91 protein-coding genes and 2 pseudogenes (1 of these 93 only partly in view) are annotated in these 115,343 nt (G+C 68.6%); 50 read left to right on the top strand and 43 right to left on the bottom strand.

Translation table 11 applies throughout. The annotated features are described in order from the left end of the window. Positions 1 to 236: the final stretch of an erythromycin esterase family protein gene (locus ON34_RS18645; protein WP_040780918.1), read on the top strand. Its footprint begins 991 nt before the window's first position; 236 of the gene's 1,227 nt are visible here — the last part of the coding sequence; the start codon falls outside the window, past its left edge; its stop codon occupies positions 234 to 236. Between the two features lie 354 nt (positions 237 to 590). Then, positions 591 to 929 (top strand): hypothetical protein, encoded by a 339-nt coding sequence (locus ON34_RS18650; protein ID WP_040780920.1) that lies wholly within the window; start codon positions 591 to 593, stop codon positions 927 to 929. A gap of 62 nt (positions 930 to 991) precedes the next feature. Here ON34_RS18650 and ON34_RS18655 read toward each other — a convergent pair whose 3' ends face one another. The 3 genes from ON34_RS18655 to ON34_RS18665 form a co-directional block, all read right to left on the bottom strand. After that, a complete protein-coding gene (locus tag ON34_RS18655; protein WP_040780922.1) occupies positions 992 to 2,026 on the bottom strand; it encodes a lysophospholipid acyltransferase family protein in 1,035 nt (344 codons plus the stop codon). Next, entirely contained in the window at positions 2,023 to 2,850 is an 828-nt protein-coding gene (locus tag ON34_RS18660) for a GNAT family N-acetyltransferase (protein ID WP_040781178.1), read from the bottom strand. The genes ON34_RS18655 and ON34_RS18660 overlap by 4 nt, the downstream gene beginning before the upstream one ends. 385 nt (positions 2,851 to 3,235) lie before the next feature. Next, entirely contained in the window at positions 3,236 to 4,531 is a 1,296-nt protein-coding gene (locus ON34_RS18665) for an NAD(P)/FAD-dependent oxidoreductase (protein ID WP_040780924.1), read from the bottom strand. Positions 4,532 to 4,642: 111 nt separating this feature from the next. On the opposite strand from ON34_RS18665, the gene ON34_RS18670 reads away from it, so the two are divergent. Then, the gene (locus tag ON34_RS18670; RefSeq protein WP_040780925.1) at positions 4,643 to 5,500 is read left to right on the top strand and encodes a LysR family transcriptional regulator; all 858 of its coding nucleotides are present in this window, start codon (positions 4,643 to 4,645) and stop codon (positions 5,498 to 5,500) included. A gap of 177 nt (positions 5,501 to 5,677) precedes the next feature. Here the strand turns inward: ON34_RS18670 and ON34_RS18675 are convergent, their stop codons facing one another. After that, on the bottom strand, positions 5,678 to 6,052 hold the full coding sequence (locus ON34_RS18675; RefSeq protein ID WP_040781179.1) for a cupin domain-containing protein: 375 nt from the start codon (positions 6,050 to 6,052) through the stop codon (positions 5,678 to 5,680). An 81-nt stretch (positions 6,053 to 6,133) separates the two neighbouring features. Here ON34_RS18675 and ON34_RS18680 point away from each other — a divergent pair, with 81 nt between their 5' ends. Further along, complete coding sequence (locus tag ON34_RS18680; protein WP_051022826.1) at positions 6,134 to 6,592, top strand: MarR family winged helix-turn-helix transcriptional regulator; 459 nt, start codon at positions 6,134 to 6,136, stop codon at positions 6,590 to 6,592. 22 nt (positions 6,593 to 6,614) lie between these two features. On the opposite strand, the gene ON34_RS18685 is transcribed toward ON34_RS18680, so the two are convergent. The 4 genes from ON34_RS18685 to ON34_RS18700 form a co-directional block, all read right to left on the bottom strand. Then, positions 6,615 to 7,544: an IPT/TIG domain-containing protein gene (locus ON34_RS18685; RefSeq protein WP_083889537.1), complete on the bottom strand. Its 930-nt coding sequence runs from the start codon at positions 7,542 to 7,544 to the stop codon at positions 6,615 to 6,617. A 354-nt stretch (positions 7,545 to 7,898) separates the two neighbouring features. Continuing rightward, a complete protein-coding gene (locus ON34_RS18690; protein ID WP_040780928.1) occupies positions 7,899 to 8,954 on the bottom strand; it encodes a cobalamin-independent methionine synthase II family protein in 1,056 nt (351 codons plus the stop codon). A 245-nt stretch (positions 8,955 to 9,199) separates the two neighbouring features. Next, positions 9,200 to 10,156 carry an electron transfer flavoprotein subunit alpha/FixB family protein gene (locus tag ON34_RS18695; protein WP_040780930.1) on the bottom strand — a complete coding sequence of 319 codons (957 nt, stop codon included), beginning with the start codon at positions 10,154 to 10,156 and terminating at the stop codon, positions 9,200 to 9,202. A gap of 111 nt (positions 10,157 to 10,267) precedes the next feature. Continuing rightward, positions 10,268 to 11,053, bottom strand: coding sequence for an electron transfer flavoprotein subunit beta/FixA family protein (locus ON34_RS18700; RefSeq protein WP_040780932.1), 786 nt, complete (start codon positions 11,051 to 11,053; stop codon positions 10,268 to 10,270). A gap of 260 nt (positions 11,054 to 11,313) precedes the next feature. On the opposite strand from ON34_RS18700, the gene ON34_RS18705 reads away from it, so the two are divergent. The 3 genes from ON34_RS18705 to ON34_RS18715 are packed head-to-tail and all read left to right on the top strand — an operon-like array spanning position 11,314 to position 15,046. Then, positions 11,314 to 12,132, top strand: a complete 819-nt coding sequence (locus ON34_RS18705; RefSeq protein ID WP_040780934.1) for a class I SAM-dependent methyltransferase — start codon at positions 11,314 to 11,316, stop codon at positions 12,130 to 12,132. Then, positions 12,129 to 13,796 (top strand): 1,4-alpha-glucan branching protein domain-containing protein, encoded by a 1,668-nt coding sequence (locus ON34_RS18710; RefSeq protein WP_083889538.1) that lies wholly within the window; start codon positions 12,129 to 12,131, stop codon positions 13,794 to 13,796. The genes ON34_RS18705 and ON34_RS18710 overlap by 4 nt, the downstream gene beginning before the upstream one ends. Further along, positions 13,793 to 15,046, top strand: coding sequence for a glycosyltransferase family 4 protein (locus ON34_RS18715; protein ID WP_040780937.1), 1,254 nt, complete (start codon positions 13,793 to 13,795; stop codon positions 15,044 to 15,046). The genes ON34_RS18710 and ON34_RS18715 overlap by 4 nt, the downstream gene beginning before the upstream one ends. 6 nt (positions 15,047 to 15,052) lie before the next feature. On the opposite strand, the gene ON34_RS18720 is transcribed toward ON34_RS18715, so the two are convergent. Together ON34_RS18720 and ON34_RS18725 are read right to left on the bottom strand one after the other, a co-directional pair. Beyond that, on the bottom strand, positions 15,053 to 15,598 hold the full coding sequence (locus ON34_RS18720) for a DUF1697 domain-containing protein (RefSeq protein WP_040780939.1): 546 nt from the start codon (positions 15,596 to 15,598) through the stop codon (positions 15,053 to 15,055). A gap of 134 nt (positions 15,599 to 15,732) precedes the next feature. Continuing rightward, complete coding sequence (locus tag ON34_RS18725) at positions 15,733 to 16,482, bottom strand: acyltransferase (RefSeq protein ID WP_040780941.1); 750 nt, start codon at positions 16,480 to 16,482, stop codon at positions 15,733 to 15,735. Positions 16,483 to 16,787: 305 nt separating this feature from the next. On the opposite strand from ON34_RS18725, the gene ON34_RS18730 reads away from it, so the two are divergent. Beyond that, positions 16,788 to 18,086 carry an outer membrane protein assembly factor BamB family protein gene (locus ON34_RS18730; protein ID WP_051022827.1) on the top strand — a complete coding sequence of 433 codons (1,299 nt, stop codon included), beginning with the start codon at positions 16,788 to 16,790 and terminating at the stop codon, positions 18,084 to 18,086. 108 nt (positions 18,087 to 18,194) lie between these two features. On the opposite strand, the gene ON34_RS18735 is transcribed toward ON34_RS18730, so the two are convergent. From ON34_RS18735 to ctaD, 8 genes are all read right to left on the bottom strand, one after another. Next, entirely contained in the window at positions 18,195 to 19,394 is a 1,200-nt protein-coding gene (locus ON34_RS18735) for a class I SAM-dependent methyltransferase (RefSeq protein WP_040780943.1), read from the bottom strand. Between the two features lie 196 nt (positions 19,395 to 19,590). After that, complete coding sequence (locus tag ON34_RS18745) at positions 19,591 to 20,568, bottom strand: class I SAM-dependent methyltransferase (protein ID WP_040780947.1); 978 nt, start codon at positions 20,566 to 20,568, stop codon at positions 19,591 to 19,593. A gap of 37 nt (positions 20,569 to 20,605) precedes the next feature. Then, on the bottom strand, positions 20,606 to 21,382 hold the full coding sequence (locus ON34_RS18750) for an enoyl-CoA hydratase-related protein (protein ID WP_040780950.1): 777 nt from the start codon (positions 21,380 to 21,382) through the stop codon (positions 20,606 to 20,608). Positions 21,383 to 21,521: 139 nt separating this feature from the next. Then, positions 21,522 to 22,292 carry an NUDIX hydrolase gene (locus ON34_RS18755; protein ID WP_245548100.1) on the bottom strand — a complete coding sequence of 257 codons (771 nt, stop codon included), beginning with the start codon at positions 22,290 to 22,292 and terminating at the stop codon, positions 21,522 to 21,524. Between the two features lie 164 nt (positions 22,293 to 22,456). Continuing rightward, a complete protein-coding gene (locus ON34_RS18760; RefSeq protein ID WP_040780952.1) occupies positions 22,457 to 23,290 on the bottom strand; it encodes an ABC transporter ATP-binding protein in 834 nt (277 codons plus the stop codon). A 164-nt stretch (positions 23,291 to 23,454) separates the two neighbouring features. Further along, the gene (locus ON34_RS18765) at positions 23,455 to 24,258 is read right to left on the bottom strand and encodes an aminoacyl-tRNA hydrolase (protein WP_040780953.1); all 804 of its coding nucleotides are present in this window, start codon (positions 24,256 to 24,258) and stop codon (positions 23,455 to 23,457) included. 234 nt (positions 24,259 to 24,492) lie between these two features. Beyond that, positions 24,493 to 25,710: a phosphoserine phosphatase SerB gene (gene serB / locus ON34_RS18770; RefSeq protein WP_373291944.1), complete on the bottom strand. Its 1,218-nt coding sequence runs from the start codon at positions 25,708 to 25,710 to the stop codon at positions 24,493 to 24,495. Positions 25,711 to 25,895: 185 nt separating this feature from the next. Beyond that, complete coding sequence (gene ctaD, locus ON34_RS18775; protein WP_083889539.1) at positions 25,896 to 27,635, bottom strand: aa3-type cytochrome oxidase subunit I; 1,740 nt, start codon at positions 27,633 to 27,635, stop codon at positions 25,896 to 25,898. Between the two features lie 239 nt (positions 27,636 to 27,874). Between ctaD and ON34_RS18780 the strand changes: the two genes are divergently transcribed. The 7 genes from ON34_RS18780 to ON34_RS18810 all read left to right on the top strand — a co-directional run bounded on the left by ON34_RS18780 (position 27,875) and on the right by ON34_RS18810 (position 46,929). Next, positions 27,875 to 28,681: a VOC family protein gene (locus ON34_RS18780; protein ID WP_040780957.1), complete on the top strand. Its 807-nt coding sequence runs from the start codon at positions 27,875 to 27,877 to the stop codon at positions 28,679 to 28,681. A 436-nt stretch (positions 28,682 to 29,117) separates the two neighbouring features. Then, entirely contained in the window at positions 29,118 to 30,209 is a 1,092-nt protein-coding gene (locus ON34_RS18785; RefSeq protein WP_083889540.1) for an ABC transporter substrate-binding protein, read from the top strand. A gap of 139 nt (positions 30,210 to 30,348) precedes the next feature. Beyond that, positions 30,349 to 30,810, top strand: a complete 462-nt coding sequence (locus tag ON34_RS18790; protein ID WP_040780959.1) for an AMP-binding protein — start codon at positions 30,349 to 30,351, stop codon at positions 30,808 to 30,810. A gap of 198 nt (positions 30,811 to 31,008) precedes the next feature. After that, positions 31,009 to 44,304: a non-ribosomal peptide synthetase gene (locus ON34_RS18795; protein WP_040780961.1), complete on the top strand. Its 13,296-nt coding sequence runs from the start codon at positions 31,009 to 31,011 to the stop codon at positions 44,302 to 44,304. Continuing rightward, complete coding sequence (locus ON34_RS18800) at positions 44,301 to 45,296, top strand: ATP-binding cassette domain-containing protein (protein ID WP_040780963.1); 996 nt, start codon at positions 44,301 to 44,303, stop codon at positions 45,294 to 45,296. The genes ON34_RS18795 and ON34_RS18800 overlap by 4 nt, the downstream gene beginning before the upstream one ends. Then, complete coding sequence (locus ON34_RS18805; RefSeq protein WP_040780966.1) at positions 45,293 to 46,111, top strand: ABC-2 transporter permease; 819 nt, start codon at positions 45,293 to 45,295, stop codon at positions 46,109 to 46,111. The genes ON34_RS18800 and ON34_RS18805 overlap by 4 nt, the downstream gene beginning before the upstream one ends. Further along, positions 46,111 to 46,929 carry an ABC transporter permease gene (locus ON34_RS18810; RefSeq protein WP_040780967.1) on the top strand — a complete coding sequence of 273 codons (819 nt, stop codon included), beginning with the start codon at positions 46,111 to 46,113 and terminating at the stop codon, positions 46,927 to 46,929. Before ON34_RS18805 ends, ON34_RS18810 begins: the two co-directional genes overlap by 1 nt. Before the next feature lie 193 nt (positions 46,930 to 47,122). Here the strand turns inward: ON34_RS18810 and ON34_RS18815 are convergent, their stop codons facing one another. Continuing rightward, positions 47,123 to 47,515, bottom strand: coding sequence for a DUF7144 family membrane protein (locus ON34_RS18815; protein ID WP_063821706.1), 393 nt, complete (start codon positions 47,513 to 47,515; stop codon positions 47,123 to 47,125). 504 nt (positions 47,516 to 48,019) lie between these two features. Here ON34_RS18815 and nrdF point away from each other — a divergent pair. From nrdF to cutA, 3 genes are all read left to right on the top strand, one after another. Beyond that, positions 48,020 to 48,982, top strand: coding sequence for a class 1b ribonucleoside-diphosphate reductase subunit beta (gene nrdF / locus ON34_RS18820; RefSeq protein ID WP_040780969.1), 963 nt, complete (start codon positions 48,020 to 48,022; stop codon positions 48,980 to 48,982). A gap of 632 nt (positions 48,983 to 49,614) precedes the next feature. Then, positions 49,615 to 50,247 carry a helix-turn-helix domain-containing protein gene (locus ON34_RS18830; protein ID WP_083889541.1) on the top strand — a complete coding sequence of 211 codons (633 nt, stop codon included), beginning with the start codon at positions 49,615 to 49,617 and terminating at the stop codon, positions 50,245 to 50,247. Continuing rightward, positions 50,226 to 50,552: a divalent-cation tolerance protein CutA gene (cutA, locus tag ON34_RS18835; protein ID WP_040780972.1), complete on the top strand. Its 327-nt coding sequence runs from the start codon at positions 50,226 to 50,228 to the stop codon at positions 50,550 to 50,552. Before ON34_RS18830 ends, cutA begins: the two co-directional genes overlap by 22 nt. 259 nt (positions 50,553 to 50,811) lie before the next feature. Here cutA and mgtE read toward each other — a convergent pair whose 3' ends face one another. Then, complete coding sequence (gene mgtE, locus ON34_RS18840) at positions 50,812 to 52,176, bottom strand: magnesium transporter (protein WP_040780975.1); 1,365 nt, start codon at positions 52,174 to 52,176, stop codon at positions 50,812 to 50,814. A gap of 685 nt (positions 52,177 to 52,861) precedes the next feature. Here mgtE and ON34_RS18845 point away from each other — a divergent pair. From ON34_RS18845 to ON34_RS18870, 6 genes are all read left to right on the top strand, one after another. After that, entirely contained in the window at positions 52,862 to 53,944 is a 1,083-nt protein-coding gene (locus tag ON34_RS18845; RefSeq protein ID WP_040780976.1) for an ABC transporter substrate-binding protein, read from the top strand. After that, positions 53,941 to 54,801, top strand: a complete 861-nt coding sequence (locus ON34_RS18850; RefSeq protein ID WP_040780977.1) for an ABC transporter ATP-binding protein — start codon at positions 53,941 to 53,943, stop codon at positions 54,799 to 54,801. The genes ON34_RS18845 and ON34_RS18850 overlap by 4 nt, the downstream gene beginning before the upstream one ends. After that, on the top strand, positions 54,794 to 55,684 hold the full coding sequence (locus ON34_RS18855; protein ID WP_040780978.1) for an ABC transporter permease: 891 nt from the start codon (positions 54,794 to 54,796) through the stop codon (positions 55,682 to 55,684). The genes ON34_RS18850 and ON34_RS18855 overlap by 8 nt, the downstream gene beginning before the upstream one ends. A gap of 148 nt (positions 55,685 to 55,832) precedes the next feature. Next, positions 55,833 to 56,777 carry a TauD/TfdA dioxygenase family protein gene (locus ON34_RS18860; RefSeq protein ID WP_040780979.1) on the top strand — a complete coding sequence of 315 codons (945 nt, stop codon included), beginning with the start codon at positions 55,833 to 55,835 and terminating at the stop codon, positions 56,775 to 56,777. A gap of 434 nt (positions 56,778 to 57,211) precedes the next feature. Then, positions 57,212 to 58,570 (top strand): cytochrome P450, encoded by a 1,359-nt coding sequence (locus ON34_RS18865; RefSeq protein ID WP_083889542.1) that lies wholly within the window; start codon positions 57,212 to 57,214, stop codon positions 58,568 to 58,570. A 267-nt stretch (positions 58,571 to 58,837) separates the two neighbouring features. Continuing rightward, entirely contained in the window at positions 58,838 to 59,830 is a 993-nt protein-coding gene (locus tag ON34_RS18870; protein WP_040780980.1) for an LLM class F420-dependent oxidoreductase, read from the top strand. Positions 59,831 to 59,919: 89 nt separating this feature from the next. Here ON34_RS18870 and ON34_RS18875 read toward each other — a convergent pair whose 3' ends face one another. After that, positions 59,920 to 60,552: a DUF1579 family protein gene (locus tag ON34_RS18875; protein ID WP_051022830.1), complete on the bottom strand. Its 633-nt coding sequence runs from the start codon at positions 60,550 to 60,552 to the stop codon at positions 59,920 to 59,922. Positions 60,553 to 60,594: 42 nt separating this feature from the next. Continuing rightward, positions 60,595 to 61,497 carry an alpha/beta hydrolase gene (locus ON34_RS18880; RefSeq protein ID WP_040780981.1) on the bottom strand — a complete coding sequence of 301 codons (903 nt, stop codon included), beginning with the start codon at positions 61,495 to 61,497 and terminating at the stop codon, positions 60,595 to 60,597. A 60-nt stretch (positions 61,498 to 61,557) separates the two neighbouring features. Here ON34_RS18880 and ON34_RS18885 point away from each other — a divergent pair, with 60 nt between their 5' ends. Then, positions 61,558 to 62,448, top strand: coding sequence for a LysR family transcriptional regulator (locus ON34_RS18885; protein WP_040780982.1), 891 nt, complete (start codon positions 61,558 to 61,560; stop codon positions 62,446 to 62,448). A 51-nt stretch (positions 62,449 to 62,499) separates the two neighbouring features. Here ON34_RS18885 and nrdE read toward each other — a convergent pair whose 3' ends face one another. From nrdE to ON34_RS18905, 4 genes are all read right to left on the bottom strand, one after another. Further along, positions 62,500 to 64,581: a class 1b ribonucleoside-diphosphate reductase subunit alpha gene (gene nrdE, locus ON34_RS18890; protein WP_245548101.1), complete on the bottom strand. Its 2,082-nt coding sequence runs from the start codon at positions 64,579 to 64,581 to the stop codon at positions 62,500 to 62,502. Between the two features lie 62 nt (positions 64,582 to 64,643). Further along, on the bottom strand, positions 64,644 to 65,105 hold the full coding sequence (gene nrdI / locus ON34_RS18895) for a class Ib ribonucleoside-diphosphate reductase assembly flavoprotein NrdI (RefSeq protein ID WP_040780983.1): 462 nt from the start codon (positions 65,103 to 65,105) through the stop codon (positions 64,644 to 64,646). A 69-nt stretch (positions 65,106 to 65,174) separates the two neighbouring features. Continuing rightward, complete coding sequence (gene nrdH, locus ON34_RS18900) at positions 65,175 to 65,408, bottom strand: glutaredoxin-like protein NrdH (RefSeq protein WP_040781190.1); 234 nt, start codon at positions 65,406 to 65,408, stop codon at positions 65,175 to 65,177. 380 nt (positions 65,409 to 65,788) lie between these two features. Continuing rightward, the gene (locus tag ON34_RS18905; RefSeq protein WP_040780985.1) at positions 65,789 to 66,358 is read right to left on the bottom strand and encodes an NAD(P)H-dependent oxidoreductase; all 570 of its coding nucleotides are present in this window, start codon (positions 66,356 to 66,358) and stop codon (positions 65,789 to 65,791) included. A gap of 141 nt (positions 66,359 to 66,499) precedes the next feature. On the opposite strand from ON34_RS18905, the gene ON34_RS18910 reads away from it, so the two are divergent. Further along, positions 66,500 to 67,105 carry a TetR/AcrR family transcriptional regulator gene (locus ON34_RS18910; RefSeq protein WP_051022865.1) on the top strand — a complete coding sequence of 202 codons (606 nt, stop codon included), beginning with the start codon at positions 66,500 to 66,502 and terminating at the stop codon, positions 67,103 to 67,105. Positions 67,106 to 67,127: 22 nt separating this feature from the next. After that, a complete protein-coding gene (nadE, locus tag ON34_RS18915) occupies positions 67,128 to 67,955 on the top strand; it encodes an NAD(+) synthase (protein WP_040780987.1) in 828 nt (275 codons plus the stop codon). Positions 67,956 to 67,979: 24 nt separating this feature from the next. On the opposite strand, the gene ON34_RS18920 is transcribed toward nadE, so the two are convergent. Next, positions 67,980 to 68,222 (bottom strand): MoaD/ThiS family protein, encoded by a 243-nt coding sequence (locus ON34_RS18920; RefSeq protein ID WP_040780988.1) that lies wholly within the window; start codon positions 68,220 to 68,222, stop codon positions 67,980 to 67,982. Further along, the gene (moaA, locus tag ON34_RS18925) at positions 68,215 to 69,273 is read right to left on the bottom strand and encodes a GTP 3',8-cyclase MoaA (protein ID WP_040780990.1); all 1,059 of its coding nucleotides are present in this window, start codon (positions 69,271 to 69,273) and stop codon (positions 68,215 to 68,217) included. Before moaA ends, ON34_RS18920 begins: the two co-directional genes overlap by 8 nt. Positions 69,274 to 69,458: 185 nt before the next feature. On the opposite strand from moaA, the gene ON34_RS18930 reads away from it, so the two are divergent. The 3 genes from ON34_RS18930 to ON34_RS18940 are packed head-to-tail and all read left to right on the top strand — an operon-like array spanning position 69,459 to position 72,179. Further along, positions 69,459 to 70,706: a molybdopterin molybdotransferase MoeA gene (locus ON34_RS18930; RefSeq protein WP_040780992.1), complete on the top strand. Its 1,248-nt coding sequence runs from the start codon at positions 69,459 to 69,461 to the stop codon at positions 70,704 to 70,706. Further along, positions 70,703 to 71,758, top strand: a complete 1,056-nt coding sequence (gene moaCB / locus ON34_RS18935) for a bifunctional molybdenum cofactor biosynthesis protein MoaC/MoaB (protein WP_040780993.1) — start codon at positions 70,703 to 70,705, stop codon at positions 71,756 to 71,758. The genes ON34_RS18930 and moaCB overlap by 4 nt, the downstream gene beginning before the upstream one ends. Beyond that, the gene (locus tag ON34_RS18940; protein ID WP_040780995.1) at positions 71,745 to 72,179 is read left to right on the top strand and encodes a molybdenum cofactor biosynthesis protein MoaE; all 435 of its coding nucleotides are present in this window, start codon (positions 71,745 to 71,747) and stop codon (positions 72,177 to 72,179) included. Before moaCB ends, ON34_RS18940 begins: the two co-directional genes overlap by 14 nt. A gap of 30 nt (positions 72,180 to 72,209) precedes the next feature. On the opposite strand, the gene ON34_RS18945 is transcribed toward ON34_RS18940, so the two are convergent. Further along, positions 72,210 to 73,250 (bottom strand): CobW family GTP-binding protein, encoded by a 1,041-nt coding sequence (locus ON34_RS18945; RefSeq protein WP_040780997.1) that lies wholly within the window; start codon positions 73,248 to 73,250, stop codon positions 72,210 to 72,212. A gap of 95 nt (positions 73,251 to 73,345) precedes the next feature. Next, on the bottom strand, positions 73,346 to 74,707 hold the full coding sequence (locus ON34_RS18950; protein WP_040780998.1) for an N-acetylmuramoyl-L-alanine amidase: 1,362 nt from the start codon (positions 74,705 to 74,707) through the stop codon (positions 73,346 to 73,348). Between the two features lie 452 nt (positions 74,708 to 75,159). On the opposite strand from ON34_RS18950, the gene ON34_RS18955 reads away from it, so the two are divergent. Then, positions 75,160 to 75,531 (top strand): Rv1352/Rv1906c domain-containing protein, encoded by a 372-nt coding sequence (locus ON34_RS18955; protein ID WP_040781000.1) that lies wholly within the window; start codon positions 75,160 to 75,162, stop codon positions 75,529 to 75,531. An 18-nt stretch (positions 75,532 to 75,549) separates the two neighbouring features. On the opposite strand, the gene ON34_RS18960 is transcribed toward ON34_RS18955, so the two are convergent. Then, the gene (locus ON34_RS18960; protein ID WP_085997100.1) at positions 75,550 to 76,422 is read right to left on the bottom strand and encodes a cyclopropane mycolic acid synthase family methyltransferase; all 873 of its coding nucleotides are present in this window, start codon (positions 76,420 to 76,422) and stop codon (positions 75,550 to 75,552) included. 179 nt (positions 76,423 to 76,601) lie between these two features. On the opposite strand from ON34_RS18960, the gene ON34_RS18965 reads away from it, so the two are divergent. Both ON34_RS18965 and ON34_RS18970 read left to right on the top strand, forming a co-directional pair. Further along, complete coding sequence (locus ON34_RS18965; protein ID WP_040781003.1) at positions 76,602 to 77,003, top strand: PaaI family thioesterase; 402 nt, start codon at positions 76,602 to 76,604, stop codon at positions 77,001 to 77,003. Between the two features lie 933 nt (positions 77,004 to 77,936). Further along, the gene (locus tag ON34_RS18970) at positions 77,937 to 78,665 is read left to right on the top strand and encodes a TetR/AcrR family transcriptional regulator (RefSeq protein ID WP_083889544.1); all 729 of its coding nucleotides are present in this window, start codon (positions 77,937 to 77,939) and stop codon (positions 78,663 to 78,665) included. Between the two features lie 7 nt (positions 78,666 to 78,672). Here ON34_RS18970 and ON34_RS33655 read toward each other — a convergent pair whose 3' ends face one another. After that, positions 78,673 to 79,221 carry an ester cyclase gene (locus tag ON34_RS33655; RefSeq protein WP_051022832.1) on the bottom strand — a complete coding sequence of 183 codons (549 nt, stop codon included), beginning with the start codon at positions 79,219 to 79,221 and terminating at the stop codon, positions 78,673 to 78,675. A 452-nt stretch (positions 79,222 to 79,673) separates the two neighbouring features. Between ON34_RS33655 and ON34_RS18980 the strand changes: the two genes are divergently transcribed. From ON34_RS18980 to ON34_RS19010, 7 genes are read left to right on the top strand one after another with little or no spacing between them, the layout of a single operon-like run. Then, positions 79,674 to 85,994: a type I polyketide synthase gene (locus ON34_RS18980; protein WP_040781006.1), complete on the top strand. Its 6,321-nt coding sequence runs from the start codon at positions 79,674 to 79,676 to the stop codon at positions 85,992 to 85,994. Further along, a complete protein-coding gene (locus ON34_RS18985) occupies positions 85,991 to 87,448 on the top strand; it encodes an aminotransferase class I/II-fold pyridoxal phosphate-dependent enzyme (RefSeq protein WP_040781008.1) in 1,458 nt (485 codons plus the stop codon). The genes ON34_RS18980 and ON34_RS18985 overlap by 4 nt, the downstream gene beginning before the upstream one ends. Continuing rightward, positions 87,445 to 89,457 (top strand): CRTAC1 family protein, encoded by a 2,013-nt coding sequence (locus ON34_RS18990; RefSeq protein ID WP_218003907.1) that lies wholly within the window; start codon positions 87,445 to 87,447, stop codon positions 89,455 to 89,457. Before ON34_RS18985 ends, ON34_RS18990 begins: the two co-directional genes overlap by 4 nt. Next, positions 89,454 to 90,629, top strand: a complete 1,176-nt coding sequence (locus ON34_RS18995) for an RnfABCDGE type electron transport complex subunit D (RefSeq protein ID WP_174372051.1) — start codon at positions 89,454 to 89,456, stop codon at positions 90,627 to 90,629. Before ON34_RS18990 ends, ON34_RS18995 begins: the two co-directional genes overlap by 4 nt. Then, complete coding sequence (locus tag ON34_RS19000) at positions 90,626 to 91,129, top strand: flavin reductase family protein (RefSeq protein WP_040781010.1); 504 nt, start codon at positions 90,626 to 90,628, stop codon at positions 91,127 to 91,129. The genes ON34_RS18995 and ON34_RS19000 overlap by 4 nt, the downstream gene beginning before the upstream one ends. Positions 91,130 to 91,143: 14 nt before the next feature. Next, positions 91,144 to 92,106 carry a DUF1702 family protein gene (locus ON34_RS19005; RefSeq protein WP_051022834.1) on the top strand — a complete coding sequence of 321 codons (963 nt, stop codon included), beginning with the start codon at positions 91,144 to 91,146 and terminating at the stop codon, positions 92,104 to 92,106. A gap of 11 nt (positions 92,107 to 92,117) precedes the next feature. Beyond that, the gene (locus ON34_RS19010; RefSeq protein WP_157172333.1) at positions 92,118 to 92,921 is read left to right on the top strand and encodes an SDR family oxidoreductase; all 804 of its coding nucleotides are present in this window, start codon (positions 92,118 to 92,120) and stop codon (positions 92,919 to 92,921) included. 63 nt (positions 92,922 to 92,984) lie between these two features. On the opposite strand, the gene ON34_RS19015 is transcribed toward ON34_RS19010, so the two are convergent. Beyond that, positions 92,985 to 93,422, bottom strand: coding sequence for a DoxX family protein (locus ON34_RS19015; RefSeq protein WP_040781012.1), 438 nt, complete (start codon positions 93,420 to 93,422; stop codon positions 92,985 to 92,987). A 96-nt stretch (positions 93,423 to 93,518) separates the two neighbouring features. Between ON34_RS19015 and ON34_RS19020 the strand changes: the two genes are divergently transcribed. Together ON34_RS19020 and ON34_RS19025 are read left to right on the top strand one after the other, a co-directional pair. Then, positions 93,519 to 94,088: a TetR/AcrR family transcriptional regulator gene (locus tag ON34_RS19020; protein WP_040781013.1), complete on the top strand. Its 570-nt coding sequence runs from the start codon at positions 93,519 to 93,521 to the stop codon at positions 94,086 to 94,088. Positions 94,089 to 94,174: 86 nt separating this feature from the next. After that, entirely contained in the window at positions 94,175 to 94,549 is a 375-nt protein-coding gene (locus ON34_RS19025) for an SUKH-4 family immunity protein (RefSeq protein WP_040781015.1), read from the top strand. 92 nt (positions 94,550 to 94,641) lie between these two features. On the opposite strand, the gene ON34_RS19030 is transcribed toward ON34_RS19025, so the two are convergent. Beyond that, positions 94,642 to 95,976 (bottom strand): AAA family ATPase, encoded by a 1,335-nt coding sequence (locus tag ON34_RS19030; RefSeq protein ID WP_245548093.1) that lies wholly within the window; start codon positions 95,974 to 95,976, stop codon positions 94,642 to 94,644. Between the two features lie 441 nt (positions 95,977 to 96,417). Here ON34_RS19030 and ON34_RS19035 point away from each other — a divergent pair, with 441 nt between their 5' ends. Beyond that, complete coding sequence (locus ON34_RS19035) at positions 96,418 to 98,964, top strand: tetratricopeptide repeat protein (protein ID WP_083889546.1); 2,547 nt, start codon at positions 96,418 to 96,420, stop codon at positions 98,962 to 98,964. 81 nt (positions 98,965 to 99,045) lie between these two features. On the opposite strand, the gene ON34_RS19040 is transcribed toward ON34_RS19035, so the two are convergent. After that, positions 99,046 to 100,338 carry an MFS transporter gene (locus ON34_RS19040; RefSeq protein ID WP_051022866.1) on the bottom strand — a complete coding sequence of 431 codons (1,293 nt, stop codon included), beginning with the start codon at positions 100,336 to 100,338 and terminating at the stop codon, positions 99,046 to 99,048. Positions 100,339 to 100,699: 361 nt separating this feature from the next. Beyond that, positions 100,700 to 101,287, bottom strand: a complete 588-nt coding sequence (locus ON34_RS19045; RefSeq protein ID WP_040781019.1) for a TetR/AcrR family transcriptional regulator — start codon at positions 101,285 to 101,287, stop codon at positions 100,700 to 100,702. A gap of 72 nt (positions 101,288 to 101,359) precedes the next feature. Here ON34_RS19045 and ON34_RS19050 point away from each other — a divergent pair, with 72 nt between their 5' ends. Beyond that, on the top strand, positions 101,360 to 102,079 hold the full coding sequence (locus tag ON34_RS19050; protein WP_040781021.1) for an SDR family oxidoreductase: 720 nt from the start codon (positions 101,360 to 101,362) through the stop codon (positions 102,077 to 102,079). 15 nt (positions 102,080 to 102,094) lie between these two features. Here the strand turns inward: ON34_RS19050 and ON34_RS19055 are convergent, their stop codons facing one another. The 6 genes from ON34_RS19055 to ON34_RS19080 form a co-directional block, all read right to left on the bottom strand. Then, positions 102,095 to 102,889, bottom strand: coding sequence for a 3-oxoacyl-ACP reductase (locus tag ON34_RS19055; protein ID WP_373291945.1), 795 nt, complete (start codon positions 102,887 to 102,889; stop codon positions 102,095 to 102,097). Then, positions 102,886 to 104,247 carry an aldehyde dehydrogenase family protein gene (locus ON34_RS19060; RefSeq protein ID WP_040781024.1) on the bottom strand — a complete coding sequence of 454 codons (1,362 nt, stop codon included), beginning with the start codon at positions 104,245 to 104,247 and terminating at the stop codon, positions 102,886 to 102,888. The genes ON34_RS19055 and ON34_RS19060 overlap by 4 nt, the downstream gene beginning before the upstream one ends. Beyond that, on the bottom strand, positions 104,244 to 104,990 hold the full coding sequence (locus ON34_RS19065; protein ID WP_040781025.1) for a gamma-glutamyl-gamma-aminobutyrate hydrolase family protein: 747 nt from the start codon (positions 104,988 to 104,990) through the stop codon (positions 104,244 to 104,246). Before ON34_RS19065 ends, ON34_RS19060 begins: the two co-directional genes overlap by 4 nt. Beyond that, entirely contained in the window at positions 104,971 to 106,335 is a 1,365-nt protein-coding gene (locus ON34_RS19070) for a glutamine synthetase family protein (protein ID WP_083889547.1), read from the bottom strand. The genes ON34_RS19065 and ON34_RS19070 overlap by 20 nt, the downstream gene beginning before the upstream one ends. A gap of 126 nt (positions 106,336 to 106,461) precedes the next feature. Continuing rightward, on the bottom strand, positions 106,462 to 107,850 hold the full coding sequence (locus ON34_RS19075) for a lipase family protein (protein WP_063821712.1): 1,389 nt from the start codon (positions 107,848 to 107,850) through the stop codon (positions 106,462 to 106,464). A gap of 165 nt (positions 107,851 to 108,015) precedes the next feature. Next, positions 108,016 to 109,155 (bottom strand): esterase/lipase family protein, encoded by a 1,140-nt coding sequence (locus tag ON34_RS19080; protein ID WP_040781030.1) that lies wholly within the window; start codon positions 109,153 to 109,155, stop codon positions 108,016 to 108,018. Between the two features lie 272 nt (positions 109,156 to 109,427). On the opposite strand from ON34_RS19080, the gene ON34_RS19085 reads away from it, so the two are divergent. The 6 genes and pseudogenes from ON34_RS19085 to ON34_RS34755 form a co-directional block, all read left to right on the top strand. Continuing rightward, positions 109,428 to 110,675: a PucR family transcriptional regulator gene (locus ON34_RS19085; RefSeq protein WP_040781206.1), complete on the top strand. Its 1,248-nt coding sequence runs from the start codon at positions 109,428 to 109,430 to the stop codon at positions 110,673 to 110,675. 46 nt (positions 110,676 to 110,721) lie between these two features. Beyond that, positions 110,722 to 111,120: a TOBE domain-containing protein gene (locus ON34_RS19090; RefSeq protein WP_040781032.1), complete on the top strand. Its 399-nt coding sequence runs from the start codon at positions 110,722 to 110,724 to the stop codon at positions 111,118 to 111,120. 5 nt (positions 111,121 to 111,125) lie between these two features. Then, entirely contained in the window at positions 111,126 to 111,902 is a 777-nt protein-coding gene (modA, locus tag ON34_RS19095) for a molybdate ABC transporter substrate-binding protein (protein WP_040781208.1), read from the top strand. Further along, positions 111,899 to 112,711, top strand: a complete 813-nt coding sequence (gene modB, locus ON34_RS19100; protein WP_051022836.1) for a molybdate ABC transporter permease subunit — start codon at positions 111,899 to 111,901, stop codon at positions 112,709 to 112,711. The genes modA and modB overlap by 4 nt, the downstream gene beginning before the upstream one ends. Next, positions 112,708 to 113,757: an ABC transporter ATP-binding protein gene (locus ON34_RS19105; protein WP_040781034.1), complete on the top strand. Its 1,050-nt coding sequence runs from the start codon at positions 112,708 to 112,710 to the stop codon at positions 113,755 to 113,757. The genes modB and ON34_RS19105 overlap by 4 nt, the downstream gene beginning before the upstream one ends. Positions 113,758 to 113,805: 48 nt before the next feature. Then, positions 113,806 to 114,082 (top strand): annotated as a pseudogene (locus tag ON34_RS34755) (steroid 3-ketoacyl-CoA thiolase); the annotation flags it as partial. Positions 114,083 to 114,449: 367 nt separating this feature from the next. On the opposite strand, the pseudogene ON34_RS19110 reads toward ON34_RS34755, so the two are convergent. Continuing rightward, positions 114,450 to 114,782: pseudogene (locus ON34_RS19110) on the bottom strand (transglycosylase family protein); the annotation flags it as partial. Between the last annotated feature and the right edge of the window lie 561 nt (positions 114,783 to 115,343).

Consider the following 115,343-nt stretch of genomic DNA (forward strand, 5'->3'; position numbering starts at 1 on the left):
CCGTGCTCGACCTCCCCGAACACACCGGTTACCTACTGGACCTGCGCACGCCACTCGCAGGCGCGGTACACCGCTGGCTGCACCGGCCGAGCCGCCTGCGGCTCATCATCGGCACCTACGATCCGGATCACGACACCGACCACTACATCGGCGGCGCCGGACTCGGCGATTGGTTCGACATCCTGCTGCGAATCCGCACCATCACCCCGACACACCCGCTCCATCCCCCACACTGACCGGCAGCCCGACAACGAGCCGCGATGCGCGCCATCGCCCCTCGAGCCAGGCGTCCAACCTCCTCGTGGTCGCCACGCCATCCCGGCGCTCCGGCACAGCCGCTGGGCGCATTCGCAACGTCCCACCCGGGCCACGGCCAGGGTCCTCGACCACAACCTTGTCAACGGCCCTCGCATAGGGCTCGACCTGCAAGCGCCTGTGTCGCAGGACAAATGGTCCATCCACACCTATTGAATGAACCGTTATATAGCGGTACGTTGGGTGGCGTATTGATCGCTGCCCGGTAGATGCGAAAACGGCTATCGAGCTGGGAGAAGCAAGCGGTCATCCGTCGAACGACAGAGGAAGTTCCGATGTACCCAAGCACCCGCCATCCCGGACGGACGCGACGCGTGCTGGCGCGCGGCGCCGCGGCGTCGATGCTGGCCCTGATGCCGATCACCGCCGTCGCCGTGCCCGCACTGGCCGACCCGATCGTGCTCGAGCCCGCCGACGAGCTCGACGCGACGCACGGCCGCCCCGGCCACGGCCACGGTCGGCACGGTCACGACAGCTGGAACCGGGGTCGCCACGACGACTGGTTCCACGGCAGGCACGACGACTGGAACCGCGGACGCCACCGCCACGACGACTGGCACCACGGCAGGCCGGGATGGAACGACTTCCGGCCGCCCAGCGGAAGCGGATTCTGACGCCCGTCCCACCGTTGACGGAGCGGGCCGACCGTTTCGGCTCGCTCCGGTCTCCGGGCCGCCTACCGCGCCGTAACGGCGCCGCGGCGACCGCGCAGCGACGGGAGGCGTCGCGGCCTGCGTACCTCCGGCCCGTCCGCCGTGACGGATGGGTCCTGGACCCGGGTGTGTCCCGCCTCGATCCACATTGTGTCGTCCACCGCCCCGTGGCGTGATCGATCCGCGCCGCGCACGGCCGCTTCGCAGCGCCGGGCCAGCTCACGCCGGTCCGAGCCGGGCTGTTGCACCGGTTCGAGCACCACCTCGGCGATCATCCCGCGCGACCGCAGGACCCGTCGCGCGGACGAGGCGACGGTGTCCACGCCGACGAACCCGGGCACCGTGCACGGCACGCCGTGCCGATCCAGATACCGCAAACGCACCGGCTGCACCGGGACGCCCCCGTCCACCGCCGCTTGGAACAGCGCGGGCCGCATCGTGCCGTAGGCGCGGCCACACCACGTGGTGCCCTCCGGGAAGACGCCGATCCGCTCGCCCGCGGCCAGCCGCGCGCCGACCGCGGCCACCACGCCGGGCAACTCCCGCAGGCGTTCCCGCTCGATCGGGATGACCCGCATCAGCTTCGCCAGCTTGCCGATCATCGGCCAGTCCAGCATGTCCGCGCGGGCGACGAAACCGAGCGGCTGCACCGAGGCCAGTGCGACGATGTCGGTCCAGCCGATGTGCCCGGTGACGATCAGCACACCGCGGCCGGGCACGCCGTAACGAACCGGCGCGAGCGCGGCGCCGCCCTCATCGGCGACGCCGTGCTCGTCCGCGGCCGCCCGGTTGTCGACGACGCGCAATCGCATGCCGAGACAGCCGAGCAGCAGCCGCGCGTACCCCCGCTGCATCGATTCACGTTTGCCACGCGGCGTCATCACGTGCGCGACCGGGTAGCTGAGCAGTAGTCCGGCGACCCCGGCCAGCCGGGCGGCCACCCGTCCCGCGCCGACCTTGTCGATCGAGTCGAGGCAGCCGGGACCGCATGGGCTCGAAGGCATCCACGCGTGCGCGGTGGAGACGGCGGGCGGCGCGTCGAAGACCACGGTCCTCACCGTCCTCCGTCGAAGGTGGCCGCGGCATCCCGTAATCGGTTGAGGTAGCGGGTGTTGATGGTCTCCAAGCCGAGCAGCACGACGAAATCGGCGACCGCGAAATCGGGGTCGTGCGCGGGCTCGCCGCAGATCTCCGCGCCCAGCCGGAGGTAACCGCGCACCAGCGGCGGAAGCTTCGGGCGTGACGGCGGGGTGAGGTCGTCGAGAGTCTTGCCGTCGACGACCACCGGGTTGTACGGATGCACCCGGCGCTCCGGGTCGGAGGCGTGGCGGCCGAGCAACATGTCGCGCACGCCGCGCACGTTCACGCCGGGCGGGTCGGCCGGGGTTCCCTGCATCGGCACCGACACGCAGCCCATCACCCAGTCGTAGCCGGTGAGCTGGATGTAGTGCAGGATGCCCGCCCACATGAGGGTGAGCACCGATCCGTTGCGGTGCTCGGGCACCACGCAGGCGCGGCCCATCTCCACGATCCGCATGCCCTCCGGATCCAGTTGGGCCAGGTCGAATTCCGTCGCCGTGTAGTACCCGCCCGCGGCGGCGACCCTGTCCGGCGGCAGCATTCGGTAGCAGCCGACGAACTCACCGCTCGCGTCGTCCCGCACCAGCATGTGGTCGCAGTGCTCGTCGAAACGGTCGGCGTCGAGTCCGGTTCCGTCATCCGGGATCTGGAAGCCCGGCTCGCCTGCGAACACGCCGTAGCGCAGCCGCTGCGCGGCCACCCGGTGCTCGAGGTCGGAGGAGACCACCAGCGAGTAGCGCGACCGTTCCTCCCCGGAGCCCGACGGTCCAGCCGGGGCTGTCAACACGGACGAAATAGTCATATCCATGATGAAGCCAGTCCGACAATGCGACCCAGCAACCTCGAAGTGTCGCGTCGATGCCGGTTCGGTGAACGAGACGGCAGTCACACCAACCGTTCACCGAACGGTTCCATCGCGTTCGTCCATCCGCATCGCAACCGCATCCGACATGCGGCTCATCGCGCGATTCGCCGTTTTCGGCCAGCGGGGCGAATCGCGCGTGTTCCGAACCGGAAAACGATCACATCGGCCCAACCCCGTTTTTCGAGCGAAGCGAGACCGAGCATTCCCCGTTCGCGGCCCGGCTCGCGCCTGAGTGGCCGACGCGCAAGCGGCGGTCGCTCAGGCGCGAGCCATGAGGGGGCCGCGAACACGCAGCGCCGCAGGCGCTGCAAATCAACGCAGCTCAGGCCACGTAACGTTCTGGAGCGCCTACCGTCGTCAACGGCGCCTCCTCCTCGGCGAAGCCGGGGCGTCCGGTGCCGACGAACGCGACCAACCACGAGGCGACCGCGGCGAAGCGGTTGCGGAAGCCGACCAGGTACAGCAGGTGCACCGCGAGCCACATGACCCAGGCGATCACGCCGCGGAAGGTGATGTGCTCGTTGAGTTTCACCACCGCGCTGAACCGGCTGATCACCGCCATGCTGCCCTTGTCCCAGTACTTGAACGGGGTGCCGGGCTGCTTCTTGCGGCGGATGATGTCGGCCGCGTGCCTGCCCTCCTGCATGGCCACCGGCGACTGCCCGGGGTAGCCGTTGAGCGAGGTCATGTCGCCGATGGCGTAGATGTCCGCGTACCCGCCGACGGTGAGATCCGGATTGATCAGCAGGCGGCCCGCCCGGTCGGTCTCGACGCCGGTGGCCTCGGCCAGGATCTTCGCGAATCCGCCCGCCTGCACACCCGCCGACCAGACCACGGTCTCGGCCGCGATGCTGTGCTCCACCCCGTCCTTGCCTTTGACGGTGACCTTGCCGCGCTCGATATCGGTGACGAACGTGCCGAGCAGCACGTCGACGCCGCTGCGGGTCAACGACTTCTTCGCGTATTCCGACAGCCCGCCGCCGAACGGGGGAAGCACCTCGCCCGCGCCCTCGACGAGTGTGACCGAAATCTCCTGATGGTAGTGCCGTTTGGCCAGCTCCTTCAGCTGACCGGCCACTTCGACACCGGTGGCGCCCGCGCCGACCACGACGAAGCTCAGCAGCCTGCGCCTGGTCTGCTCGTCGGCTTTCGCGGCTTCGGCGAAGACGCGTTCGATCTGCGCACGCAACCGGCGCGCGTCGTCGATGGTCTTGAGCGAGAAGGTCTTCTCGGCGAAATCGTCCCGGCCGAAGTAGGACTGGCTCGCGCCGGTGGCGGCGATCAGCGAGCCGTAGCGGATCCGGTGCCGCATGCCCTCTTTGGTCTCGTAGGTGACGATGGCCTGGTCGGGGTCGATGGCGACCACTGTGCCGAGGCGCACATCGGCCTCGCGGTGGCGGCGCAGGACGCCAGCGATCGGCGGCGCGATCTCGCCCGATGTGAGCACACCGGTCGCTACCTGGTACAACAGCGGCTGGAACAAGTGCTCGGGCGTGCTGGAGATCAGCACGAAGTCCACCCTCGACTTGGCCAGCTGCTTGGCGGCGGCGAGCCCGCCGAACCCCGATCCGACAATGACGACACCCGCGGTTTCGATTCCCGCATCCACGTACTGCATGACAGCCTCCTTCTCTCATTACGAACCGTGATCCGGAGGGCGGATATTTCAGGTGTCAGGGCGCATAATTTAGATGACTCTTATCTTGATCCGTAATTAATTGGAGGCGCTGTGGAACTTCGGCAGCTCACCTACTTCGTCGCGGTGTGCGAGGAGCTGAGCTTCAGCGGCGCCGCCGCGCGCTGCTTCATCTCACAGTCGGCGATCAGTCATCAGATCTCCCGGCTCGAGCGCGATCTCGGCGTACAACTGTTCGAACGCTCGACCCGCTCGGTCGTGCCCACCGACGCGACCGCTCGGCTACTTCCGCTGGCGAAGCAAATGCTGAGCTTGGAGTCGGCGATTCGCGCCGCGGTGCGCACGGTGGGGCCGCGAATCCGGTTGGCCGCGAACATGTCCTTCGCCACCCGCTCGCTGTCGGCCATCGCGGGCGCGCGCGCCGCGCACCCGGAAGCCGAAATCGAGTTCGTGATCAAGCCGTTCCGCCAGCGCATCGCAGCCGTCACGGACGGGGACTGCGATCTCGCGCTGATTCGCGGCAGCGTCGACCAGCCGGGGCTCGTGGTGGAACAGCTGTGGGTCGAGGATCTGGTGATCGCCACCTCCAGCGCGCATCCACTGGCGACCAGGGACGTGGTGACCCTGTCCGATCTGAGTTCGTATCCGCTGCTGCTGCCGCCGGAACAGGAACAGGTCCTGCTGCACACCGTGATTCGCAACGCGTTCGCCGAGCTGCCCACGGGTCCGACCTTCGGGCCGCCCATCCCGCCCGACCACACCGCGACGATGGAGCTGATCAACCGGCCGGAGGCGTGGACGGTGCTCTACGCGGAGAGCACCACCGAGGGACTGGTGGTGCTGTCGCTCACCGAGCACAAGCTGCGCGTCCCGGTTTCGGCGGTGCTGCGTTCCGACGCCAAGCGTTCACCGATCCTGACCACCCTGCTGTCCGCGCTGCACCGCTGCTGAGGTGGTCTTTTGGGGCGGCGGTTCGTCGCGGGGCCATGCCGCCCTACCTGCGCCGGTGACTCTCGAGACCGAACAATCACCCGGTCAGCAGAACGAGCTGGCCCTGACCGCTCCAGTCAGGGCCACACGCAGCTCGGGATGAGGGGTAGACGAGGCGTTCCCGCGGAGAAGCCCGGTTCAGCTCACCCACGGCGGGGTGATGCGCGTTCCGTCCGCGAGTTCGCCCGCGAAGCCGACCGGTGCGATCACCATCAGTGTGGCGGGATCCTCCCCCGGATTGTCCAGGCGGATGGCGGATTCGGCGGGGGCGACGGCAGCATCCCCCGGTTCCAGGGCCGATGATTCACCGTCGACCGTTAATGTCACTGCGCCACCGAGGAGTACGAATGCCTCCTCGCGAAGGATGCGGTGTTCGACACCGATGGTTCCGGCGGCGATCTCCAGCCGCCACACACATAGCTCCTTGCTGCCGATGGCGGGACGGATGAGCGGGGTGAAGCGGGCGTCGTGCATCTCGTGGACGGTGGTCTCCGCGGCGCGGACTACCGGCATTTCCATCTCCTCATGTAGTCAACCTTCTTGACTAATATAGTCAAGCACATTGACCACTTTGTCAAGTGTCAGGATGCATCCATGCCCGCTTCCGTCCCGCCGCCCGCCCAGGACCTGCCACTGCTGTTGCTCGCGGCGGCCGCGCAAGTCACCGACGCCATCCACACCGGCGTGGTGACGGCGGGATTCACCGATGTCCGTCCATCGCACGGATTCGCCTTCGCGCGGATGGCGCCCGACGGCGCGACGGTGGTCGAGATCGCCGAGCATCTCAGCGTCAGCAAGCAGGCCGCGAGTCAGCTCGTGGACGAGTTGGTGCGCAAAGGGTATGCGCGGCGCAACCCGCATCCGCACGACGCACGAGCCAAGCTCATCACGCTGACCGAACGCGGCTGGGCCTGCACCCGCGCCGCGGACGCCGCGGCGGCGGAATTCACGCAACGCTGGGCCGCGGCATTGAGCCGTGCCGACATCGTCGATCTGCGAAACATGTTGGCCCGCGTGGTCACCCCGGGCCGCGTGCGGCCCTCGGCGTGGTAGCTTGCGGCGTCGTCCGGGGCGGTCACGGGAGCGGAGTGAATCCGATTCCGATCGTGCTCGGTCCTTGCGCTGCGATGTCGTCGAGAATTCCATGAATACCGGAGAACTGGAACGGTGCCCACGGATTGAGCGGATTGATCGCGGAGGTGATTCCCACCAGACCGCTGCGCGTGGTCACCGGGCCGCCGCTATCGCCCGGAATGATCGCGGCCCACGAACTGATGACGTTGTTCTTGTACTCGATCACGAGACCGCATGTCTTTCTGGACACCTGACCGTACTTGCAGATGATGTCCCTGAGCGGGACAGGACGCGCACCGATCTTCCTGATCACGGTTCCGTTCGGTGTCTTGTTGACCGGATTGATCTTCGTTTCGTCCAGCTTGATGACCGCGTAATCCTTGGAGGAATCAACCGGGCAATGCATCGACGGAAACCCGGGCCAATTCGTGGTCCACGTAGCGTAGTAACCGATCGGACCCAGTCCGGGATTGCCCGTCAGGAATACCTCCTGAGTTCCGGTGTCCCGAGTCATCATGTGCCCGGCCGTGAGAGCCACCAGATTGCCGAGTTGGTCATATCCGACCGCCCCGACAGTGCCCCAGCTTCCGCGGGGCAGTCCGCCATCGGACATGATCGACGTTCCCGGACCGAAGTTCACCCCAGATGACGGAGGCGTGCCCACATACGTGAACGAGACTCCGTTACTGACCCCGCTCGGCGTGGTGACCGTGACCAGCACGACTCCCTTTGCGGCAGGAGAGATAGCCGTGATCTGCGTCGCGGAGTCGATCGTGAACGAGGTCGCTGGAGTGGTGCCGAATTCGACCGCCGTAGCTCCGGTCAGATTCGTCCCGGTCAGGGTGACCGTGGTTCCACCGATGATCGGCCCCGAACCCGGGCTCGCCGAGACGAGAGTCGGAGCCGCAGACAGGGAAGTAATGGTAGGCATAGTGCCGCCTCCTTCACCGCGGTGGAAATGGGGTTCCGCTACACCAGGTCGGCCAACTCGTTTGGTCCCGGCTCCATTCAGTAACGCGCCTGTACCGGCACCCGGGCAATGGGTCTTTCGATCCGATTTCGTCTGTTTTCAGATGAACCCGGATCCGAATGCATCCCGCCACGAAGCACCGGACTGATCAGGGAAATTCGAGTCGAGGGACCGCTAACGCAAACGCTCGGCTGGGATACCTCAGCCGAGCGTTTCGCGATGCTCTTGCCCCCCAACGACTATGAGCGCTGTTGTGGCGCCCCCTGGACCCCGAGTATGTCCAGGTGCCGTTCAGGTAGATCGCTTCGAATCGGGTCAGACGCCCAATTCCGTTGCGGCCAGCGCTGTTCCCTCGATGCGCGCCCGTATCTTGGCGAACGCGGTGTCGCGCGAGGTGGAGGTGTCGTCGGCGAACGGCGAGAAGCCGCAGTCGTCACAGGTGCCCAAGCGCTCGACGGGCAGGTAGCGGGCGGCGAGCAGGACCCGGTCGCGCACCTGCTCGGGAGTCTCGACAACCGGGTCGATCGGGTCGGTGACGCCGATGAACGCACGGGCCTGGGCGGGCAAGTGCTCGGCGACCACGGCGAGCACCTTCTCCGGCTCCGGTTCGCTGGCGAACTGGAGGTAGAACGCGCCGACCCGCAACTGCAGCAGCTTGGGCAGCAGCGCGGTGTAGTCCACGTCCAAGCTGTGCGTGGAGTCCTGATCGCCGCCCGGGCAGGTGTGCACACCGATCCTGGCCCGCTCCTGGTCCGAGAAACGGTCCAGGACCAGGTTGTTGAGCTCGATGAACTGGTCGAGCACGCCGCCGCTCGGATCCAGCTTCAAGGAGAGTCGTCCCTCGGTGAAGTCGAGCTGCACCAGGTGCGCGCCCGCGTCCAGGCAGCCGCGTATATCGGCCTCGGCCGCGTCGGCCAGATCGGCGAGGAACCGGTCGCGCGGATAGTCCTCGATGCCGTCGGCCGGGTAGAGCAGGCTCAGCGCCGACGGCGCGATGACCGCCTGCTTCACCGGTACGGTGGCGTGCTGCTGGGCCGCACGCAGGTAGTCCACCGCGTGCGCGGCGTAGCGGAACGGTCCCGACGTCAGCCGGGGCAGCTGGCGCTGATGCCCGTCGGCGAACGGGATGATCGCGCCGTCCGGGGCCAGATCGTCCAGCCCGGCGATCGGATAGGTGGCGAAGCTCGGCTTGGTCTGCTCACCGTCGGTGACGACGGGAGACCCGAGTTCCTCCAGGCGGCGGATGGTCTCGGCGACCGCGTGCCGCTGGAGTTCGGCGAGCGCGGTGGCGTCGCCGGAATCGTCGGCCATGGCGGCCAGGAGGTCGTGAGGACGAGGGATGCTACCGATCGGTTCCGTGGGGAGGCTCACGGGGCGAGTGTACGTCCGGCACTGGTGAGTTCGACGCGGAATCGCCGGTGACAGAACCGCATTCGAATAGCGCATAAGGCCAGCGAGCTTCGGCTCGAGCAGCCCGCACAACGTCCGGACCGATAATTTCCCAACAGTCACAAACCCGGTGCCGGACCGACCGCCGATGCCGTTGACCGGGAGCCCTGTCAGTGCGGACGGCCCCGGACGCGAGCGTCCGGGGCCGTCCGACAGCGCTGAACGGATCAGCCCTTGTGCGCCTTGACCGCTTCGGTCAGCTGCGGCGCGACGTTGAACAGGTCGCCCACGATGCCGTAATCGGCGATCTCGAAGATCGGCGCCTCTTCGTCCTTGTTGACCGCGACGATGGTCTTCGAGGTCTGCATGCCCGCGCGGTGCTGGATCGCGCCGGAGATGCCGAGGGCGATGTACAGCTGCGGGGAGACCGTCTTACCGGTCTGGCCGACCTGGAACTGGCCCGGGTAGTAGCCCGAGTCGACGGCGGCGCGGGACGCGCCGACGGCCGCGCCGAGCGAGTCGGCCAGCGCCTCGACCACCGCGAAGTTGTCGGCGGAACCGACGCCGCGGCCACCGGACACCACGATGCCGGCCTCGGTGAGCTCCGGACGGTCACCGGCCACGACCGGCTCGCGCGAGGTCACCTTGACCACGCCCTCTTCCTGCGCGGGCACCTCGACGGTGACCTTCTCACCCGCACCGGCCTGCGCCGACGCCTCGATGGCGCCCGGGCGGACCGAGATCACCGGCACGTCGCCGGTGGCCTTGGCGTCGACGGTGAACGCGCCACCGAAGATGGAGTGCACCACGCTGCCGTCGGCCTTCACGTCGATGACGTCGACCAGCAGGCCGGAGCCGATGCGGGCGGCCAGGCGACCCGACACCTCCTTGCCCTCGGCGGTGGCGGCGACGATGACCGCGGCCGGGGAGACCGACTCGGTCAGGCCCGCCAGCACGTCCACCTTCGGGGTCACCAGGTAGTTGTCCACATCGTCGGACTCGGCGATGTAGATCTTCTCCGCGCCGGCGGCGGCCAGCGCGTCGGCCAGCTTCTCGCCGGTGCCCGCCGTGCCCAGCACGACGGCGGCGGGCTCGCCGAGGGCGCGCGCGGCGGTGAGCAGTTCGGTGCTGACCTTCTTGATCGCACCGTCGGCGTGCTCGACGAGCACAAGTACTTCTGCCATTTGTGTTCTCTCCTAAGAAGTCTCAGTCCTCGCGGGCGGGACGAGCGGGGATCGCGAAGCGGCTCGTTCCGCCCGGCCGGGTGCGGGTGTCCCGCATGAGCACGGCCGAGATCAGATGATCTTCTGGCCGATCAGGTACTGGGCGATCTTGGTGCCGCCGTCGCCCTCGTCCGCGATCTTCTCGCCCGCGGTGCGCGGAGGCTTCGGGGTGGCCGCGGTGACGGTGGTGCCCGCGTTCGCGACACCGACGGTCGACGGGTCGACGCCGAGATCGGCCAGCGTGAAGGTCTGCACTTCCTTCTTCTTCGCGGCCATGATGCCCTTGAAGGACGGGAAGCGCGGCTCGTTGATCTTCTCGGTGACGCTCACGATGGCCGGAAGCGTCGCCTCCAGCTTGAACACGCCCTCGTCGGTCTCGCGCTCGCCGGTGATCTTGTCACCGTCGACGGTCAGCTTGCGCAGGTGCGTCAGCTGCGGCAGGCCCAGGTACTCGGCGATGATCGCGGGGACGGCGCCGGCGCGGCCGTCGGTCGACTCGTTGCCCGCGATGACCAGCTCGACACCCTCGACCTGACCGAGCGCACTCGCCAGCACCCACGCGGTCTGCACGGCGTCGGAGCCGTGGATGGCCGGGTCGTTGATGTGGATGGCCTTGTCGGCGCCCATGGACAGCGCCTTGCGGATGGCCTCGGTGGCGCGGTCCGGACCGGCGGCCAGCACGGTGACCTCGCCGCCCTGGGCCTCCTTGATCAGCAGCGCCTCTTCGACGGCGCGCTCGTTGATCTCGTCGAGAACGGCGTCGGCGGCCTCGCGGTCGAGGGTGAAGTCACCGTCGGTCAGCTTGCGCTCGGACCAGGTGTCGGGAACCTGCTTGATGAGTACGACGATGTTCGGCATCGGTCTTCGTCGACCTCCTGTTCTGGTTACACGTATGTGGTGGTCGCACGAGCTGGGCCGTACGTCCGTGTGAGTGGCTCAGGCCGTGACATTACCTTACGTTAAGTTACCCGCGGGTAACTTAGTGGCTTCTCTCTCACCACGGCCCATCGCGCGATACAGTGCGCCGGATCAGGCGGCGCCGCAACGGCGCAGCCGCGCGACGAATCCGACCGGGTGCGGATGTCCCGCGCCGGTACCGTGCCAGTAACGTCGGAGTGATGAGCGAGGCTGTGATCCCTGCCGCCGTGGGCGACCCCGCTGTCGTTGCCGCGGGCCCCGAGACGAGCGTCGGCGCCGTCGAACCGCTGCCGCTGACCGGCGAGCGCACCGTTCCCGGCATCGCCGAGGAGAACTACTGGTTCCGCAGGCACGAGATCGCCTACGCCCGCCTGCTGGACCGCTGCGCCGGAAAGACCGTGCTGGAGGCAGGCTCCGGAGAAGGCTACGGCGCCGACATGATCGCCGACGTGGCCACCAAGGTGATCGGAGTGGACTACGACACCACCGCCGTCGAGCACGTGCGCGCGCGTTACCCGCGCGTGGAGATGATCCAGGGCAACCTCGCCGCGCTGCCGCTGGAGGACGCATCGGTCGACGTCGTGGTGAACTTCCAAGTGATCGAACATCTTTGGGACCAGTCCCAGTTCCTGCGGGAGTGCCTGCGCGTGCTGCGCCCCGGCGGCGAGCTGCTGATCAGCACGCCCAACCGGATCACCTTCTCCCCCGGCCGCGACACCCCGCTCAACCCGTTCCACACCAGGGAACTGAACGCCGCCGAGCTGACCGAGCTGCTGGTCGACGCCGGTTTCGACGTGGCACGGATGATCGGCGTGCACCACGGGCCGGGCTTGCGGGCGCTGGACGCCAAGCACGGCGGGTCGTTCATCGACGCGCAGATCGAACGGGCGCTGGCCGGTGAGCCCTGGCCCGCCGAACTGACCGCGGACGTCGCGAGCGTCACGGCCGACGACTTCGTGCTGGTCGCCGAGGACATCGACGCGAGCCTGGATCTGGTCGCCATCGCGGTGAAGCCTTGACCGATCGCAGTGCCGTGCCCGGCGGGCACTCCGCGAGTCCGGTGCCGGGCCAGTTCACCCTGGTCCTGCACTCCCACCTGCCCTGGCTGGCCAACCACGGTCGCTGGCCGGTCGGCGAGGAATGGCTCTACCAGTCCTGGGCCGCGTCCTATCTGCCGGTCGTCGAGGTCCTGAGAACCCTTGCGGCCGAAGGTCGTTCGCATCTGCTGAGCCTGGGCATCACACCGGTGCTCGCGGCCCAGCTGGACGACCCGCACTGCCTGGCGGGCATGCATCACTGGCTGGGCAACTGGCAGCTGCGCGCCGACGAGGCCGCCATGGCGGGCAACGTCGCGCTCGGCAGGCACGAGCACCGCCTGGCCGCCGCGGCGCTGGCCGAATTCGAGCAGCGCTGGCGACACGGCGCCGCGCCGGTCTGGCGGGAACTCGTCGACGCCGAAGCGATCGAGTTGCTCGGCGGGCCGCTGGCGCACCCGTTCCAGCCGCTGCTGGATCCACGCCTGCGGCAGTTCCAACTCACCGAGGGCCTCGCCGACGCGCGGCGACGCTGGGGCCACACGCCCAGCGGCATCTGGGCGCCGGAGTGCGGCTACACACCCGGCATGGAGGTCGGTTACGCCGCCGCGGGTGTGACGCATTTCATGGTCGACGGACCGGCGCTGCGCGGCGACACGACCCTCGGCAGGCCGGTACACGACTCCGACGTGATCGCCTTCGGCCGCGATCTCCACGTCAGTTATCGGGTGTGGTCGCCGAAATCCGGCTATCCGGGCCACGGCGCCTACCGTGACTTTCATCACTATGACCACGCGACGGGTCTCAAACCCGCCCGGGTCACCGGCAAAACCGTCGCCGGGCCGGACAAGGCGCCCTACGACCCGGAGCTGGCCGCCGCGGCGGTGGCACGCGACGTGGACGATTTCGTGCAGACCGTGCGCGAGCGGTTGGTCGCCGAGTCCGCGCGGATCGGGCGGCCCGCGCTGGTCGTCGCCGCGTTCGACACCGAACTGTTCGGCCACTGGTGGCACGAGGGCCCGCAATGGCTGGCCCAGGTGCTGCGCGCGCTGCCCGCGGCGGGCATCACCGTCGGCACGCTCGCCGACGCGCGCGAGCGCGGTTACCTGGGCGAACCGGTTCCGCTGGCCGACTCGTCCTGGGGTTCGGGCAAGGATTGGCGGGTGTGGGCGGGCGAGCAGGTGCGCGACCTGGTCGAGCTCAACGACGACATCGTGCGGCTCACGCTGGACACCGTCGACAAGATGCGCGCGGCCCAGGGCGGCGCGCCCGGCTTGCGCGAGCAGGTCGCCGATCAACTGCTGCGCGAGGCGATCCTGACCGTGTCGAGCGACTGGGCGTTCATGGTCAGCAAGGACTCCGCGGCGGGCTACGCGCGCGACCGCGCGCACCGGCACGCGCACGCGGTGCGGGAGATCGCCGCGGCCGTCGGGGCGGGCCAAGTCGCCAAAGCACGGCAGTTGGCGGCAGGATGGGGGGCGGCTGACGGACTCTTCCCCGCCGTGGACGCGCGACGACTCACCTCCGCGGGGCCCGTACCCGGCACAACCGGGGCAGCATCCGCCACCGCGCCGGGATCGGGCTCCGCCACCGCGAACCAGAGCCACGACCCAGCGGACCAGGGCTTCGCCGCAGAAGGACGTGCATGAAGATCTTGATGGTGTCGTGGGAGTACCCGCCGGTCGTGGTCGGCGGGCTCGGCAGACACGTGCATCACCTCGCTGTCGAACTGGCCCGCGCGGGCCATGAGGTGGTCGTCCTGTCCCGGCGCCCCTCCGGCACCGACTCCTCGACCCATCCCACTCACTCGTTCATCGCCGAAGGGGTGCTGGTGGTCGCCGTCGCCGAAGACCCGCCGGTGTTCGATTTCGGCGAGGACATGCTCGCCTGGACGCTGGCCATGGGCCACGCGATGGTGCGCGCGGGCGTCGCCCTCGGCAAGCCGGGCATCGGCGACGGCTGGACGCCGGACGTGGTGCACGCGCACGACTGGCTGGTCGCCCACCCCGGCATCGCGCTGGCCGAGTACTACGACGTGCCGCTGGTGTCGACCATTCACGCCACCGAGGCCGGACGGCACAGCGGCTGGGTCGCGGGCAAGGTCAACAAGCAGGTGCACTCGGTCGAATGGTGGCTGGCCAACGAATCCGACGCGCTGATCACCTGCTCGGCGTCCATGCAGGACGAGGTCGAGCGGCTCTACGGTCCGGAGCGCATCCCGATGACGGTGATCCGCAATGGAATCGACGTGGGCGCCTGGACCTTCCGTCCGCGCTCGCCGCGCAGCGGTCCGCCGCGGCTGCTGTACGTGGGCAGGCTGGAGTACGAGAAGGGTGTGCAGGACGCGATCGCGGCGCTGCCGCGCATCCGCCGCGCCCACCCCGGCACCACGCTGACCATCGCCGGTGTCGGCACCCAGTTCGAGTGGCTGCGCGAACGCGCCAGGGTGCACCGGGTCGCCCGCGCGGTGAACTTCGCCGGACAACTCGACCACGAGGAACTGCTCGGCTGGCTGCACGGCGCGGACGCGATCGTGCTGCCGAGCCGGTATGAACCCTTCGGCATCGTCGCCTTGGAGGCGGCCGCCGCGGGCACCCCGTTGGTCACGTCGACCGCCGGCGGGCTGGGCGAGGCCGTGATCGACGGCGTCACCGGAGCCTCCTTCGCTCCCGCGGACGTCGACGGCTTGGTCGAGGCGGTCCGCGCCACCCTCGACGACCCGGCCGCCGCCCAGCAGCGGGCCTACGCCGCCCGGGAACGGCTCACCGCCGATTTCGCGTGGGACGTGGTGGCCGCGGAAACCGCCCAGGTGTACCACTCGGCCAAGCGGCGAGTGCGCAATCCGCTGGGCCGCCCGACCATCGTCGAACGCCCGCTCCCGGAACGCGATCCGGCATGACTCCGATCACTTCTCGAGCTTCTTGACGATGCGCTCGACAGTGAGCCAGGTGCGGGTGGTGATGTCCTTGCCGTACGTCTTGTCCAGCCAGGCCATGAAGTTCGGGGTCTTGCCCGGATCGCTGTTGTCGATCACCGCGAGGAAGGCGCGCGCCGCCTTGTCGTAGCCGACGATCCGGGTGAGCGGGTCGGGTTGGTCGGGCAGCGTCTTCGGCGGCTCGGCGGTGTCCTTGAGGAACGTCGCGATCAGATAGGTACCGCGCCCGTGCGTCAGGCCGTGGAACGGGTCGGTGTCCAGCAGCGCGCGCAGTTCCTCGTAGCTGCGGATGATCGTGCCGCCGCCGATCCCCAGTTCCGCACTCAGCGCCCGCTGGATGCGCTCCTCCAGCGCGGGCACGTCGGTCTCCGCGCTGTGGAACACGATATTGCCGCTGGCCAGCACCGAGCCGACGTGATCGAACCCGAGTGATTCGAACACCGCCCGCAATTTCGCGTTGCTCATGTTCGGATTGCTCGGCATGATCCCGCGCAACAGTGCGGCGTAGGCAGTCATACCGCCGAACCTACTCGACCACTCCGACAAGCCCACCGATCTCGCCGGGCGACTGCCTCGGCTTCGCCAGGACGAGGGCGATCCCGCGAACGGGCTCCTCCGGCAGCGCCCGACAAGCGGTCCGGCGCGGCCCGTCAGGCGGTTTGGGTGGCGCCGTTCTTCTTGCGGGCGATGTCTTCCAGCGCCGCAAGGTATTTGGCGCGTTCTTCGGCGCCCGCCTCCCAAGCCGCCTTGCGGTTCTTGACCACCTTGGCCGGTGCGCCGACGGCGATGCTGTAGTCCGGGATGTCGCCCTTGACCACGGCGTGCGCGCCGAGCACGCAACCGCGGCCGACGCGGGTCTCGCGCAGCACGGTCACCTTGGCGGCGATCCAGGTGTCGGGTCCGATGCGGACCGGGCTCTTCACGATGCCCTGGTCCTTGATCGGCACGGTGATGTCGTCCATCTTGTGGTCGAAGTCGCAGATGTAGCACCAGTCGGCGACCAGCGTCGACTCACCGATCTCGATGTCGAGGTAGGTGTTGACGACGTTGTCCTTGCCGAACACCACCTTGTCGCCGATGCGCAGCGAACCCTCGTGGCAGCGGATGGCGTTGCCGTCGCCGATGTGCACCCAGCGCCCGATCTCCATCCGGCCCAGCTCGGGCGTCGCGTGGATCTCCACCCGGCGGCCGAGGAACACCATGCCGCGCAGCACGATGTGCGGGTTGGCCAGACGGAACTTGAGCAGCCGGTAATAGCGCACCAGATACCACGGCGTGTACGCCCGGTTCGCGAGCACCCAGCGCAGCGACGCCAGCGTCAGAAATCGCGCCTGCCCCGGATCCCGGCGGCGCGAACCCCGCCAGCGCGAGCGCAACGGTGCGCCCCACATGCTCGTCACGAACGGTTCTCCTGTCGTGGTCCTACCGGCTGCCGCCCGCCTCGGCGGCGACGGATAGAGCCTATCGCTCGCATTCAGCACCGAGACGAGCACCCGCGACGACAACAGCGGGACTCGTTCACCCCCGCACGGGCCTCCCGTACAGTGACTCGTGCGCCGGCGACGGCGACGGCGAACCCCTCCGGTGTGAAGACCGTTCCGCCGGGCGCGGTTCGAGAATCTCAGCGAGAATCTCCACGGTCTCGTGCGAGCCAACGACGACAGGAGTGCGGCAGGTGCGAAGCGGCGGCGTACTGGCTACTTCCATGTGGCGACCGTCCCGGAAGCGTGCCGCGGCCGTGCTTGCCGCGGTCGCGGCGCTGGCCTTGACCGGCTGCGGCACCGATGTCGACGACATCACCGTCGGTTCGGGCAAAGGATGGACCGCCGCCTACCACGACGGCCGCAACAGCGGCGCCAGTCCGGTCACCGGCTCCCGGAAGCTGGCGCTGAGCTGGTCGCGCCCGGTCGGCGGGCCGATCGCGCAGCCGGTCACGCTGGGCCCCGACGGTCAGATGTTCGTCACCACGCGCCTGCCGAACTGCGCGATCTTCTCCTTCCAGATGGCCACCGGACGCAAACGGTTCTGCAACGCGCTCGGCCCGAGCGCGATCGCCGCGCCCTCGGCCGTCGACGGCATGACCAACGTCTACGTCGGCGACGACAGCAAGGTGAACGCGTTCAACTACCTGGGGCAGCCCCGGTGGAGCACACCGGTCGCCGGGACGCCGGTCTCGGTGCAGTTCACCGGTGACGGCACGCTGCTGACGGTCACCCAGTCCGGCCAGATCGACGTGTTGTCGCGGCAGACCGGCGAGCGCCTCGTGCCGACGGTGCAGCTGCTCGGCGAGCCGGATTTCCTCGCGAACGCCGGTCTCACCTGGCCCGCCGCGGGCCAGGGACTCGACGACTGCGCGACCGGAGGACCGCAGTGCCCGGTCGCGAACATCTCCCCCATCGACGCCTCCAGCGGCCGCTTCTACGTGACGCTGTGGCAGCCGGGCAAGCCCGTCGCTGCGCTGGTCGCGCTTCGCTACGCCGACGGCAAGATCAAGCGGGAATGGAGCGCCGACCTGCTGGAACGCGGTAGCGCGACCAGCCCGGCCCTGTCCGCGGACGGCTCCACCCTCTACGTCGGCGACAACAGCGACCGCCTGATCGCGCTCGACACCGCCGACGGGCGGACCAAGTGGGTCCAGCGGCTGGACTGGACGCCGCGCGGCGGCATCTCGGTCTCCAGCGATGGCTTGATCATCCCGTCCGGCGACGACGGTTACCTGCTCGCGCTGCGCGACAAGGGCGACGCCGTCGAAACGGTCTGGGAGCGCAAGGATCTCGCGTTGCACGGCACCGCGGCGCAGACGGCGGGCGATACCGGCTACGCCATCGCGGCGATCGGCGAGGGCCTGAACCTGGTCACCTTCGACACCCGGACCGGCGCGACGCTCGATTCCGATGTCCTCCCCGGCGCCCAGGGCGCCACCACCGGCACGTCGGTCGGCGCCAAGGGCGAGGTCGTGGTCGCCACCCGCATCGGCGAGATCTTCGCCTTCAAGCCGGAATAGCGACCAGCCAGCGCGGCGGCGATGCTGGTCGCCCAGCCTGGCCGACTCGTTCATCGGCGTCCCCGCGCATGCGCTCATGCTGGGTCACTGCATGGGTATGCCTCCGTGTCAGGGGGTGGCGCAGAGGAAAACAGTGGCGGTACGGCCTATGCGGGTGATGACGAGGGTGTGCGGCCTTGTGCCTCGGAGTTTCATGCGGGCGCGCAGGGCATCGGGGTCGATGTCGACGCCGCGGGTGAGGATTTCCAGGGGGCCGCAGTCGCGGCGATGGAGTTCGGCGCGCAAGGCTTTCTCGCGGAAGTCCATGCGGTCGAGGATGCGGAAGCCGCGCACGCCCTCGGGGACGGTGTCGCCGGTGAGGTAGGCGATGCGGGGATCCAGTTGCCACAGGCCGTGTTTCGCGGCGTAATGACGGACGAGACCGGCGCGCACCACGGCGCCGTCCGGGTCGATGATCCATTCTCCCGGCGCGCGCTCGCCGATGTCGTCGGGTTCGGCGTCGGTGATGGTCCAGGCGGTGCCGGTCGATGAGAGCACCGTGGCACGACGGGTGACCCCCGGTTCGGTGAGTCCTGGGGACCACAGGCAGGCCTCGCGCACCGCGCCGTCCAGGGAGACGACCTCGATCTCACCCGACCAGTCCAGGCGGTCGAAATCCAGTCCAGGAGCGCATTTCACGGCCAGATCGCGGCCCTGGTAGGCCGTGAGCAGGTCCGGCAGCGGCGGCTGCAACTTGGCCGGATCGTGGGTGCGCCGACCGGCGGCACGCCGCGCCGGGTCGGCGACGACCACGGTGTCGCTGCTGCTCGGATGCAGCGCGTCCGCCTTGGCCAGCACCACATTCCGTGCTGGCGACGCACCCGATTCCCCTACCGGAAACCAGCGTTGCCCGAGATTGTGCGCGGCGATGGCGAGCCGCACTTCGTCCAGATCGCTGCCCACCACGGCCGGGCACACCCGCGCCAGCTCGACGAGTTCGGCGCCGATCGAGCAGGTGACGTCGTGCACCGGACGCCCGGCCAGTCGCGCGGCCCGGTGCCGGGCGACGGCGGTCGGGGTCGCCTGTTGCAGGGCGTCGTCGGTGAACAGCCACTCCCCCGCATCGGCGAGTTTGGCCAGGGCGCGGCGGCGCAGCCGGACCGTCTCGACCAGAGCCGCGGCCCGGTCACCGTGCGCGCTGCGCACCTGCTCGAGATCCTTCAGCACAGATGCCGGGGTCAGTGTCAGCCGATCCACCCTGGCCAGCGCGGCCCGACCGGTCGCGCTGGCCAGGTACCCGACGTCATCGCGGGTGAAGCGATAGCCCACTACCGATTCCCCCGCATGATTCCGGCAATCGCGATCGTGCCGGTGGCGATCCTGCCAGCCCTCGCCCGGTGACCGTTTCCGCAGCGTTCCATGTCCGGATTCGGAAACGGCGACACGGGCTCGCACCCACCCGTCTCGGCAGCACCGACCGTGCCGCCGAGGTGGGCGATGCGATCACGATGCGGATCGCGATCCACTACTTCCCGGCGGCGCTTGGCTTCACGCCGGTGATCATGGCGTTGTAGAAGAACTGGCGCGGAACCACGCGACGCATGACGTTCTCGTCCACCCAGCTCAGCCCCAGCCATGCGCGGTACATCGCCATCCGGTAGCGCCAGGTGAGCTTCTCGGCGGGCACGGCCGCCTCGAAGGTGCGCACCGGCCAGCCCCACAGCGCGGCGGCGAATTCCTCGGTCTTGGCGGACACGTCGACGGCGCCCGCCGAGCGCGCCATCGCCTCCAGCGTGCTCGGATCGAAGGTGTGCAGGTCGACGACCGCTTCCAGGGCCGCGGCGCGCGAGGATTCGTCCAGCTCCTCTTGCGGACGCCGCCAGTCGCTGAGCATAGGAAGCTTGGTGACCGTGGTGGTGGCCTTCCAGGTGATCCGGCCCAGCCAGCGCGCGTAGAAGTTGCCGACCGTGGTCGGCTCACCGGCGAACACGAAGCGGCCGCCCGGCTTGAGCACGCGCAGGCACTCCTTCAGCGCCAGCTCGACGTCGGGGATGTGGTGCAGCACCGCGTGGCCCACCACCAGATCGAAGGTGTCATCCTCGTAGGGGATGGTCTCCGCGTCGGCGACCCGGCCGTCCACGTCCAGCCCGAGGTTCTGCGCGTTGCGCAGGGCGACCTTCACCATGCCCGGCGACAGGTCGGTGACCGAACCGGACTTCGCCACCCCCGCCTGCATCAGATTCAGCAGGAAAAAGCCGGTGCCGCAACCCAGTTCGAGCGCCTTGTCGTAGGGCAGTGGGGCGGGACCGACCGCGGCGTCGAAGCGCCCACGGGCGTATTCGATACAGCGCTCGTCATACGAGATGGACCATTTGTCGTCATAGGTCTCGGCTTCCCAGTCGTGGTAGAGCACCTGGGCGAGCTTCGTATCCTTGAGCGCTGCTTCGACCTCCGCCTCGGTGGCGTGCGGGTTCGGCGCGGGGTCGTCGGGACGTACCGTCATGGTCGGCAAGCCTACCCAAATCCCCAGTTGACGCCTGCTATCGGCCTACGAATTCGGCCGACCCTGGACCGTTGGCCAGATAAGAACCTGTTCCGATCAGGCGATCTTCCGTCGTGAACAGCGCGGACCATTCCGTCCGTGCCCGATCGAGGCCGTGCGGACCGGCTTCGAAGACCGCTTTCGCGGCGGCCAGCGCGCGGGCCGGGCCGTCCTCGAACTGCCGCGCCCAGCGCAGCGCGGCGGTGTAGACGTCGTCCGGAGCGACGACCTCGTCGACCAAACCGAGCGCCTTCGCCTCCTCCGGCTCGACGAAACGACCGGTGTAGACCAGGTCCTTGGCCGGACCCGGTCCGATCAGCAGGGAAAGCCGCCGGATACCGGCGAGCGGGATCAAGCCCGCCTTGATCTGCGGCAGACCCAGCTTGACGTTGTCACCGATGACGCGGCGGTCGGCGCCGAGGGCCAGTTCCAGCCCGCCGCCGAGGCAGTAGCCGCTGATCGCCGCCACGGTGGGCTGCGGAATCCTGGCCAGGCAGTTCAGGGCGCGCTGCAGATCGGCCGCCATGGCACCGGCCTGGTCGATCCCGAGCTCGGACAGCTCGGCAACGTCGTCGCCCGCCGAGAACACCCGCTCGTCGCCGTATACGACCACCGCGGCCACGCCCGGATCCGCGGCCACGGCATCCGCCGCCTCGGCCAGCTCCCGCGCCAGCTGCACGTTCACCAGGTTCATCGGCGGGCGGGCGATCCGGAGGACGGCCACGCGCCGCTCGGCAGCGCTCTCGGGCAGGTCCAGGGTGACGAATTCGGCCATGGGAGGCCACGCTACCGGGTACTCGCATGGGCAAGCGCAGCGAGCGAACAAGAGGCACAGCCGAGCACCTGGCTCTGCCGGAGCCGAAGCCCAGCGAGGTGCGAGCCATGGGCACGCGAACCCTCGGGGCACGGTCGCCTCAGGGCCGCACGGAACCCTTGAGCCGTTTCGCGTCCGGGAGATCGGCGAAATAGCGCTGGTTGTCGGGGAAGGACAGCACCTGCTTGCCGTCGACGTCGGCCAGCACCGGCATGATCGGATCGATCGCGCGGCGTGCGGCCAAAATGTCGGCCGTGGAGCCGAATTCGCCCAGGGCGACCAGTTGCGACCAGGTCGGCGGCAGCAGCACGTCGGTGCCCGAGCGCCAACGGGCCAGCGCCTCGGCCGGAGTGCTCCACAGCACCTCCGCCGCCTCGGTCGTTGCGCCGTCGGCCAGCTGTCCTTCCGGCAGCACCGCGACGAAGAACCGGGTGTCGTAGCGGCGCGGCTCGATCACCGGGGTGATCCAATTCGCCCACGGCCGCAGCAGATCCGCGCGCAGCACGAGCTTCTCCTCGGCGAGGAACGTCGCCAGCGACAGCTCTCTGCGCTCCAGCCTGCCGCGGGCGTCGCGGTATCCGGTCGTGTCGGAGACGACGCTGTCGGCCGTGGGACCGGCCAGCAGCACGCCGCATTCCTCGAACGTCTCCCGCACGGCCGCGCAGACCAGCGCCTTCGCCCTGGCTTTCGTGGTCGCGAATTGCTCGGCCCACCAGTCCGGATCGGGTCCGGCCCAGGCGATGTCCGCGGTGCCGTCGGACGGGTCGACACCGCCGCCGGGGAAGACGGTCATGCCCGCGGCGAACGCCATGGCGCCGACCCGGCGCTGGAGGAACACCTCCGGTCCTTCGGCGCCGTCGCGCACCAGCATCACCGTCGACGCGTCCTTGGGTGACGGGGGACCTTGAGAGTCGGCGGGCGTTTCTATCTCACTCACACCCTGCACCTTAACGGGCGCAGTCGGACGCAGTCCGTCCTCGAGCGCAGCGTCGGCGGGAGGTACGCCTGACGCGCGCTCGGTGAGCGGCGTCCGCGTCAGCGGGTGCGGTGCTTGCCCGCGCGGCGTGCGCGTCGTGCGAAGTAGCGGCCGTCCACCCGGTCCAGTGCGATCGATTGCCGGAAGGCGTCGCTGAGGTTCTCCGCGGTGAGCACATCCGACAGCAGCCCCTGCGCGACCACCTCGCCCTCGTTGAGCAGCAGGCCGTGGGTGAATCCGGGCGGGATCTCCTCCACATGGTGGGTGACCAGCACGATCGCGGGCGCGTCCGGGTCGGCGGCGAGATCGCCGAGCCGTTCCACCAGCTCCTCCCGGCCGCCCAGGTCCAGGCCCGCGGCGGGCTCGTCGAGCAGCAGCAGTTCGGGATCGGTCATCAGCGCGCGAGCGATGAGCACTCGCTTGCGCTCGCCCTCCGACAGCGTCCCGTAGGTGCGGTCGGAGAGATGTTCGGCGCCCAGGCTTTCCAGCATGTCGATGGCGCGGTCGGTGTCCAGGTCGTCGTAGCGCTCCCGCCAGCGGCCGAGCACCGCGTATCCGGCGGAGACGACCAGGTCGCTGACCTTCTCGTCGAGCGGGACCCGGCTGGCCACCGCGGCCGACGACAGGCCGATGCGCGGACGCAGCTCGCTGACGTCGACCTTGCCGATCCGTTCCCCGAGTAGATGGGCGACGCCCGCGGTGGGGTGCATCTCGGCGGCGGCCATTCGCAGCAGCGAGGTCTTGCCCGCGCCGTTGGGGCCGAGGACCACCCAGCGTTCGTCGAGCTCGACCTGCCAGGTGACCGGGCCGACGAGGGTATGGCCCGAACGGCGGACGGTCACGTCGGTGAAATCGATGAGCAGATCGGGATCCGGTTGCGGCACGCGCTCCATCTTGGCCCACCGCCGGGGGCACTTGCCAACGCGGGGAGGGAAAACGGTCCAGTTGGTCTGATCGAGGCTCCAGCCGTGGTCACGGAGCCTCTGCCGCGGACCGCCGCGATCGCGACCGTGTCGCTCGGCGGGTCAACAACGGCGACGAGTTCCCCGCAGCCTGTTCACCAGGATTGAGCGGGCACCGCGATCACTGTCATCGAGCCCGGCGCCACCTCGGTGAATCCCGCGTCCCGTACGGCGACCGCGGTGCCCGCGGCCACCTGGGCGGACAGGGCCGCCCAGCGCTGGGGGTCGGCGTCGCGCACCGCGCAGCGGAAGCCGAGTTCCGCCCAGCGCAGCGCGTGCTCGACCGGCAGCGCACCGGCCAGCAGCATGCTCGCGTGCCCCACCTGCGCGGCCGCTTTGCCGAGCGTCATGCCGAGCGCGGCGTTCACCCACAGCACGGGCAGCTCCGGGGCGGGCGGGCCCGGGTCGTCGTGGTCCAGATCGGTTCCGCCGATCTGCAAGCGCTTGATCACCGGGTCGACCTCGCCCACCGGCCCTGGCACCAGTGCGCGCGCCTGCGCACCGTCGATCTCGACGGTGACGCCGTCCACCGCGCAGGTCGCCCGCCACTGGGCGCCGCGGGCGCGCCGCGCCAGCTTGCGGATGCGCGACCGCTTCCACGCCAGATAGCGCGCTTCCCACTCGCCACCCGGACCGACCCGCTCGTCCAGGCACAGTGCCACCGCCGCCGCGGCCGCCGCGGCGAGCAGCGCGCTGCGCGGCGGCGGATCGGTCTTGGGCAGGTGCAGAACCATCTGCATGGCCTGCACCATGGCCGGGTCGTCCGGATCGCCTGTGCCGCCGTACCCGCCCGCCAGCTCGGCATGCCGCGCGCGGAATCCCGCGATGTCCGATGCCGTTGCCGCCGTGCCGGTCCCGTCGCCGCGGACCTCTGCCCCGCATTCCGGAATGCCCGTCATCACTCCACCTTGATCGTCAGCGAAAAGTTTCGGCCGGTACCAAGCCGTGGTCCCACGGCCGCGCGCACTCCATCCTCAGCGACGTCGCGCCCACGAAGCTCCACACCGCAATGGGGGCCGCAAGGGTGCCACGGCCGGATCGGGTTCGAATTCGCCTCGCCGTCCTGTATCGCCACTATGAGCCGAGCGCCATGCTCACCGTCCGGGCTTACCCGCTGGACCAGGACCGACCGCTCAGCCCAGTGGGACTCGGCGCAGCAGGCCGTCCCTGGCATCGGCGGCCTCCACCTCGTGCCGGGTGACCCCGAGGATGAACAGCACCGCGTCCAGGTAGGGATGCGAAAGCGCGGCGTCGGCGACCTCGCGCAGCGCGGGCTTGGCATTGAACGCGATACCGAGCCCGGCGGCGTTGAGCATGTCGATGTCGTTGGCGCCGTCGCCGACCGCGACAGTCTGTTCCATCGGCACCCCGGCCTCGGCCGCGAACTTGCGCAGCGCGGTGGCCTTGGCCGCCCGGTCGACGATCTCGCCGACGACCCGGCCGGTCAGCTTGCCTTCCACGACCTCCAGCGTGTTCGCCTGCACGAAGTCCAACTCCAGTTCGTGCGCCAGCGGTTCGATCACCTGCCGGAAGCCGCCTGAGACCACGCCGCAGCGGAAGCCGATGCGGCGCAGCGTGCGAATGGTGGTGCGAGCGCCGGGGGTCAACTCGATCCTGTCGGCCACCGCCTCGATCACCGACTCGTCGAGACCGGCCAGCGTCGCGACCCGCTGCCGCAGCGATTCGGCGAAGTCGATCTCCCCGCGCATGGCGGCCTCGGTCACCTTGCGGACCTCATCCTCGACCCCCGCGTGCGCGGCGAGCATCTCGATGACCTCACCCTGGATCAGGGTCGAGTCGACGTCGAACACGATCAGGCGCTTGCCGCGGCGCGCCAGCCCCGCGCGCTCCACCGCGACGTCCACCTCTTCGCTGACCGCGACCTCGGCCAGCGCCGTGCGCAGCCGCGAGTCCGTGTCGGGGCCGGAGTCGATCGCGGTGACCATCAGCTCCATACCGGTCACCGGGTAGTCGGCGATGCCGCGGATGGTGTCGATGTTGGCGCCGAGCGCCGCCAGTTGCCGCGAGACCGCGCTGAACGCGCGCGCCGTGACCGGGCTGCCGAGAATCACCACCGCGTGCGTGGACATCGGCTGTCTGCCGATCGCCGCGTCCACCTCCACGTCGACGTGCATGCCGACGGTGTTCATGGCCTCTTCGAGTTCGTCCTGCAACGCCTCGGGGTCGTTCGGACAGGTGACCAGGACGCCCAGGGTCAGCCTGCCCCGGATAACGACCTGCTCCACGTCCAGCAGGCTCACCTGGTGCCGCGACATCGCCGCGAGCAGCACGGACGTCACACCGGGGCGGTCGGGCCCGGTGACGGTGACGAGGACGGTGGTGTCGGCCAACTGATGAGCTCCAAGTTCGGTGTTTGCCGTCGCTGTGCTGGACATCGTTGTCGCAACGCCACGGGGCGTGTCGGTCTGCACAAATGAGTGTGCACCCGCTGGTCCCCAGCAGGTGCACACCCGTCGCAGTGAATCCTACGGCGCGGCCGGAGGAATTCCGGCCGGAGGCCGCACCGGAGGACCGCCTACTTGGCCCCGACCGTTTCGTGGACCTCGACGGCGTGCTTGCCCGAGCCCCAGCCGACGTGGGCTTCGGCGCGCATGCGCTCGACCATGTGCGGGTAGTGCAGTTCGAAGGCGGGCCGCTCGGAGCGGATGCGCGGCAGCTCGTAGAAGTTGTGCCGCGGCGGCGGGCAGGTGGTGGCCCACTCCAGCGAGTTGCCGTAACCCCACGGGTCGTCCACGGTGACCACCTCGCCGTAGCGGTAGCTCTTGAAGACGTTCCACAGGAACGGCAGCATCGAGGCGCCGAGCACGAAAGCGCCGATCGTGGAGATCGTGTTCAGCGTGGTGAAGCCGTCGCTGGGCAGGTAGTCGGCGTAGCGGCGGGGCATGCCCTCCGCGCCCAGCCAGTGCTGCACCAGGAAGGTGGTGTGGAAGCCGATGAAGGTGGTCCAGAAGTGCCACTTGGCCAGGCGCTCGTCGAGCATGCGTCCGGTCATCTTCGGGAACCAGAAGTAGATGCCCGCGTAGGTGGCGAACACGATGGTGCCGAACAGCACGTAGTGGAAGTGGGCGACCACGAAGTAGGAGTCGGTGACGTGGAAGTCCAGCGGCGGGCTGGCCAGGATGACGCCGGACAGACCACCGAAGAGGAAGGTGACGATGAAGCCGATGGAGAACAGCATCGGTGATTCGAAGGTCAGCTGGCCGCGCCACATGGTGCCGATCCAGTTGAAGAACTTCACGCCGGTGGGGACCGCGATGAGGAAGGTCATGAACGAGAAGTACGGCAGCAGCACCGCGCCGGTGGCGTACATGTGGTGCGCCCACACCGCGATGGACAGGGCCGCGATGCCCAGGGTGGCGTAGACCAGCGTGGTGTAACCGAAGATCGGCTTGCGCGAGAAGACCGGGAAGATCTCCGAGACGATGCCGAAGAACGGCAGCGCGATGATGTACACCTCGGGGTGGCCGAAGAACCAGAACAGGTGCTGGTAGAGCAGGATGCCGCCGGTCGCGGGGTCGTAGATGTGGCCGCCGAGGTGGCGGTCGTAGGCCAGGCCGAACAGCGCGGCGGTCAGCAGCGGGAAGGCCAGCAGCACGAGGACGCTGGTGACGGCGATGTTCCAGGTGAAGATCGGCATCCGGAACATGGTCATGCCGGGAGCGCGCAGGCAGACGACGGTGGTCAGCATGTTCACGCCGCCGAGGATGGTGCCGAGACCGGAGACCGCCAGACCCAGGATCCACAGGTCGGTGCCGACGCCGGGCGAGTGCAGGATGTCGGTCAGCGGCACGTACGCCGTCCAGCCGAAGTCCGCGGCGCCGCCCGGGGTGATGAAGCCCGCGGTCGCCATGCTCGCGCCGAACGCGTACAGCCAGTAGCTGAAGGCGTTCAGTCGAGGAAAGGCGACGTCGGGGGCGCCGATCTGCAACGGCAGGATGATGTTGGCGAAGCCGAACACGATCGCGGTTGCGTAGAACAGCAGCATGATCGTGCCGTGCATGGTGAACAGCTGGTTGAACTGCTCGGGCGAGAGGAACTGCAGGCCGGGCCGCGCCAGCTCACCACGCATCAGCAGCGCCATCAGGCCACCGATGAGGAAGAACGCCATCGACGTGGTCAAGTACATGACACCGAGGACCTTGGGGTCCGTGGTGGTGACCATCTTGTAGATGAACGAGCCCTTCGGCCCGGTCCGAGCCGGATAAGGCCGAGTCGCTTCCAACTGAGGGACTGGCTGGGGCTCTACGGCAGTCACTGATCCTCCTGAAAGGTGCCTTTAGGTCGCTCCGCAGGCTCCGCTGATCGCATCGATCCCGATGCGGGACAGACGACAGTTCGCTTGCGCTCATCGAATCGTAAACGGTGCCTGTCGCGCGGGCCGATCGGGTCCTACTCTCTGTCGTATTTCCACGGTGCGCCCGCGCACCGATGAGAACGCCGGGCCGCTGCCGTCTCTATCGGTGACAGACCTCCACCGCAGCCAGGAGACCAGCGATGACCGATCCGAACGACACCAAGCCCGGCGACCCCTGCTGGGTCGATCTCTACACCTCCGATCCCGAGCGGAGTACCGCGTTCTACCGCGACCTGTTCGGCTGGACCGCCGAACAGGCAGGGGCGGAGTTCGGCGGGTACATCACTTTCCGCAAGGACGGCCGTGCGGTAGCGGGCGCGATGGGCAGGATGCCGGGCGACACCGACAGCCCGGAACAGTGGACGGTGTATCTGGCCAGCCCGGACGCGCAAGCGACCGCGGACGCGGCTGTCGCCGCGGGAGCGTCGCTGGTCGTGCCCGTGATGCGGGTCGGCGATCTGGGCACGATGGCCGTGCTCGGCGACGTCGGCGGCGCGGGCGTGGGCATCTGGCAGGCCGGGACGTTCCCCGGGTTCGAGACGATGGGCCTGGTCTCCGGCGGACAGTGGCGCGAACACGCGGGCGCGCCGTCCTGGTTCGAGCTGCACACCCGTGCCTACGACGCCTCGCTGGCGTTCTACCGGGGTGTCTTCGGCTGGTCGGACGTCTTCACCATTTCCGACGTCCCGGAGTTCCGCTACACCACGATCCACGCGCAGAGCCCGATGCTCGGCGGCGTCATGGACGCCTCGACCTACCTGCCCGAAGGCGCACCCGCAGGCTGGACCGTCTACTTCGGCGCCGACAACGTCGACAAGACCGTCGAGCGGGTCGTCGAGCTGGGCGGCTCGGTACTGACACCCGCCGAAGACACCCCATACGGCCGAATGGCATCAGTAACCGACGCCACCGGCGCCCGCTTCAGCATCGGCGGAAACAAGGCCTGAGGAGCATCTGTCCGGTGCGCTGCGTATTCGTCGCTCTGGTCCCCTATGGCGGTCAGCCGCACGCACGCGAGCTGGGTGGTGCTACCGACTCTCGGATTCGTGCCTAACCTGTCGCCCCCGAGCGGGTGGGCGCCCGGCCGCAATCTGTGCAACATGCACGGGACCACCGAGACCACGATCGGCACTGGAGCGTGCGCGGTCGGCTGCGTGAAAGCCGATATCCGCAGTTACAGCGCGACGCAACCACATCGGACCGGCTCCGACTTTCGAGCGCAGCGAGATCGAGCATTGCCCGTTCGCGGCCCGGCTCGCGTCCGAGCGGCCGCCGCGTCCGCGACGAAGTCGCCAGCGGCGGTCGCTCGGACGCGAGCCACAAGGGGGCCGCGAACACGCAGCGCCGCAGGCGCTGCAAATCGAACACGGTACCCTCACCGGCATGCCGCTGAGCGCCGTCGTTCGTCTCCGAAACCGCACAGCCTCTTCCGCACACGCCGCCTGGGCGGGCCGCAGGGTGGTCGCCGTCGCCGCGTTGTGCGCGACCGTTCTCGCGGCGGGGTGTGGCGGGAAGAGCGACGACGACGTCTCCATCGTGCGCACCACCACGAACATCGCGGGCGCGGGGGTGGTCGGGCTGGAGCGCGACACCACCCGGGCGTGCGCGCTGCCGAGTGCGCCGGACCCGGCGAGCGGGGCCACCCGCAGTGTCACGCATGCGTCGGGCGTCTCGGAGGTGCCCGCCGACCCCCAGCGCGTCGTCGTGCTGACCACCTCCGCGTTGGACGCGGTCTGCGCGCTCGGTCTCTGGGAGCGGGTGGTGGGCACGGTGACCATCGAGGGGCCGAGTCCACAGCCCGCCTATCTCGGCACCGGCGTGCTGAAGATTCCCGGTGTCGGTACCGCACAGGCACCGGATCCGGCCCGGATCGCCGATCTGCATCCCGACCTGATCCTCGGCGAGATCCCGACGGGCGCGGCGAGTTTCGCCGCGCTGCAAGCCATCGCTCCCACCGTGCTGGTCGGCGCGAACACCAGCTGGCAGGCCGAATTCGCCGCGTTCGCAGCGGGTTTGGGGCGTCGCGAGGCCGCGGAGGTCGCGCTGCAGAACTATCGCACCGAGGTGAAGGACACCGGCACCGCCTTGGCGGCGGGGCAAACCCAGGCGTCGGTTCTCCGATTCACCGCCGACGCCAACCAGGTGCAGGGCGGCGACAGCTTCGCGGGCCAGGTGCTGGGCGACGTGGGCGTACAGCGTCCCGCCGCCCAGCGGGGCGCCTCGTTCGAGGTGGCGGCGGACGAGTTCGCCACCAAGGTGGAGGGCGACGTCATCTACGTGATCCTGGCGGGTCCCGAGGGGAAGAAGCACGGCGAAGCCGTCATGCGCACCGACGATTGGAAGGAACTCTCCGCCGCCACCGATCGCCGGGTGTTCGCCGTCGAGGACACCGTCTGGCACGGCGACGGCCTCACCGCCGCCCGTGCCATGCTCACCGATCTGCGCGCCACGCTCAACGGCTACGTGAACGACTGAGCTCCACCCCACCCTGGGTGAGGTTTGCCCCACCCTGGGAGTGCGCGGACCACCGCTGGGGTTGCTGTCGGAAGCCCCGCTCGAGGACGAGATTTAGAGGTGCGCGAAACACCTCTCATCCGACACTCGAGGACACGACATGCACACGCTGACCGCTCCGCTCGCCGACAACCTCTACGTCCTGCCGCTGGCCCAGCCCGTCGCCGAGGTCGATCCGGGCGCGGTCGTGGTGTCCACCGCCGATTGCGACCTCACCTACGCCGAACTGGACCGCTGGTCCAACCGGATGGCCCGCCTGCTGCTCGAGCTCGGCGCGGGCCCGGGCGCCCGTGTCGCGGTGGCGATCGACCACCCGATCGAGTCCGTCGTGGCCGAGCGGGCCGCCACCAAGATCGGGGCCGTCACGGTGCCGGTCACCGATGACGGCTCCTTCGTCCTCGGTACCACGGTCGGTATCACCACCAAGGACGAGCGGCCGGAATCGGCCGACGGGATCGCCTGGCTGGTGCTGGACGAGCGCTCCACCCTGCAGCGCTACCTCACCGGTTCCGATGCGCCGCTGCGCGCGGTCGACCTGGATTCTCTCCCGGCATCCGCCTGACCGGGCACACCCCTGCTCGCGCGGCCCGAACAGTGATGTTCGGGTCGCGCAGTGTGTGCAATACCCCCGCAGCGCCGACCGCACCGGTTCAGAATTGAGTTGCCGCGATCTGTGCGGCGGCAGGTACTACCGGTACCGCGGTGGCTACTGGCGGTCATTCCTGGGTAGCCCGACCGCGGTCAGAACGTAGGACACGTCATGCAACAGCCTTCCCTTTCGGCGAAAGAAACGGACACAGTCCTTCCCGAGGGAGCCTTCGCCCTCTCGGCGGCGCAGCGCGGCATCTGGTTCGCCCAGCATGTCGCCGGTGCCACTCCGATATCCATCGCCCAGTACGTCGAACTGAACGGACCGATAGACGTCGACCTGCTCGCGCGTTCGGCGCGTCGGGCCGGGCGGGAGTTCGGCACCGGTTACCTGCGCCTGGTCGAGGTGGAGGGACATCCGTTCCAATTCGTCGACACCACCCTCGACGACAGCCTGGAGATCATCGATTTCCGCGCCGAACCCGACCCGGACGCCGCGGCCCACGCCTGGATGCGGGCCGAGTACGAGACCCCGCTCGAGCTGACCCGCGACCGGCTGGTGCGCATCGCCATGCTGCGCGTCGGAGCCGAGCGCTGGTTCTGGTATTCGCGGATCCACCACATCGTGCTCGACGGCATGGGCGCGTTGACCGTGGTGCAGCGCACGGGCGAGCTCTACAACGCCGCCATCGAAGGTCGCGAACCACCACCCGCGAAAGCGGAGGACCTGCGCAAGATCGTCGAGGCCGATCTGGCCTACCGCAGTTCGGACCGGTTCACCGCCGACCAGGAGTACTGGCTGGACCATCTCGACGGCATGGCCGACCCGGTGAACCTGGCCGGCCGCACCGCGGGCGTGGATGGGCATCCGCGCCGGGTCGAGGGTGACCTGCCCGCCGACACCGCGTGGATGCTGGACGCCGTCGCCGAGCAGGTGTCCTCCGGTGTCGCACCCACCGTGGTGGCGGCCTTCGGCGCGTACCTGTCCGCCATGACCGGCTCGCCGGAGGTCGTGCTGAGTCTTCCGGTGTCGGCCCGCACCACGGCGACGCTGCGGCGTTCGGGCGGCATGATCGCCAACGTCGTCCCGCTGCGGCTGCGCCTGGAGCCCACGACGACCGTCGGCGACGTGATCCGGGCCGCCCAGGGGGAGCTGACCGGAGCGCTGCGCAGGCAGCGCTACCGCCAAGAGGACATCTTCCGCGACCTCGGCTGGCCGATGGACGAGACCGGGTCGTTCGGCCCCTCGGTGAACCTGATGATGGTCGACACCAGGATTCAGCTCGGCCCGGTCACCGGACGGCTGCACGTGCTGACCTCGGGGTTGATCGATGACCTGTTCGTCAACCTGTATCCGGGCGTCGGCGGCGAGAGCACGCATATCGACTTCCAGGCCAACGGCAACCTCTACAGCGACGCCGAACTGGCCGCACAGCACCGCCGGTTCCTGTCGTTCCTGCACCGCTTCCTCGCCGCCGGGCCGGATGCGCCGCTGACGGCCGTCTCGGTGCTGTCGGACGAGGAGCTCGCGCGGTACGCTCCCGCGCGCGGCGCCGCGGGCGTCACACCGCGGACGCTGCCCGCGATCCTCGCCTCGGGCGCTGCCCGCGATCCGCAGGCGACGGCGCTGGTCGAAGGCGGGACCGCGCTGACCTACCGCGAGATCGACGAATACACCAACCGCCTGGCCCGGGTGCTGATCGCCGCGGGCGCCGGGCCAGAGCGCACCGTCGCGATCTCGATCCCGCGTTCGATCCGGTCGGTGCTGGCGACGATCGCGGTGGCCAAGACCGGGGCGGCGTTCGTGCCGATCGACCCGACGTATCCGGCCGACCGGATCGAGCACATGGTCGGCGACAGCGGGGTCGTCGCGGGGATCACGGTCGCGGCGGCGCGAAAGTCGTTGCCGGACCGGGTGTCCTGGCTGATCCTCGACGACGAGAGCGCCGAGCGCACCTTGGCCGGACAGGACGACGCCGCGCTCATCGAGGCCGAGCGAACCGCGGCGACGCACCCGGACCAGGTCGCGTACATCATCTACACCTCCGGCTCCACCGGATTGCCCAAGGGCGTGCTGGTGACGCATCGCGGGTTGGCGAATCTGGTCGCCAGTTCCGGGGCGGGGTTCGGCATCGACGCGGATTCCGTTGTGGCGCATGCCGTCTCGCCCAGCTTCGACATCTCGGTCGAGGAAATCCTGGTCACGCTCGCCGCGGGCGCGACCCTGGCCGTGGTGCCGCCGTCGGCGTACGCGGGTGAGGAGCTCGCACAGGTGCTGCGCGCGCACCGCGTCACCCACCTCAATGTCACCCCGGCCGTCGTGGGATCGCTGGACCCGGCGACGCTGCCCGATCTGCGGACCGTCATCGTCGGCGGAGACGCCTGCCCGCCGGAACTGGTCATGAAGTGGTCCGGCCGCACCCTGTTGAACGGCTACGGTCCCACCGAGACCACGGTGACCGTGACGCTCAGCGCCCCGCTGACGCCCGACGCGCCGGTCACCATCGGCGGTCTGGCCCGCGACGTGTCGGCCGTGGTGCTCGATCCGTGGCTGCGGCCGCTGCCGCCCGGCACCACCGGTGAGCTCTACCTCGCCGGTCCCGGCGTGGCGCGCGGCTACCACCGGCGCAACGGGCTCACCGCCGACCGTTTCGTGGCCAACCCCTACGCGACCGGCGAGCGGATGTACCGCACCGGCGACCTGGTGCGCTGGGTCGAGCAGGACGGCCGGATCGAACTGGAGTACCAGGGCCGCAGCGATTTCCAGGTGAAGGTGCGCGGCTTCCGCGTCGAACTGGGCGAGATCGACGCCGCCCTGCAACGGCATCCCGCCGTCGACTTCGCGCTGACCCTGGGCGTCGAAACCGGGTCGGGCGCGACCGCACTCGTGTCCTACGTGCTGCCGAAGCCGGGCGCAGAAGTGCACCCTGAGGCACTGAAAGCAGCTGCGGGAGAAACGCTTCCGGCGTACATGGTGCCCGCCGTGGTCATGGTGCTCGACAGCCTCCCGCTCACCCCGCTCGGCAAGGTGGACCGCAAAGCGCTGCCCGCGCCGGAGTTCGGCGCGCGCACGGTCACGAGCAGGCCGCCGTCCACGCCGCGCGAGCAGGCGCTCGCCGCGCTGTTCGCGGAGGTGCTCGGCCTGGACGCGGTGGGCGTGGACGAAAGCTTCTTCGCGCTCGGCGGCGACAGCATCGTCTCGATCCAGCTGGTGTCGCGCGCCAAGGCGGCCGGGATCGGATTCAGCGCGCGGGATGTCTTCGAGCGCAAGACCGTCGCCGCGCTGGCCGCGGTCGCCACCGACGTTCCGACCGGGGAGGTGCGCGAACTGCCCGGCGGCGGGGTCGGTCCGGTGGAGCTCACCCCGATCGTGCACGCGATGCTCGACCACGGCGACACCTGGCGGCGGTTCGCCCAAGCCGTACTCATCGAGCTGCCCGCCGGTATCGAACGCGCGCAGCTGGTCGCCGCGGTGCAAGCACTGTTCGACCGGCACGACCTGCTGCGCTCGACGCTGCGCCGCACCGGTGACGGCTGGCGCTGGGTGGTCGCCGAACCCGGCTCGGTCGACGCCGACGGCCTGCTCGAGGTCGTGACCGCCGACGCGGAACTCGAGGCGACCTGCGAACGCGAATTGCAGCGCGCCGCCGACCAACTCGACCCGGAGTCCGGCGTCCTGGCGCGCTTCGTGTGGATCGAGCGCGCGGACGCCGCGCCGCTGCTGTGGCTGGTACTGCACCATCTGGTCACCGACGGCGTCTCCTGGCGCATCCTGCTGCCGGATCTGGCCACCGCCGCACTGGGCGGCGAGCTCGCGCCGGTCGGCACCTCGTTCCGGCGCTGGGCGCACGGCCAGCGCGAGCACGCCGCCACTCGGGTCGCGGAACTGCCGCTGTGGCAAGGCATTCTGGCCACGCCGGATCCGGCGCTCGGCTCCGCGCCGCTGGACCCCGACCTCGACGTGGTCGCCACCATGGCCCATCTGACCACGGTAGTGCCGCAGGAGATCGCGCGGGCCGTGCTCACCATCGCACCCGACCGATTCCACTGCGGCGCCGACGACGTGCTGCTCGCCGCGCTCGCGCTGGCGGTGGCCCGCTGGCGCGGACGCACCTCTGCACTGTTCACCCTGGAAGGCCACGGCCGCGAGGAGTCCATCCTGCCCGGCGCCGACATCGCGCGCACGGTGGGCTGGTTCACCACCGTCTACCCCGTCGCCATCGACCTGACCGGAATCGATCCGGCGGACGCGTTCGCGGGTGGCGCCGCGGCGGGCGCCGCGATCAAGGCGACCAAGGAACAGCTGCGTGCCCTGCCGGACAAGGGCATCGGGTTCGGCATGCTGCGCTACCTGGTCCCCGAGACGGCGGCGGCGCTCGCGGACGCGCCGACCCCGCAGGTCAGCTTCAACTACCTCGGCCGCGCGGCCACCGGCGGCGACGCGGAGCCCTGGCTGCCGCGCCGCTTCGCCGCGACCCAGGACGATCGCGCCCCGCTGGCCGCGGCGGTCGACATCAACGCTGTCCATACCGATTCCGGCCTCGAAGTGACCTGGGCCTACGCCACCCGGCTGTTCGAGGAAGCGGACCTCGCGGAACTCGCCGCGCTGTGGACCCAGGCCCTCGGCGCCCTCGCCGAGCACGCCGAATCCGCCGGGGCGGGCGGACGCACCCCGTCGGACTTCGATCTGGTCGCCGTCACCCAGGCGCAGATCGAGACCTGGGAGCGCGACTACCCGAATCTCGTCGACGTGTGGCCGCTCTCGCCGTTGCAGTACGGCTTGCTCTTCCACGCGCTCTACGACTCCGACACCGCCGACGGCTACACCGTGCAGTCGCTGCTCACCCTGTCCGGCACCGTGGACTCGGCCCGATTGCGCCGCGCCGCACAGGCTTTGGTGACCCGGCACGAGAACCTGCGCGTCGCGTTCGCCGAGACCGAGGACGGTCCGCGCCAGCTGGTCCTGGCCGACGCGGAGGTCGAATGGCACGAGGCCGATCTCACCGGTATCGCCGACGAGGTGGAGCGCGCCCGCGAGATCGATCGCCTGATCGCGATGGACGCGCGCACCCGGTTCGAGCTGACCCGTCCACCGCTGCTGCGCTGCACGCTGCTGCGGATCGCCCCCGACACCTACCGCTTCCTGCTCACCAACCACCACCTGGTGCTGGACGGCTGGTCCACACCACTGCTGGTGCGCGAGCTGCTCACGCTCTACGTCACCGACGGCGACGCCTCCGCGTTGCCGCCCGCGCACTCCTATCGCGAGTTCCTGACCTGGCTGCGGACCAGGGATGACGCGGAATCGCTCGCGGCATGGGCTGATTCGCTGGCGGGCGTGGACACCCCGACGCGCGCGGTGCCGACCCTGGCCGGAATCGAATCGATCGAAACCGGCATGCTGTCGGTCGATCTGTCCCGCGCCACCGTGGCCGGGCTGGAGACCGCGGGCCGGGAAGCGGGCGCCACGGTGAACACCCTGGTGCAGGCCGCGTGGGCGATGCTGCTGGCCATGCTCACCGGCCGCACCGACGTGGTGTTCGGCGGCACCGTCTCGGGCAGGCCGCCGGAACTGGCCGGGGTCGAGGAGATGGTCGGGCTGTTCATCAACACGCTGCCGGTGCGGGTGCGGCTGGACCCGGCGGAGAAGGTGGCCGACCTGCTCGCCCGCGTGCAGTCCGAGCAGGCGCGTCTGCTGGATCATCAGCACATCGGCTTGGCCGCCATCCACCAGGCGGTCGGCCTGCCCGAACTGTTCGACACCCTCACCGTGTTCGAGTCCTACCCGATCGACCGGGAGGCGCTGTCGCAGGCCCTGGACATCGCGGGCATGCGGGTGCTGGACGTGGAAGGCACCGACGCGACGCCGTATCCGTTGAACCTCATGGTGATTCCGTTGCGCGGCGCCGACGGGCAGGACACGCTGCGGATCACCCTGAAATACCTGACCGACCAGCTTCCGCCCGAGGCGGCCCGGCCGCTGCTGGATCGCTTCGTCCGGTTGCTCACCCAGCTCGCCGACAATCCGCGCGCGCTGGTCTCCCAGCTGCAGTACTGCGACGACGCCGAGCGCGCCGCGCTGCTGCCGGTGCGCGGCCCGGAGTCGGCGTGGTCGGCCACATTGCCCGAGCTGTTGACCGCGGGCGCGCGGATCGATCCGGACGCGATCGCGGTCACCGCCGGTGAGCTCACCATGTCCTACGGCGAACTCGACGCCTGGTCCAACCGCTTCGCCCGGGTGCTGCTGCGCCGGGGTGTCGGACGCGAGGTGTTCGTCGTGCTGGCGCTGACCCGGTCGCTGGAATCGGTGGTCGCGGTGTGGGCGCTGGCCAAGACCGGCGCCGCGTTCGCTCCGCTGGACCCGAACTATCCGGTGGAGCGCATCGAGCACATGCTCACCGACTCCAAGGCGCCGATCGGCGTGACGGTCACCGCGACCGGTGAGAACCTGCCCGGCTCGATCGACTGGCTGCTGCTGGACGACCTCAACACCCTGCGCCGGGCGATGACGGTCTCGGACGCGCCGATCACCGACGCCGAGCGCGGCGGGCCCATCGACCTGGACCAGACGGCGTACCTGATCTACACCTCCGGCTCCACCGGGAAGCCGAAAGCCGTGCTGCTCAGCCATCGCGGCATCGCGAATCTGGTTGCCGCGCAACGCGAGACACTCGATCTCGACCACACCGCCAGCGCGCTGCAGGTGGCCTCGCCCAGCTTCGACGCCTCGGTGTTCGAACTGCTCACCGCGCACGGCGCGGGCGGCAGGCTGGTGGTGTCGCCGCCGGACGTCTACGGCGGCGCGGAACTGGAACAGCTGCTGCGCGACCAGCGGGTCACCCACGCGGTGATCACGCCGTCGGCGCTGGCCACCATGGAACCCACCGGCCTGGACCAGCTGCGCGTGCTCGCGGTCGCGGGCGAGGCGGCGACGCCGGAGCTGATCGAGCGCTGGGCGCCCGGCAGGCGCATGGTGAACCTGTACGGCCCCACCGAGTTCAGCATATGGGCGACGGGTCCTGGCGAACTCGTCCCCGGCGAACCCATCACGATCGGCGGACCGATCCGCGGCGCCGCCACCATGGTGCTGGACTCCTGGCTGCGGCCGGTGCCGGTGGGCGTGCCCGGTGAGCTCTATCTGGCGGGTCCCGCGCTCGCGCGCGGCTACTTCAACCGGTTCGAGATGACGGCGAGCCGTTTCGTCGCCGATCCGTTCGGCGAATCCGGCGGCCGCATGTATCGCACCGGCGACATGGTGCGCTGGGTGACCGGGCCCGACGGCGAGTTCGAACTGGAATATCTGGGCCGCAGCGACTTCCAGGTCAAGATCCGCGGCCTGCGGATCGAGCTGGGCGAGATCGACGCGGTGCTGTCCCGGGACGACGAGGTCGAGTACGCGGTCACCATCGGGCGCACCGGCCCGGCCGGGACCACGGTCCTGGTGTCGTACGTCTTGCCCGCCGAGGGCGTGCTGCTGGACGTGGAGCGGCTGCGCGCCCAGGTGGCCGCCGAGCTGCCGGGGTACATGGTGCCCGGGTACCTGGTCGTGCTCGACTCGATTCCGCTCACGCCGGTCGGCAAGCTGGATCGCAAAGCGCTTCCGGTACCGGACTTCTCCCAGACCCACCGCGCCTACCTCGCGCCGCGCACGCCGGTCGAGGAAGCGGTGGCCGCGGTGTTCGGCGAGGTGCTCGACCGCGAGCGGGTCGGCGTCGACCAGTCGTTCTTCGAGCTCGGCGGCAACTCGCTGAGCGCGACCAAGGTGGTGGCGCGGGTGAACGCGGCGCTCGGGTCGCGGATCGCGCTGCGTGATCTGTTCGACGCGCCGACGGTGGCCCAGCTGTCCGCCCGGGTCGTGCCCGCGACCGGGGCGCCGGGCCGGTTCGCCCTCGCGCCGCGGATTCGCCCGGACCGCGTTCCGCTGTCCCCGGCGCAGCAGCGCATGTGGGTGCTCAACCGGATGGATCCGGCGTCGCCCGCCTACAACATCGCGGTGGCGCTGCGGCTCACCGGCGACCTGGATGTCGCGGCCCTGCATGCCGCGCTGGTCGACGTGGTGCAGCGGCACGAGAGCCTGCGCACGCTCTATCCCGCCGACGCGGAGGGACCGCGCCAGGTGGTGGTCGGCGCCGACGTGGCCGTGCCCGCCATGCCGGTGGTCGACACCGAGGACGGCGCGCCGCTGCGCGCGCGCATCTCCGAGCTGGCCGGCACCGGATTCGACCTGGCCACACAGCCGCCGCTGCGGGTCGGCCTGTTCCGGATCCACGGACCGGCGGAACCGTCCGCCAGTGCCGCGCCGGTGTCGTCGGGTCCCTCCACCGGAGAAGCCCCTGTCGCGTCCGCCCCGGCCGGGACCGCCCCGGTCTCGTCGAGTTACGCGGCGGCCGAATCGATGTCGGCGACTCCGCCGGTGCACGTGGTCGTGCTGGTTGTGCACCACATCAGCGCGGACGGCGCGTCCATGGCGCCGCTGGCCGCCGACCTGGCCGCCGCGTACGCGGAGCGGTCCAGCGGCGGGCACGCCACCCGCGTCCCGCTGCCGGTGCAGTACGCCGACTTCGCGCTCTGGCATCGCGAGGTGCTCGGCGACGAGGCGGACCCGGAATCGACCGCGGCACGCCAGATCCGGTTCTGGCGCGAGACCCTGGCGGGCGCGCCCGACGTCCTCGAGCTGCCCTCCGATCGTCCGCGGCCCGCGGTGCAGACCATGCGCAGCGCCGATCTCGATTTCACCGTCGACGCCGAAACCCACAGCGCCCTGGTCGATTTCGCGGCGGCGCAGCACGTCAGCCCGTTCATGGTGGTGCACGCCGCGCTCGCGGTGCTGCTGGCCCGGCTCGGCGGCACCGATGACGTGCTGATCGGCACCCCGGTCGCCGGTCGCGGCGAGGAGGCGCTCGACCAGCTGGTCGGCATGTTCGTCAATACCCTGGCCCTGCGCACGCCGGTCGACCCCGCAGTCGGCTTCGCGGCGTTCCTGGACACGGTCCGGTCCACGGATCTGGACGCCTTCGCCAACGCGGACGTTCCGTTCGAGCGCCTGGTCCAGGTGCTGGACCCGCCACGCTCGACCGCGCACCATCCGCTGTTCCAGGTATCGCTGTCGTTGCAGAACTTCGTCGAACCGGTGCTGGAGCTGCCAGGCTTGCGTTTCGAGGTGGAGGATTTCGACCGCAACGCCTCCCAGTTCGACCTGACCCTGGATCTGCGCGAGCGGTTCAGCGAGAGCGTCCCGGAGGGCATCGACGGCGTGCTGACCTACGCGACGGATCTGTTCGACGAGGCGACGGTGGCCGCGTTCGCCGCCCGGTGGCGTCGCGTGCTGGCGACCGTTCTGGCGCGACCCGACGTGCGCATCGCCGATATCGACATCCTCGATGACATCGAACGCGCCATGCTGGTGCCGGTGCGCGGTCCCGAAACCGCAGGAACCACCACGCTTCCGCGCATGCTGGCCGAGACGGCGCAGCGGTACCCGGAGCGGCCCGCCATCGTGGCGAGCGGATACACCACCACGTATCGGGAGATCGACGCGCACGCCAATCGTCTCGCCCGCATCCTGCTCGAGTCGGGCGCGGGCCCGGAAACCGTGGTGGCGCTGGGACTTCCGCGCTCGGCGGAGCTGCTCACCGGCATGTGGGCCGCCGCGAAGGCCGGTGCGGCGTTCCTGCCGGTCGATCCGAAGCATCCGGTCGAGCGCATCGACCACATGCTCACCGACTCCGGCGCGACGCTCGGCCTCACCCTGGCCGCGTACCGCCCGATGCTGCCCGACAGCACGAATTGGCTGGTGCTCGACGACCTCGCCCTGGTGGAACGCTGGGGCGCCGCGAGCAGCCGCCCACTGGACGAGCGGGAACTGCCCGGCCCCATCCGGCCGGACAACGCGGCGTGGATGATCTATACCTCCGGTTCCACCGGCACACCGAAGGGCGTCTCGGTCTCCCACCGCGGCCTCGCCGATCTCGTCGCGGCGCAACAGACCGCGCTCGGCGTGGACGAGCACTCCCGGGTACTGCACGTGGCGTCGCCGAGCTTCGACGCCTCGGTGTTCGAGGCGATCATGGCGTTCGGTTCCGGTGGCGCGTCGGTGATCGCGCCGCCGGAGGTGTTCGGCGGCGGCGCACTCGCCGAATTGATCGACGCCGAGCGCGTCACGCACATGGTGATCACGCCGTCCGCGCTGGCCACGCTCGATCCCGGCGAGGTGACCAGCGTGCGGGTGCTCGCGGTGGCCGGTGAGGCGGTCGGCGCCGAACTGGTCGAACGCTGGGCCACCGGGCGCACCATGGTCAACCTGTACGGTCCGACCGAATCCACCATCTGGGCAACCGGTTCGGGACCGCTGGAGCTGGGCTCGCCGGTCACCATCGGCACGCCCGTGCACGGAGCCGCCGTGCTGGTCCTCGACGACCGGCTGCGCCCGGTCCCGGTGGGCGTGGCGGGCGAACTCTACCTCGCCGGACCATCGCTGGCCCGCGGCTACCACGCCCGAGCGAGCCTGACCGCCGCGCGTTTCATGGCCGACCCGTTCGGGGCGGCGGGCGAACGGATGTACCGCACCGGCGATCTGGTGCGCTGGATCCGTACCGACGCGGGTCTCGAGCTGGAGTACTTGGGCCGCACCGACTTCCAGGTCAAGGTCCGCGGCCAGCGCATCGAGCTCGGGGAGATCGACGCGGTGCTCGGCCGCGCCGATGGCGTGGATTTCGCGGTGACGCTCGGCGTGCCAGGCCCCACCGGGGCGACCGCATTGGCCGCCTACCTGGTCCGCACGCCCGGGTTCGAGCTCGACGTGGCGAAGGTGCGCGCGTTCGCCGCCGACATCCTGCCCGGCTACATGGTGCCCTCGGCGTTCGTCGTGCTGGACGAGATCCCGCTCAACGCGGTCGGCAAGCTGGACCGCAAGGCGCTGCCCGCTCCGGAGTTCACCGCCGACCGCACCGAGTACCGCGCGCCGTCGACGCCGACCGAGCAACAGCTGGCCGCGATCTTCGGCGAACTGCTCGGCGTGACGCCGGTCGGCGCCGACGACTCGTTCTTCGCGCTCGGCGGCGACAGCATCCTGGCGATCCAGCTGGTGTCGCGGGCCAAGCAGCAGGGCATCACGTGCACTCCGCTGCAGGTGTTCGAGCACCGCACGGTGGCGGCGCTGGCCGCGGCGATCGACGCCGCGGGCGCGGCGGTGACGCTGGAGGAACTGCCCGGCGGCGGCGTCGGCGACCTGCCGCTGCCGCCGATCGCGCACTACATGCTCCAGCGCGGCGGGAACTACGACCGCTTCGCCCAGACCGCCGTGCTGGAGTTGCCGGTGGGCATCGAGCGCTCCCAGATCGTCGCGGTGCTCACCGCCGCGGTGGACCGGCACGACATGCTGCGCGCCCGGCTGGCCGCCGACGGCGAGGACGGTCCGCGCATCGTGGTCGGCCCGCCCGGCTCGGTCGACGTGGACGCGCTCGTGCACCGCATCGAATTCGACGCCGTCGAGCCGATCGAGCTGCACGAATTCGCCATGACCGAACTGGACGCCGTCGCGGACCGGCTCGATCCGGCGAACGGCACGGTGCTGCAATTCGTCTGGCTCGACCCGGTGGGCGCGGCGGGTGCGCGCACCGGCGCTGGTCGGCTGATCGTGCTGGCGCACCACCTCGTCATCGACGGCGTCTCCTGGCGCATCCTGGTGCCGGACCTGGTGGCCGCCTGGGCGCAGGTGTCGGTCGGCAACACCCCGGTGCTCGCGGAGACCGGGACCTCGATGCGACGCTGGGCGCACGCCCTGGTCGAGGAGGCCCACTCCGAACGCCGCCACGCCGAATTGGCCTACTGGCACGACGTTCTCGCCGGACCCGACCCGCTGATCGGCGGCCGGGAACTGGACCCCGCGATCGACAAGACCGGCACGCTCCACATGGTCGAGCGCGAGGTGTCCGCCGAGGTCACCACCGCGCTGCTCACCACCCTGCCCGGCCTGTTCCAGGGCAGCGTCAACGACACGCTGCTGGCCACCCTGGCCCTGGCGCTGATCCGCTGGCGCGACACCGAGCCGACGGCGCTGCTGCGACTGGAAGGCCACGGCCGCCAGGAAGAAGTCGTGCCCGGCGCCGACCTGTCCCGCACCATCGGCTGGTTCACCAGCATCTACCCGGTGCGACTGGACTTGGCGGGAATCGATATCGACGACGCGCTCACCGGAGGACCCGCGCTCGGTGCGGCGATCCGCGCGGTCAAGCACCAGTTGCTCGCGGTGCCGGACAAGGGCATCGGGTTCGGCCTGCTGCGCTACCTCGACCCCGAGGCAGCGCGGCAGCTCCCGGAACGCCTCCCCGGCCGGGTCGGGTTCAACTACCTCGGCCGGTACTCCACCGGCGACATCCCGGCGGGACTGGAGGGCCTGGGCTGGCTGCCGACCGACGACCTGGGTGACGTGCACGTCGCCGAACATCCGGACGTGCCCCTGCAATCGGCGATCGACGTGAACGCCGTCGTCATCGGTGACCGCCTGCGCGCGAGCTTCGGCTTCCCCTCGACCCTGCTCGGCACCGGCGAGGTGGCCGAGCTGGCCGACCTGTGGATCGAAACACTCGGCGCGGCAGCCCGCTTCGCGCAGACCCCGGCCGCGCGGACCGCCGCCGAGGAAGAGGCAGCGGCCACCGCGCCCCCGGCGACTCCTGCGGCGGGCGGTCTCGGACTCGACGTGGTGCTGCCGATCCGACTCGGCGGCGACGACCCCGCACTGTTCTGCATCCACCCCTCGTCCGGAATGGCGTGGACCTACCTGGGATTCGCCGACGCGCTGGCCCCCGGCCGTCCGGTCTACGGCCTGCAGGCCCCGGACCTCAGCGGCAACGAACCGCCCGCGCGCTCGATCGAGGAGTTCGCCGACCGCTATGTGCGCGAGATCCGCCGCTTGCAACCGGAAGGCCCCTACCACGTGCTCGGCTGGTCCTTCGGCGGGCTCATCGCGCACGCGGTGGCGACGAAGCTGAAGGCCGAAGGCGCCGACGTCGGCGTGGTCGGGCTGCTGGACGCCGACACGGCCGACATCGACGGCGACAGCATCGAGCGGCTCACCGCCGGTTCGTTCGTCAGCACGTTCGGCTCGGTGTTCGGCATCCAGGACGTGCCCGAAGAGGCGACCGCGCAGCAGGCCGCGGACCTGATCCGGGAACGGCTCGGCGGGGTCTCCCTGGTCGACGCCGCCACCCTGGAGCGGATGGCCGCGTCGTACAACGCCGCCGCACGGACCAGAACCGGTTATCGCCGCCCGGTGTTCGACGGCGACATCGTGTACTTCAGCGCGACCGTCGACACCTCCGACATCTTCGGTCCGGACGGCTGGCGGCCGTACGTGACCGGCGAGATCATCAACCACGACATCGAGGTCACGCACGACGAGATGACGGCGCCGCAGGTGCTGCCGGTCATCGCGCGTGTGCTCGACGCACATCTTGGAGGCCGAGCATGAACGTCGATCAGGGAGTCGTCGTCGAGGGGATCGAGAAATCGTTCGGCGCGGTCAAGGCATTGCGCGGAGTCGACTTCGCGGCCGAGCCGGGCGAGGTGCTCGGCATCCTCGGACCCAACGGCGCGGGCAAGACCACCACGGTGAACATTCTGTCCACGTTGATCCGCCCGGATCGCGGCCGCGCGGTGGTCGCCGGGCACGACGTGGTCGCCGACCCGGCGGCGGTGCGCCGCAGCATCATGCTGACCGGCCAGTACGCCGCGCTCGACGACATGCTCAGCGGCTACGAGAACCTGGTGATGTTCGGCAGGCTGATGGGCCTGCGCAAGCGGGCCGCCCGCGCCAGGGCCGACGAGCTGCTCGCCGAATTCGATCTCGAGCGCGCCGCGGGCCGCCGGGTCGGCACCTACTCCGGCGGCATGCGCCGACGCATCGACATCGCCTGCGGTCTGGTCGTGCGGCCGGACGTGGTGTTCCTGGACGAACCCACCACCGGGCTGGATCCGCGCAGCAGGCAGGGCGTCTGGGACCTGGTGTCCGGCTTCAAGAAGGCGGGCATCACCACCCTGCTGACCACCCAGTACCTGGAGGAGGCGGACGCGCTCAGCGACCGGATCATCGTCATCGACCACGGCGTGGTGATCGCCCAGGGCACCGCCGACGAGTTGAAGTCGCGGATCGGAGGCAGCTACTGCGAGGTGGTGCCGCTGGATCTGAACGACCTGCCCGCCATCGCCGCGGCGCTGGGTTCGCTGCTGCCGGAGCAGAACCGAGCCGCGCTCGTCGCCGAATCCGACCGGATCGCCATACCGGCGCCGGACGGCGCGAAGACGCTCGCCGAGGCGCTGCGCCGACTGGACGGCTCGGGCGTCGACCTGGTGGACATCGCGCTGCGCCGACCCTCGCTCGACGACGTCTTCCTCGAGCTGACCGGGCATCTGGCGACGGTGCAGGAGACCGAGGAGACCGCTGAGCCGGAGGTCGTGTCGTGACGGCGGCGACCTGGCTCACCGAGACCCGCGCGGCCCCGCTGCGACCACAGCAGTGGTGGGTGCTCACCACCCGGTTGATCGGGCCGTCGGTCCGAAGCGGCGAGGTGCTCACCTCGGTGCTGGCTCCGGCGGCGTTCACCGCCAGCTTCTACATCCCGCTGAAGACCGTGATGACCTTCTCCGGCACGGGGTTCAGCAGCTACGCCCAGTTCATGATGCCGCTGGTGGTGTTGCAGGCGGCCGCGTTCACGGCGGTCTCGGCGGCCTTCCGCGCCGCCACCGATTCGGTCGCCGGACTCAACCGGCGCTTCGGCGCGATGCCGATTCCGCCGCTGGTTCCGGTCGCGGCGCGCATGTCCGGCAATCTCTTCCGCTTCACCATCGGCCTGATCACCGCGTTGATCTGCGGCCACGTCATCGGATTCCGCTTCTATCTCGACACCGCGCACACCACCGGCTTCGTGCTGTTCTCCTTGCTCATCGGGCTCGCGCTGATGCTGGGGGGAGACGTGATCGGGACGGTCTCGCGCAACCCGGAGGCGACCGCGCAGGCGCTGGTGCTGCCGCCGTTGATCTTCGGCATGCTGTCCACGGGCCTGGCTCCGGCGCACCAGTTCCCCGCGTGGGTGCAGCCGTTCGTGCGCAACCAGCCGGTCTCGCAATGGGCCATCGCCTTGCGGGCGTTCGCCGGTGACAAGGGTCCGAACGCCGGGGAGGTGACCTGGTCGCTGCTGGCGCCGCCGCTGGCATGGGCGATCGTCATCCTGATCATCTGCATCCCGCTGTCGGTCCGGTTGAGCTCGAGGAGGGCGTGATGGCGCTGCTGACCGATCGCAGGGAGGACCTGCACACCGGCTCCGAGATGTCGATGTCGGCGCTGGCGCGGCACACGCTGATCCAGACGCAACGCCTGCTGCTGCGCTGGGCGCGCAACCCGGTCACGATGCTGGAGACGCTGATCATCCCGTGCCTGCTGTTGGTCATGCTGAACACCGTGATCGGCGGGCAGATCAAGAAGTTCACCGGCGAGAGCGCGCTGTACGGGTCGGTGCCGATGGTGGCCATGGTCGCCGCCCTGTCCGGCGCGGTGGCCGGTGGCATCCTGCTCGGCCGCGAACGCGACGCGGGCCTGCTCGCCCGCTTCTGGGTGCTGCCGGTGCACCGCGCCTCGGGCCTGGCCTCCCGCGTCCTCGCGGAGGGCTGCCGCATCGTCGTGTGCACCTTCGCCGTCGTCCTGGTCGGCTACCTGCTCGGGTTCCGCTTCCACCAGGGCATCGCGGCGACCCTCGTGTTCCTGCTCATCCCGGTGCTGTTCGGCCTGGCCTTCGCCACCATCGTGACCGCGGTCGCCGTCTTCACGGCGAAAGCGACGCTGGTGGAAGGGATCACGATCCTCACCTCGCTGATGATGTTCTTCAGCACCGGCTTCGTCCCGCTGCAAGCCTTCCCGAAGTGGATCCAGCCCGTGGTCCGCAACCAACCGATGTCGGTGGCCGTCGACTCCATGCGCGCCCTCGCCTACGACGGGCCCCTGGCCCGGCCGCTCACCCTGACGTTCGCCTGGTCACTCGGCGCGATCGTCCTCTTCGCCGTGCCCGCGGCCATCGGTTATCGCAGGGCCAGCAGGCGGTGAACCCGCACACGCACAGCGGACTCCCAGCTCGGTCCCAGCCCGCCAGGAGCGCCCGTTCCTAACGTCATCGAGGACGACGAGCGCCGCCGCCCCGCAGGAAACCGCGGGACCGTATACGACTCGCTCGTCCGACACCGCGGCCCCTGAACCCATCCACGACGAGTTCAGGGGCCGATAACTTTTCGCGGCGCGGTCAGGTGGCCGCGAGCTGTCTGGCCAGCGCCCAGATCACCAGCACGTCGATGGCGATCAGCACCAGCGCCCAGAAGGGATAGATCGAGACGAACAGGAAGTTGTCCAGGATGCTGATCGCGGCCAGCACCATGCCCGCGAGATAACCCCAGGTCCTCCCGGTGACGATGCCGATGCCCGCGATCACCACCAGCACGCCGATCACCAGGTGGATCCATCCCCACGCGGTGACGTCGATGAGGAACACTTGATCCTCGGTCACCACGAAGACGTCGCGCCCCGCGATCGCGGCGATGGCCGTCAACAGGTGCAGGACACCGGCGACGAGGATGAGCACGCCTGCGAAGATCGTCATGTCGCCGAGCACCGGACGGGTGCTGATCGGACTGGTCATAGCACTCACTCCTTCCACACGCGACACCTGTCCGGCCCAACGTAATCGCTGCCTTGATGGAATCGACGCAGGTAGCCGGGGTGCGTCACCCGCTGCGCCCAATGGTGCGCGAACCCGGGCCCTGGTGACTTCCGGCACTGTCGGCGCTGCGAGACCACGGAGATTCGGCGAATCGGCACGCTCGGCAACGGATTCGCGGCTGCGGAGGCCGCGCATCCGTACCTGCGCGCGGCCAGGTCGCGCACCGTGCACGGGCCAGCGATCGAACATCAGCAAATACATAGCGATCTATTGGGCGGACCGGGACCGATGTGGTCGCCGACGAGCGCATGCCGCACAATAGGGAGCCGCGCGCGGCGCGTGCCAGGCGTTCTTCCGCCCCCGGACGCATGCCGTGGCGACACAAGGTGTTGTGCTATGCGGACTTGTCACCCCCAAGGAGTAGTGTTCCACGGGTAGACATTCCGTGACGGCAGCGGGCTGGAGGAAAGGCGTGGAGACAGCATGAAACTGATCGATCGGGTGTCGGCCATCAACTGGAATCGGGTGCCCGACGAAAAGGATGCCGAGGTCTGGGATCGGCTGACCGGCAACTTCTGGCTGCCGGAGAAGGTCCCGGTCTCCAATGACATTCCGTCGTGGAACACCCTGACCGCCGAGGAGAAGCAGCTGACCATGCGGGTCTTCACCGGCCTGACCCTGCTGGACACCATCCAGGGCACGGTCGGCGCGGTGAGCCTGATCCCGGACGCGCTGACCCCGCACGAAGAGGCGGTGCTGACCAACATCGCGTTCATGGAGTCGGTGCACGCCAAGAGCTACAGCTCGATCTTCTCCACGCTGTGCTCCACCCGCGAGATCGATGAGGCGTTCCGCTGGTCGGAGGAGAACCGCAACCTCCAGCGCAAGGCCGAGATCGTGCTGTCGTACTACAACGGCGACGATCCGCTCAAGCGCAAGGTCGCCTCCACGCTGCTGGAGAGCTTCCTGTTCTACTCCGGCTTCTACCTGCCGATGCACTGGTCGTCGCGGGCCAAGCTCACCAACACCGCCGACATGATCCGGCTGATCATCCGGGACGAAGCGGTGCACGGTTACTACATCGGCTACAAGTACCAGAAGGGCCTGGAGCGGGTCACCCAGGCCGAGCGCGACGAGTTGAAGAACTACACCTTCGAGCTGCTGTTCGAGCTCTACGACAACGAGGTCGACTACACCCAGGATCTCTACGACGAGGTCGGCCTCACCGAGGACGTCAAGAAGTTCCTCCGCTACAACGCGAACAAGGCGCTGATGAACCTCGGCTACGAGGGCCTGTTCCCCAAGGACGAAACCGAAGTCAACCCGGCCATCCTCTCGGCCCTGTCCCCCAACGCCGACGAGAACCACGACTTCTTCTCCGGCTCCGGCTCCAGCTACGTCATCGGCAAGGCCGTCAACACCGAAGACGAAGACTGGGAGTTCTGAACGACCGGCGCTCGGCTGGGGTTGTCCCAGCCGAGCGCCCGCGCGTTCAGGGATAGTCCGAGGCTTCCGGCGCAAGCCTCAGAAACTCGTTTCTCGCCACCTGGATCCGGTCGAATTCCGGTCCGCTCGGGGGTTCGCCCACCCGTGCCCATTGGTCGCACGCATGATGGAACGCGGCAACTGCCCGCCTGTATTCGGCGGACCTGCGCAGATTGACGGGTTCACCGATCATCGAGCCCTCCAACTGGAAGGTCGGCCGTGCAGTCGCCGATCCGCTGTCTTCCGGCCGTCCCCGGTCTCGGTGGTCCGGATTCCGGCCTTCCTCATCGGACACCGCCCGCGACTTGGTGTTTCCCGGTGCCGGGGGATGCGACACCTCGGCACCGGGAAGTCTGGAGCTCCCACTCGCCCAGCCCGGCTTGCACTCGCCAGAGCCGGTCCTCGCGGCACGGCGTAGCGGCGCCCGATGGGTACGGGTAGCCGGGAGATACGCACTGGGGCAGTTCTTCACACACGTCGTTGTCCTCCCCTGCGAAACACCGATTAGCCAAAACTGTCTGATCAGACGGACATGTCTAATCATAGGGCCGGTGGGTACTCTTTGTTCAGCAAACGAGGGAAGGAACGCGGCGGTGAGTACTACCGGCGATGTCATCCGAAGGCAACGAGAGCTGCTGCAGCTGTCCCAAGACGGCCTTGGTCGACTGGTCGGTGTGGGGCAGCGCCAGATAGCCAGATTCGAGTCCGGCGCCTCGGAACCATCACTCTCGATCGCGGCGCGACTGGCGAACGCGCTGGACGTGTCGCTGTCGGAGCTGGCCGGAGTCACGCCGCGCGGGCTCGATCTCTCCGGCGACTGGTGGGCAGGCTGGCAGACCTGGAAAGACGATGTGGAGCGGGTGGACGTGCACGAGCTGACCATGCAGCAGAACGGCGCGTTCATCGCCCTGAACGGCGGACGAGCCCGGCCGGTCTCCGAGGGCTCCTACGAGTGGCGCGGGGAGATGAAGCTGTGGGACAACGAAATCTTGATGGGTTGGTACATCGCGACTGATGGCGCCGTCCGGTCGAAGGGCTCGCTGTACGCCGTCCTCCACCCACACGGGCACGCGATGATCGGATCCTGGACCGGCCTCAGCTACGCCGGGTTGATCGTTCGCGGCTGGGGCGCAATCGCCCGCGACCGGGACCAGGTCGAACAATTGATGGCCGAATTGATCCAGACCCAGGGAAACTTGACGACATGGCCGAAGACGAAATCGTAGATGTCTCCATTACCGCGGATGATCCGGCGTGGCTGGCCGAGTTCACGCACAAACTCGTCGAGGACGGGTTGGTAGCGTGCGGCAACGTCATTCCCGGTATCCGTTCGATTTACCGCTGGGAAGGCCGGATTCACGACGACGCGCAAGCACTTGTCGTCCTGCACACACGCGCCAGCCTGGTGTCCGCGATCATCGAGCGGGCCGACGCGGAGCACCCCGACGAAACTCCCCAGGTCCTGGCCGTCCCTGTGGTCGACGCCCATCCCGGCTACCGGCAATGGGTTCTCGACTCCACGCGAGGCTGAATCCGAAAACCCCGCAGCAGTCGCTTTCCCCGACCGCGACGCCGCCTGAGCCGAAATATGCGGAACCCGGCAGGCATTCGGTCCGGTCGAGCGGTGCGGCACCGTGATATTGCTGATCAAATGAGGGGAAATTTATCTCGATATACCGGCGCTCGAACCATGGCCCGTCGCGAAATCGGCGCTCGCGGGACCGGAAACAGCCCTCGGCGTGATCCGCGATCGCCGATCGGACGTCGAATGTGTTCGCATTCCGCGAGTTTCAGATACCGAGAACCAGTTTGGCCGTGGTGAAGTAGATGATCAGGCCGGTGGCGTCGACCAAAGTGGTGACCATCGGGGCCGAGACGACCGCGGGGTCGATGCGCAGCTTCTTCGCCAGCAGTGGCATGGTGCCGCCGATGGTGGCGGCCCAGCCGCAGATCAGCACCAGCGTGATGCCGACGACCACGGCGATGCGGGTGCCGACGAATACCGCGCCGATGCCCAGGCCCACGGAGGCCAGCAGTGATCCCAGCACCAGGCCCACACGGCATTCGCGCCAGATCACCCGGAACAAATCAGACACCCTGACCTCGCCGACCGCGAGCGCGCGCACGCAGGCGGTGGCGGCCTGCGCGCCCGCGTTGCCGCCCGCGCCGATCAGCAGCGGGATGAACAGTGCCAGGTGCGCGGCCTGCTGCAAGGTGCCCTCGAAGAAATCGGTCACGCTCACCGTGAGGGTCGCGGCGAGCAGCAACAGCAGCAGCCACAGCGCGCGATAACGGGCCAGCTGGAACACCCCGGCGGCCATGTAGTGGCCCTCCCACGGCGCGGAACCCGCCTGACGTGCGACGTCCTCGCTGTCGGCGGCCTCGATCACCTCGACCGCGTCGTCGATGGTGAGCAACCCGACCAGCCGGTCCTCGCTGTCGACCACCGGCAGGTTGATGTCGTTGGTCTCGCGCATCAACCGCGCGGCCTTCTCCGCGGAATCGGTCGCGCGCGCGAACGCCGGCTCGGTGACGACCAGCTCCGACACCATCCTGCCCGGCTCGCTGAGCACCAGTTCCCGCAGTTCGACGATGCCGGTCAAGCGCCTGCCCGCGTCGACGACGGGCAGCGTGTACACCGTCTCGGCGTTGCCGCCTTTGGCTCGCACCATGCCCAGCGCCTCGGCGACGGTCAGCTCGCGCGGCAGCGCCACCACCTCGGGCGTCATGAACTGTCCCGCGGAACCCTCCGGGTAGCCGAGCAGGCTGGCGGTCATCCGCCGCTCGCGCGGGCTCAGACCGGCGAGCACCTTCTTGGCGACCTTGGCGGGTGCTTCGCGCAGCATGCGGGCCCGGTCGTCGGGCGCCATGCCCTCGACCAGCTCGCGGAAACTCTGATCGCGCAGCCCCTGCAGGATCTGCTGCTGATCCACCGGTTCGAGCTCCTCGAAGACGGCCAGCGCCAGATCTTTGTCGAGCAGCCGGAACGCCATCCCGGCGCGCACCGCGTCCATGCGGGCGAGCTGGTCGGCGATGACGTGCGGCGGGTGGTTGCCGAGCCAGTCGAGCGCGGCGTCCACGCGGCGGGTTTCGACGATGTCCTGCAGGGACTCGGACAGCGTCGGACGTACTTCGATGATGTCGGTCTGCGACATGGGAGGACCTCAGCACATGCGTGAGTGAACAAGGAGCGCGAAATTCACACCGCGGGCGCCGGCCCCTGCCGTCGCAGATCAATCAGGTATGCGAAGGGGCGGCGCCGCGCGGCCTTCGACTGGGAGGTTCGCTGCGCATCGCAACCCCACCTCCTTCTCGTCGTCGCCGCGGATCCGGACGTCCGCACCATTCCGATCAACATCCCATGGACGTCGAAAACGTCCCCGTGCAGCTTACATCGCTTCGGCGAGAATGATCACCTCATAGTGACCGCTGTAACCGAACCGGTTTTGCGCACCACCGCGACACGGTGACTCACCGATGCCCGGATAGCAAGGTTTGACGCACTCGGCGTCGAACTGTTGCTCCCAGCGTTGAGAACAGCGACAGTGTGTGTGCCGAGCAGGCCCAGAGGTCGCAGACCACGGGCCCTCGCCCACGCCCCAGCACAGCTCACGGAAGTCTCGAAGTGTCGACAGCCACCGCACTGATCCGCCGTCGCGCGATCGACTTCATGCGCATTCCGCACGGAATCTGTTGCCGCTGACGTAGCGCGACCCGGTTCACCCGAATCCCCGCGCGATCCGCCGCCGCCCCTCACACCACCGTCTCCCACGGTGGTGCGCCGCCGCATGCCGAGCACTTCGGCTGCGCGGCGCCTTCTCGTCTTCGAAAGAACCCACCATGGCCCACCCCTCATCCACCCGGCGCGTCGCTCGCGCGCTCTCCGCCGCCGTCGCCCTGCTGACCGGCCTGTCGGTGCTCACCGGGTGCGGCGAATCCGCGCCCGCCAAGACCGCCGACGGCAAATACGTGCTCCGCTATCAAGGCGCCACAGGGCAGGTCGGTCCCTACGAACTGGCTCAAGAACTGGGCTACTTCGAGAAGATCACGCTGCACTGGGAGGGCGACACCACCAGCGGCCCCGCCAATATCCAGGCCGCGGCGACGAATCAGGTCGAATTCGGCAGCGCGTTCAACGGGGCGGTGGTGAAACTGATCGCGGGCGGGGCGAAGGTCACCTCGGTGCTCAGTTCCTATGGCGCGGACGAACAGTCGTTCACCGGCTACTACGTGCGGGAAGACTCCGGCATCACCTCGGCGCGCGATCTCATCGGCAAGAAGGTCGCCGTGAACACCCTTGGCGCGCATCATGAGTTCATCACCAGGGAGTGGCTGCATCAGCGGGGTCTCTCCGACGAGGAGATCAAGCAGGTGCAGCTGACCGTCGTGCCTCCGGCCAACACCGAGGACGCGGTGCGCAAGGGGCAGGTCGACGTCGGCGCCCTCGGCGGCGTCTTCCGCGACACCGCCCTCCGACGCGGCGGTCTTCGCCCGCTGTACACCGACAAGGCCATCTTCGGCACGGCCAGCTACGGCACTTTCGTCTTCCGCGACGACTACATCGCCAAGAACCCCGAGGCCGTGCAGGACTTCGTGCAGGGCACCGCGCGCGCGATCCGCTGGCTCCAGGTGACACCCCGCGACCAGGTGCAGGCGAAATTCACCGAGATCATCGGCAAACGCGGCCGCAACGAGAACGCCAACTTGGTGCCGTACTGGCTGAGTTCCGGCATCCCGGCGCCGGGCGGAGTGGTCGTGGACAAGGAAATCCAGATCTGGATCGACTGGCTGGTGCGCAACGGTGAGCTGCCGAGCGGCAAGCTGAAGGCCACGGATCTGTTCACCAACAAGTACAACCCGTACGCGAACGGCACGTACAAGCCCGAAAGCGGGCCGACCGGCGAGGCGGTGGCGGCGAAATGACCACCACCGCGACGAAACTGGCGCTCACCGGCGTGCACAAGCACTTCGCGGTGCGCGGCTCGCGGGAACAGTTCACCGCCATTCAGGACATCTCGCTCGAGTTGCGCGAAGGCGAGTTCCTGGTCCTGGTCGGGCCGAGCGGATCGGGCAAGTCGACCCTGCTCGACCTGCTCGGCGGGCTGAGCAAGCCGACCTCCGGCGAGATCCTGCTGGACGGCAAGCCGATCACCGGGCCCGGCCTGGACCGCGGCATCGTCTTCCAGCAGTACGCGCTGCTGCCGTGGCGGACGGCGCGTTCCAATATCGAGTTCGGCTTGGAGGCCAAGGGCTTACGCCGCAGGGCGCGCCGGGAGCTCGCCGAGCACTACCTGGAACTCGTCGGGCTCTCCGGTTTCGGCGACCGCTACCCGCACGAACTGTCCGGCGGCATGAAGCAGCGCGTCGCCATCGCGCGCAGCCTCGCGTTCGACCCGGAGGTGCTGCTGATGGACGAGCCGTTCGCCGCGCTCGACGCGCAGACCCGGGAGTCCTTGCAGGACGAGCTGTTACGCATCTGGCGGGCCACCGGCAAGACCGTCCTGTTCATCACCCACGGCATCGACGAGGCGGTCTACCTCGGCCAGCGGGTGGCCGTGCTGACCTCGCGACCCGGCCGGATCAAGGCCATCGTCGACGTCGAGATCGATCGCGACGCGGGCGGTGACATCCGCTCCTCCGAACGCTTCCGGGACTACCGCCACGAGATCTGGACGCTGCTGCACAGCGAGGTCCAGCGGGCGGCGAACCTGGAACGCGAGTCGCTGTCCGAGCACCCGGCCCATGTCGAATCCACCACCGAGAGGGCGGCCCATGTCTAGCGCGATTCAGCTCACCGAGCGCCCGATCCAGCAGAGCACCGCCGCGCCGTCCCGTTCCGTCTCGGTGCGCCCGGCGCGAAGCGTGGCCCCGCGCGTAGCGACGGCGTTCCGCGTAGCGGGCGGGTTCGCCTGGCGGGTGTTCAAACCGACGTTCGTGATCGCGCTGTTCCTGCTGGTCTGGCAGATCGCCCCGACCGTAGGCCTGGTGGACGAGGTGTTCCTGCCGCCCTTCTCGGTGGTCGCCCAGGCATTCGCCGACCTGATCGCGAGCGGGGAGATGTGGACCCACATCTCCGCGAGCCTGAACCGTTCGCTGGCCGGATACTCGATCGCGTTGGCCGCCGGTATTCCGGTGGGCATCGCGATCGCCTGGTACAAGCCGGTGGCGGACTTCCTCAATCCCATCCTGGAGCTGTTCCGCAACACCGCGGCGCTGGCGTTGCTTCCGGTCTTCCTGCTGATTCTCGGCATCGGCGAAACCTCGAAGGTCTCCATCGTCGTGTACGCGAGCTTCTTCCCGATTCTGCTGAACACGATCACCGGCGTGCGCACCGTCGATCCCTTGCTGGTCAAATCCGCCGCGTCCCTGGGCTTCTCGCCACTGCGGTTGTTCCAGAAGGTGATCCTGCCCGCGGCGCTGCCGTCCATTTTCACCGGCTTGCGCATGGCCGCGGCCAGCTCGATCCTCGTGCTGCTCGCCGCCGAGATGTTCGGCGCCAGGGCTGGGCTGGGCTACCTGATCACCGCCGCGCAGCAGAATTTCGCGATTCCGAACATGTACGCCGGAATCCTCGCCATCTCGCTGCTCGGTCTCGGGTTCAACGGTCTGCTGGTCGCCCTCGAACGCCGTCTGTCGCGGTGGCGGGCCCCGGCGAACGGCTGACCATGCCCGCACGCCTGCACTCGATCGGCACGCGATCTCCGCTGACCAAGCGACGCGTCGTCGACTTCATGCGGGTGTGCCGCAGCGCTTGTCGCGCTCGCGGACGCCCCGATACCCCCGGTCCTCTATCTCGAAGTGAGTTCTTCCCATGACCGCCGTACACGAAACCCCCACCACCGCCGCCGCCGCCACGGTGCACGTCGCTCCGGTCGCCGGTTACATCGGCGCCGACATCTCCGGCGTCGATCTGCGCGAGCCGTTGACCGACCAGCAGGTCGAAGCGATTCGCGACGCACTGCACACCTACAAGGTGCTGTTCTTCCGCGATCAGCACATCAATCACGCGCAGCAGATCGCCTTCTCCCGCAGGTTCGGCGCGGTCACCCCATCGCACCCTTACGACGACGACGCGCCGACCGAGTACCCGGAGATCCTCGCGGTCGACAGCCGCCTGTACGAGAAGCGGTTCGGGGTACGGAAGTTCAGCTACAACAACCACTGGCACACCGATGTCTCCGCGCTGATCAACCCGCCAGCGGCCTCGATCCTGCGCGCCGAGATCGCGCCGGAGCGCGGCGGGGACACCGGTTGGACGAACCTCGTGGCCGCCTACGAGAACCTGCCGGAGTCGCTCAAGCGGTTCGCCGAAGGACTGCGCGCCGAGCACCGGTTCGGCGGCAACCGTCCCGCCTGGAACGCCGACAGCGACTACGCGAAGAAGGTCGCGGCCGCGCCGCTGGTCACCGAGCATCCGGTGGTCCGGGTGCACCCGGTGACCGGGGAGCGCGCGCTGTTCGTCAATCCGGGCTTCACCACGCGCATCGTCGGGCTGTCTCCGAGCCAGAGCGACGCGGTGCTGAAGCTGCTGTTCGACGAGGTGACCAACCCGGCCTACACCGTCCGGTTCCGCTGGGAGAAGGGCAGTCTCGCGTTCTGGGACAACCGCGCGACCGCCCACCTCGCACCGAGCGATCTGAACCACCTCGACGTCACCCGGGTGCTGTACCGCACGACACTCGAGGGTGACATCCCCGTGGGCGTCGACGGTACGCCGTCGAAGTCCATCGCCGGGGACAAGTTCACCGGCGCGTAGGCAGCGGACAGGTGGTTCCGGCCGAGTATCTGCGGAACTCGTCCGGAACTGCTCTGCCGCCAATCGGATATCCGCATCCGCGAGCAAACACCGACCGGAACCGTGCCCGCGTGGAATACGTGCCCATTGGCATCAGTGCTCACCCTTACCGTCGCTCTGCGCGGAGTCGATGGTTGCCTCCACCGCGAGTTCGACCTTGCCGCCGGTGGGAACAGTGGTTCAGCCATTGGCGGGTACGCTCCAGGCAGGCGGACACTGATCGCCGCAGTAGGCGCGCTCGGCATCGATGACCTCGGCTCGGTCTGCCGTCGTGGCACGGCCACGTTGTTCGGCGACGGCCACGAAGATGCTCAAAGCTGTTGCGGCAATTCATCTTCGGCCATTTTCACGGAAAGTTTGATGGGTATCAGGGCGGTCGGTTTTACTTGCTACTTATGACCTCCACTTCTACCGCCGTCAGCGGGCTACCCCCGATGGCCGCAGGCCGCCTGCGCAATACCAAGCGCTTTGTCACCGATCCGATCACGTTTTTCTCCGACGCTATGACCCAGCACGGCAACGTCTTTCAGTTCCAGCTGGTCACCGGGAACATGGTCGGGCTCACCCACCCCCACCACATCAAGTACGTCTTGCAGGAACGCATGGCGAACTTCACCCGCGAGACTCAGATGTACGACATCATCGAACCGTTCGTGGGGCGCGGTCTGGCGACCATCGCCGACCACAACCGGTGGCGACGCAACCGACGCCTCGTCCAGCCCGCCTTTCACCACAAGAGGATCAACGCGCTCAGCGAGATCATGGTGGCGGAGATCGACTCCATGTGCGACGAATGGGCCGAACATGCCCGCGCCGGACGAACGATCAACATCGGCGAGCAGATGAGCCACCTCACACTGCGGATCGTGGTGCGGGCGCTGTTCGGATTGGATCCCCACGGCCCGGAGGTCACCGGCTTCTCCCGCGCGACGCAGAAGGTGAATGCCGAATTGGGGAAGTTCGTGCGAATGCCCCTCATACCCTTGAAGTTTCCGACGCCGAGTCACCGGCGCTTCTGGCGGGCTATCGCCGAGATGGACGCCATCGTCTACACGGTGATCGACAAGTTGCGCGACGCTGACAACGGTGGCCTGCTGTCCATGCTCATGAACGCCACAGACGCTGATACCAACGAGAGCCTCACCGACGGGGAGCTGCGCGACGAGGTCGTCACCATGCTCTTCGCCGGCCACGAGACCAGCTCCTCGGCCCTGACGTCAGCCATGCTGCTGCTGCAACTGCATCCGGAGGTGCGTCAGCAGCTGCGTGATGACGTCGACGCCGCGTTGCCCGGCGGGCACGCCACCATGGCCGACCTGCCCGCACTGCCCTACAGCAAGCAGGTGCTGGAGGAGGTATTGCGGCTCAAACCACCGGCATGGATGGGACAACGTCGTGCCGCCGAGGACGACGAGATCGGGGGCTACCACATCCCGGCGGGCACCACGCTGATGTTCAGCTACTACCATGCCCACCGGAACCCCGAGTGTTGGGACCGGCCGGACACCTTCGACCCGAACCGCTTCACCGCCGACGCGGTCGCCGCCCGTGACCGGAACGTGTATCTGCCCTTCGGTGCGGGCGGGCACCTCTGCATCGGCAACGCGTTCGCGATGATGGAGATGCAGCTCGCGCTCTCGACCATCATGCGGCGGTTCGAGTTCACCATCGAGAACCCGGACCTCACCCCGACCTCCGCGCTGACGCTCAACACCAAGTTCCCGGTCATTGCGACGCTGACCGAACGGCGATAACGCCTGCCGGTGCGGTGCCGCCCCTGCACTGGTCACCAGCCCATCAGCGGCGAAAGAGTGCTGCGCCCGTTGCGGTATCGGACACGCCGAGCGCCGGACAGTTGCCCGCGGGCCGCGGACGCCCGAGGCCAGCGAATTCCGCGGCCGTCAGGACGCCGAGTTGGACGCGCCGTGCGCGGAATGGTTGCTCGAAGGGTGCGGACTGGGAACAGTGAGCTCCGCAGCCGTGTTGTGGACTGTGGCTCGATACACGCGAAGGAGATATCTGTGCGCTTCGGCATCTTCATCCCGCAGGGTTGGCGGCTCGATCTGGTGGGCATCGACCCGGCGGACCAGTGGGGGGTGATGCGTGACCTGGCCCAGCGCGCCGACGCGAACGAAGCATGGGAGTCGCTGTGGGTGTACGACCACTTCCACACCGTCCCGATCCCCACCGAGGAGGCAACGCACGAGGCGTGGACGCTGATGTCGGCGTTCGCGGCGGCTACCTCGCGTATCCGGCTCGGCCAGATGTGTACCGCGATCAGCTACCGCAACCCCGCCTACCTGGCGAAAGTCGCGGCCACGGTCGACCTGATCTCGGGCGGCCGGGTCGAGATGGGCATCGGCGGCGGCTGGTACGAACACGAATGGCGTGCCTACGGCTACGGTTTCCCGTCGGCGGGCGAGCGGCTGGGCCGCCTCGACGAGGGCGTGCAGATCTTCCGGCAGGCGTGGACCACCGGATCGGCGACCCTCGACGGCAAGCACTACCAGGTCGATGGCGCTATCATGCGTCCGCTCCCGTTGCAGGAGGGGGGTATTCCGCTGTGGATCGCGGGTGGCGGCGAGAAGAAGACACTGCGCATCGCGGCGAAATACGCCCGCTACACCAACTTCAGCGGCAATCCCGAGGAGTTCACCCGCAAGTCCGAGATCCTCCGCGCGCACTGCGCCGAGGTAGGCTCCGATTTCGACGCCATCGTGCGCTCCTCCAACTTCAACGTCGCGATCGGCGCGACCGAAGCCGAAGTCGAAGAGCGCCTCGCGACCCTCGCCGCCCGCCTGACCCCCATCATCGGCGCCGAGCGAGCGAAGTCCCACATCGACGACCTCTTCCGGGGCACCGCTGCCGTAGGCACACCGGAGCAGGTAATCGACAAGCTCACCCGCCTCAGCGATCTCGGCCTCGGCTATTCCATCCTCTACTTCCCCGAAGCCGCCTACGACACCTCCGGCATCGAACTCTTCGAACGAGAAGTAATTCCCGCCCTCCACTGAACGGCTTGTCAAGATCAACGGCACATGGCTGCGGCATTTCGCGAGACAGGCCCTCCGTCATGTGCCGTTGATCTTGAAGGCGACGGGAGTTAGCCGCGGCGGGTGAGTTCTACGCGGTCGGCGAGCTGTTCTGGAGCTCCGGGGGGTGAGAAGTAGATCTCCATGACCACGCGGTCCTGCGATTCGAGTTTGATCAACGTGCGCATCGGGATCGTCTTGCCGGTGAACTGGGGGCCGAGGATGCCGGGGTCGGTGAACTCGCCCGCCATCGTGATGTCGGCTGCGCTGCCGGAGTTCGGGGCGCCTTTGTAGCTCATCGTCATGGGTGTGACGCTGTCGATCGTGGTCCATTCGTAGCGGTTGTCGGTCGGTGCGTAGCCGAGCAGGCCCAGGCGGTAGTACGGTGCGCCGCCCGGCGTTCCCTCCGCCTCCTCCTGGAGGAAGTTGTTGCCGGTCTTGCCGATCCAGTGCCAGCGGGACACGATCTCGCGGCGGACCGGGTTGTCCGGCGTACCTCCGGCGACGAAAGTCGACTTCGCGCCGGTCCATTCGCCGACGAGAAGATTCAATCGCCGGTGGCCCGCATCCTGCTGCTCGGGCCGCTCGGCGGTCGATTCGGCCGGCGCGGGCGGAGGCTGCGTCTGGTCCGAACAACCGGCGCCGAGGAACGCAACCGCGACCAGGGCAGCAGTGACCAGTATTCGAGACTGCGTGTTACGCAAGGAAATCCTTCTGGGATAGAGCGTCTGAGGGGGATGAACATGTCAGCCAAGGGTCCTGCGGAAGTGTCGCCCGACGTGTTCCACAGCCTGGCCGACGGTCGGTTCCTGATCATAGAAATCGAATTGCGTGCCCTCGATCCAGATCAGTTCCTTCGGACCGGCCAGCTGGGCGTGGAAGGCGCGGGCGCCATCCGGGATGGCGCCGTTCTCGCTGTGCACCAGCAGCGTGGGGATCGTGATGTTGCGGGCGACCGGGATGGCGTTGTAGGTCAGCCACTCGTTCCAGCCCTGCACCGCGAATCGGTTCGCCCATTCCGGCACCGCGCCGCGGGTGGCGTCGACGTAGTAGGGGAATTCTCCGGACATCGCGGCCGAGGGATCGGTGGTGCTCACCGCCGCGACGTAGTCCACCTCGCCGGTGTTCTCGTAGCGGGCGCGTGCCGCGAAACCGGCCGCCAGCCGTTGCGATACGCCTTCCTTCCCGCCGTACATCAGCGCGACCAGATCCGGATCGTGCAGCCAAGGCGCGACCATCGCCAAGGACCGAACCCGCGCATCCCCGGCCGCGTTCACCGCCGTGTACCCGCTGCTGGCGCACACGCCCAGCGCACCGATGCGCTGTGCGTCGACATCGGGGCGTCCGGCCAGGAACGTCACCGCGGCACGGATATCGCGACTCTTTCGGGCCGGTGATTCCAGGTCACGCGGCTCGCCGCCGGATTCACCGTAGTGGGTGAAGTCGAAATCCAATGCGGTGAAACCCTGTTCGGCCAGCCGCCGGGCATACACCTGCGGCATCTGCTCCTTCACCGTGAGCCACGACCCGGTCACCACGACGGCGGGCAGTCGGGTGTCTCCGGCATCAGCCGGACGGTAGAGCCGACCGACCAGCAGCACACCATCGCTGTCGAAGGTGACCTTTTCGACCTGAACCTCAGAAACCATGGCACCACTGTGTGCAGTGCCGCCTGGTCCGTCCAATAACAGGTGTGATAACCAATGGTTATGGAGGCGCATCTGCGGGACTTGCGATACTTCACGGTGCTCGCCGAGGAACTGAACTTCACCCGGGCTGCTGAGCGCCTGTTCATCACCCAGCCCGCGCTGAGCAAACAGATCCGGCAGCTCGAACAGCAGCTGCGGACCACCTTGATCGTCCGAGACAAACGCGGCATCGGATTGACCGCGGCGGGCGAAGCCCTGCTACCGCAGGCACGAGCGTTGCTCGAGCAGTGGAGCGAAGCGCAACGCATAGTCGGTGAGGCCGCCGCGGCCGAGGAGTCCGTGCTCACGGTCGGCATGTCCACGAGCGTCGGCAGGGGAATGCTGTCTGCCGCGCGTGAGGCGTTCACGCGACATCGCCCCACGTGGCGCACCAGAATGCGGCAGGTCAACTGGGACGACCCGACCGCAGGGCTCGGCTCAAGGGAGGTCGACGTCGCCTTCGTCTGGCTGCCGTTCCCCGGACACGACTCGTTCGACGTTCACGTGCTGGCCCGAGAGCCGCGCTGGGTCGCGTTCTCCCCCGGCCACTGGCTGGCGGCGCGCGAGAGCGTCGAGTTCACCGAACTGCTCGACGAACCGTTCATCGCCATGCCGGAAAGCGCCGGATCACTGCGCGATCACTGGCTCGCCGTCGCCGAACGCGGCGGGCGTCCCGTCCGGATCGGTGCGACGGTATGGAACGCCGAGGAGACCTTCGCCGCGGTCGAGGAGGGCAGCGGCATCGTCCTGGTGTCCGAGGGCAACGCGGAGATCTACCGCCGCCCCGGAATCGGCGTCATACCGGTCACCGGAATCGATCCCGCGGTCATGGCGATCGCCTGGCGCAAGCATGACCGGCGCGCCGTCATCCGCGACTTCGTCGAGGCAGCCGCGAGCGCCGCGGGCGGATAGAACCGGAACGGTCGGCGCGAGCAGAGATCTCGCGCCGACCGGTTGCTTCGCCTACAGCATGCAGGACACGCAACCCTCTACCTCGGTTCCCTCCAAAGCCATTTGGCGCAGGCGGATGTAGTAGAGCGTCTTGATGCCCTTGCGCCAGGCGTAGATCTGGGCGCGGTTGAGGTCGCGGGTGGTGGCGGAGTCCTTGAAGAACAGCGTCAGCGACAGGCCCTGGTCCACGTGCTGGGTGGCCGCGGCGTAGGTGTCGATGATCTTCTCGTAGCCGATCTCGTAGGCGTCCTCGTAGTACTCGAGGTTGTCGTTGGTCATGTAGGGCGCCGGATAGTAGACGCGCCCGATCTTGCCTTCCTTGCGGATCTCGATCTTCGAGGCCACCGGGTGGATGGAGCTGGTGGAGTGGTTGATGTAGGAGATCGAGCCGGTCGGCGGCACCGCCTGCAGGTTCTGGTTGTAGATGCCGTGCTCCATGACCGAGGCCTTCAGCTCACGCCAGTCGTCCTGGGTCGGGATGTGCACGCCCGCGTCGGCGAACAGCTGCCGCACGCGATCGGTCTTCGGCTCCCACGCCTGATCGGTGTACTTGTCGAAGTACTCGCCGCTGGCGTACTTCGATTCCGGGAAGCCGCCGAAGTAGGCGCCGCGCTCGATAGCGATCTTGTTCGACGCCCGGATCGCGTGATAGACGACGGTGTAGAAGTAGATGTTGGTGAAGTCGATGCCCTCTTCGGACCCGTAGTGGATCCGCTCCCGCGCCAGATACCCGTGCAGATTCATCTGCCCGAGGCCGATCGCATGGGACTGGTTGTTGCCCTGCTCGATCGACGGCACCGAGTAGATGTGCGTCTGGTCCGACACCGCGGTCAACGCCCGGATGGCCACCTCGATGGTCTGCGCGAAGTCGGGTGAGTCCATCGTCTTGGCGATGTTCAGCGAGCCCAGGTTGCAGGAGATGTCCTTGCCCACCTTCGCGTAGGACAGGTCGGCGTTGAACTCCGACGGCGTGGACACCTGCAGGATCTCCGAGCACAGGTTGGAGTGGGTGATCTTGCCCGCGATCGGGTTGGCCCGGTTCACCGTGTCCTCGAACATGATGTATGGGTAGCCGGACTCGAACTGCAACTCCGCGATGGTCTGGAAGAACTCGCGCGCCTTGATCTTCGACTTGCGGATGCGCTTGTCGTCGACCATCTCGTAGTACTTCTCGGTGACGTCGATGTCGGCGAACGGCTTGCCGTAGATGCGCTCCACGTCGTACGGCGAGAACAGGTACATGTCCTCGTTCTTCTTGGCCAGCTCGAACGTGATGTCCGGGATGACCACGCCCAGCGAGAGCGTCTTGATGCGGATCTTCTCGTCCGCGTTCTCCCGCTTGGTGTCCAGGAACCGGTAGATGTCCGGGTGGTGCGCGTGCAGGTAGACCGCGCCCGCGCCCTGACGCGCACCGAGCTGGTTGGCGTAGGAGAACGAGTCCTCCAGCAGCTTCATGATCGGGATGACGCCCGAGCTCTGGTTCTCGATCTTCTTGATCGGAGCGCCGTGCTCGCGAATGTTGCTCAGCAGCAACGCGACACCGCCGCCGCGCTTGGACAGTTGCAGCGCGGAGTTGATCGAACGCCCGATGGACTCCATGTTGTCCTCGATGCGCAGCAGGAAGCACGACACCGGCTCGCCGCGCTGCTTCTTGCCCGAGTTCAGGAACGTCGGCGTGGCGGGCTGGAAACGGCCGTCGATGATCTCGTCCACCAGCTTGCTCGCCAGCGTCTCGTCACCGGCGGCGAGGGTGAGCGCGACCATGCAGACCCGGTCCTCGAACCGCTCCAGGTAGCGCTTGCCGTCGAAGGTCTTCAACGTGTACGAGGTGTAGTACTTGAACGCGCCGAGGAAGGTGGGGAACCGGAACTTCTTGGCGTAGGCCTGCTTGAACAGCTTCTTGATGAACCCGCGGCTGTACTGGTCGAGAACCTCCGCCTCGTAATAGTTCTCCTCGATCAGGTAATCGAGCTTCTCGTCCAGGTTGTGGAAGAAGACGGTGTTCTGGTTGACGTGCTGGAGGAAGTACTGGTGGGCGGCCTCGCGGTCCTTGTCGAACTGGATCTTGCCGTCCGGGCCGTACAGGTTCAGCATCGCGTTGAGGGCGTGGTAGTCCAGAACCTCGCCCGCTTCCGCGCCGCGGACCGGCGCTTGCTCTAAGCGAGCTGCTTTTCCGGTCGGTGCTGTCGTTGCTGTTGCCAAAACAATCCCAATCCCTCTCGGACGCGTTCGACGTCCTCAGCGGTTCCCATGAGTTCGAAGCGATACAGGTACGGCACCCCGCATTTGCGCGAGATCAGCTCGCCCGCATAGCAATAGGTGTCGCCGAAGTTCGTGTTGCCCGCCGCGATGACGCCGCGCAGCAGCGACCGGTTGTGCGGATCGTTCAGGAACTTGGCGACCTGCCGCGGCACGAAATCCTTCTCGGAACGGTTGCCCCCGAGGACGTGCCGACCGCCCCCATAGGTGGGGACGATCAGCACGTACGGCTCGTCTACGCGCAGTGAGTCGGCGGTGTGCAGTGGGATGCGAGTCGCCGGGAGACCCAGCTTCTCGACGAAACGATGCGTGTTCTCCGAAGCGCTGGAGAAGTAGACCAGCGCCGTCGTCTCCGACATGGTCGCCTTCCTCTTCTCAGGAGTGCCGGGCACTCGGCCCCTCGGATGAACCGGAAGCGGTGGACGCGATCAGGCCGCCACGGTCGCGAGCGACTTGATGCGGTCGGGCCGGAAGCCCGACCAGTGATCGTCCCCGGCCACCACGACCGGCGCCTGCAAGTACCCGAGCGCCATGACGTAGTCACGCGCCTGGTCGTTCTCCGAGATATCGATGACCTCGTAGTCAACCCCGGCCTTGTCGAGGGCCTTGTAGGTGGCGTTGCACTGGACGCAAGCGGGCTTGGTGTACACGGTGACGGTCATTGATGTCCCTCTCTCCTTGTGCCTGATCCACAGCTTGTGATCCGTATGCAGTGCACGATCCGACATACTGCGCAAACTCCTGGATCCGGACTCGAAGCCCCTGATCAGCCACGGTTGGCCGTCTCTTGTCTCGCGCCCTCTTCCAGTACCGAAGACACTACACCTAGTGTCCGACAGATTCATCCAACACGACATGTAGCGAGTCACATTGATGAAATTCCACGCGGAGAAGTACCAGGATGCTCGATTCCTCCTACGATAAAAGAGTGACGCAGATCACTTCAGGGAACTTCAGCTAATGGTCAGCAAATATCGGACAAACGCCGAGGGCCGTCGCTACCGCGGTAACGACGGCCCTCGGCGGAGACCGGGAGTGGAGCTTACACGGACGCCAGCTCGCCGCGCGTGGCCTCGACCAGCTCCCGCACCGTGCTCGCCAGCTTGGTCAGCGCCTCCGCGTCATCGCGCGGGTGCGAGAAGGCGAACCGCTCTCCGATGACGCCGAAGTGCAGGTGCGCGGACTCGACGACCTTCGCGCCCGCCACGCCGAGCGCCTTGACCGCGTCCCCGTGCGCCCACTGCGCCGCGTTCGGGCTGATCGACGCGCTGACCACCGCGGCGGGCTTGCCGGTGATGGCCCCGGCGCCGTACGGGCGCGACGCCCAGTCGATGGCGTTCTTCAGCACCGCCGACAGCGTGCCGTTGTATTCCGGCGTCACCAGCAGCAGGCCGTCCGCCTCGGCGACCGCGTCGCGCAGCGCCTGGGCGGCCGCGGGCGCGGAACCGGGAACGTCGATGTCCTCGTTGTAGAACGGGATGTCGGCGAGCCCTTCGTAGAGGGTGACCTCGACACCCTCCGGGGCGGTCTGCGCGGCGGCCTCGGCGAGCTGACGATTGACCGAGGCGGCACGGAGGCTACCGACAAGTGCGAGGATGCGGGTCTGACTCATGAGAACTCCTGGTGTACTGGATGTGGTGTCCGTCGTGTCACCCCAGACCAACCGGACTGCGGTCCGATTACTTCCCGCGGAGTCTGCGTGAGCGCTGTGAACTACCCCACATTCGACGCACCACCGCCACGCGGGCGCGGCCTGCTCGACGTCGGCGCGCCGCTGCCGGGCACCACCCAGCCCGCCGAACGCGCCGACGCGGCGCGCAACCGCCAACTGCTGCTGGACGCCGCCCAGCAGTTGGTGCGCGAGCAAGGTGTGGACAGCCTCACGATGGACGCGCTCGCCAAGCGCGCCGGGGTCGGCAAAGGCACGGTGTTCCGCCGGTTCGGCAGCCGGTCCGGGCTGATGCTCGCGCTGCTGGACCACTCGGATCGAAAGTTCCAAGAGGCGTTCATCTTCGGCCCGCCGCCGCTCGGCCCCGGCGCCCCGCCGGTGGAACGGCTGGTCGCCTTCGGCCGCGCCCGATTGCTGGACATCGAGGTCGCGGGCGAACTGCACCGCGCGGCCGAACTCGGCGAGGCCGGGGACCGCTATTCCGGCGCGCCCTACGGCCTGCTGCGCGCCCATGTCGCGATGCTGCTGCGGCAGGCCGAAGCGCCCGGGGAGGTCCCGCTCATCGCCGACGCGCTCCTGGCGACGCTGGGCGCGCCGCTGGTCATGCACCAGATGCACGTCCAGGGGTACACCCGCGAGCAGATCGGCGACAACTGGGAGAGCCTCGTTCGGCGCGTTGTCACCCGATGAGTCGCCAGTAGACTCGGGCGCCATGCGGAACCTGCGCGAACAGATCATCAGCGAATTGGGCGTCCAGCCCACGATCGAGCCGAAGACCGAAGTGCGGCGGCGGATCGACTTCCTCAAGGATTATCTGAACGCCACTCCCGCACGAGGTTTCGTCCTCGGGATCAGCGGCGGGCAGGACAGCGCCCTCACCGGCAGGCTCTGCCAGCTCGCGGCCGAAGAGCTGCGCGCCGACGGCGCGGACGCGACGTTCCTCGCCGTCCGGCTGCCCTACGGGGTCCAGGCCGACGAGGCGGACGCGCGGATCGCGCTGACCTTCATCCAGCCGGACCGCCAAGTCGTGGTCAACGTCCGTCCCAGCGCGAACGCGGCGGCCGCGGAGGCGGCCACCGCGCTGGGCGTGGACAACCTGCGCGACTTCGTGCGCGGCAACATCAAGGCGCGCGAACGCATGGTGATCCAGTACGCGCTGGCCGGGCAGGAGAACCTGCTGGTGGTCGGCACCGACCACGCGGCGGAGGCGGTCACCGGCTTCTTCACCAAGTACGGCGACGGCGGCGTCGACCTGACCCCGCTGACCGGCCTCACCAAGCGCCAGGGCGCGGCGCTGCTGCAAGAACTGGGTGCACCCCCCAGCATCTGGTCCAAGGTCCCCACCGCCGACCTGGAGGACGACCGGCCCGCGCTGCCCGATGAAGAGGCGCTCGGCCTGCGCTACAGCGAGATCGACGATTACCTCGAGGGCAACGAGGTCAGCGCGGAAGTCGCCGCCAAGATCGAATCCATCTATCTGAACACCCGGCACAAGCGGACCGTTCCGGTGACTCCGCTCGACACCTGGTGGCAGTCCTAGCGGGACCCCCGGGCCGCGGCGCCCTCATCCGCCCGCGAACGGCGGTAGCACGTCGACGCGGGAGCTGAGCGCGGTCGAAGGGTCGCGGGTGAGTTCGTCGCCGATCAGGTAGGCGCACACCGACAACATCTTGTCCAGGCCGGGGCCGTAGGCGGCGGCCAGGCTGGCGCGCAGGTCGGCCACCGTGGCGCCGGCCGGAAAGTCCAGGGTCTCGCTGTCCTTGCCGACCGCGTCGGCGATGGCGGCGAAGTAGCGGATCTCAACCACCGATGGCTCCCATCGTCCGCTCCGGCGGGACGAAGCCCTCGGCGTCGATGCCGTGCCCCGCCCACTTGTTCCACATCGCGCCGCGCCAGAGCGTCGCGAGTTCCTCGTCGTCGGCGCCGGAACGCAGCGCTTGGCGCAGGTCGAACTCCTGATCGCTGAACAGGCAGGACCGCAGCATGCCGTCCGCGGTGAGACGGGTGCGGTCGCAGGTGTCGCAGAACTTGCGGGTGACCGTCGCGATGACGCCCACGCTGCCCGGCCCGCCGTCGACCAGCCACTTCTCCGCCGGGGCCGACGGATCGGCGCGCCCGGACTCGGTGAGCTGGAACCGTGCGCCGAGCACGTCGAGCAGTTCGGCCGCGGTGACCATGTTGGCCCTGGCCCACTCGTGGTCGGCGTCCAGCGGCATCTCCTCGATGAACCGCAGCTCGCAGCCCTCGTCCAGGCACCAGCGCAGCAGATCCGGCGCACCGGAGAGGGTTTCGCGCATCAGCACGGCGTTGACCTTGATCGGGGCCAGTCCGGCGTCGCGGGCGGCGCGGATACCGGCGAACACGGATTCGAGCCGATCGCGCCGGGTCAGCTGGTGGAAACCGGCCCGGTCGACGGTGTCCAGCGACACGTTCACCCGGCGCAGCCCGGCGGCGGCGAGCCTGCGCGCGCGGTGCTCGAGCCCCACACCGTTGGTCGTCATGGCCAGCGGTACGTGCGGAACCTCCGCGTGGCAACCGGCGATGATCTGTTCCAGCTCACGGCGCATCAGCGGCTCGCCCCCGGTGAAGCGGACCTCACGCACCCCCAGTTCGCGCACCGCGAGGCGCACCAGCCGCACGATCTCGTCCACGGTGAGCAGTTCGTGCCGGGGAATCTCCGGCAGCCCCTCCTCCGGCATGCAGTAGGTGCAGCGCAGCGAGCACTTCTCGGTGATGGAGACGCGCAGGTCTCGGGCGACGCGTCCGAAACGATCCAGCAAATGGGGGGTGTCGGGACGGCCGTCGAGCGAGGGACGCCCGGACCGTACGGCGGGAATCCCGATCTCGACCAGAGTCACACGTCCATTATGACCGGCGGGCCCGAATCGTCGGCGGGCGGAAGGCCCATCGACGGCTCACCGCGGCCGGGTTCCGGCGGTGAGGCTCGCATGTCGACGACCGCGGCGTAGCCGCACGCCGGTCACCGGATCCGCGCTGGCGATGGAAGCGGAAAGTCCCTGGCATGGAGAGTTAGGCTGACCGCATGAAACCCCGGCCCGCGAGCGTTTCGGCCAGGTCCGTCGACGACTACCGCGACAGCATCGAACAGCTGCTGCGGCCGCTGGCCGCGCGCGCGGTCGAGTCCGTCGCGGTGTCGCGGGCGCTGGGCAGGCAGCTGGCCGAGGACGTCCGCTCGCCGATCGATCTACCGGTGTTCCGCAATTCCGCGATGGACGGGTACGCGGTGCGGGCGGAGTCCGTGCTGGTCGCGCCGGTCACGCTGCCGCTTGCCGGGGTGGTCGCCGCCGGCGCTCCCGGCCGAACGCCGCTGCCGCCCGGCGCGGCCGTGAAGGTGATGACCGGCGCACCGCTGCCGCCCGGATCGGACTGCGTGGTCCCGGTGGAGGACACGCACGCCGACGACAACGCGGTGACCATCGAGCGAGGCCGCGGCGCAGGGGAATTCGTGCGCGAACCGGGCACCGACGTCCGAACCGGAGACCTGCTCGTCCGCGCGGGAACCACGCTCGCGCCCCGGCACGTCGGTGCTCTGGCCGCGGTCGGCCTGCCGACGGTGGCGGTGTTCGGCTCCGTGCGCGCCGCGGTCATCACCACCGGCGACGAGTTGGTGGCCGCGGGAACCGCGCTGCGCCCCGGACAGATCTACAACTCCAACGGTGTCGCGTTGGCCGCCGCGCTCGCCGCCAACGGGGTCGAGGTCGTCTCGGTGGCGCACAGCCCCGACGATCCGGCCCGATTCCGTGCGCTGCTGTCCGCCGCGACCAAGGCGGCCGATGTGGTGTTCACCTCCGGCGGCGTGTCCAAGGGCGACTTCGAGGTGGTCAAGGATGTGCTCGCGCCGCTCGGCGGACAGTTCGGCTCGGTCGCGATGCAGCCGGGAGGACCGCAGGGGCTCAGCGTCGTCGACGGGGTGCCGGTGCTCAGTTTCCCGGGCAACCCGGTCAGCACGATGGTGTCGTTCGAAGTGTTCGCCCGCCCGGTCCTGCGCCGCCTCGCCGGGTTGCCCGAGGTGGACTGTTACGAACTTCCGCTGCTCACCGCCGTGCCGCGCTCCCCGGACGGCAAGCGGCAATTCCTGCGCGGCAAGCTGGTCCGCGCCCAGTCGGAGGAATCGCGCCCGCTGCACCGGCACCCGAAGGCGGTCGAGGTGGTGTCGGGGCCCGGCTCGCATCTGGTGGCGGGCATGGCCTGGGCCGACGTGCTGATCGATGTGCCCGCCGAGGTCACCGCGCTGCCCGCGGGCACGCTTGTGCGAGTGTGGTCACTATGAGTGAGCTGTCCCACGTCGACAAGGAAGGTCGCGCCCGCATGGTCGATGTGAGCGCGAAGAACGACACCACCCGGATCGCCGTCGCCGCGGGCGAGTTGCGCACCACGGCCGAGGTGGTCGCGTTGGTGCGGGCCGACGATATGCCGAAGGCGGACGTGCTGTCCACCGCGCGCATCGCGGGCATCGCGGGGGCGAAGAAGACCTCGGAACTGATCCCGCTGTGTCATCAACTGGCGCTCTCGTCGGTGCGGGTGGAGTTCGGCTTCACCGATACCGCCATCACGATCGAGGCCACCGCGAAGACCAAGGGCCCCACCGGCGTCGAGATGGAGGCGCTCACCGCGGTCGCGGTCGCCGGTCTCACGCTGCACGACATGGTGAAGGCGGTCGATCCGGCGGCGACGCTCACCGACGTGCGGCTGCTCACCAAAGAGGGCGGCAAGCACGGACATTGGGAGCGCCCGGAAACTCGGGAGCAGTCCGACGCGACGATTGCGCAGCCGGAGGACGAGGACGCCTCGACCGATGTGGAGGAGATCTCGGATGACGTCGAGCCGGATCTCGACCTGATCGAGCGCTCGGCCGTGGTGCTGGTCTCCTCCACCGGCGTCGCGGCGGGCACCCGCGTCGACACCACCGGCCCGGTCCTGGCGGAATGGCTTGCCGGTCGCGGCTTCTCGGTGCGCGGTCCGCTCGTCTACGCCGACGACGATATCGAGTACGGTCTGGCCGACGCGCTGCGCTTCGAACCCGCGCTGGTGATCAGCACCGGCGGGACCGGCGCCTCCCCCACCGACGGGACCCCCGAAGCCACCCGCGCGCTGCTGGACCGTGAACTCCCCGGCGTGGCGGAGGCGATCCGGCGGCACGGCGCCGCGAAATTCCCGCTCGCCGCGCTGAGCCGCGGGGTGGCCGGTCTCGCGGGGCGCTCGGTGATCGTCAACCTGCCCGGATCGCCCGGCGGCGTCAAAGACGGCATCGCGGTGCTGGAACCGCTGCTGGATCATCTGCTCGCACAAGTAGCCGGAGGTGGAAGTCATGACAACGGCTGAGGCCACGGTCCGGCTCGCCCGGATCAGCGACCAGCCGCTCGACCCCGATGAGGTGGAGGCGGCGGTGACCGGACCGCACTACGGCGGGGTCGTGGTGTTCACCGGAAAGGTCCGCGATCACGATGGCGGACAGGCCGTATCGGCCTTGGAATACTCGGCGCACCCGCAGGCGGAGCGATTCCTGCACAACCTCTGCGCGGAAGTCGCGGCCTTGCACGGCTTGCCGGTCGCCGCCGTGCACCGCGTCGGCTCGCTCGCCGTCGGCGATCGCGCGATCGTCGTCGCGGTGGCGGCGGCGCATCGCGGCGAGGCGTTCGCCGTGTGCGCGGAACTGGTCGATCGGATCAAACACGAAGTCCCGATCTGGAAACGGCAACTGTTCGCCGACGGCCTGTCCGAATGGGTGAATGCCTGCGGGTGACCCGGCCCCGGCCAACGTGACGGCCTGCGCTCAGTGCGGCGTGTAGCGCCAGACGCCGAGCATGCTCTGCGGATCGAGGGGAACCTCGGCGTCGTGCACGGTGTCCCGCAGCCGAGCCAGGGCTGCGTCGGTGTGCAGTCCAGCACCGATCAGCACCAGCCGCGCGCCACGGGATTCGCCCCGCGACCAGCTGCCCGGTTCGAAGACGATGTGGCGGCCGACCATGTGCAGGAGGAACTTCCTGCGTTCGTCGGCCACACCGAACGCGGCGAAGCCCTTGGCCCGGAACAGGCCCGGCGGCGGGTCCTCCAGAAAGCCGATCAGTTTGCGCGGATCCAGCTCGCGCGCACTGGTGAACGAGACGCTGGTGTACTCGTCGTGCAGATGACGGTGCTCGGTGTGGTCGTCGCCGTCGTGGTCGTGCTCGGCGAGCAGTTCGTCGAAGCTCAGTTGTTCGGCCACGCGAGGCGTTTCCCGCAGCGGTTCGTCGAACAGCAGCCCCGGATCGATCCGGCCGTGCGTCGTCGCGTACACCGGCGTGGGACCGACCAGCGCGGCGACGTCCGCACGCAGCCGGGCCAGCTGCCGCGGGGACACCCGGTCGGCCTTGTTCACCACCACCAGATCCGCCAGCCGCAGGTGCGTGCGCAGCTCGGGATGGCGTGCGCTGCTGTCCGGGAACTGCTCGGCGTCGACCACTTCGACCAGGCCGCCGTAGCGGATGCGCGGGTTGTCGCTGCCGACGACCATCCGGATCAGGTTGCGCGGCTCGGCCAGGCCGCTGGCCTCCACCACGATGACGTCGATCTTGGCGCGCGGCTGCGCGAGACGGGTGAACAACGCGTCCAACTCGGTGACGTCGACCGCGCAGCACACGCAGCCGTTGCCCAGCGAGACCATGGCGTCGACCTGCCCCGCGACCAGCATGGAGTCGATGTTGATCGCGCCGAAGTCGTTGACCACCACGCCGATCCTGGTGCCCCGATTGTTCCGCAGCAGGTGGTTGAGCAGCGTGGTCTTCCCGGAACCGAGAAACCCCGCGACGAGCACAACAGGAATCCGGTCAGCCATTCCGGTCACCCTACTGCGCGACACGAGGGTGCGAGAAAGCCGGACGCCATCCTCGGTGTGACGAGGATGGCGTCCGGTGGGGTTCGGTGTGCGGACTATTTCGCGGGGCCCAGCAGCATGCCCGCCAGGGTGTAGGCCAGGTTGATCAACTCCGCGCTGACGGCGCTGTCGTCCATGCCGAGCGATTTCGCCAGCGGCAGCAGCAGCTCGACGATCGAGCCCGGGGTGACGGTGAATCCGGGCACCTGCTGCGAATACGGGCTACTCGGCGACTGACCGGTGCCCGGCGTGGACTGCGACTGCGGTGTGCCCGGGACCGTCTGACTCTGCGGCGAACCCGGGACCGTCTGACTCTGCGGCGAACCCGGGACCGTCTGACTCTGCGGGAAACCCGGAACCGACGGGCTCTGCGGGAAACCCGGAACCGACGGGCTCTGCGGGAAACCCGGAACCGACGGGCTCTGCGGCAGACCCGGAACCGACGGGCTCTGCGGCAGACCTGGGATCGTCTGGCCCTGCGGCACGCCTGGGACCGACTGCCCCTGCGGAGTGCCCGGGATCGTCTGCCCCTGCGGCGTGCTCTGCTCGCCCACCGGACGGTCGGACGCCGTGCCCGGTTGCGGAATGGCTTGCACCGCCGACTGATCCGACGGCGCACCCGCCTGTGGTGTACCGAGCAGATAGCCGACCAACCCGGTCGTGAGGGCGATCGCGTGTTTCAGCTGGCCTTGCGGCGTCTCGAGCAGCGCCGCGTCCTCGGGATTGGCTCCGTTGCCCATCTCCAGGAAAACGAGCGGCACCGCGGTCAGCGCGGGCCCGGCGACATCCTTGCGGGTCTGTAGTCCGTCCGCCACGCCGCCGTAGTTCGCCGAGACGAACCCCGCCTGCCGGTACGCGTCGCGCACCGCCTGCGACGCGGCCAGCCCCGCTCCGGACTGGACCTGATTGACGACCGCGTTCGGGATGGGCAGTTCCGGAACGATCAGATGAAAGCCGCGGTACTCCGCGGGCGCGCTGTCGGCATGGATGCTGACGGCCACGGCGGCGCCGGATTGCGTCGCCGCGTTCGCCCGCTCATCGATGCAACCACCCCAGCCCGTGTCGTCCTGGCGGCTCAGCACTACCCGCGCGCCCAGCCCTTCCAGCGCGGTCTTGACCATCTGGCCGACGTTCCAGGTGATGGTGTGTTCCGGAACGCCGTTGATCGTGGCCATGCCGGTGGTCTGGCAGTCCTTCGTGCCGCCGCGACCGTCGCTGACCGGTCTGGCAAGGTTTTCGGAGTGATTCGACCCCTGGTGTCCCGGGTCGAGAAATATGGTTCTGCCTGCGAGTTTGTTCGCCATGTCGGGCGATGCCGGGACAGCCTGCGCGGTGACAGGGAGCAACCCGGACAACGTCATCGTTACCGCGGCCGTGACGGTGGTACAGATACCGGCCTTGATGATGCTTGGCTTCATAGTGCGGTCGGTGCCCCGGGACGGGGCACCCCTCCCTTCCCACTTGTAACACCAAACCCACGTTTCACTCTGGCAACGCCTGTCTCAGCAAGGCAAGGCGCGTTATCGAAGTGTTACAGCCCGAGCCGCGCATGGCCATCAGGCGCGCTGGAACAGTTTGCGCAGAGATCGCAGAGCGTAATGCACTCGGCCAGGAACTAGGCCGAACGGCACGCAGAATGCGTCGACAACTCCCTGGTCGCGCTGGGTCGGGTCGGTCGAGCCCGCCCACTGTACAGCGGCAGCGGCGCCAATAGCTGGGGATCGCCGACGCAGCGCGCAGCGTTGTGCTGCCGCAGAGGAATTCCGGATTCGGGCACACCCCCCGGTCTGTTCTGGTAAGTGTGGCCGCGCGTAGATGCGGAGAACGCCAGCCGCGACGCGGCGGTAGCACAGTCGAGGAGAACACCCATATGCGTGCACGCACGCTTCTACTCGCGGGGGCCACGGCCTCCGCGGTCACCCTGCTCGCCGCGGGAACCGCGGCGGCCGAACCCGCGAACACGATGCCGCAGGACGGCGTCTACCTGGTCGGCGTAGACATCCTCCCCGGCGTATGGGAGGCGCCGGGAACTGCCGATCCCGCCTTCGGCTGCGATTGGCGCAGACTGTGGAAGGTCGAGGGGGACAACACCAACCTGCAGAACATCATCGCCAACAACTACACGCGGCTGAGCCCGGTCCGCGTGGAGATCAAGCCGACCGACGTCGCGTTCCGGACCGAGAACTGCGGCCCGTGGCGGTTGCTGCCGCCGCGGCCGCAGACCGGATCGTTCGGCGGCTGACGGCGGCATACCCGTCGGCTACCGGGGGACGCCCTCCTTCACCAGCGTGAACTGCATGACGTCGATATGTCCGCTGCGGAAGTTCGCCGCGCATCCGGTGAGGTACTTCATGTAGCGCTCGTAGACCTCCTCCGAGGCGAGCGCGATGGCTTCCGCGCGGTGCTCGCGCAGCGCCTGCGCCCAGCAGTCGAGGGTGCGCGCGTAGTGCGGTCGCAGTTCCTGGATCTTCTCGGTGCCCAGGCCGGCCCGACCGGCGAGCCGGGTCACCTCGGCGGGCCGCGGCAGCTGGCCGCCCGGGAAGATCTCTCGCTTGATGAAGATGTGGAACAGCGCATGTTCCCTGGTCACGGGGATATTCATGCGCCGGAGGTCGGTGAGGCTGTGGCCGATGATGGTGTGCAGGAGCATCCGCCCACCCGGCGGCAACATCCGATGACAGCGTTCGAAGAACGTCGCGTAGCGCTCGCGGCGGAAATGCTCGAACGCGCCGATGCTGACGATGCGGTCGGCGTTGCCGTCGTATTCTTCCCAGCCCTGCAACCGGACCTCGACGCCCGCGAGGCGCTTGCGTTCGATCATGGCCTGGACGTAGTTGTACTGGTTGCGGCTGAGCGTCAGACCGACGACTTCGACGCCGTACTCGGTGGCGGCCCGCAGCATCGTCGCGCCCCAACCGCAGCCGATATCGAGCAGCCGCATTCCCGGTCGCAGGTCGAGCTTCCCCAGCGAGAGATCGATCTTGGCGCGCTGCGCTTCTTCGAGCGTCATGTCGGGGCGCTCGAAATAGGCGCAGCTGTAGGTCATCGAGGGGTCGAGGAACAGCGCGTAGAACGCGTCGGAGACGTCGTAGTGCGTTTGCACTTGCCGATAGAACGGCTGGAGGTCGGTCATCGCGTTTCTCCTGTTCAACGGGTTCATCTCCTGATACCCGAGGGCACGGCGAAGCGTTTCGCCCCCCGCCGACCGATACCGAACCGATGCCGAGATCTCCCTAGCGCAACGCCTGCGCCGGGTCTGCTTACCCCCGGGGTAATCGACTCCACGCGCGGCGGCAGGGCAGGATCGCGCGCATGATCGACGAAACGGGCACCGAGCTCTTCCACCGGACCATGCCGTTCACCGAACGTCTCGGCATCGAGGTCCTCGCCCACGGAGCCGAGCTGGTACGCAGCCGACTGGCCTGGGACGAGTCGCTGTGCACCCTCGGCGGCGTGCTGCACGGCGGCGTGCTGATGTCGCTTGCCGACGCGACGGGTGCGGTGTGCGCCTTCCTGAACCTGCCGCACGGCAAACAGGGCACCACGACAGTCGAGTCGAAGACGAACTTCCTGCGCGCCGTCCGCTCCGGCTACGCCACGGCAACCGCGATTCCGCTGCACGCCGGACGTTCGTTCATCGTGGTCGAGACGGCGATCCGCGATGACGCGGACAAGCTGGTCGCGAAAGTGACCCAGACCCAAGCCGTGCTCTAGGCCCGGCGCCGCGGGCTCGACCGGGCGAGGGGATCACCCCGCGCGGTCGAGCCCTGCCCTGACCGGCAGCGCCCGTACCAGCGGAATGCTGATGAACATCACCCGTTTTCCGGCCAGGCCGATCCGGCTGGACCGCAGCTACCGCACACTCACGCGATGACCGCGGCCACGGAGAGCGCGCAGGCCGGATGAGAACCCCCGGAATTGGGGGCAACATCGACCGACCTCCCACCGGCGAAATTGTCCCCGGCGAACGATACCGTTGCCGGGTGATTGTGACCGCCACACCAGAAACCCGGCAGCAGCCGAGCGCCGTGGCGCGTCATCCCTTCTCTGGCGCCTTCACCCTCGCGGATCCGGACCGTTCTCGGCTCGGCGAGGTCGCTGGCTCCCCATCAGCAAGTCCGAGGTCGATCTTGACAAGTACGCGATCCACTACCCGACCCACCGAGCGTATGTCCGCTTTGTCTGATTCAAGACGGGAGTCGCCGTTCGCCGGGCGGAGATGGAGACCGATTGTCATCGACAACAGGACGACGCCGTCCCGGTCGTCGGATGTCACAGCGCGGCGCTGGAGAGTGAATTCGGAAAGGGCGCAAAACATTTGGCGTAACCGCCATGAGTGTTACGCTGTATCACATAGAGTCTCAGTGACGACACTCACCTCCGACACGCAGTTCCCTGCGGGTGCGCCCGCTTCCCGTAGCCCGCGAACGCGGCCCCACCTCACGCTCTGCCCGCCTGTTCGTGCGGCAAGGACGGAGATCTCTGTGCGCGATGAACCACGATCAGCTACCCGGGTCGAGCGAATCGATGGTGCATCGGTCGGAACCGAAGTCGTTCGGTTGGTACGGCTTCGGCGACGTGGCTGGGTGCGCACCAACCTAACGGGCCTATGCGTCACGGCGTGACCGTGTTTGGGGAACGGAAGCGATGAGCAAGCAAACTGCCGGAATGACCGAACTAGCCGTGCGTCCGCCCGCCGCACCGGAGGCGATGAACACCGCACTGCGCGATCGTCTGATCGACGCGACCGTGGAGGTCGTGTCGACCGAGGGCCTGCACGCCCTCACCGTCCGCCGCGTTTCGCGCATGTGCGGAGTCTCCACGATGGCCGTGTACTCCAATTTCGGCGGCATGCCCGGTCTGATCCGCGCCGCGGGTTCCGCGGGGTTCGCGCAACTGGGCCAGCGCATGGCCGCGGCGGGCGTGACCGACGAGCCGATCGCCGATCTGCTGGTGCTCGGCTTGGTGTTCCGCGACGAGGCGCGGCGCAGGCCGGAGCTGTTCCAGTTGATGTTCGGCACCGGAACGCGCATCGATATGAAGATCAACCGGGGCAATGTGCTGGTGGCCGGACACGATTCGGAGTTCGAGCACTACCAGGAGACGTTCGACCACGTGGTCGGGGCGGTGCGGCGAGCTCAGGACGCGGGGCTGATCGATACGCCCGACGTCCGTTCGGCGGCCGCGCAGCTGTGGATGGGCCTGTTCGGCTTCATCCAACTGGAGATGGCGGGACACCTGGGCGACGACGGCGTGCTCGAGGTGCTGGTTCCCGCCATCGTGAATCTGCTCGTCGGCATGGGCGCCCAACTGGAGACCGTCGGCGCCGCGGTCCTCGTGGCGATGCAGCGGTTCACCGCCGGACCCGGCGACTGATCCCGGCTCAGAACGGCAGCCGGGACCTGACCCGCTGGGCGCGCGCCATCGCGCGTTCGGCGGCGCTGCCGCGTGGCGGCATCAGGCCGAGTTGCAGCAGCATCTCCTGCAGGTCCCAGGAGGCCTGGCTGCGCCAGATCAGCCCCGAGCGGAACTGCCAGAGATCGATCACCAGCAGGTCGAACTTCTTTCCGGTGGCGGCGAACCCGGGTGGGTCGATCAGACCGAGATGCGTGCCGGTCATCCGCCACGGCACGATGGCGAGCCGATTGTCCGCGGCCAGTATCGGTGGAAAGGGATTGGTATAGGCCACGTCCGGAAACGAGCGCACCGTGTCTGCGACGAATTTCTCGACTCCCGCGCGACCGCGCGCGGGCTCGGACATCGACGGATCGTGCCAGATGGTGTCCTCGGCGACGCATTTCGCGACGGCCGCCGGGTCCGCGCTGTTCCAGCCCGCGATGTACTGCTCGGTGAATTCCGCCAGCCAGGCCGCGCTTTCGATGGGCTCGGCTTCCGCCTCGATTTGGAACTGTCCAGTGTTGTACGGAACCACGGCGCATCGCCTTTCACCCCGAGTGCGTAATCGATGAGCCATCGTAGCCGCGAATGCGGCACGTACTCAACATGTTCCCGCGATCTGGGCACGGCAGCGGAGAAATAACAACGTAATTCACCGTCGCAGGACCGCAAATAACCCTGTAATAACAGCCGAATAATGCTGTCATACCCGCCCCGAGCTGCGGTGATGATCAATTTGATATCAACAAATGACGCAGGGTTTTTCGCTCGTGTACCGCACGATTCCGTATTGACCTCCGCGAATCGGCACTCCTACCATGGGTGGACACTGACCTCCGACCACGGAACTACTACTTCACCTCCGGATGACGCCTGCTACGGAACATGTTTGCGGGCGTCTGGTTCCGGTTGTCTCCACGCTGATTCGACGACGCCGTCTCTGAAACCGCTGACGTTGTCGAATACCTGAGCATCAGGGGATTTTGCATGCCCAATGTAGCAATTGTCGGTATCGGCTGCCGTTTTCCGGGTGGCATCGACGGACCGGCGTCTTTCTGGGACTTCGTCGTACGCAAGGGCGACGGCATCGTGGAAGTGCCGCCGGATCGATGGAACCTCGCGAAGTTCTACGATCCGGATCCGGACGCGCCCGGACGGATGTACACCAGGCACGGCGGATTCCTGACCCAGCCGCTCTGGGAGTTCGACGCCGAATTCTTCGGCATCTCCCAGCGCGAGGCCTCCATCATGGACCCGCAACAGCGGCTGCTGCTCGAGGTCGCCTGGGAAGCGCTGGACGACGCCGGGATGGCGGGCCGGGTCAGCGGTCGCGAGGTCGGCGTGTTCGTCGGCGGCTTCATGAACGACAACGCGTTGGTGCGCAGCGGAGCCGCGTCCCGCGCCTCGATCAACAGCCACAGCCCGACCAGCTCCTCGCACACCCTGCTGTCGGCACGCATCGCGTTCCTGCTCGACCTGCTCGGTCCCACCATGACCATCGACACCGCCTGCTCGTCGTCGCTGGTCGCGCTGCACCAGGCAGTGCTCGCGCTGGAATCGGGGGAATGCGAGACGGCGATCGTCGGCGGCGCCAACGCGATGCTGCGGCCGGAGGCGTTCATCTCGATGTGCAAGGGCCGCTTCCTCGCCGTCGACGGCCGGTGCAAGTCCTTCGACGCCGCGGCCGACGGGTACGGCCGCGGCGAGGGCGCGGGCGCGGTCGTGCTGAAGTCGCTGGAAGCGGCCGTCCGCGACCGTGACCGGATCTACGCGGTGGTGCGCGGCAGCGGCGTCAACCAGGACGGCCGCACGCTGGCCATCCCGGTGCCCAACCCGGACGCGCAGGCGGCCCTGGCCCGGCGGGTGCACCGGCTGGCCGGCATCGACCCGCGCGACATCCGCTACGTGGAAGCGCACGGCACCGGAACGCCGGTCGGCGACCCGCTCGAATTGTCCGCGCTGGGTGCGGTGTACGGCGCGGTGGACGGCCGCGACGAGCCGCTGCCGGTCGGTTCGGTGAAGAACAACATCGGGCACACCGAGGCCGCCGCGGGCGTCGCGGGCGTCATCAAGGCGGCGCTGACCCTGCACCACGGCGTCATCGCGCCGCAGCTGCGACTGGACAACCCGAATCCGGAGATCCGGTTCGACGAGCTGCGGGTACGGATTCCGCTGGAGTCCGAGCCGCTGCCCAACTCCGACGGGCAGGCCGCGGTGGCGGTCAACAGCTTCGGCTACGGGGGAACCAACGCGCACGCCATCCTCACCCGCGCCCCCGAAGCGCCCCGGGTGGAGGCCGAGCGGACATCGATCACGGTGCTGCCACTGTCGGCGCGCAACGAGACCGCGCTGCGCACCATGGCCACCCAGCTGCACGAGTTGACCGAGACCGCGCCTGTCGGCGCGGTGACCGAGGCGGCATGGACCCAGCGCGCGCACCATCCGATTCGCGCCGCGTTCGCCTACCGCGACCGCGACGACCTGCGCGCCCAGCTCGCCGATTTCGCCGCGGGAGCGGGCAAGTCGCCCGCCCGCGCACTCACCGACGGCTCGACCGAACCGGTGTTCGTGTTCAGCGGGATGGGCCCGCAGTGGTGGGGCATGGCTCGCGGCCTGCTCGAGGCGGGCGGTCACTTCGCCGCCGCGGCGCGCTCGATCGACGAGACCTTCCGCGAGATCGCGGGATGGTCGATCGTCGAGGAACTCCTGCGTCCGGAAGAAGAGTCGCGGATCACCAGGACCGCCTACGCCCAGCCGGCGAACTTCCTGGTGCAGGCCGCGCTCACCGCGGAACTGGCCGAACTCGGCATCCGCCCCGCCGCGGTGGTCGGCCACAGCGTCGGCGAGGTGGCGTCGGCGTATGTCTCGGGTGCCCTGTCGCTGCGCGACGCGCTGCTGGTGAGCTACCACCGCGCCAGGTTGCAGGCCACCACCGCGGGCACCGGCGGCATGCTCGCCGTCGGGCTGTCGGAAGAGCAACTGCGCGAGCGTCTCTCGGGCGTCGATGGCGTCTGCGTCGCGGCGGTCAACAGCCATTCCGCGGCCACGATGTCCGGCGATCCGGCCGAATTGGAGCGGATCCGGGCCGAACTCACCGACGAGGGCGTCTTCGCCAAGGCGCTGCGCGTCGAGGTGCCCTATCACAGCCATTTGATGGACCCCATTCTCGGTGATCTCACCGAAGTGCTGGCCGATCTCGCGCCGCGGCCCGCGCGAGTGCCGATCTGGTCCACCGTCACCGGCGGCGAACTGTCCGGTCCGGACTGGGACGCGGCCTATTGGTGCCGCAACGTGCGCGAACCGGTGCTGTTCGGCGCTGCCGTGGACAGCCTGCTCGACGCCGGTCACCGGGTCTTCCTCGAAGTGGGGCCGCACCCGGTGCTCAGCGGCAACATCCGGGAGGCGTTCGTGCGCCGCGGCCTCGACGGCGCGGCCATCAGCACGCTGTCCCGCGACGCCGACGACCGCGGCAACCTGCTGCGCGCGGTGGGGGAGCTGTACCAGGCGGGCGGGCTGGACACCACGTCCGCGCCCGGCGCGCCGGAAACCCCGGCCGCGCACCTGGATCTGCCGCGCTACCCGTGGCAGCGCCGCACCCTGTGGACCGAGGACCCCGCGATCGAAGCCGATCGCGTCGGCGCCACCGACGGGTACGTCATGCTGGGCCAGCGCACCGCGGCGTCCGCGCCGGAGTGGCAGGTCGAGCTGTCGGTGGCCGCGCTGCCGTGGCTGCCCGATCACGTGGTGGACGGGTCGGTCGTGCTGCCGGGCGCGGCCTACCTGGACGCCGCGCTCAGCGCCGTCGCGGTCCGCACCGGCCGCTCGACGTTCGGGCTGGAGTCGGTCCAGTTCGTCGCGCCGCTGGTGATCGGCCAGCACGACGTTCCGGTGCTGCGCCTCACGGTCGAGGAGACCACCCACCGGTTCACCCTGCACTCCCGCGCCGCCACCGGCACCACCTGGACGGTCAACGCGCACGGACGACTGATCGAGGCCGACGTCGACGCACGCACGATCGACCTCACCGCGCCGGTGGGCGCGGTGGACGTGGCGGCGGCGACGCTCTACGACGGGCTCGCCGCGCACGGGCTGGCCTACGGCCCGAGCTTCCGGCTGATCACCGCGGCCCAGGTCGGCGCGGACTCCGTGCTGGCCCGGCTCGACCTCACGCCGTTGGCCGACAGCGCGCCGAGCCTGCCGCACCTGGCGCATCCCGCCGCGGTCGACGCCGCGCTGCAATGCTTCGCCGCCCTCTACGCCCAGACCGCACAGGGAGCGAGCGTCGTGGTGCCGTCCTCGGTCGCTGGGGTCCGCTGGACCGGGCCGCTGCCCGAGCAGGCCGCGGTGCTGGTCCGCCGGGTGGACGGCGATCCGCTGTGCGCCGACATCACCATCGCGTCACCGGAAGGCGCTGTCGCACTGGCGCTTACGGGCGTCCGCTTCGCCCGCCTCGCGGCCGAGCCGGACCTGCACGACCAGCTCGACGAGCTGTTCTACGAGCCGGTGTGGGCCATCGTCGACGAGGACGCGGCCGTCGACGAGCCAGCGGACGGCGAGGAGTTCCTGCTCGTGGTCAGCCTGGGCAGCACCGTGTCCCAGCGCGCGAAGGAGATCGCCAGCGCCCGAACCTCGTCGGAGATCCTCACCCTTCCGCCGGAGGAGAACGCCGCCGACCGCGTGCTCGCGGCCCTGCGCGCCGGGAACGAGCGACCCGACGTGGCGCGCAGCCGCCTCGTCGTCGTATCCGGCGCCGAACTGGACGCCGTGCCGAATGCCTACGGGCTCGCGCTGGTCGCCAAGGCGATCGGCGAGCTGGTGGTCGGCGAGGAGGACAGCGAGGCCCCGGCGGCCGAGGTGCGCGCGGTGGTCGTCACCGAGCGGGCGTTCTGCCTGCCGACCGACGACTTCGCGCATCCCGCGCAGGCCGCGCTCACCGGCGCCCGACGCACGCTGCGCAACGAGCAACCAGCGGCGCAGTGGCGATTGGTCGACACCGAACCCACCACCCGCACCGCCGACGTCATCGAGCAGGTGCTCGGCGACGGACGAGCCGACGAGGTCGCGCTGCGCGCGGGCGCGTGCTGGGCGCTGCACCTGCGCAAATCGCTCCGCGAACAGGTGGCGTCCTGGGACGAACCCGCGCCGCTGACCGACCCGGACAGCTCTTTCGAGCTGGAGATTCCGCGCACGCGACTGCTGTCGGATCTGGCGTGGCGTGCGGTCGATCGCGTGGCGCCCGGACCCGGCGAGGTCGAGATCCGGATGGACGCGGTGGGCCTCAACTACAAGGACGCGCTCAAGGTGCTCGGCGTGCTCACCGAAAAAGAGCTGGCCGGAACGTATTTCGACACGACGCTGGGCATGGACGGCTACGGCGTGGTGGAGCGAGTCGGTCCCGGCGTGACCGGGATCGCGGTGGGCGACCGGATGTCGGTGTGCGCCAAGGACATGACCCGCCGCTATCTCACATGCCGGCCCGACGAAGGCGCCACGATGCCGATCGACTACGTCGACTCGGAGATCGACCCCTGCCACTCCAGCTCGGCGCTGCCCTTCCTCACCGCCGAATTCGCCTTCGGCGAGCTCGCGCGCCTGCGACCAGGCGAAACGGTGCTGGTGCACGGCGCGGCGGGCGGCATGGGCATGGCCGCGGTGCAGGTCGCGGTGCATCTCGGCGCGCGAGTCATCGCGTCGGCGGGCTCGGAGGAGCGGCGCGCGGTGGCCGCGGCGGCAGGCGCGCACGAGGTGGTCAACTCGCGCTCGATCAGCTTCGTCGACGACGTGCTGGCACTGACCGACGGGCGCGGCGTCGACGTCGTCTACAACTCCTCCCCCGGCGAGATCCTCCAGCAGAACCTGCGCGTGGCCGCCGAGTTCGGCCGGATCATCGAGATCGGCAAGGCCGACATCTACGGCGGCGGCGCCATCGACCTGCGCCCGTTCGACCGGAACCTGTCGTTCTTCGCCGTGGACATGGACCGGGCGCTGGCCGTGCGTCCGGAAATCGTCCGCCGCGGGATCCGCCGCGCGATGGAAGCGTGCGACCAGGGCGTCTACCGTCACCTGCCCTACACCGCGTTCCCGCTCGACTCGACCGCCGAGGCGTTCGAAACCGTGGTGCGGTCCAAGCAGATCGGTCGCGTGGTCCTCGATCTGCGCGAACCGAATCCGACCGTGCTGCCCAAACGGCCGAGTCTGTCCGTCGACCCCGAGGGCAGCTACCTGGTGACCGGAGGGTTCGGCGCGTTCGGCCTGGCCACCGCGCGCTGGCTGGTCCGCAGCGGCGCCCGCCGCCTGGTGTTGGTCGGCCGCAGCGGCGCCACCGGGGATGCCGCCCGTGCCGCGGTCGCCGAGTTCGCCGCCGCCGGAGTCGAGGTCGTCGAGGAGCGCGTCGACATGGCCGACTACGACGCCGTCGCCGCGCTGATCGAGCGCAGCCACACCAGCGGCCATCCGCTGCGCGGGGTGTTCCACGCCGCTGGCGTGGTGAACAACATCGAGGTGCCGTACATCACCGCCGAGTCGCTGGCGGAGATCTTCGGCCCCAAGGTGGCCGGCGCGTTGAACCTGGACACCGCGATCACCGCCGCGGGCATCGACCTCGACATGTTCGTGCTGTTCTCCTCGGCGAGCAGCATCGTCGGCATTCCGCCCCAATTCGGCTACGCGGCGGCCAATTCCGTGCTCGACATGATCGCCGCCACCCGGCGTGCCCGCGGCGCCGCCGCACTGTCGGTGAACTGGGGCTTCATGAGCGGTGGCGGCGGTATGGCCGACTACGAGGCGGTCACCCGGTACGCGGAGCGGACCGGCTACCGCTCGGTGGACATGGACGCGGCCACCGAGCTGCTCGGCGAGTGCCTGCGGTTGAACCTGCCGCAGGTCGTGCTGTTCGACGTGGACTGGAGCCAGTGGGCGCTGGCGCACCGACCCTCCACGCGCACACCGCGTTTCGCCGAGCTGGTCGCGGCCGCTGGCGGCGGCGCCTCCGGCGCGTCCGCGCTGCGGGCGGAGATCATGCGGCTGGGTGTCGAGCAGCGCGGCGAAGTGGTCGCCTACCTGCTCGCCGAACAGCTGGCCGCGGTGCTCGGCGTCGACGCCGAGACGGTGGATCTGAATACTCCGCTGCCCGAGCTCGGCATGGACTCACTGATGGGTATGGAGTTCGCCGCACGTGTCGTGCAGGTGCTCGGAACCCAGCTGTCGGTGCTGGCGGTGATCGGCCTGACGTTGCGCGGGCTCGGCGCGCGAATTGCCGAGCAGATTGCCCAAGAAGAAGAGCGTGCAGCGAGAGCGAGGACGAATTGACCGGCAACAACTCCCGTGACCTGGCCCGGGCGCTGCTGGCCAGGCACGCGGGCGGCGAGACGAGCGCTGCCCCGGCGACCGCGAACGGAGCGCATGTAGCGAACGGCTCCGCCGGTCCCGCGAACGGCTCGGCGACCGCCGCATCCACCGCGACGACGAACGGCGACAGCGCGCGGCGCGGGTCCGCGCACACGTCCTTCCGCGACCATCCCGGTGTGTTGGAGGCCGGTCAGCGATTCGGGCGGTTCGACACCTGGGTTCAGCAGGTCGGTCTGGTGAACCCGTACTACCTGCCGCACGAGGGCGTCAGCGGTGCGGTGACCAGGATGGCCGACCGGGATGTGGTGAACTTCAGCAGCTTCGGCTACCTGGACCTGGCCGCCGACCCGCGGGTGCGGCAGGCGGCCAAGGACGCGATCGACCAGTACGGCACCTCCGCCGCCGCAGTCCGCATCGTGGCGGGCGAGCTGCCGATCTACCGGGAGCTGGAAGCCGAGATCGCCCGCATCTACGACACCGAGGCCGCACTGGTCACCGCGAGCGGCTACCTGACCAACGCCGCCGCGGTCGGGTTCCTGCTCGGCAAGCGCGATCTCGCCGTCTGCGACGCACTTATCCACCACAGCGTGGTCTCCGGCACGGAGTGGTCGCGGTGCAAGCGGGTCTCGTTCCGGCACAACGACCCCGAGTCGCTGGAGACCATCCTGAAGATGTCCCGGCGCAGTTTCGACCGCGCCATGGTGATCATCGAGGGCCTCTACAGCATGGACGGCGACGTGGTCCGCCTCCCCGAGATCATCGAGGTGGCCCGGCGCTACGACTGCTCGATCATGATCGACGAGGCGCATTCGTTCGGCACGCTCGGCGCCACCGGTCACGGTGTGCGGGAGCTGTTCGACCTGCCCGGCGACGCCGTGGACGTCTGGATGGGCACGCTCTCCAAGGCGCTCGGCAGCGTCGGCGGCTATCTCGCGGGCAACCGGGAGCTGGTCGACGGATTCAAGTACGTGGCGGGCGGATTGAGCATGTACACCGCCGCGCCCGCGCCCTCGGCCATCGGGGCCGCGCTGGCCGGGCTGGAGGTGCTGCGCGACGAGCCCGAGCGCGTGACGCGGTTGCGGCACAACAGCGAGTACTTCCACCGCCGCGCCAAGGAATACGGCTTCGACATCGGCACGTCCGAGGATTCGCCGATCATCCCGGTGATGACCGGCGCCGACGAACCCGCCGTGCTGGCCGCGCTGGCGATGTTGCAGCGCGATTTCAGCGTGAACGCCATCACCCACCCGGTCGTCCCGGCCGGGGAGGCCAGGCTGCGGTTCTTCATCAACTGCAGGCACACCGAGCAGCAGATGGACCAGGCGCTGGCCACGCTGCGCGAGGTGCTCGACGGTCTCGCGGACACCGCGGGAAAGCAATTCACTCTCGCCCATGAGGAGGAACAGCGCTCGTGAAAATTCCCATCAACCGATCCCTCCTCCGAAAAGCCGTGGTCCCCGGGGTGGCACTGCTGCTGATGGGCTCGATGTTCATTCCGGCCCGCTCGGCGCTGCTGCCCATCCACGACGAAGCGGGCGGCCCGATCGCGAGCAAGTTCGACTTCACCGCGATGCCGATCGCCCTGCCCAAGGGACTGCCGACCGATCGCAAGATCCGCCACGTGCGCCCGGCCTACGACAACCTGGCGGCCTGGATCTCCTCGATCGGCTCGGCCATCGCGATGAACGACTTCGACGGCAACCGGCTGGCCGATGACCTGTGCGTGGTCGATCCGCGCTCGGACACCGCCTTCCTGACCCCGACCCCGGACAGCAACACCAGCCGCTACGAGCCGTTCGTGCTGGACCCCAAGCCGCTGCCGATCGACGAGTCCACCGTCCCGTCCGGCTGCACGCCCGGCGACTTCAACGGTGACGGCCGGATGGATGCGCTCGTTCAGTACTACGGCCGCACGCCGATCCTGTATCTGCAACGCGCGAACGCCACCCACCTGGACAGCAAGGCGTTCCGGCCGGTGGACCTGGTCCCCTCGCCGAACTCCCCCGACGGCGGCTACCAGGGCCAGCGCTGGATCACCACGGTGGTATCGGTCGCCGACTTCGACGGCAACGGCAAGCCGGACATCTTCCTGGGCCACTACTTCCCCGACATGGACGTGCTGACCGACGACGCCAAGCTCGCGCTGCGGATGAGCGACTCGCTGTCCAACGCGCGCAACGGCGGCAAGGCCCGCATCTTCACACTGGCCTCCGCCACGTCGGGAGAGGAGCCGACCGCCGATTTCCGCGAGGTGGCCAATCCGTTCCCGATCGGCACGGACACCGGATGGGCGCTGGCCGCCGCGTCCAGGGACCTCACCGGCGACCAGCTCCCGGAGCTGTACGTTGCCAACGACTTCGGGCGCGACCGCCTGTTCGTCAACGAGTCGAAGCCGGGTGAGATCCGATTCCATCTCGCCGAAGGCAAGCGCGGCCTCACCGACCCGAAGTCCTATGTGCTGGGCCATGATTCGGACAAGGGCATGGCAGCGGAATTCGCCGATCTGAACGGCGACGGCATACCGGACCTGTTCGTCAGCAACATCGCGGTGCGATTCGCGCTGATGGAAGGCCACTTCGCCTGGTACAACACGGCCAAGGACACCGCGGATGCCGCGCGTCAGCTGTCCGAGGGCGTCGCGCCGTTCGAGAACCGCGCCACCGATGTCGGCCTGGCCTGGGAGACCTGGGGCTGGGACGCCAAGGCCGGCGACTTCGACAACGACGGCCGCAACGAGCTGATCCAGGCCACCGGCATGATCAAGGGCGACACCAACCGGTGGCCGCAGATCCAGGAACTCGGCACCATGAACGACGAGCTGGTCAAGTACCCGTGGGCCTGGCCGATCATCGGCGCGGGCGCCGATCTGGCCGGAGACAATCCGGTCGGCTTCTTCAGCCGCGGTGACGACGGCAAGTTCGCCAATCTCACGCACGCGCTCGGGATGGACACCCCGGTCCCGTCGCGCGGCATCGCCGTCGGCGACACTTCCGGCAACGGCGCGCTCAGCTTCGCCGTCGCTCGTCAGTGGGGCGATCCGACCTTCTACCACAACAACAAGGCCACCAACGGCCAGTTCCTCGGCCTGAAGCTGGTCAAGCCGACCTGGGCGGGCACCGCCGCCACGACCACCGTGGCCGGGCTCCCGGTGCTGGGCGTTCCCGCGGTGGACGCCCAGGTGGAAGTGCGCACGCCGGATGGCCGACTGATCACCAGCTACGTCGACGGCGGCAGCGGGCACACCGGAAAGCGCGCGACCGAAGTACATCTCGGTCTCGGCAATGTCGATTCGGCCGCACCGCTGAACGTCCGGATCTGCTGGCGTGAGAACAACGGCACACCGCACGAACAAACCCTCCAGCTCGCGCCGGGCTGGCACACCGTGAACCTCGCCTCGGACGCGCAGGAGGTCAAGCAGCGATGAGCGACAACGACAAGAAGGATCCGGGCGACGCGGTGGCCGCGTCGAACGGCCATCCCGAAACCACCGGCAGCCCGAACGGCAACGGCAGCGCCGCGGCCAACGGCGGCCCCGACGGCAACGGCGCGCCCGTCACCACCGCGGAACGCATCTCGGCTTTGCAGCGGTCGGGCACCGAGTTCGCCAAGGAATGGGTGGCGACGCCCGCGCCCACGAAAGATCCTCGGTACCTGGCGCTGCGCAACTTCGCCATCTCGATCACGGTGTTCAATGTGATCGGGTTCCCGCTGCTCGGTTTCGAGCAGCCGTTCCTGTGGCCGTTCATCGCGCTGGCCACCGCGTACTCCACCGAAATCGGGTTGGAGATCCTGGCCGCCTGGGCGTACAAGCGGCCGCCCGCCTTCATGGGCCGCGGGCCGCGCGGGATGTTCGAATTCCTGCTGCCCGCGCACATCACCGGTCTGGCGTTCAACTTCCTGGTGTTCGCGCACGACAAGCTGTGGCCGGTGATCTTCGGCATCGTGGTCGCGGTGGGCACGAAGTGGGTGCTGCGCGCCAAGATCAACGGCAAGTGGCGGCACTTCATGAACCCGTCGAATTTCGGGATCGTGGTGGCGTTCCTGGTGTTCCCGATGATCTCGGTGGCGCCGCCGTATCACTTCACCGAGTACATCTCCGGCCCGCCGGACGTGATCATCGTGCTGCTGTTGCTGACGACCGGCACCATGCTGAACGCCAAGCTGACGAAGAAGATGCCGCTGATCTTCGCCTGGGTGACCGCGTTCGCGTTGCAGGCCATCGTGCGCGGCATCTTCGAGCCCGACATCTCGATCCTGGCCGGTCTGAGCATGATGACCGGGCTGGCGTTCGTGCTGTTCTCCAACTACATGGTCACCGACCCCGGCACCACGCCATCGGGCAAGAAGCAGCAGATCATGTTCGGCGCGTCGGTCGGCATCCTGTACGGCGTGGTCACCGCGCTGCACATCTCGTACGGGTTGTTCTTCGCGCTGGTCATCACGTGTTCGGCCCGCGGCATCTACTGGTGGGTGCGCAGCGGCGTCGAATGGTGGCGGCAGCGCTCGGCGACGCCGACCGCATCGGAGCCGTCCGGTCCGGTCGCCCCGGATGAGGACGAGCCCGCCGAGCTGGCGACGGAGGCGGCTCGCCCATGACCGACAGCGCCGAGCTGCGCCGCGTGCTCGGCGCTTTCACCACCGGTGTCACCGTGGTCACCACCGGGTGGCCACGGCCGCACGGGATGACCGCCAACGCGTTCACGTCCGTCTCGCTGGATCCCCCGCTGGTCCTGGTGTGCGTCGCCCACACGGCGCGCCTGCACCGGGCGATCCACGAGGCGGGCGCGTTCGCCGTTTCGGTGCTGTCGGCAGGACAGGAGGCGGTGGCACGGTATTTCGCCGACTCGGCGCGCCCCGACGGCAGCGCCCAATTCGACCAGGTCGAGTGGTTTCCCGGACCGCACACCGCCGCGCCGATGCTGGCGAACGCGGCCGCGGGCCTGGAGTGCAAGCTCGACACCGTCTTCGACAGCGGCGACCACAGCATCGTCATCGGCGAGGTCGTGCACGCCGAACGCGCCGCCGAACTGGCCGCCTCGGGAGCGCTCACGTTCTTCGACGGCGGCTTCCGTCCTTTCATTCCTCGAATCCCTTGACGATTGGAGAACCCATGCCTTCGCCGTTGGGTCCGCTGCGCGCGGCCCTGTTCGTCCCCAGTCCGGCCAGCGTCCGCCGAGTGATGAGCCAATTCGACCAGCCCGACCAGCAGACCGCGCTCGAGCTCGAGCAGGTGACCATGCACTTGGTCAGCGGCATCGACTCCGCGGTGCGCAGCGCCGACAATGACGAACTGATAACCGCTCTGCTCGCGGTGCCGCCGAAGTACCGCGGGTTCGCCTACGAGGGCGCCGCGGTCGGTCTCACCGCGATCGACTCGCTGTCCCCCGGTCGCCGCGCCGCGGAACTGATCAGCGGCCCGGCCAGCCAGTACGCCCTGACCATGTACGTCGGCGTCGGCCTGGCGATGTCGAAGATCCCGAAGTTCCGGTGGAGCAAGGTGTTTCCGGAGCACCCGCTGTTCCGCTGGCTCGCCATCGACGGCTACGGCTTCTACAAGGCGTTCTTCCAGATGCAGCGTTACGTGCGCGAGCAGCATGTCGAGTCCCGCTTCCCCGGCTGGCTCGGTGACCGAGACAATCTGAAGCGCATCATGACGCAGGGCACCGGCCGTGCGCTGTGGTTCATCGGCGGCGGAAGCCCGGCCGGTGTCGTGCGGATGATCGGCGAGTTCGACCCGAAGCGGCACGCCGATCTGTGGAGCGGCGTCGGGATCGCGGTCACCTTCGCCGGGGGCGTGGCGCCCGCCGCCATGGAAGAACTCTGGGATCTGGCCGGGGAATACCGTCCGCAGCTCTCCTTGGGTTCGGCGATGGTGGCGCGGATCCGGCAGCAGACCGACAGCGTCAACGAGCACAGCGAGGCGGCCGCGCAAGTGTTCTGCGGCACCACCGTCGCGAAAACCGACGCGCTGATCGAGGACGCGCTCGACGGCCTGCCCGACGACGGCACGTCCGGCACCTATCTGCTGTGGCGGGACCGGATCGCCGAGATCGTCACCGCGAGCCGGGCCTGAGGATCGCCGCGATGGCACGGGTCAGCGACTGGGTCGGCAAGCACGTCATCGTCACCGGCGGATCGGAGGGGATCGGCGCCGCGGTGGCGGGAGCCTTCGCGCGGCGCGGCGCGCGGGTCTCCATCATCGCGCGTCGGAAACTGCCGCTGCGCGACACCGCGAAAGATCTCGGGGCGGACTGGGCCACCGCGGACGTGACCCGGCCGGACCAACTCGCCTCCGCCATCGCGGATCTGGAGCAGCGCAACGGGCCGTGCGAGGTCATCGCGTGCTGCGCGGGACTCACGCTGCCCGGCCGGTTTCTCGAGGTGGACGCCGGCGAGTTCGAGGTGCACATGTCGGCGAACTATCTCGGCGCCGTGCACGCGGTGCGTCGGGTACTGCCCGGCATGGTCGAACGGTCGCGCGGAAAAATCCTTCTCGTCAGCTCGACCTCGGCGTTCCTCGGCATTCCCGGCTACAGCGGCTACGGCCCGACCAAGGCGAGCATCCGGCAGTTGGCACTCTGTCTGCGCTACGAGGTCGAGCCGCGGGGCGTGGACGTCACGGTGATCTACCCCGCCGACACCGACACGCCGGGGCTGGCCAAGGAGAATCTGCGCAAGCCGGTGGAGACCAAGGCCGTCACCGGATCGATCGAGCCGATGTCGGCCGAGCGGGTCGCCGAGGCCGCCGTGCGGGGGCTGGAACGACGGCAGCACCACATCGCCCTCGATCCGCTGACCCGGTTCTTCCTGGCCTGGGCGAACCTGCCCGAAGATCTGGCGCGGCCGTTTCTGCGCCGCACCATCGCGAAGGCGCTTCGCTCCGGCTGACCATAGCGGCGAAAGGCCCTCCCGCGCATCGGATTCCGGTGCGCGGGAGGGCCTTCGTCGTATTCAGCCGACCAAGACGATCACGCAAGCCCCGATCAAGACGGCTTGCATCAGCGTCCGCAGCGGCAGCGGCATGGTCTTGATACCCACGTCGGCACGGGCGGCGCGGACGTTCGCCGGGAACATCACCACCAGCAGCGCGATCAGGCAGGCCGCCGCGAGGTCGGCGGTCGCGGGGATGAGCAGGCCCACCGCGCCCGCGGCTTCCAGCACGCCGGTCAGCGTCACCAGGGCGGGCGGATTCGGCAGTCGCGGCGGCACCATGTCGATCAGCGCGTCACGACGCGGCTGGAGGAAATGCGCGCTGGCCGTGAGGAGGAACATCGCGGCCAGCCCGAGCGCGGTCGCGTGCGCCCAGGAATCGAGCCAGCCGGGGCCGATCAGCCAGCCGATGAGCCGGGCGGCTGCGGTGACGACGGCGAGGACAACCAGCGGTGCCATCGGGACTCCTGAACATCGAAGCAATCTTGACAGTGGAAAGATTAGGCCCACACTGCTGAACTTGTCAATGTCTAGATGATCGGCCACCATCGAGATATGGCGAAGCACGGCTACCATCACGGCGATCTGCGCGCGGCACTGCTGACCGCGGCCGCCGAACGCATCGCCGCCGAGGGCGTCGACGCCCTTTCACTGCGGAACTTGGCGCGGCACGCGGGCGTGTCGCATGCCGCGCCCGCACATCATTTCGGCGATCGAGCCGGGTTGCTCACCGCGCTGGCCACCGAAGGGTTCGAGCTGCTGACCGAACAACTCGAACACGCCACCGGGGACTTCCGCGAGGTCGCGGTCGCCTACATTCGCTTCGCGCGCGAGCATCCCGGGCACTTCGACGTGATGTACCGCCACAGCCTGCTGCACGCTGACGACCCCGAATTGCGTGCGGCGCGGGAACTTTCGGGCGCGGCGCTACGCTCGGGGGTCTCGGCGATCCAGCCGGAGCACAGCCGAAGCCACCAGCAGGCCACCCAGCTCGCCGCATGGTCCCTGGTACACGGCTTCGCTTCGTTGTGGCGCGAAGGGGCGCTGCATAATTCGGCGCTGGTCACCGATCCCGATCCGGAGGTTCTCGCGCGTACGATGCTGTCCACCATCCGGTTCGACTGACCGGAAACCGTCTTGCGCCGGGCCGCCACCGTGTTAGCTGGACATCCGGAAGGAGCAGGCGGCCCCATCCCGGCTGCCATCGACACATGGACATCCACGCCTACCCGACCGACGCGGCGACGCCTTTGGACCTCACCGAAGCGCACCGCATCGCCGACCACTACCTCACCGGCGAGGACCACGCCGCACACGGAATCACCTACCGGGTCACCGAATTCGACACCTGCTTCGTCACCATCGCCGTCTTCGACAGGCCGCCGCACGCCGACCCCAACGCGCCGGTAGTCGTCGGCGGCTCGGTCTGCGTCATCGACAAGCCCACCGGCGCGGTCTCCTACTGGCCCACCTACCCGGCCACGATGGTCGCCGACCAGTACACGGCCGCACTCCAGGACGGGCGTCTGATCATCGAGGACGGTTGGCCCGAGGAGGACGATCAGCCCGCCAGCACCTCTCCGTGAAGAGAAACCGACATAGCGTCCCGTGAACTCCTTGCCCTGATCGACAATCACGACGCGCTGGCTCGCCGACCTACCGAGGCATCTCGTGCACGTCATTCATACAGCGTCGGCAGGTCGATAAGTGTTACCTCGTCCGACTCTGCCGCCTTTCGGGCATTCTCGTTGAAACCGCCTCCGCTGAAGCACAGTAGTCGAGTTCGACTGGTGTCGTACCGGCCGTTTCGGGCGACGACATCCCGGATACGCCGGAGACGATCGAGATGACCGTGCCCCATCGTGTCGTTCCACTTCGCCTCACCGATCGCCAGGAGCGGCGGCTTGCCGCCGTCCGATATCCCGATGACGGCGACGTCGATCTCGTAATTCGTTCGAGTACTGGCGTCGTGTACCACCCCATGGCCGACTTTGGCCGGAACTCCGGCGAACAATTCGGGATCGGCATGGTGCAGCGCCCAGTCCCGGCATACCTGCTCGAAATGTGGCCCCAGCACGTTGCTGGCGAACCTGCGGCCGCTGGCACGCCACACCCGGTTCGCACTTCCAGGGCGTTCGAGCTGATCCCATACCGGACGCATTATCGCGTGGTAGAACCGAATCAGCGGCTCGGAGATCCGATATGTGGATCTGTTGTCGCGGAAGATGTCGGCGTCGCGGTAGAGCAGTCCGACATCTTCGAGAACATTGAGGGGATGGGCGATATCGGCCGCCTTACGCTCCAGGTAGCTGGCGATGCCACCGCGCGCTGCATTGCCGTCCGCGACAGCGCCCAGCACGGAAAGATACAGTGCGGTGTCCCGTAATTCGGGTTCCTCGGCCAGCAGATATCGCGGCTCGCGAAACAGTGGTGTCTCCGGATTCATCACGGTTCGAACCACCCAGTCATCGAAATCCTCGGGGCCGGTGGGGGCATCGCCACGCGCGAACTCCCGCCGATACGCAGGAGTACCCCCCACGATCGAATTGACCTGTAGCGCTAGGCGAGGGTCCGTAATTCCCCAGAACTCGGCCGCCGAACGATAGTCGAGCGGACGAACCAGCAATTCGAGCCCGGCGCGGCCACGCAAAGGGGCGCTACCGGACAGGATTCGCCCCATGAACGACAACGCGGACCCACACAGCAGCAACCGAGTCCGTGAGTTCGCTCGCTGTTCACGCAACGGCCGCAAGGCCTCTTGAATGACCGACGGGAGCTCCGGATTCGCCTTCGCAAGGTAGGGGAATTCGTCGATGACGACCGGAACCGGCCGTTCGGACCCCAGGCTGAGCAGCGTATCGATGACCTCCGCCCAACCATGGAAATGGAATGGGCTCGCCGGCCGGATATGAGCCGTCAAGGCAGTGCTGATGCGCCGCAGCGATTCGGCTTCGGTCGCCTCGGTCGCACCGAAGTAGAACCCTCCCGCCGCCTGACAGATCGCTTCGAGCAAGAAGGTCTTGCCCTGGCGGCGTCGGCCCGAGACCACTCCCAGCGTCGCACCTGGCTGCTCGTCCGAGACGAAGCGGGTCAGCGCCGACCACTCGTAGTCACGATCGAACATGTCCGCAGGCTTCTGCACGACCCTCCTCACAGTTTGTAGGGGTACAGTTTATATAACTGTACCCCCGTAAATCAGCACAGTAGTACGGTCGGGGCGCAGCGCCGAACGAGTCGCATTCGGCTCGGAGGCGAAGCCCGGGTCATGCGTGGCATCAGCAGCCGCCGCATGGCGACCCGAACGGCACGCCGAACGCCGCGTCCTGCCTGGCCCTCGCGAACGAGAGCACCGGTGACGTGGTCCGGCCCCGCCAGGAGCCCCGAACCTGTCGGACCCGGCTGTTAGCCTCGGAGCCATCAGGTAACTCGCCTACGGAATCCATTGGGGGATGGCATGTTCGAGAATTCATCGGGCGACGGAGTCCCGCAGGATCGAACGGAGCAGGCCGCGGCGGCGCCGGGGATGGGCGAGCTGATTCACGACTGGCACGAGACCGGCCTCAGCGGCGTGTCCGACACGAAATTGCGCCTCGCCGTCGCGTTGACGACCCTGCTCGGCGCGGATGACGCCGACGAGGCGGATCGGCTGATGACACTGGCCCTGGGTGAGGGAGCCGGTTCAGCGGCCGATCGGACGGCGGTCTCGCAGTGGTTGCACGCGCGCTATCCGGGTGACCGGTATCTCAACCCGCCGCCCGACGGGCTCGGCGATTCGCTCGTCTGCCGAGCGCTGCGCGATCAGGAGGACGGTGGTGTGCGACTGCTGGCCGATAGCGTGTGCAGCGCCTCCCCCGGGCAGCTGGAGCGTTGTCTCGCGATTCTCACTCGGCTCTGCGGGGACGATGCGCACATGCGGTCGGTGACGGCGAAATATATTGCCGCCCATCATCGCCGGTTGGTGGAGTGTGTCTCCTTCTCGGATGGAGACGAGAAGGTCTCGCGCCACGGCGTGGTTCTCGACACGGTCGCCCGTTTCCTCACGCGCTCGCTGCCCGAAGACCCGACGGACGACAGCCTCAGCGCCGAAGACAAGCACGAACTTTCGCTTTCCGCTGTCGAATTGGGCGATCTCGCCCGCGCCGAAGGAAACCCGCGCGCCGCCGGGCGGCTGTACCGCCACGCGTTTCTCCTCGCCCGCGACGATGACGAGTTCGCAGGCCCGGACGGCGAAGAACTCGTGTCCGACGACGAACTCGCACCGCACCCGAGCGGGCCCGCCGAGGCGATGCGTTCGTATCGTCGCTCCATCGCGATCGGCGAACGCATCGCCGCAGCTCAACCGGGCGACTCCGGCTATCGTCGCGAGCTTTCGGTGTCCTACGGCAAGCTGGCCGATCTCGAACGAACGGCGGGCGACATCGAGGAGGCAGCCCGACTGCATCACTGCGCACTGGCCATCGCGGAGGAGCTCGCCGAGGCAGAGCCCGGCAACCGCTTGTATCACCGTGACCTCGCCGTCGTCCACGAGAAGGTGGGCGACATCGCCCATGCCGCGGGCGATACCGACCTGGCCGTGCACCACTACCGGGTCTCTCTCGTCCGCACCGAGGAACTCGCCGCCGCCGAGCCCGGAAATCCGCTCTACCGGCGGGACCTCTGTGTGGCCTACAACAAGCTCGGCAATCTGGCGTTGTCCGGTGGTGACCTCGACGAGGCCGCACGGCTCTATCAGTTGGCGCTCGCCGTGACCCAAGAGCTGGTCGACGCCCACCCGGACAACTTGCAATACCGTCGCGATCTATCGATCGGTTACGACAAAGTGGCCGAGGTATCGCGCGCTCGTGGTGATCTCGCCGAAGCGATCCGCCTGTATCGACGCTCGGTGGAGATAGCCGAAACGCTCGTCGCGGCCGAACCGTCGAACCATGCCTACCGGCGCGACCTCTCGGTCAGCGTGGACCGATTGGCCGGGGCGATCCGCGCGAACGGCGATCCGCACGAGGCCATCCGGCACTATCACCGCGCCCTCGCCTTCACCGAGGAACTCCTCGTCACCGACCCCGCCCATCCGCAGTACCGCCGCGACCTCGTCGTCACCTGCAATGTGCTCGGTGATATCGCCAGGGAATGGCGCGACTTCGCCGAAGCGGCCCGGCTCTATCGACGTGCGCTGGACGGTACCGAGGATCTGGTCGCGAGCGCACCCGGCAACCTCCAGTACCGCCGTGACCTTTTGATTGTCCACGACGCACTGGGTTCGCTCGCGATGGATCAGGGCGACTACGACGCGGCCGCGACACATTGTCGGCGCGCTCTTGCCCTATCGGAGGAACTCGCCGCCGCCGCTCCCGCGAACCTGAGGTATCGACGCGATCTGCTCCTCGCCTACACCGCGCTGGGCAAAGTAGCAGCACTGCAGGGAGATTCCCACGAAGCGAGGCAGCTGTTCGAACACGCCACCGCGGTCGCCGCGAGCCTGGTCGAGTCCGCGCCGGATAACCACGCCTACCGCAGAGATCTCTCGGTCTGTTACCACAAGCTGGGCGACAACGCCCGCGCCGGACACGATCTCGCCGAAGCGGAGCAGGCATACCGGAACGCCCTGGCCATCGATCTCGCGTTGGTGGACGCCGAACCCGCGAATCCGTCCTACCGCCGCGACCTCTCGATCACCTACGACCGGCTCGGCACGCTCGCGCGCTCGGCAGGTGATCACCCCACCGCGCGCGACTGGTACCGCCGCTCGGCCGATATCGCCGAAGAACTGGCGGCCACGAACCCCGGAAACCTCGGATACCAGCACGATCTGCTCTGCTGCTGCGACAAGCAGGGCGCCCTCGCCCGCGACACCGGAGACCTGACCGGCGCGGCCCGGCATTTCCGCCGCGGCCTCGCCGTCGCCGATCATCTGGTGCGAACCGCCCCGGCCAACCTCGGCTACCAGCGCGATCTGGCGCTGATGTACGAGCGCCTCGCCGATTTGGCGAGCGGTATCCGATGAGATCGGTTGCTCAGTCCGCGAGCCCGCCCCACGGTTTCACACCAGCGGCTGATTCCCAGCGATAGGCCGATCCATGCGGGTTCACGAGGCGGGAGAAGCCAGCCCGGATGCCGGTGCGGCGGGCAAGTCCCGGGCGGGCTCGCCCGCGTCGGGTACCTCGGTGCCGCGCAGGGAGGTTCCGGCGGTTTCGCGGAGGAAGCTCCAGGCGATCAGGCCGATGAGGGAGGCGCCGACCGTGTAGACGGCGGGGAACAGAGACCAGCCGGTGGCCTCGATCACCACTTCGTTGATCAGGGGGGCGGTGCCGCCGAAGGCCGCGGTGGAGACGTTGTAGGCCAGCGCGAAGCCCGCGTAGCGGACGTGGGTCGGGAAGATGGCCGGGAAGGTGGAGCTGATGGTGGACAGCTGCGGTACATAGAACAGCCCGAGGACGATGAACCCTGCGATGGCCCATCCCGTGCCCTGCCCCATCAGCCAGTACATCGGCACCGCGAGCACCGTGAGACCCACCAGGGAGAACAGCCACATCGGGCGTCGCCCGACGCCGTCGGACAGTCGGCCGAAGAACGGCAGCACCAGCATCATCACCAGCTGCCCGACCAGCATCATCGCGGTGGTCGCCGACTCGCCCATGCCGATCGTGTTCTGCAAGTAGGTGGGCTGGTAGGTGAGCAGCGTGTAGTTCACCACGTTGAGCGCGACGACCAATCCGGCCAGCGTGAGAGTCTCGCGCCGGTAGGTGGTCAGCACTTCCCGCAACCCGCCCGGCGGGTGCTTGTGCTCGGCGACCTCGCTGAACACCGGGCTCTCGGTCAACCTGGCCCGCAGGTACCAGCCGGTCAGGCCGAGCGGGATGGCGATCAGGAACGGGATGCGCCAGCCCCAATCGTGCATGGCGTCCGAGCCCAGGACGAGCTGGCAGGCCAGCACCGTCGCGGAGCCGCCGACGAAACCGGCGAGCGTGCCGAACTCGAGGAAGCTGCCGAGGAACCCACGCTTGCGGTCGGTCGCGCACTCGGCGAGATACGTTGCCGCGCCGCCATACTCACCACCGGTGGAGAATCCTTGCACCACACGCAGGGTGATCAGCAGGATCGGAGCCAGCACACCGACCGTCGCATGGGTGGGCAGTGCGCCGATGGCGCCGGTCGCCGCGGCCATGAGCAGAATAGTGGTGGCCAGTACGGCTTTTCGACCGATCCGGTCACCGAGCGGTCCCCACACCATGCCGCCGAGCGGCCGGAGCACGAACGAGATGGCGAAGCCGAGCATGGTGCCGAGCGTCCCCAAATCCCCGGGAAAGAACGCGTCGGTGAGGTAGGTCGCGGTGGCGGCGTAGACGCCGTAGTCGAACCATTCGGTGGCGTTGCCCATGGCCGAAGCCGCCACGGAACGCCGCAACGGGAAAGTCTCCGATGTGGTCACGTGCACGTCCTCTCCAGTCCGTACACGGACCTCGATTCGTTCCTCCTCCGGCTCCTGACTTCCGGAGGTTCGGCACGAAACAGGGCGATACCCACGTTTCTCACCCGGCAAACCGCGAGGCACCGGCACGGCCTTGCCGACAGGCGCTCTGAACTGCCGATACATAAAGATTGTGACGGCAGTCACAAATGAGTCATGCCGCGCTCAGGTCCGAGCAACTCACATGCCGTAATCCCCGATGAAAATGCGGCCACGGTGCCCACTTCGCCGAATGAACCCTCGCCGGAAGCACACCGGCGCACATCCGCGATCAGTCGACCGCGAGCATGGCGGCGACGCCCTCCGTGACCTCCCGCGCCAGTGCCGCGTCGACCGGTGCGTGATGACTCAGCATCCGGTACCACATAACCCCGAACGCGAAATCGACCACTAGATCCAGCGACACAGCCTCGGCGAATTCGCCTGAGTGCACACCCTTTTGCAACAGCCCGCGCAGTGCCGCACGGCGCGGGCCGATCACGATGCCCTGCAACCGCTTCGAAAGAGCGGGGTCGCGCTGCGCATCGGCCATCAGCCCGACCAGCGCCTGCCCCGTCAGCTTGTGCGTGAGCTCATAGGTCGCCGCGAGCAGCCCTTCCACGTCGGCGAGCACGTCCGCGGAGCCGTCGCGCACCCGCAGCGCGGGGTCTTCCTCGGCGAGCCCGGCCAGCGCCTCCATGAGCACCGATGCCTTGTCCGGCCACCAGCGGTACACCGTCTGCCTGCCCGCACCCGCCGCGTCGGCGATGGCCTTGATGGTCAGGTCCTGATAGCCGTCGCGTTCGCACAGCTCCAGTGCGGCACGCAGGATCGCGCGCCTGGCGTCCGCACTGCGCGGGCGGCCCCGGGTTCCGGTCATACCGCAACTTTACAAGACACGGTGCCTCGTTTATATTTCGAGACACAGAGGTTCGAAATTCAGGAGGAAGTTGTGCGCAATCGAGCCGTCATCGTCGGCGGGACTTCGGGCATCGGTCTGGCTACCGCGCGCAGGCTCGCATCCCACGGGCACCAAGTGGTCATCACCGGTCGCGACGCCGACAAACTCGATGCGGCGCTCACCGAACTCGTCGCGGGCGTCACCGGCCGGACCGTCGACGCCCGCGACGAGACCGAGCTGGCCGGATTCTTCGCCGAGACCGGGCCGATCGATCACCTGGTGGTGACCGTGACCGGACCGTCCGGCACGACGCCGTTCCGCGAACTCGGACTGGACCAGGTGCGGCAGCACATCGACGGCAAGCTGCTCGCGCACACCGCCGCGATGCAGGCCGCGCTGCCGCATCTCGCCGAAAACGGTTCGATCACCCTGGTGTCGGCGGCGTCGGCGGGCGGCTCGATGCCCGCCACCGCCGCGCTCGCCGCGGTGAATTCCGGTGTGGAAGCCATGGTCCCGGTGCTGGCCGTGGAACTCGCGCCGCTCCGCGTGAATGCGGTGTCGCCCGGCGTGATCGACACCGGCTGGTGGAACTTCCTGCCCGACGGCGCACGTGCCGAGGTCTTCGACTCGGTCGCCGCGGCCACGCCAGCGGGCCGCGTCGGGACCGCCGACGATGTGGCGCACGCGATCGAGTTCCTGATCGAGAATTCATTCACGACCGGGATCGTGGTGCGGGTCGATGGCGGTGCGCGATTGGGAGCGCCGAAGTAGCGGTGGCCAGGAAGCCTACAGCGGCGTCACATACGCCCCCGCGATGCCGCCGTCGACCAGGAACTGCGAGGCGGTGATGAACGAGGAGTCGTCGCTGGCGAGAAACGCTACGGCCGCCGCGATCTCTTCCGGCTCCGCGAACCGCCCGAGCGGCACGTGCACCAGGCGGCGGGCGGCGCGCTCGGGGTCCTTGGCGAACAATTCGCGCAGCAGCGGCGTGTTCACCGGGCCCGGGCACAGGGCGTTGACCCGTATACCGTTGCGGGCGAATTGGACGCCGAGTTCCCGGCTCATCGCCAGCACCCCGCCTTTGGAGGCGGTGTAGGAGATCTGCGAGGTCGCCGCGCCCATCACGGCGACGAACGACGCGGTGTTGATCACCGAACCTTTGCCGCGCTCCAGCATGTGCCCGATCGCGTACTTGCTGCACAGGTACACCGAGGTCAGGTTGACCTCTTGGACGCGGCGCCAGGCGTCGATGCCGGTGGTGAGGATCGAGTCGTCCTCCGGTGGCGAGATGCCCGCGTTGTTGAACGCGATGTCCAGCCCGCCGTAGGTGTCGACCGCGGTCTGGAACAGCGCCTCGACCTGCGCTTCATCCGTGACGTCCACCTGGACGTACCGCCCTGCGACTTCTTCGGCCGCCGCTTTGCCGGTCTCGGGGTCGATGTCTGCGACGACCACCTTCGCCCCCTCGGCCGCGAAACGGCGGACCGTGGCCAGACCGATACCGCTCCCGCCGCCGGTGACGACGGCGACTCGATCCTGTAAGCGCTGCAACGTATCTCCTGTCGGATGTGCTGGGGTCACTGGGTGGCGAGGAAGACGTTCTTGGTCTCGGTGAAGGCCAGCGCCGCGTCCGGCCCGAGCTCACGCCCCAGCCCGGACTGCTTGAAACCGCCGAACGGCGTCCAATACCGCACGGACGAATGCGAATTCACCGAGAGGTTGCCCGCTTCCACACCGCGCGCCACGCGCAGCGCCCGGCCCACGTCACTGGTCCAGATCGACCCGGACAGGCCGTAGTCCGTGTCGTTGGCGATCCGCAGCGCGTCGGCTTCGTCCTCGAACGGAAGCACCGCGACCACCGGCCCGAACACCTCCTCGGTGAGCACCCGGTCGGTGGGCGCGCCGGGCAGCACCACCGTGGGCGGATACCAGAATCCGGCGCCGTCGGGCGCGTGCCCGGTGAACGCCACCTTGGTCGACGGCTGCACGAACTCGGCGACGCGCTCCCGATGCGCGGCCGAGATCAACGGGCCCATCTCGGTGGACTCATCGGACGGATCGCCGACCCGCACGCCACGCACCGCCGGTTCCAGCAACTCGAGGAACCGGTCGAACACACTGCGCTGCACCAGAATTCGGGAGCGGGCGCAGCAGTCCTGTCCGGCGTTGTCGAAGACGCCGTACGGCGCCGTGGCCGCCGCCCGCTCCAGGTCGGCGTCGGCGAACACGATGTTCGCGCTCTTGCCGCCGAGTTCCAGCGTCACCCGCTTCACCTGCTCGGCGCAGCCCGCCATGATCTGCTTGCCCACCTCGGTGGAGCCGGTGAACACCACCTTGCGGACCGCGGGATGGGTGACGAACCGCTGACCCACCACCGAGCCCTTGCCGGGCAGCACCTGGAACACGCCCTCGGGCAGCCCCGCCTCCAGCGCGAGTTCCCCGAGCCGCAGCGCGGTCAGCGGCGTGAGCTCGGCGGGCTTGAGCACCACCGTGTTGCCCGCCGCGAGCGCGGGCGCGAACCCCCACGCCGCGATCGGCATCGGGAAGTTCCACGGCACGATCACCCCGACCACGCCGAGCGGTTCATGGAAGGTGAGGTCGACCCCGCCCGAGACCGGGATCTGATTGCCCAGCAATCGTTCAGGCATCCCAGCGGCGTAGTGCAGCACGTCGCGGACGTTGCCCGCCTCCCAGCGTGCGTTGCCGATGGTGTGCCCGGCGTTCTCCACTTCGAGCAGCGCCAAATGCTCCAGATCCGTGTCCACCGCGTCGGCGAACCGGCGCAGCAGCCGTGCCCGATCGCCCGGCGCCACCTCCCGCCAGGCCAGCGAAGCGCGCTCGGCCGCGGCGATGGCGGCGTCGGTCTCCGCTTCGCCGAGCAGCTCGACGGACGTGACGACCTGTTCCGTCGCCGGGTTGAGCACGTGCGTTGTCGTCACGAGTGGTGCTCCCTTCGGTAGGTGTCCGCCGCTTCGACCAGGGCCAGGATCAACCGGCGATCGGTGGCGTCGGCCTCCGGATGCCACTGCACACCCACCAGGAACGACCCGTCGGACGCCTCCACGGCCTCGATCGTGCCGTCGGCGGCATGGGCGGCGGCGGTCAGGCCGTCCGCGAGCCGGTCCACGGCCTGATGGTGGTGGCAGTGGACCTTCACCTCCGGACCGGCGAGTTCCGCGACCCGGCTGCCCGCCGCGGTGAGCACCCGGATGGCGTTGAACCCGCCCGCGACGCCGGAATGCTCCTCGTGGCCGACGACGTCGGGCAGATGCGGAATCAAGGTGCCGCCGAGCGCCACGTTCGCCAGCTGGAGCCCGCGGCACACCGCGAGGATCGGCATGCCAGCGGATCTGGCCAGCTCGAACAGAGCGAACTCCGATTCGTCGCGATCCGGCCTGGTGTAGCCGGGGACTCCCGCCGAGGGGCCGCCGTAGCGGGCCGGATCGATGTCGGCGCCACCGGTGAGCAGCACCCCGTCGAGCCGCCGCACCAGCTCGGGACGCGCGACTCCCGCGGGCGGCAGCAGCACCGGGATGCCACCCGCGGCCACCACCATCTCGACGTAGGCGTGCGGCAGCACCGCGGCGGGCAGGTCCCACGCGTTGAAGCGGGTTTGCTCCACATAGGTGGGCAAGCCGATCACGGGACGGGCTCCCGCGACCTCAGAGTCGTTCGAAACCACGGATACGCTCCCAGTCGGTGACCGCGGCGTCGTAGGCGTCCAGTTCCACCCGGGCCGCGTTGCGGTAGTGCTCCACTACATCATCACCGAACGCCGCACGCGCCACCGTGCTGTCCCCGAACAGCTGGGCCGCCTCGCGCAGCGTGTGGGGCACGCGCGGCCGCTCCGAGCGGTAGGCGTTGCCGTGGAATTCCGGCTCCAGCGGAATCCGCCGATCGATGCCGTGCAGACCCGCCGCGATCAGCGCGGCGACGGCGAGATACGGGTTCACGTCACCGCCCGGCACGCGGTTCTCCAACCGCAGCGAGTGCTCCTCGCCCACCACGCGGATCGCGCAGGTCCGGTTGTCCCGGCCCCACGCGATCGCGGTGGGCGCGAAGCTGCCCGCCACGAAGCGCTTGTAGGAATTGATGTTCGGGGCCAGCAGGTAGGTGAACTCGCGCAGGCAGTCCAGCTGTCCCGCGATGAAATGCCGCATCAGCGCGGACGTTCCGTCGGCTCCGTCGCCCGCGAACACCGGTTCACCCGCCTCGGTGCGCAGACTCACATGAATGTGGCAGGAATTGCCCTCGCGCTCATTGTATTTCGCCATGAACGTGAGGCTGCGCCCTTCCTGGGCGGCGATCTCCTTCGCTCCGGTCTTGTAGATGCTGTGGTTGTCACAGGTGACCAGGGCCTCGTCGTATCGGAACGCGATCTCGTGCTGGCCGGGATTGCATTCGCCCTTGGCCGACTCGACATACATCCCCGCCCCGTCCATCTCCTTCCGGATGCGCCGCAGCAGCGGCTCGATCCGTCCGGTGCCGAGCATCGAATAGTCGACGTTGTACTGGTTGGCCGGGGTCAGCCCGCGATACCCGACGTTCCAGGCCGCCTCGTAGCTGTCGTCGAACACCAGGAATTCCAGTTCGGTCCCGACGAACGCGCGCAGTCCCCGTTCGGCCAGCCGGTCCAGCTGCTTGCGCAGCACCTGGCGCGGTGAGGCGGCCACCGGCCGCCCCTGCGGCTGCACGTGCTCCACGTCGCACAGCACCAGCGCCGTACCCGGCCACCACGGCGCCATCCGGAGCGTGCGCAGGTCCGGCCGGAGCACGACGTCCCCGTACCCGGTGTCCCAGGACGAGAGGGCGTAGCCGTCCACCGTCGCCATGTCCACGTCAACCGCGAGCAAATAGCCGCACGCCTCGGTCGCGTGCTGGAGCACCTCGTCCAAGAAATAGCGTGCCGCGCAGCGCTTCCCCTGCAATCGGCCTTGCATGTCGGTCATCGCGACGAGAACCGTGTCGATATCCCCTGTATCGACGTGGTCTCGCAACTGCGCCACACTCAGCATCCCGCTACGCATCCACGACCCCTCTCGGCACCAACCGTGCTCACGCTAGAGCAAAACGGACACGTTTGTGACGGGACACACAAATCTTGGGTCGCGGTATTCGGTGCGATCGTGCCTGTTCAGCGTCGCGAGCGGAGGTCAGGACAACGGATTGCGCAGTGCCGCGGGAAGCAGCGACACACGGCGCGAGCCGATCCGCGGCACCGCGGACAGGCGTGGCCCGCGAATGGGCAGACCGAGCCACATCCGGACCAGCAGGGCCGCGAAGCGCAGGTGACCGGTCACCCACGGTCCGGCGAAGGCGAGCGACCAGACGGTCTCGGTGCCCGCGGGTGGCAGCTCGCGATCAGCGAAGCGCGCCGCGATCCAGTCGACCATCACCGGCAGTGCCTGGAATTGCAGCAGCAGGTGGGTGCTGAGCCGATCGCGTAGGTAGCGCACGTGGACACCCGCGTCGGCGTAGCGCGCGACGTGGCCATCGACATCCTCGACCGCGATCACCTCGTCGTGCACGCCTTGGAGCACGAGCATGGGCATGGCGGGCGCGCGGCGGCCGGGATGGATGTCGTCGAGAATGCGCCGCAGTCCCGGCTGGGCGAGCATGGCGGCGAGGCCCTTGCCGCTGTGCTTTTCGACGTCGCGCCGGGCGAATCGGTAGAGCAGCGGGAAGGTCGCGGACTTCTCGATCTCGGCCAGCAAGCCCAGATACCGCGCGTCCAGGTGCGCGGTCAGCAGGCTGTCCAGGTCCGGATACCCGCGCCGCAGTCCCGCGGTGAATACGGCGGCGAACCCCGCGAACAGCGTGCCGTTGAGCCGGACGAACGCCGCGGCCGGGTCACCGACCGGCGATCCGGCGACCGCGCCGACGAGGTTCAGCTCGGGCGCGTACTCGGTGGCCATCTCCGCGGCCCAGACGGTCGCCAATCCTCCACCGGAATATCCCCACAGCGCAACAGGTGTGGTGGTCTCCAGCCCCAGCGGGGCGAAGGCGAGAGCCGCGCGTATCGCGTCGAGCGCGCGATACCCCGGCTCTCTGGCCACGCCGAAACGGCCCTCAGTACCCCCGTGATCCGGGACCGACACCGCCCAGCCCCGCGCCAGCGCGCTGGCGATCAGCGGCAACTCGAGCTGCGGAATCGACCCCGGCGCCCGCGCGCCGCGCCGCAGCGCGTACGAGGGAGAGCATTTCGAGGCGACCGCGTCGATCGCGCACTGGAAGGAGACCAGCGGCCGCGGTTCGGCGGGATCCGCACCCCACGGCAGCAGCACGGTGGTCACCGCGACCTCGGGAACACCGTCGAGATCACAGGTGCGATAGAGCAGCTGCCACGCCGAAATCCGCTGGCGGACCAGGCCGAAGAATCCGATCTCCACTCCGCGTGAGCGGACGATGGCGCCGGGGCGCAAGCGCCCGACCGCCGGTGGCGGCGTGTAGAACGGATCGTCTTCGGGCAGGATCGGCCGATGCGAGAACGCCGCCGGATCCGGCGGCACCGCACCCGCATCCCATTCGGGCTCCACACTCATCCGGTTCATCCTTTCCGACGGCGCCGCCGTGGTTTCCGGCATCGCCGCGCCGATAATCGCGGCGGATGCCGTAACTCCACTCAACCAATGCGTCGGCCGGAAAAGAATTGTCCCGGGCACCAATTAGCCGGTCGCGGTTTCTCCTGTCGATGCAGTGACAACCGCTCACAGGCTGCCGTTGCCGCCGACCATCCACGGATTGAAGGTGCATTCCAGCGTCGGGTACGCGACCGGATCGAGCGCGTGCAGAACAATGGACGCCGAACGGGGCGAGTACATGATCGTCAGATGGTCCGACATATCCTGCTCACATCCTTCTTGCAGCGTGATGTTGTCCACCGTCGCGCCGGGGCCTGCCTGCAGAAAAGCCCAGTGGTAGGGATTGGCGACCTCGTCGTACCGGGAGGCGACCGACGTGTAGGCCACCCCGGGCACCGTGTCGCCCTGCGCGTTCAGCTCGGCGTAGAACGACGAGCCCACCGCCTGCTGGATATTCGACATGCCGATCAAGGGCTCGGAGAAGCCGAGAATGTCGACGCCCAGGTTGTTGATGGTCCGTCCGAGCGTCGCGATGCCCATCAGGGAGGTGCCGTGATGGGTGGCGCCGAAGCTGATCAGCTTGCCGACTTTGCCCTGGCCGCCGTCGAATTTCAGATAGCGATTGGCGACCGTGCCGCCTTGGGAATGCCCGACGATGTCGACGGCCTGCGCGCCCGTCGCGGCCAGCACGCGCTCGACGAAATCGCGCAGCTGACGTGACGAATCCTCCATCGGGCCAACACCGTAGCGTCCGGGCATGATCGTGCCGAGGCCGCCGCCTTCCAAAAGACCGGAGCGCCCGAAGTTGAACGCGAACACGCAGTAACCGGCGCGCGCCAGACGCGGCGAAAGGTAGGCGAAGCTGTCGTAGGCGTTCAGCCACGTGGCGTGCATCAGCACCACCGGCCGCGGGTGTTCGGCCGTCGGCGTGCAATTCCAGCGATTCGCGCCGGGCGGAGCGGCGTCGGGATGGGTCAGGCCGTAGGCGAACGCGGCCAGATACGCCGACATCTCCGGCCCCTCCCCCGAAGCGTCGGTGGCCACGCTGGTCGCCCATCCCGACGAGCTGCCGGAATCCACGATCGCCCGCGGCTGCCTGCCGTCCGGAGCCGGGGCGAGGCCCGCGTCGATGTACTCCGCGAGCGCCTGCTGTGTCGGTTCGATCTCCTCTTGCGCGTGCGCCACCCCGGTACCGAGCGTCGTCGCGACGGCCATGCCCGCGATCACCGCGGCCCCCAGAATTGCTCGCCGAGCGTTGTGCCTCATTGCCAACATCCGATTCACTTCCGTTCACGCCGAAGATGCGCGGCCCCAGCGATGAATAGACCACCGCCACACAATGTTTGCCACGACACACTCGACCGATTATGTGATCGGGACCATATTCACGAGCCGCGGTCCGAATCTATGGCGATACGGTGCCGGTGTCACTGCACGGCGAGGAGAAGATTCCGTCCGGAAATTGGTGCCGGAGCCAAAATTCGGAGGCTGCGTTCCAGAACCTTGCCGCGGGTTGTGTGGTCGGAAACAATCGGCGCATGTCCGTCGCGTTGTCCCCGGTCACCGGAGATGCCCCTTTGGTTGCCCGGCTGCTCACCCGCTGGCCGCAGATCGCCGAGCGCATGTTCGCCGCGGGACTCGGCGCCACCCCACCGGCCGCCGATCTGCCGGAGGGACACTTCACCGCTGAGGTGCTGCCCGCGATCTACGCCTGCGGCCGCGCGGTGCTCCAGGCGATCGGCGAACAGCGCAGCTTCACCAAGACCGAGGTCGCGACGTTCGTCGCCCCGGTGGCCGAGCGGCATGCCGAGGACCGGTTTCCGCTGCCCATTTTGATCGAGGCCATTCACGGCTCCGCGCAGTCGGTGCTGCAGGAGGCCGCGGCCTTGGCCTCCCGCGAGGAGCTCGACGACCTCGTCCGCATCGGCAGCCGCCTGCTCGATCTGCTGATGCAGATCAACATCACCGTCGTGGAGACCTACACCGAGGTCGAGCAGTCCATCTACAACGCCGAGCGGGAAGCGCGGCGCGCGCTGTGCTCGGCGCTGCTGCACGGGCTGCCCGCCGCGGAACTGGCGGCGCGAGCCGACACCGCCCTGGCCGAGCACTACACCGTGCTCGCGATCCATATCCGGCACGACGACCAGCCGAGCACCGTCGCGACGCTCGTCGGCCGCCGCCGCATCCGCATCCTGCACCGTGCGCTGGACGCCCTCGCGGGCACGACGACGCTGGCCACCTTCGACGGCTGGACCGGAATCGCGTTGCTGCCCAGCGCCTCTGACGCCGAGCTCGACGACACCCGCTACACGCGGCTGGTCGCGGAGCTGACCGAACAGTTCGGCGTGCCGGTGTTCCTGGCCGAGTACCCCTCCGTGCCGATGGACGCCATTCCGCAGACCGCGAAGGAAGCCACCGACCTCGCCGAACTCGCGCGGCTGCTCGGCAAGCCCGCGGGTGTCTACCAGCTCGACGACCTGCTGCTGGAATACCAGCTCACCAGACCGGGCACCGCCCGCGCCCGGCTGGCCGAGCGCATCGCCCCGATCCTGGACAGCCCGCATTTGATCGAAGCGCTCGACGCGCACCTGCGCCATGGCTCCGACCGCAAGGCCGCCGCCGCCGAGATCCACGTGCATCCCAACACCTTCAGCTACCGCTTGCGCCGCGTCGCCGAACTCACCGGCGTCGATCCCACCGATCCGCACGACTCGCGGTTGCTGGCGGCCGCGCTGACGATCCAGCGCCTGTATCCGGCCCAGTCGACCGGTTCCGGCCAGAATTAGACATTCTCGGCTTGCTTTCCGCATTTGCGGAAATAAACTGCTCTCCATGTCGAATTTGCGGATCAGCGAGGCGGCGGAGCTGCTCGGGGTCAGCGACGACACCGTGCGGCGCTGGATCGATCACGGCAAGCTGACCGCCGTCCAGCTCGACAGCGGACGCAAAGGCGTCAGCGGCCGGGAACTCGCCGAATTCCTCCGGGCCACCGCGGAGGCGCCGGAGCCCGGCGTCACCGTGGCCGCGTCGGCACGCAACCGGCTGCGCGGCATCGTCACGCGGGTGGTGAAGGACACCGTGATGGCGCAGGTCGAGATGCAGGCGGGTCCGTTCCGGCTGGTGTCGCTGCTGAGCCGGGAGTCGGTCGACGAACTCGGGCTCGAGGTGGGCAGCGTCGCGGTGGCGTCGATCAAATCGACGCACGTCGTGGTGGAGATACCAGAAAGTTGACCAGGATGACTCGATCGCTGCACGTGCTGGCCGCCGCCGGGATCACCGCGGTCGCGTTGACCGGCTGCGGCTCCGACCAGGCCGGACCCGCCGGTTCCGACCCGATCGGCGGCACCGTGACGGTGTTCGCCGCGGCCTCCCTGACCGAGACGTTCACCGAACTCGGCACCGAGTTCGAAGCCGCGCACCCCGGCGTGCACGTGGTCTACAGCTTCGGCGCGAGTTCCGCGCTGGCCGAGCAGATCATCCAGGGCGCCCCCGCCGACGTCTTCGCCTCGGCCGCGCCGAAGAACATGCGGCAGGTAGTGGACAAAGGCGAAGTGACCGCCGTCCCGGCCACCTTCGCGCGCAACCGGCTGGAGATCGCGGTGCCCAAGGGCAACCCCGGCCGGATCACCGGGTTGGTCGACTTCGGCAGGACCGAACCGAAGATCGCTCTGTGCGCCGAGCAGGTGCCGTGCGGGGCCGCCGCCGAGACGGTCTTCCAGGTGGCGGGCATCAACCCCGAGCCCGACACCAGGGAGGCGGACGTGAAAGCGGTCCTGACCAAGGTGAAGCTCGGCGAAGTCGACGCGGCCCTTGTCTATCGCACCGACGTGCGAGCGGGCGGCGGCCAGGTGGAGGGCATCGCCTTCCCGGAGGCCGACAAGGCGGTCAACGATTACCCGGTCGCGCCGCTGGCGCACGCGCCCAACGCCGCGGCGGCGGCCGCGTTCGTCGAGTTCGTGCGATCCGACCAGGCGCGCGCGGTATTCGTGAAGGCGGGATTCGACACGCCGTGATCCGATTGGCGCGGCGCCGGGCCCCATCCGGACGACGACCGCTCGTGCTGGTGCTGCCCGCGCTGTGCGCGCTGGCGTTCCTGGTCGTCCCGCTGCTCGGGTTGCTGCTGCGGGCGCCGTGGCGAACCCTGCCCGATCGGCTGTCGACCGCGGAAGTCGGTCAGGCGCTGCGGCTTTCGCTGCTGTGCGCGAGCCTGGCGACGGCGCTCTGCCTGGTGTTCGGCATTCCGCTGGCCTGGCTGCTGGCCCGAGGGGAGGTGACGGGGCGTGGGCTGATCCGGGCGCTGGTCACCGTACCGCTGGTGTTGCCGCCGGTGGTCGGCGGCGTCGCCCTGCTCCTCGTGCTCGGCAGGCGCGGGCTGGTCGGCCGGTACCTGTACGAATGGTTCGGGGTCGCATTGCCTTTCACCACTGCGGGCGTGGTGGTCGCGGAGGCATTCGTGGCGATGCCGTTCCTGGTGATCTCGGTGGAGGGCGCGCTGCGGGCCGCCGATCCGCGGTTCGAGGAGGCGGCCGCGACGCTCGGCGCGTCACGCTGGCTGACCTTCCGGCGGGTCACGCTGCCGTCGATACTGCCGGGCATCGTCGCGGGCGGCGTGCTGTGCTGGGCGCGGGCCCTCGGCGAATTCGGGGCCACCATCACGTTCGCGGGCAACTTCCCCGGCCGGACCACCACGATGCCGCTGGCGGTCTACCTGGCGTTGGAGACCGACCCCGACGACGCGATGGTGCTGAGTCTGGTGCTGCTGGCCGTTTCGGTGGCGGTGCTGGTCGCATTGCGGGAGCGCTGGATCAGGGGTGCGCTATGACGTTGGAGGCGCGTCTGCGGGTCAGCCGGGAGCGGTTCCGGCTCGACATCCCGGTGCACGTCACGGCAGGCGAGGTGATCGCCCTGCTCGGCCCCAATGGCGCGGGCAAGACCACGGCGTTGCGCGCGCTGGCGGGTTTGACGCCACTCACCGGCGGCGCGATCCGTCTGGACGGCGACATCTGGGACGAACCACCGAAGGTGTTCCTGCCTGCCGAGCGTCGCCGAGTCGGCGTCGTCTTCCAGGACTACTTGCTGTTCGCGCATCTGAGCGCACTGGACAACGTCGCGTTCGGCCTGCGCGCCCGAGGACATCGACGCGCCGCGGCCCGCGAGCGCGCCGCGCAGTGGCTGCGGCGCGTCGGCCTCGCCGAGCAGGCCGACGCCGAACCGCGCACCTTGTCCGGCGGCCAGGCCCAGCGCGTCGCGCTGGCCAGGGCGCTCGCGACCGACCCGGCGCTGCTGCTGCTCGATGAGCCGCTGGCCGCATTGGACGCGAGCACGCGGGCGCGGGTCCGATCGGATCTCGCCCACCATCTCGCCGACTACCCGGGACACACCGTGCTCGTCACACACGATCCGCTCGACGCGATGGTTCTCGCCGATCGCCTCGTGATCATCGAGCACGGCGGCGTGGTGCAGGAGGGGCCGCCCGCGGAGGTGGCCCGGCGCCCGCGCTCGGACTACGTCGCCAACCTGGTCGGCCTCAACCTCTATCGCGGCACCGCTCGCGGCACCGCCGTCGAGCTCGCCGAAGGAGGCGTGTTCACCGTGGCCGAACCCGGCCGCGGACCGGTTCACATCGCCTTCCCGCCGACCGCGGTGGGTCTGCACCTCGCGCCGCCGGAGGGCAGCCCACGCAACACCTGGCCGGTCACCATCGCCGGTATCGAGCAGCACGCCCACACCATCCGGGTCCGCCTGGACGGTGTCCCGCCGGTGCTCGCCGACATCACGCCCGCCACCGTCGCCGAGCTGCGCCTACGGCCTGGCATGCGGCTGTGGGCGGCGGTCAAGGCCACCGAGACGCATACCTATCCCGCCTGACAGCCCTCCGGACGACATCGCCGAGCGAGGCGAATACGTGTTGATTCAAAAGCGCTCGACCGAGCAGGGTTGCGCGACGACGTCGACGCCTACGAGGTCAACCAGGCATTCGCGCCGGTGCCGCTGGTGTGGCAGCAGGGGTTGAACGCCGATCCGGCCAATCTCAATCCCCGCGGCGGCTCGGCCACCCGCGGGAGCCTCCGGCACCCGCGTCCTGACGACACTGGTCAATCACCTGGAGCAGACCGGCGGCCGCTACGAGCTGCAAACGATGTGCGAGGCGGGTGGTCTGGCCAACGCCACCATCATCGAACGCCTCGGATAAGCGTCCGCTTCGCCCTGGTCACGGCGGGGTGGCGAGGCAGAGGGGCCGAGGTGGCCAGACTATCCGGCCGGTTGGATGCCGAGATGGTCCTGCCGTCACCGGCCGTCACGTAACGCGGTGATACCGAACGTCGTGTCTGCCGGGCGGGCTACGGGGCTGGCGGCCTGAGTGTCGTTACCGCGCCGCGACCGGACCGGGGAGAGCCGGTATTGAAGACGATGCCGAATCACCGCGGGAGATATCGGGATTCGGCTCGGCAATTGAAATTGCGAATTGCGGATACACCGCATGAATGCAGTGATCAGCAGTCGCTAGGAAATAGCCCGGCGCCTACCGCATTGCACGGTAGGCGCCGGATCACGCATCAGAGGTAGGAGCCGCACACGGGCCAAGCGCCCGGCCCCTGGGTGGCGAGCACGTTCTCCGCGACGCGGATCTGCTCGGCCTTGCTCGCCTGGGACGGGCGGCCGGTGCCGCCATTGGCCTCCCAGGTGCTCTGGGTGAACTGTAGACCACCGGAGAAACCGTTACCGGTGTCGGTGCTCCAGTTGCCACTGCTCTCGCACTGCGCGACAGCGTCCCAGTTGTGCGACGACGCGGTAGCAGTGGCGGTGGACAGACCGAACGGAACGGCGACGAGAGCGCCGAGAGCCGCGGTGAAGCCAAGGACACGAGTGGTGAATTTACGGTTTTGCGACATGTGGATTCCCGCCTGCGCCCACCGACTCGGCGACATTCGCCGCGTCCCTGTCCCCAGGTGATGTCGGGGATCCTCGAACCGCGGGACAGGGTTTCCGGCGTTCAGCGATTCGAGCTCGATCTCGGTGTTTCTCCGAGCCGCGACCGACGTTAGCGGAGAAGTCGCGACAGATCACGTAGCGATAACGTCCGAATTGCGTGAACCATTGGTCGAGACTAATAGCCATACTCGCTGGTCGATTGCGGGAAACACGCCGATACGCATCGGCTGTTATGGCTCCGTTATGTGAGCGAGATCACCACGAAATCGTGAAACGGGTCGCATTTCCGCAGGTCCAGCAGGTGCGCAAGACACACGTCCGCGCTCTATGCCTGCGATCGATCGGGCTGTCGGGGGCCACCAGGTTCGATTCGTTATCTGGCAGGCCGAGCCGGGATGGTCCCGTGACCCCACATACCGCAGCTTGTGCCGCGTCGCCGACCAGCACGTACGGCACCAGCCCTGATGTTCGATTCGTTATCTGGCCGCCGGGTCCGGGAGAGCCCCGTGACTCACCCGGCG

This window comes from Nocardia pneumoniae NBRC 100136, assembly GCF_000308755.1.
In the GTDB taxonomy this organism is placed as follows: Bacteria; Actinomycetota; Actinomycetes; order Mycobacteriales; family Mycobacteriaceae; genus Nocardia; species Nocardia pneumoniae.

Coding starts and splice junctions, on each gene's coding strand:
- ON34_RS18660 (WP_040781178.1), bottom strand. CDS start 2,850: ATGACTATTTCGTCCGTGTTGACAGCCCCGGCTGGACCGTCGGGCTCC.
- ON34_RS18795 (WP_040780961.1), top strand. CDS start 31,009: ATGCAACAGCCTTCCCTTTCGGCGAAAGAAACGGACACAGTCCTTCCC.
- ON34_RS18945 (WP_040780997.1), bottom strand. CDS start 73,250: ATGGCTGACCGGATTCCTGTTGTGCTCGTCGCGGGGTTTCTCGGTTCC.
- ON34_RS18705 (WP_040780934.1), top strand. CDS start 11,314: ATGAGCGAGGCTGTGATCCCTGCCGCCGTGGGCGACCCCGCTGTCGTT.
- ON34_RS19075 (WP_063821712.1), bottom strand. CDS start 107,850: ATGAGTGTGGAGCCCGAATGGGATGCGGGTGCGGTGCCGCCGGATCCG.
- ON34_RS18815 (WP_063821706.1), bottom strand. CDS start 47,515: ATGACCAGTCCGATCAGCACCCGTCCGGTGCTCGGCGACATGACGATC.
- nrdF (WP_040780969.1), top strand. CDS start 48,020: ATGAAACTGATCGATCGGGTGTCGGCCATCAACTGGAATCGGGTGCCC.
- mgtE (WP_040780975.1), bottom strand. CDS start 52,176: ATGTCGCAGACCGACATCATCGAAGTACGTCCGACGCTGTCCGAGTCC.
- ON34_RS18750 (WP_040780950.1), bottom strand. CDS start 21,382: ATGGCCGAATTCGTCACCCTGGACCTGCCCGAGAGCGCTGCCGAGCGG.
- ON34_RS18940 (WP_040780995.1), top strand. CDS start 71,745: ATGACAACGGCTGAGGCCACGGTCCGGCTCGCCCGGATCAGCGACCAG.
- ON34_RS18790 (WP_040780959.1), top strand. CDS start 30,349: ATGCACACGCTGACCGCTCCGCTCGCCGACAACCTCTACGTCCTGCCG.
- ON34_RS18695 (WP_040780930.1), bottom strand. CDS start 10,156: ATGGCAGAAGTACTTGTGCTCGTCGAGCACGCCGACGGTGCGATCAAG.
- ON34_RS18995 (WP_174372051.1), top strand. CDS start 89,454: ATGAGCGACAACGACAAGAAGGATCCGGGCGACGCGGTGGCCGCGTCG.
- modA (WP_040781208.1), top strand. CDS start 111,126: ATGACTCGATCGCTGCACGTGCTGGCCGCCGCCGGGATCACCGCGGTC.
- ON34_RS18960 (WP_085997100.1), bottom strand. CDS start 76,422: ATGACCGACCTCCAGCCGTTCTATCGGCAAGTGCAAACGCACTACGAC.
- ON34_RS19010 (WP_157172333.1), top strand. CDS start 92,118: ATGGCACGGGTCAGCGACTGGGTCGGCAAGCACGTCATCGTCACCGGC.
- ON34_RS18675 (WP_040781179.1), bottom strand. CDS start 6,052: ATGCCGGTAGTCCGCGCCGCGGAGACCACCGTCCACGAGATGCACGAC.
- ON34_RS18855 (WP_040780978.1), top strand. CDS start 54,794: ATGTCTAGCGCGATTCAGCTCACCGAGCGCCCGATCCAGCAGAGCACC.
- ON34_RS18965 (WP_040781003.1), top strand. CDS start 76,602: ATGATCGACGAAACGGGCACCGAGCTCTTCCACCGGACCATGCCGTTC.
- ON34_RS18700 (WP_040780932.1), bottom strand. CDS start 11,053: ATGCCGAACATCGTCGTACTCATCAAGCAGGTTCCCGACACCTGGTCC.
- ON34_RS18865 (WP_083889542.1), top strand. CDS start 57,212: ATGACCTCCACTTCTACCGCCGTCAGCGGGCTACCCCCGATGGCCGCA.
- ON34_RS19105 (WP_040781034.1), top strand. CDS start 112,708: ATGACGTTGGAGGCGCGTCTGCGGGTCAGCCGGGAGCGGTTCCGGCTC.
- ON34_RS18650 (WP_040780920.1), top strand. CDS start 591: ATGTACCCAAGCACCCGCCATCCCGGACGGACGCGACGCGTGCTGGCG.
- ON34_RS19035 (WP_083889546.1), top strand. CDS start 96,418: ATGTTCGAGAATTCATCGGGCGACGGAGTCCCGCAGGATCGAACGGAG.
- ON34_RS18680 (WP_051022826.1), top strand. CDS start 6,134: ATGCCCGCTTCCGTCCCGCCGCCCGCCCAGGACCTGCCACTGCTGTTG.
- ON34_RS19020 (WP_040781013.1), top strand. CDS start 93,519: ATGGCGAAGCACGGCTACCATCACGGCGATCTGCGCGCGGCACTGCTG.
- ON34_RS18955 (WP_040781000.1), top strand. CDS start 75,160: ATGCGTGCACGCACGCTTCTACTCGCGGGGGCCACGGCCTCCGCGGTC.
- nrdE (WP_245548101.1), bottom strand. CDS start 64,581: ATGCTGAACCTGTACGGCCCGGACGGCAAGATCCAGTTCGACAAGGAC.
- ON34_RS18715 (WP_040780937.1), top strand. CDS start 13,793: ATGAAGATCTTGATGGTGTCGTGGGAGTACCCGCCGGTCGTGGTCGGC.
- ON34_RS19040 (WP_051022866.1), bottom strand. CDS start 100,338: ATGGGCAACGCCACCGAATGGTTCGACTACGGCGTCTACGCCGCCACC.
- ON34_RS18950 (WP_040780998.1), bottom strand. CDS start 74,707: ATGAAGCCAAGCATCATCAAGGCCGGTATCTGTACCACCGTCACGGCC.
- ON34_RS18685 (WP_083889537.1), bottom strand. CDS start 7,544: ATGCCTACCATTACTTCCCTGTCTGCGGCTCCGACTCTCGTCTCGGCG.
- ON34_RS19090 (WP_040781032.1), top strand. CDS start 110,722: ATGTCGAATTTGCGGATCAGCGAGGCGGCGGAGCTGCTCGGGGTCAGC.
- ON34_RS18745 (WP_040780947.1), bottom strand. CDS start 20,568: ATGACGGTACGTCCCGACGACCCCGCGCCGAACCCGCACGCCACCGAG.
- ON34_RS19085 (WP_040781206.1), top strand. CDS start 109,428: ATGTCCGTCGCGTTGTCCCCGGTCACCGGAGATGCCCCTTTGGTTGCC.
- nrdH (WP_040781190.1), bottom strand. CDS start 65,408: ATGACCGTCACCGTGTACACCAAGCCCGCTTGCGTCCAGTGCAACGCC.
- ON34_RS18905 (WP_040780985.1), bottom strand. CDS start 66,358: ATGAGTCAGACCCGCATCCTCGCACTTGTCGGTAGCCTCCGTGCCGCC.
- ON34_RS18765 (WP_040780953.1), bottom strand. CDS start 24,258: ATGACGGGCATTCCGGAATGCGGGGCAGAGGTCCGCGGCGACGGGACC.
- nrdI (WP_040780983.1), bottom strand. CDS start 65,105: ATGTCGGAGACGACGGCGCTGGTCTACTTCTCCAGCGCTTCGGAGAAC.
- ON34_RS19025 (WP_040781015.1), top strand. CDS start 94,175: ATGGACATCCACGCCTACCCGACCGACGCGGCGACGCCTTTGGACCTC.
- ON34_RS18845 (WP_040780976.1), top strand. CDS start 52,862: ATGGCCCACCCCTCATCCACCCGGCGCGTCGCTCGCGCGCTCTCCGCC.
- ON34_RS18720 (WP_040780939.1), bottom strand. CDS start 15,598: ATGACTGCCTACGCCGCACTGTTGCGCGGGATCATGCCGAGCAATCCG.
- ON34_RS18850 (WP_040780977.1), top strand. CDS start 53,941: ATGACCACCACCGCGACGAAACTGGCGCTCACCGGCGTGCACAAGCAC.
- ON34_RS19000 (WP_040781010.1), top strand. CDS start 90,626: ATGACCGACAGCGCCGAGCTGCGCCGCGTGCTCGGCGCTTTCACCACC.
- nadE (WP_040780987.1), top strand. CDS start 67,128: ATGCGGAACCTGCGCGAACAGATCATCAGCGAATTGGGCGTCCAGCCC.
- ON34_RS19045 (WP_040781019.1), bottom strand. CDS start 101,287: ATGACCGGAACCCGGGGCCGCCCGCGCAGTGCGGACGCCAGGCGCGCG.
- ON34_RS18785 (WP_083889540.1), top strand. CDS start 29,118: ATGCCGCTGAGCGCCGTCGTTCGTCTCCGAAACCGCACAGCCTCTTCC.
- ON34_RS18800 (WP_040780963.1), top strand. CDS start 44,301: ATGAACGTCGATCAGGGAGTCGTCGTCGAGGGGATCGAGAAATCGTTC.
- ON34_RS18860 (WP_040780979.1), top strand. CDS start 55,833: ATGACCGCCGTACACGAAACCCCCACCACCGCCGCCGCCGCCACGGTG.
- ON34_RS18755 (WP_245548100.1), bottom strand. CDS start 22,292: ATGCTGGTGCGCGACGGCGCCGAAGGACCGGAGGTGTTCCTCCAGCGC.
- ON34_RS18730 (WP_051022827.1), top strand. CDS start 16,788: ATGTGGCGACCGTCCCGGAAGCGTGCCGCGGCCGTGCTTGCCGCGGTC.
- ON34_RS18780 (WP_040780957.1), top strand. CDS start 27,875: ATGACCGATCCGAACGACACCAAGCCCGGCGACCCCTGCTGGGTCGAT.
- moaCB (WP_040780993.1), top strand. CDS start 70,703: ATGAGTGAGCTGTCCCACGTCGACAAGGAAGGTCGCGCCCGCATGGTC.
- ON34_RS19080 (WP_040781030.1), bottom strand. CDS start 109,155: ATGAGGCACAACGCTCGGCGAGCAATTCTGGGGGCCGCGGTGATCGCG.
- ON34_RS18810 (WP_040780967.1), top strand. CDS start 46,111: ATGGCGCTGCTGACCGATCGCAGGGAGGACCTGCACACCGGCTCCGAG.
- ON34_RS18970 (WP_083889544.1), top strand. CDS start 77,937: ATGAGCAAGCAAACTGCCGGAATGACCGAACTAGCCGTGCGTCCGCCC.
- ON34_RS18880 (WP_040780981.1), bottom strand. CDS start 61,497: ATGGTTTCTGAGGTTCAGGTCGAAAAGGTCACCTTCGACAGCGATGGT.
- ON34_RS19070 (WP_083889547.1), bottom strand. CDS start 106,335: ATGCGTAGCGGGATGCTGAGTGTGGCGCAGTTGCGAGACCACGTCGAT.
- ON34_RS18665 (WP_040780924.1), bottom strand. CDS start 4,531: ATGCAGTACGTGGATGCGGGAATCGAAACCGCGGGTGTCGTCATTGTC.
- ON34_RS18760 (WP_040780952.1), bottom strand. CDS start 23,290: ATGGAGCGCGTGCCGCAACCGGATCCCGATCTGCTCATCGATTTCACC.
- ON34_RS18885 (WP_040780982.1), top strand. CDS start 61,558: ATGGAGGCGCATCTGCGGGACTTGCGATACTTCACGGTGCTCGCCGAG.
- ON34_RS19015 (WP_040781012.1), bottom strand. CDS start 93,422: ATGGCACCGCTGGTTGTCCTCGCCGTCGTCACCGCAGCCGCCCGGCTC.
- ON34_RS18930 (WP_040780992.1), top strand. CDS start 69,459: ATGAAACCCCGGCCCGCGAGCGTTTCGGCCAGGTCCGTCGACGACTAC.
- ON34_RS18980 (WP_040781006.1), top strand. CDS start 79,674: ATGCCCAATGTAGCAATTGTCGGTATCGGCTGCCGTTTTCCGGGTGGC.
- cutA (WP_040780972.1), top strand. CDS start 50,226: ATGGCCGAAGACGAAATCGTAGATGTCTCCATTACCGCGGATGATCCG.
- ON34_RS19005 (WP_051022834.1), top strand. CDS start 91,144: ATGCCTTCGCCGTTGGGTCCGCTGCGCGCGGCCCTGTTCGTCCCCAGT.